Here is an 89,379-nt window from a genome sequence, read left to right on the forward strand (position 1 = left end):
AAAAAGGACTTCTGAAAAAGGGTGGCAAAGTTAACTTAGAGGAAACCGCCCGTTATCTTCTAAGGGAATGGCAGACTGGTAAATTTACTCTTTTTGGAAAAGAGGAAAAAAAGAATGAAGAGTTTATCTGGGATTTTGAAAGCATTTTAAATGACATTGAAAAAGAATCCCTCATCGACCCTAGAAGAATACTTTGGAAATACGGAGATAAACTAATCGTGGATAGAGAAAAGAGAGTAGGGTTCAAGGAGATAGAAGGAATGATCATCGGAATAGCAACTGGATTTAAGAAATGTGATTCCGCGTTAAACTTCCTTGAAAAACTCACCAACAAAAAGGTTATTGCAAGCGAGTGTTTTGGTGGAAAATGGAAGGGAGTAATAGCAATTTTGGAGTGAAAAAAATGAAGTTCGTATTAACAACTCCACAGGGAATTGAAGATCTTGCAAAAAGAGAAGTTGAGATGCTCATTAAGAGCGCAGGACTAAAAGGGAAAGTCGAAGAAAAACCCTCTGGAGTCGAAGGACGAATATTAGCAGAGATCGAGGAGAGTTACTATTTGGATGAGAAGGGCAAGAAGAGAGAATTTGAGATTGCTTCTTTCCTGAATGAAAATTCTAGACTTTTACATCGGGTCATTTTTCAACTTTCTTCCACCAAACTTTCTAATTTGGAAAAAGAAAAGGCCTTACAGGAAATCTATGATTTCGTTTCTAACTCCTTGATTGAGAATTACGTCAAGATAAGCGAAAGCTTTGCTGTGAGGGGCTTTAGGAAAGGAGAACATGAGTTTACAAGCATTGACGTTGCAAAAACCGTTGGGAGTGCTATTTATGATAAACTCTCAAAGTTTGGCACGCCAAAAGTAAATCTTGATCATCCTTCTGTAATCTTTAGAGCCGAAGTTATAAACGATGTCTTTTTCTTGGGAATTGATACAACGGGAGATTCTTCTCTTCATAAAAGGCCGTGGAGGGTTTACGATCATCCGGCCCATTTAAAAGCCTCAATAGCAAATGCTATGATAGAGCTTGCAGAGCTCGATGAAGGAAGTGTTCTTGATCCAATGTGCGGTAGCGGAACAATTTTAATCGAGCTAGCATTGAGAGGATACGAAGGAAAGATAATTGGCATTGAAAAATACAAAAAACATCTAAAAGGTGCCATGATGAATGCCCTCGCCGCAGGAGTTCTTGATAAAATTGATCTTATCCAGGGAGATGCCACAAGACTTTCTCACTATCTTGATAGCGTCGATTTTGTCATAAGCAATCTTCCATACGGGTTAAAGATAGGGAAGAAAAAGTTAATCCCCGAGCTTTACATGAAATTCTTTGCTGAACTTTCAAAAATTCTAGGGAAAAGAGGAGTCTTTTTGACCACGGAAAAGAAAGCAATAGAAAAAGCTTTCGAAGAAAATGGATTTAAAATTATTCATCATCGCCTAGTCGGACATGGTGGTTTGATGGTTCACTTATACATAATCAAATAATTAAAGATCAGCAGAGGATTGAGCGCTCAGCAAGTACTTCCTCCTTTAAAGTCCCGATTCCCTCTATCCAAGCCTCCACAACATCACCGTGCCTCAGAGGACCAACGCCTTCAGGGGTTCCAGTTGCAATTATGTCACCTTTCTCAAGGGTCATTATACTCGAAACGTACTCTATTATCTCATCTATCTTGAATATCATCTTGCTCGTTCTTGAAAGCTGTCTTATTTCACCGTTAACCTTGAGGCCAATTTCAAGATCATCCACGTTTATTTCTCTCTTATCAACAACCCTCGGCCCGATTGGAGCAAACGTGTCAAACCCTTTCACCACTGTCCAAGGGAGACCTTTTTTCTTTGCTTCCCATTGAAGATCCCTAGCTGTCAGGTCCATCAGAATAGTGTATCCCAAGACATAATCTAGGGCTTTGGCTTTTGGGATGTTTTTGCCTCTCTTCCCAATAATCACCGCAAGTTCTACCTCATGATCAACATGATTGCTTTTCCTCGGCAAAATTATCGTTTGATTGGGCCCTATTAAAGCTGAAGGGGGCTTTAGAAAAATAACAGGTTCTTTGGGAATCTCATGGCCAAGTTCTTTTGCATGCTCAGCATAATTCCTTCCAAGGCAAATTATCTTGGTTGGCTTAACTTCATAAAAAGTGTCTCTAAAAGGTAAGCGAATCATGACATCACCAAAAGATACCTACTCATTAGAATTTAAAAAGAAAGTGGAAGTCATTTCCTCAATGGCTCTGGAATTGCTTTATCCCACTGCTCTCTGGCCAGATCCCCTGTGTATTTGAACTTCTCGATTTCTTTTTTGGCCTTTTCCCTCTTCTCTTGATGCTCTTTTAAGAAGTTCTGAACCTTTTCTATCAGATAACGTTTGCACTGGCCACAAAGTATCTCCCCGTTCTTACAAGCAATATACCTTTCTAGGAGTTTCTTCTCATCCGGTTCAAAGAAGATCTCAAGCCACTTAAAGACGACACATTTGTCAGGTTCTCCTCCGAGCTCTCTTTGCTCTTTTGCAGTTGCCCTTCCACCGGTTAAAGCATATTTCCATATTTTCTTTCCCGCTTCTTCTGGATCGTCCGTTAGGTAAATAGCAGTTTCCGGCTTTGAAGCACTCATTTTACCCCCAAGACCCATTAAGCCAGGCACAAACTTTGAATGTAACGCTGCAGTTTTGTAGTATCCCAAACTTTCAGCAAAATCCCTTTGTATTCTCCAGTAGGGATCTTGGTCAATAGCTGCTGGGATTAAAGAGCGTTTTTCCTCAAAAAACGTTGGAGCAGCTTGGATTGCTGGGAAGAATATCATTCCAATTTTACTTTGCTCATTAAAACCGAAAACGGCCTTTGCCATTGAATAAGTCACTTTTTTGGCTATTGGTATGGCCATCTCATATATCTTGGTAAACTCACTATCCTGAAAGATGAATGTTTTGTCTGGATCAAACCCAACGGCAATTATATCGAGTATATTCTCATAAGCCCATCTTTTAGTCCCCTCAAAGGTAAGCTGAGGTTTGAATAAAAATTTTTCATCATCCGTGATTTGAACATAAAGGTTTACTCCAAAATTCTCCTGGAGCCACTTTGTTGCAAAGAACGGAATTATATGGCCTATATGCATTGGTCCGCTGGGACCTCTGCCTGTGTAAAGGAAAAATCCTTTTCCTGCTTCATAGTCTTTAAGTACTAAATCGTAATCCCTATGTGAAAAGAAGAACTTTCTTTTAAAGTACATTGGGAGTTCCTTTTTTGTGAGTTCTTCAGTTTTCTTCAACAAATCGTCTGTTAATGGTGTTGTTCCAAATTCTTCAATAAGTTTATTGTAATCTACTACTCCTGTAACTTCCCATGGAGTCACCTCAAATTCTGGCACAGAATTCACCTCCAAAGACTAAACTAACCAAAAAAAGATTAAAATTATTATCACCAAAGCCAAAAGCAATCACCGAGCATGGGTTAAGAATAGAAAAAGAGAATTTAAAGTTTTCCCTACACCCCAGGTTCTTTGAGATATTGACCATACTTGACGAGTGCATAAACTGCATCGACACCATCTTCCACAGTTTCAAAAACTGGCACTCCAGTTTTCTCTATCCTTCTAGCCATCTTTTCGGGATAGGCCCCTCCAGGAGCTATGAAAATGACTGGTTTGCCATATTCTTGCATCTTTCCAACTGCGTCAACAATACCATCATCTAAAGCTGGACTCTGGAAGAGTGCAATAACAGCCAATACGTCTACGTTTTCGTCTTCCAAAGCATAACGCATAGCCGTTTCATATCTGCTTGAAGGAGCATCCCCAATAATGTCAATCGGGTTCTTATAACTCATATGTTCTGGAAGCTTACCTTCTTCTATGGCTTTTGCAAACTTTTCATTTGTTCTTCCACTTAGCTCAGCGATTTTCAATCCCACCTCAAGCAAACCATCACTCATCATGACTCCAGCGCCACCACCATTTGTTACTATAGCAACTCTATCCCCATTTGCTGGTTTCTGCATTGTCAAGGCTTTTGCATAGTTGAAGAGCTGTCTCATGCTTCTAGCTTCAAGAACACCAGTTTGTTCAAAGGCCGCTTGGTAAATGGCATAACTTCCGGCAAGAGAACCTGTGTGAGAGGCCGCAGCTTTTGCTCCAGCTTCAGTTCTTCCGCTCTTAAGAATCACAACGGGTTTTTTCTTTGTAGCATCCCTGGCAGCTTTTAAAAACTTTTTACCATCCTTTACCCCCTCAAGATAAGCAGTGATGACTTTGGTAGCTTTATCGTCTTTCAAATACTCCATAAAATCACTTTCATCAAGATCGGCCATGTTGCCGAGACTTATGAATTTACTCATTCCTACTTCGTGTCTGGCGGCCCAATCAAGAATTGCTGCACCAAATGCACCACTTTGACTCATGAAAGCAATACCGCCAAATTCTGGCCTTGCTTGTCTCTCAGGAGGATTAAAAGTACAGTCAAAACCATTTTCGATATTAGTGACTCCCAAACAATTTGGCCCTACAATTCTTATGTTCCATTTTCTGGCCACTTCAAGAAGTTTATTCTCGAGTTCCACATTTCCAGCTTCCTTAAAGCCCGCACTTATTACAACCGCTCCTTTTACTCCTTTTTGACCACATTCCTCAAGTATCTGAGGTACAAATCTCCCAGGAATTGAAATAACGGCCACATCAACGCTGTCTGGAATTTCCAACACACTTTTGTAAGCTTTAATTCCCAAAACCTTTTCCTCTTTTACGTTAACAGGATATATTCTACCTTTAAATCCAAAATTTATGAGGTTTTTCATTATCGCATTGCCTATCTTCCCTTCTTTATTTGAGGCGCCAATGACAGCAACACTTTGTGGGTAGAACAGAAAATCCAAATTCATGATTTTTCACCCCTTTGCAGTAATGTGCATTCCTGCTGTGTGATGTGGGAATTTTACATTTATAAAATTTTCCAGAGAATGAAATTTATGCACAAATGGAAAAGGTTATATTCCCGAACGCTTAAAAACCAATTAGAACGTTAAAATAGGTGAAAGCTATGAAAAAGAAGGTTATGGTTATCACAGATCCAGAGGTCATAAAACTAATGCTAGAGGACACAAGAAGACAAATACTAAAATTATTGAGGAACAGAGAGATGACAATTTCCCAACTTTCAGACATACTTGGAAAGACACCACAAACAGTTTACCACCACATTGAAAAATTAAAAGAAGTTGGCCTAGTAGAGGTAAAAAGAACCGAAATGAAAGGCAATTTAGTTGAAAAATACTATGGAAGAACTGCTGATGTCTTCTACATAAATCTTTACTTAGGAGACAAAGAGTTGAGGTATTTAGCAAGATCACGGCTAAAAACAAAGCTTGATATTTTCAAAGCCCTTGGCTATAGATTTGACGAAGAGCAACTCTTGGATGTTATGGACAGAATCACTGAAAAAGAACACTCATACACAACAAAAATCTCAAAAGAATTAGAAGGAAAAGAAGAGAGTTTAAAAGAATTCTCAAACGAAGATATTATCCACGCTGTTGAATGGCTTAGCATGGCTGAATTAGGAAGAGATAAAGAAGCACTAGAACTCCTGAAAAAACTTGGAGAAATCCTTAAAAAGGAGTAATTCCAAGAGTCATTGGGATAAAAATGGCGAAGGGAATCAGACTTCTCGTACTGGACGTGCTTAAACCCCATCAACCCATGGTAACTGAGCTAGCTTTGGGGTTAAGTGAATTGAAAGGGGTTGATGGAGTAAACATTACCCTTGTTGAGATTGACAAAGAAACTGAGAATGTGAAGATAACAATTGTCGGGGACAACTTGGATTATGAGGAAATCGTAAGAACCATAGAAGAGTTTGGTGGAGTTGTGCACAGTATTGATATGGTGGCCGCCGGTAAGAAAATTATCGAAGAAAGTGAAACACCCCAAGATAGATTAGAGGAATTCTGATATTATGAAAGATGTTCTTATAGTTACAGACTCTAAAAAAATTAAGATCCTAGCTGAAAAGACCCGCCTATATATTCTTTCATTGCTTAGAGATCGCCCTATGACAATCTCCGAACTTAGCATGCTCCTTAACAAAGACCCCTCAACTATACATCGGCATATAACGTTACTTAAAGAAGCTGGTTTTGTTGAAGAAATTGGAAAAGAGGGAAATGAAAAACTATACGGCAGAAGTGCAAGAGTGTTTTTGATAACCCCCTACGAAAACGATGCTAATGCATGGGTAGCGATGGAAAAAATACACACAGAAGAGGCAATAAGACTCTATGAGCTACTTACGGAGGCAGGTTTTAAAATAAGAAATAAGAAAGAGTTTATTTCCATAATAAAGAGGTTTATATCTCAGTTTGAAACCTTATCCAGAGATATGATCAAAAAGCTTGAAGGCGTGGAGATGAACCGACTTGAGTTCATTCGGATAATGGCCTTAATGACACTTATAAACTCTCCAAAACTGCAGGAAGAAGCAAAAAAAATAAGGGAACTTTTAGGATTGGAGGACTAGAACTCCAAAATCCATTTGACCGCATAAGACACCTTCTCTGCAACATCTAAAGCCGTGAAGTTTTCTCCCATTTCTTCCTTTACCATGTCTCCAGCGAGGCCATTTAAGAAAGCCCCGACACTTGCCGCTCTTAAAGGCTTGTTTTCAAGGGCCAAAAGAGCCCCCACAAGACCAGATAAGACGTCTCCAGTACCCCCCGTTGTCATGCCATTATTTCCCGTTTTATTATATTTCCAAGCTATTCCATTACTTATTATATCGTGTCTTCCCTTAAGGAGTATTGTGCCATTGATATCTTGGGCTTTTTTCATCACAAGCTCGGCCTTTTCCTCCAAACTGCCCTCTGGCTTTTTACCAAAAAGAATCTTGAATTCACCAGGGTGAGGTGTTAAGACAAATTCCTTGCCTTTGAGGACATCTAAATCTTCTGCAATTGCCTTTAGTGCATCTGCATCTATCACCATGGGCTTTTCACACCAGCGGACAAACTCGATAACAAAGTCTTTTGTCTCTGCTTTTTCTCCAATTCCTGGTCCCAAGACAACTGCATCAACACCATCAGCAATTGACAGAACATCCTCAACGTCTTCCTTTGTGAAGTTTTTGCCCTCAAATGGACGCAAAATTATGTTGGGATCGTTTATTCTTCTGGCGGAGTATTCGGGCATCGCTAAATACACCAGGTCCACTATGTAGCTTGCCGCTTTCGCTGCCAAATATGGAGCTCCAAAATACTCTTCGCTCCCCCCAATTATGAGAAGCTTTCCATTCTGCCCTTTGTGCTCGCCTTTCTTTTGTAAGGCAAACTTCGCATCGCCCGGCCCTACAAGGCGATATAGTTCTTTGGGATACCCGATCTTTGATATAACCCTTTCAAAGCCCCCATACTCTTCTTTATCCCACTGGAAAGTCACTGCAAAGTCGCACTTAACGCGGACATCACTCGGATAGCCGCTCGGTAGATCGACGCTCACTATTTTTACTCTTCCAGCATATTTGTTTATTTTCTCGATGGCACTTCTTATGGGCTCCCTCGGCTCCCCCCTTGTCCCAGCCCCGAGGAGAGCGTCAACTATAACGTCAAAGCCCGAAAGGTCGAGGGGCTTGATGTAGGTGGAGTCCTTAAGAACAATGATTTTCACGAAGTCAAGCTTCCTCAGTATCTCCCAGTTATGCCTCGCTTCCTCGCTGCCTATCTTCGCCTCATCGCCTACGAGAAAGAGAGTAACGTTGTTTTCAAAGCTGAGGTGTCTTGCGGCAACAAAGCCATCTCCCCCGTTGTTGCCAGTCCCAGAGAAGACCGCTATCTTAAGCCCCTCTCCAACGCGCTCCTCAATGATCTTAGCGACCCCGGCGCCAGCATTCTCCATGAGCTGGTAAGGGGTTATACCGAGCCATTTCGCGTTGATATCCCAGATGTAAACGTCCTCGATTCTCATAAGCCACCACCCCATGGAAATTCGGAGTCCATAACTTTAACTTTTTCTCCAGAGAGTTCCTCACAGTAGAAAGGCAAGTGTGTTTCCCATCCGAAAATTTAGAAAAAAAGCCCATCTTCAGAGCCTATAAAACTCCTCAAGGTCCAAGAGCTTTCTCCCAATTATTGCCTCAATCGCAAAGAGGGCAGAACTTGCACACCCATCCACGCCGGAGCTAAGCTCTTGAGCTGAGTCGCCAGCAACGTAGAGGTTCTTTATTGGTGTCTCCGGGCCAAGTCTCCTCTCCCAGTACCAGTCAATAGTTCTCCCGATTCCGTCCACTATTGGGAACATGACCTCCGCCTTCCAGTCCCAGTCGTTCTCAAAGTCGAAGTTGGGAAAGAGGGCCTCTAAATCAGCCACCATCTTTTTCGCCAGCTCCTTCTTGTTAGTTTTTTCATCAGCCAGAACCGCTATGCTTAGAGGGTAATTCCCCTCGGGGGCCTGCTTGAGTTCAGGACTCACTTCGTAGATGAGATAGTAGGAGTCCACGTTCTTGACCTCCGAGCGGGGCGCCATTATCCACGTCCCTATCGGCTTCTCCGTGAGGGGCCTCTTTGCGCCCCCTATGATGAGGAAGAGATTTGTGGCCTCTTTTTCTCCTTCTATAAGCCTCTCTGCGAACTCTTCGGGAAGGTTTCCCTCCTTTATCAGGCGAAGGAGGTAGTAGACGGGTGCCGCGAAGAGAACCCTTTTCGCTTGGATGGTCTTTTCACCGACCTTCAGCCCCTTAGCTTCTCCATTTTCAACGATTATCTCGGTCACGTTTGTCCCGAGGTGCACCTCTCCGCCGTTTTCCTCTATCGTTTTCCTAAGGGCCTCCGCTATCGCCCCCACTCCTCCCTCCGCGGAAAAGAGGGGAGTCTTATAGCGTTTAATCCCCCTGAGGTAGGCCTTCATGCAGAGTATAAGATCCCCTGCGGAGTTCCTTTCGGTGTCTATTATCGTCTGGTAGCCCGCAACAAAGCCGTCCGTGAAGAGCTCCCTTGCGTTCTCATCGAATCCAAACTCATCGTAAAGCTCCTCCAGCGGCCTGTAGGCCCATTTTTCCATAACCTCCCCAAAGCTAACCTTCTCTACGTAGGAGAGGAACTTCCTGAGCCTGAGCTTTGACCTTAGAGGTATCCATGGATAGGCCCTCAGCTGTTCCAAAAACCCAACCGGCGGCTTGTGAAGCCTCCCGTTTTTGTAGAAGTAGGGCATGTTGAGGGGCACGAACTTGAAGTGCCTCTTCGCGCCCACCCTGTCGAGGATGAACTCGAGGTAGCTGTTGGTGGCGAAGACGTGGTGCCCAAAGTCAACGCGGTAGTCCTCTCTCTCCGCCCATCCCCACTCTTTTGGAGTTCTCGTGGCGGCCCTTCCACCAACGAAGCTGTTCCTTTCGAAAACCGCTACACGGTAGCCTTCCTTCGCAAGGAGAGAACCCGCAAGCAGGCCGGTAAAGCCCGCCCCAACTATAGCAACGTCGTACATTTCAAACACCCAAGGATTTAGGGTTTGCAGATATTTAACGCTTGTGATGAGTTAGCGGAGTTAAACTTTTTTCGTTCAGGGGAACGTTTGAGGGGCATTGGAAATAAGCTAAGGAAGTCCTACAAGTCGAAGATTGAGAAAACTACATAAATCCCAGAAAAACAGGGATTTTTCATATTGTTAGTTACCCCCCATTCTCATAAACACCACCACTAAAATTTGCAACGGATAATTACAAAAGACGATCTTTTTCTGGAGAAAGATGAGAAAGCAAAGAAAGAATGAAAAATCTCAAGAAACAAATAACAAAACCATCAGCCCAACTCGTAAATTATTGGGTTTTCTCTTGAAATTTTTCCTCCTTAGGTCGAGAAGAACTCAATAGCTCCATTATTATAATAAACAAAACTGAAACGAGGTAAATAGCCAGAAGATTTCTGAATTTTTCTGCTGGCGGCACTGCATGAGTTGCTACCGAGTGGGGAAGAAGCTGCAATATCCCATACCCAATTATGGCAAACCCAATAACAATAACCAACACAACACCGAAAATCAGTTCCCTTGTAACCCCCGAGGACATTCAGACCACCAAGAAATGTTGAGTACTAAAAAACAAAAAAATTACTCTAAAAAATTTCCCCAAGTTCTGTTATTGTTGCTACCCACAGTGCATAGATGACAATAAACAAGAGCAGATAGCCCAAGAAGAGCCTCAACCTTTGGTTTCTTATTTTCTTAAGCCCAAAAATCTCAAAGCCAGCATAGGAGTGAACAAGGAGCAAAACGGTGAAGCCGTATCTTATGAGCCGATACGAGTGAAGCGTTGGGGCATTCTGGTATGAGACCAAGCCAAAAGTAAAGGTCGAGATGGTTCTAGGGCTTACAATCCCATATCCAGTGATAACAAGGATCACAGAAAAAATAAAAAGCGGAACCGCCGTAAGTTCCACAATCTTGAATGCCCTCATGGCTTTTCACCGATGTATGCATCATCCGGATAGCCTTCACTCTCGTAAGTCCCTAAGAAGTTGTAATCCACAACTTCTATTTTCACAAGGTACTTTATCCACTTGTACCCCCACATTCCAGGGGCTATAAGCCGTGGCTCAATGGGTTTGTTGTTGAACTCATAGGCAATTATGAGCTCATCATTTGTAAGTGCTTCCTCAAGGGTAAGATCGGTGGTGAACCCATCTCTGGCGTAAAATGCCACTTTTATTGCTCCATCTTTTACTCCTGCTTGCTCTAGAATATAAGACAACTTAACTCCCTTCCACAACCCTTGTTTTCTAGCCTTTCCAGGATAGGCAACGCAATAAAGCTCAGAAAAAACCGCTGTTTGCGGCATCTCCTTAAGTTGTGAGAGAGTTATGTTCATAGGCTTTTCAACTAATCCAGTAACTTCGATCACCCATTCCTCAGAAGCATTCAAAACTTCGGGGCTGGATGAGCTTACCTCTGAAAAATTCTCGGTTTTGGGAGAGGCAGTTGAAGAAGGAGTAGTATTAATGCTGTTCCACCTTGCCACTGTAAATACTACCAAAAAAGCAAGAAAAATTGCACTTATGAAGAGTTTTTTCTTCAAAGGGCCCACCGTTTTTTGATAAGGGAAAGAAAGTTATAATCTTAACTGGACATTATTGGGAAGTTGGAATTTGACCAATGCAACAGTGAAAAGGATACCCTCTACGCTCTGCCAAGAGAGTTGTGGACATGTTTTAAAACCAGTATAAACCCAACCACTGCACTCAAATACCAGGGAAGAACGAAGAGTGTTAATCCCAGTGAAGTTCCGCTTAAAGCGGCATAAGGCAACTCAAAAACGAGTGCCATGATAAAATAAGCAAAGAGAAGTTTTACAGGAAAGAACCCCTTCCGCAGTATCATTATGAGATAAACTTCCAGGGCGCCCATGAGGAGAATGTAGCCGGGGATGGTGAACCTCGGCAGGGGTAGCTTCATGAGAAGGGGAGCGTTGTAAAAGAGCACTATTCCGAGAATATCCATAGCTGAGATGAATCGAAAGGCGAGCCTGAACATTAGTAAGAAGGAGAACCAGGTTTTATCCAGATCCATGAGGTACACCCCCGGAGCTCTTTCCCAAAAACCAGAGAATTATACTCCCTCCAATCCCTATCAAAGGCAGAGAGTAAAGAGCCTTGAAACCAATGGTGATATCCAACAGGAGAAGGAGAATAAAACATAGCAGAGATACTAGGATTCCCCTATTTTCATCCAAGAAAAATTCATAGAGGCCATAAAGGGAAGCACCGCAGAAACCAAGTATATAACTGTCTGCCAGAGGGGAAGACCCGTAAGGAGAGGAAAAATCACCCAGATAATCATGGCATGGCAAAGGAGGAGCAAAGATAAAAGAACCTTTAAAGGGGTTTTCAGCTCCATAATGTACACCACTCCTTCTTGCTCATACGAGGATTTGAATCCACAGTATCTATCATGTGATCCCCTACGTTGCCTAAATAATTTCTCCTCACACTCACAGCCTCCTAGAAAGTAGTTTTAGAGAAATCACCAAACCCGCAAGGGCGCTGAGATACCATGGAAGGACAAAGAGAAATATACCATCAAAATACCCGGTTAATAGCCCTTTAAACGGGGCATACGGAAATTCAAGCACTGTAGCTGTACCAAAATATACCAAGAGGGATTTTAACGGTAAATTCTCTTTTCTTAATGTCCAAAGTAGGCCAACTTCAATGAAGAACATTCCTAGAAGATACGGAAGCAAAAAACCATGCGGCATTTTTGATAACAGAGGGATATTTAAGAAGAAAACTGGAAATAACTCTAAATCCAGAAAAATCAAAAAACGAAAGGCAAGTCTCAAGGCTATTAGGAGGGGAAGCCAAACTTCAAGGTTCTCCCACTTCTGGGTACTCCCAAACAACGAAGATACTGAAGGCTTCAGTCCCATGAAATCCACACCCTCGCCCCCTTAAGTTACAAATTAATGATGCCCAACAAATAACTAGACAACTCTCAAAGCCCTCTCGTAGTCCCTCTCTGAGTACAGCACGAGATAGACCTTCTCAAGGTTCCCCGCTTCCTTCCCAAACTCTTCCAATACTTCCCTGAAAGTCTTCACAACCTCTTCGAAGGGACACCCATAGATACCCGCACTTATAGCTGGAAATGCTATACTTTTAACCCCAAGTTCCTCGGCCTTTTTCAAAGCCCCTAAAATAGCCTTCTTGAGCTTTTCCTTCTTATCCTCATCCCATTTACCTCCACAGTAAGGCCCAACCGTGTGGATGACGTACCTTATGCCGTACTGCTCCATTTTCATTGCAGGGGTTACAACGACTTCTCCGTGTTCAATCCAACCCCTTCCAATCTGCTCTCTCATAGCCTCCTTGCTTATTCTTATGTATTCTCTAACATCTCCAGAGGCCGCTTTTGCTATTGCGTAAGCAACTCCACCACCGTGTTCAAGATATTTGTTCGCGGCATTTACTATTGCCTCAGCTGGAAAACGTGTTATGTCTCCTTGGGCCACTTTAAATGTGAGAGACCCAAAAGTCAACTCACTCATGCTTTCCACCCCATAGAAATAGGTCTCAAAAAGATAAAAGGTTAGCGAAGTTTATCGACTATCTTCTGTACCTTATCCAAGATTTTTTCCTCATCAATCGTCAAAACTTCGCGATCTAGCATGACTACTTTTCCGTCCACTATTGTTGTTTCCACATCATTACCATTGGCCGAATATACTATATGGGAAATTATATTAGTTATCGGCCTTAGGTGAGGCTTGTTAAAATCAATAACAATAACATCTGCAAGAGCTCCTTCTTTTATGACTCCGGCGTTTAACCTAAGGGCCTTTGCCCCGTTTTGAGTTGCCATCTTGAAAACAGTTTTTGCATCGGCAAGGGTTGGGTTGAGGGTGTGCACCTTGTGAAGAAGGGCTGCAAGTTTCATCTCCTCTATCATGTCCAGATTGTTGTTGCTTGCTGCTCCGTCTGTCCCTAAGGCAACGTTAACACCCGCCTTAAGGAGCTTTTCCAAAGACATGACTCCACTACCAAGCTTCATGTTGCTTGCAGGGTTGTGCACTATTGTCACATCTCTTTTGGCAAGAATTTCAATTTCTTTGTCAGTCAACCAAACCCCATGAGCTGCTATGACGTCATTTTTTAGAAATCCCAACTCATCCAATAATTCCACTGGAGTTTTACCATATTTTTCCTTTATCTGCTTTACTTCATCCTTTGTTTCACTCAAATGTATTGTTATCATTTTTCCGGTTTCATCGGCCTTTTCTCTGACCCAAGTCAAGAGTTTGGGTGAACATGTATATGGAGCGTGAGGACCAAATAGAAATTCTACCCTTGGAGAACTTAGGCTTTCAATAAATTTTAAAAGCTTAAGAGTTTCTCTAATCTCAATGCTCCTCTTTTCTTCATCTCCCAGATCGACCATTCCATAGCTCAGATAGGCCCTCAAACCAATCTCCTCAACAGCCTTAGCAACTTCTTCCATGTGAAAGTACATATCCACAAATGTTGTAGTGCCTGTTTTTATCATTTCAAGAGTGCCAAGAAGAGCCCCCCAATAAATATGAACTCTCTTAAGCTTTTTCTCGACGGGCCATACATAGTTCTGAAGCCACTCCATTAATGAGATATCATCGGCAAGGCCCCTTAAAAGAACCATTGGAGAATGTGTATGGGCGTTTATAAATCCGGGAGAAATAACCCTTCCCTTAGCATCTATTACATGATCTGCTGACTTGGTCAGATCCTTTCCAATTTTAGATATTTTGTTGTTCTCAATGTAAATATCAGCCTTGATGATTTTCAGACTATCCCCATAAATCACATACCCATTTTTAATTAGAATACTCATGAGACCACCCTACAAATTTAGAAGCCAAAAATTAATAAAATTTTAGAAAAATTAAACGAATGCTGTCTTAAGGACATCAGCACAGCCACACTTTCTCTCTCCAGGTATTTTTGGAATTCCTGCCTTTAAGAGCTTCCTAACCTTCTCGTTGTTCTCTTGCATGACCTTTATAACCTCTTGAGCGTCTACCGGCTTCTCGGCCCAAACATCATAGTCTGTAACAGCAGCTATGTTTGTGTAACACATTCCAAGTTCTCTCGCGAGAACAACCTCTGGAACAAGGGTCATCCCAATTATGTGAGCAAATTGTCTGAACATCATTGACTCAGCCCTTGTTGAGAATCTTGGCCCTTCAATGCATACATAGGTCCCCTTCTCATGAACTGGGATGTTTAGTTCTTTGGCAGTTTCATAGAAAATTTTCCTCATTTCTGGGCAGAATGGGTCTGCCATGCTGAAATGGGCCACTCTAGGGCCATTGTAGAATGTGTAATCTCTCTTCTTCGTGAAGTCTATAAATTGATCCGTTATAACTATATCCCCCGGTTTGTATTCCTCTTTAAGGGATCCAACAGCAGTGATACCAATTATCCTCTCAACGCCTACCTCCTTAAGAGCCCATATGTTTGCCCTGTATGGGACTTCGTGTGGAGGGAACTCATGATTCTTTCCATGTCTGGGAATAAAAGCTACTTCCACACCCTCTATCTCTCCTATTTCCACTGGAGCCGAGGGTCTTCCATATGGCGTATGTACTTTTACTGTCTCTTTTGGCTCAAATACACCATAAACACCGGATCCACCAATAATTCCTATTCTTGGCATTTGACATCACCAAAATAGAAATCTTGGATGGAGCTATTTAAGGGTTGTCTCCCTTGGACACCAAAGTGCCAACCTGAAGAATGCTAAATAAAAATAAAAAACTCATTTTGGAGCAACTTCAGATGTTAATTTTATTGATACTGCAACAGACCCCATACCTAAGAGCAAAGAGATTATCCAGAACTCAACAGGAGCCCCACCGAGTAATAGGATCTCTCGAAGGCCAACGACGTGATATGTCAATGGGTTAATTTTTCCTAAAAATTCTATCCACATAGGAGCAGAGCCTTTGAGATAAAATACAGGAGCAGTGAAGATTGTTGGCAGATTAAGTAGAGCAAAAAGCATGTTTCTTGTTAATTCCCCTCTCATCTTTACCCCAATTATTATGCCCATGCTTATCCAAAACACCGTTGAGACTAACAAATAGAGTACAAATTGAAGCAACGTTGCAGAAGATAGATACAAATTAAGGAACAGAACTCCCACAAACACCAGGAATAAGGACACCAAGATAACTACAGTGCTCTCCACTAATACCTTCGCAAGAATATAACCACTCAAACTTCCCCCTCCGAGAAGGGATGTTCGTATTATCCCAAATCTAACATCATTAAATGTTGTCGAGCTAACAACAGGATAAGAATAAAATATTTGAATTGCAATAATACCTGGAAGAACATAAAGGAGATAGCTTATGGTCTTTCCATGATACTCAAAATTCACGGTTCTCGATAATGAGAATGCAAAAAACAGAAAGTACAGGATTGGGGTTAAAAATTGTGATATAAACCCTCCTATTGCCTCTTTCTTTAATGATATCTCCCTGTATACGAACCCATAGAGCCTCATTTTTCAATCCCCCCAATGAGCTTTATAAATCCATCAAGCAATGTCTCCTCCTTAACAACAATTTGAGTAATATCAAAACCGATATCTCGCAAGAACAGGAGAAGTTCATAAAATGCCAATTTATCTTCCAGCTCTACAGTATCTTTTCCAATAATTTTCCCTAAGTTGTTGCGTTTGAGATAATTAGACAGCATTCCCATAAGTTGAGGGAATAATTCCTTTTTGAACGTCACCATGACTTTACCGGCATAAACATGTTTGAATTCTCTAAGAGTTGTATGAAGGATTATCCTTCCTTTATGTATGAAAACTATCTCATCAGATAGACTCTCAACTTCCGCCATGTCGTTAGTTGTTAGGACGAAATAGTATCCCTCCTTACTCATTTCACGAATGAGATCCCAGGTAATCTTTTTCCCGATGGGATCTAGTCCTAAGGTTGGCTCGTCTATAAATATTAATTTACTTCTTGGATCTAAGAAAGCCCTAGCTAATTGTGTCCTTCGTCTTAATCCTCCAGACAGTTCAAGTACTCTTTTATGCTGATGCTCAGTTAAACCAAACATTTCAACAATATCATCTAAGCGTTTCTCAAGTTCGTTCTTTGGAATTCCCCGTATTATACCATAGAATTTTAAATTCGTCCTGACAGAAAGCAGAACATCAAGCTCTAAATCTTGAGCACATAATGATATCATTTCTCTAATTTTCTTTTTATCTTTAACTACATCAAGACCGAAGATTTTAGCCATGCCTTTTTGGGGTTTAAATGTAGTCGTTAGTATATTAACTAAAGTGGTCTTTCCAGCCCCATTAGGTCCCAGAATTGAAAGTATGCCACTGGAGATATCTGTGCTTAAGTTTATGTCACTCAACGCATAGTCTCTTCCATCATAGGAAAAACTTAGGTTGCTAATTTCTAACAATGGCATCACTACCACCTCTGGGCGTATCCCAAAGGAAAATATCATTTGGTGTTCTTTTTGTACCATCCTCAGAGTAGGGGTATCTAATTATACACCTCGGATCTGCAAGTTCTGGATTGTCGAAAACAATTTCAGAAATCATTGGACAACCTCTCAGACAGTTGTATAAGTAGGAACATTCACTACAAGGAGGTAAAAATTTACTTTTTCTAAATTTGTTTAGTGTTTTACTGTTTTCCCAGATTTCTTTTAAAGATTGGTACTTGAAATTACCAAAAACGTATTTTTTAGGATATTTTGTCATTAGTGTTCTTCCAGAGTCACATAAAGTAACATTTCCATTTGGATAAGCTGCTATAGAAAGTATACCAGCACTGCACGTTACTGGAATTCCACATCTGAAATAAGAAACCTCAGGTACAAATTTTTTGTCTTTGAATTTCTCCCTTATGGTGTTTTCTAACCATTTAATCTGTTCCTTAGAGGGAAGTAAGTGGCGATCTGCTCTTCCTTCTGGATAAACGACAAATCCAACAATGCTTTCAGCTCCTAAATCATGCATGAACTCCCAAAGTTCAGGAATTTGATCAATGTTATATTTTGTTATTGTACTCCTGACATGTATCTTAAAGCCAGCATCAATTAAGTTATAGATTCCACGAAGAGCTGATTCTAATGTCCCATTTAGTATTAATTTTTGATACGTTTCGGGATCAAGAGTATCGATACTAATCTGAATCCTCCTTGCTCCACTTCCATAGAGACGCTCTGCAAATTTCTTTGTTATCCCTACGGCTTTTGTTCCAAAGATAACATGCTGGTATCCTATGTCAAAAGCGTGGCGAATAACCTTAAATATGTCAGAATATGCCGTTATCTCCCCTCCTGATATTCCAAGGATTTTTGCTCCAAGGGCTCTTGCTTCGTCCAAAAGCCTCAGTGCATCACCGGTTGCCATAATTACTTCATCATCGGGTTTAAACTTTGCTTCCAATGCCATATTACAATAACTGCATTCTAAGGAACATCTCTCTGTAAGTATTAGCCAAAGTGCTGAAAGTTGTGAGAACTTAGTTGGGAATCTTGAGATATTTTTTCTTTCGCTGAGTATTTCTTCCTTGGATTTCATAAACTTTTTTGATTTTGTAATGTTCCCTAATTTTCTTTTAGATACAGTAAGTACATCATTCTTATGCATAAAACTTATGAAGTTCTGAACGTCATGTTTAACTCGTTCCTTTGAGACTTCGTATTTCTGAGATATGAGATTTACAATATCCTCCAAAGAATTTTCTCCAGTGCATAGACGCAGGACATCAAATTGAGTATAGGTGACAAACATGAATTTGTTTTCCCTTGCTTTATTTATTATAGCTCCAGCATTGGTTTCAATAAGATCAACATCTGGCCTAAGTATCGGGTATTCCATTGTATCACCTCCTAATATTGCTATCATGAAACAATAAAAAAGATAAAATCAGAATGGAAGTGGGATGTTTATTAAACATTGGGCACACCATTTGTCATATGGTTCAACTATACCTCCACCAACTTTAAGACTCATATCATATACTGGCTTTGTCTGCTCCATCCTCCCACCCCCATATAGTTTTGCATTATTATTCCAATTAAATACAAAATATAAATTTTTTCTATACAGAATTTTGTTACCATAATTAATAGTAGTAAAAACTTGAACAGAACAAACGTCTGCAAGAACCCAAATGCATAAAATATATAACATAATTTATGGAAACTAATTACTGATGAGTGGCATTTCAGTCAACAAAGAGGAGATTGAATTTCTAATAAATTTGCTGAACAAATATCCACTTGAAAGCATTAGGAGTATAGCCAAGAAAGAAAATATTAGCTACCCAAAGCTCAAAAAACTTTTTGATAAATATTATGGTCCCTCCAAGAGTGTGCATATGGTTGCATCAATTAGCATAGCCAAGCTTGGGCTTATGAGCTACGTGGCGTTTTTGTCAGTTCCAAGCGAGGATATAAAAGCCACAATTGCCAGAATGTATCGAAATCCGTTTATTCCTGTCGCACTACTTTTTTTGGGTTTATAAATGGCATTTCTGCTGTATTATACGTCCCAGTTGAACAAAAAAATAAGATAGACGAGCTGCTGTCGAGATACTCTTCAGAATATGAATGCTACGAAGTTTACTCGTACCCTCCGAAAAAGATAGAATTTGGGAAATGGGACTTAGGCTATAGTTATGCACTCCTGCTTGACATCCTAAAAAGAGATGCAAGAACTCTAATGAAAGAGATAGAAGAGAAACTTGGCAAGAAAAGACCCACTATAAAATACATGATTAACAGGCTAAGAAAACTGGGCATTCTAAGGGGATTCATGAGCGTGGTCAATGACAAAGCTTACAACCGTGGCTTCTGTGGGATAGCGGAAGGGCTAAATGAGGAGTTCATAAAACAGTTCAAAGAGCATGAAATAATGATCGGTATACTGAAACCAGAGGGGTACCTGATAGAGTGGTACTTTACAAGTGATGAGGACATCTATCAAAAAATATTTGAATTCAGCAAATATGTTAACAAATTCGGCATATACTATTTTGACATGTTTGAATCTGGTGTAAAAGGATTCTCTTTTGCAAATGCTGTGAGAAAAGATGAAGGTGGGTACAAATCTATTCTGGATTTTTAATACCACTTATGGGCAAAAAGCAATACTCTACTCCATAAAGCTCTCCTGAAACTTGATATTCAAGTGCCCTACAGTCATGACAAGTGTATTTAAATGAACATGTGGTGCAAGGAGGTATTTGACCCTTACTGAGGCTCCAGAATTGTTGTATAACATTTTTCCGTATTAAATACTTGAGTTTGTCCTTCTGATACTGTCAGGTGAGTTGTGGGGCGTTAGACTTAAGTTCCTGTCACTACCTCAGAAAAAGAAATGGAGAAAATGCAAGCTGAAACCATATTACACTGCTTACTTTCAGCCTTAAAACCCTTTCGCCGCAACAAAATCCCACCAGAAAAGAAAATCAGAGCAGTAGAGATATACCTGAAAGGCCTCAACTACCGGCAAGTTGGAAGAATACTGGAAATCAGCCACACAACAGTCAGGGAAACAGTCCAAGAACTCGCAGAAGCAATCTACCAGCCAAAACTCCTCGCAGTTAAAAAACAAAGAAATTTTATCACAGTTGACGAGACAGTGATAAAAATCAACGGGCAGAAAAATACCTCTGGGCTGCAATCGACGTTGAGACCAGAGAAGTTCTGGCAGTCTGGTTACAACAACCAGAAACTGGTGGACTGCCAGAGTGATGCCACAATTATCCTGAACAGTATGGAAATTTCTCTTCTAAAAACCTTTGATATTAACCTCCTATTAAGTAGCGAGAGTTTCAAAAGAAAAAGAAAAGACCAAAACACCACTAACTACCAGGAATTATTTTTGGATTGCCTTCATTCCAATCAACAAAAATCGGCTTTTCGGGGATATAATCAAGAGTCTTTAGTATTTCCACTCCAGCCTTTGTTCCCCATCTATCAGAACCAGCTACTAAGAGGTATATCTTACCATCTATAATTGTTGCCTCAATAACCCCTTTTCCTTTTCCAGGATACTCGTTTGTGACTTCTACTGGAAATCTACTCATATATTCATTGGTTATACTATTGGCAACTGGTCCTCCAATCAACGCTACTATCTCGGATTCTGTACAAGGGGTAAACGCTTTATCAGAGCACATTTTTCTCCATAAAGTCCAAGCATAATCTTTGTCCACTCTACCCTCACCATAAATCACGGGAGAACTGCGAATCATAGGTACTTTTAATTTGTCGCCTAGTTTGAGAGAGATTGGGGTGCTTGTGAGTAGAGAAATCGGCGTTACACTAAGTTCATTATTTTCCCCCATAACCACTAAGGAGAAAGTCTTATCATAGTTGCTAGAGTTAAATACTAGAGTTGGATATTTCATGTTGCTTACAGGTGAGAAATACACCAAATCCCCATTTGGATTAAATATTTCAATGGAATAGTTATTGTAGGCGTCATAAAACAGGCCCCTCTTTAGGACAATTGGATAAGTTCGCTTAACAATCGAGTCATCCCACTTAAAGCCAGATAAGAATTTAAGTGTCCTCGGAAATATTGTAACATTTCCATCAATAAGCACATTTTGTTTCGTTTCGGGAGCTTTATAGATGCTGACCCACCCTGTTATGGTTACATGATCAAATGATACGTGACCAGTAAAATCTTTTATTTCAAGCCAAGAAATTTCAGAATCTTTTATAAATACTGTGGAATTCTTATTTTGTGCTGTAAGAGTTACTTGAGACAGCTTAGAGTCATGAAGTGTGACCTTAGAATTGGCGAGTACAAGCACATCCCACTCCAAGACTCTTGAATTTTCAAAACTTAGGAACCACATCCCTTCTTGAGTTAGATTCATGACATGACTCACGTAGAATCCTGGCTTTAGACTTAAATCAATGTCAATGTCTTTTAACTGTGGAGTAAGGCTTTTAACAGTAGAATTTATAAGGTAAATCTTGGGAAAGTCCCTTATCTCGATACTTCCAATATATGAATTTTTAATAGTGACTTCAGCATCCTTTTGAGTCCACATCCATATTCCATCCAAGGTGGAGTCTTGAATTCTTACCACATATTTATCAGAGATCACAGATGCATTTCCAATATTAACCCCTTCATGGAGATTTGTTACGTTTATTTGTCCAACCAACCAAGAATAAAGGGAAAATTCAGAATTCTTAACCGTTGCTTGGCCCCCAGATAAATAAGGGGTTGTCTCTAAAGCATCAAAACTAGAGTTAGAAATTTGAAGAACTGGGCTTCCTGTAGACAACGAGATGATTGGTGCTCTTTTAGTTGAAGATAATCCAGTAAACACGCCTTTTGAGTTGGAGTGAAAATTAATATGGAACTGATAATCAGAGGTAATCACGGAATCTTCTACTACTAACTCAGAAGTGTCCTTCACAACAATTCCATAGTTATTATGGTAGTCCTGAAGAAGTTCTAGTGTAGCATTTCTAATTACCAGCTTCCCACTATTTTGTATTATTATGTTGCCTTCTTGAAGAAAGGTCATGTCCTCTATTTTGTATTCTGTGCCATCTATAAGCAGAGTTCCGGTGTGAAACATAGTACTTGCAGCGCTAACTGGAGAAACTGAGAAAATGCTAAAAATCGACAGCAACATGACCACAAAGACACCAAATTTTCTCATACACCTTCACCTAAATAAAATTGACATTTAGATACTATAAGAGTTTTGTTTGATATGTATTTGTAATGCTTTAGTAGAAACTTGTCAAATATTGGACTTTAGGTTCCCTCCATAATCATTTCATCTTTTACACGAGAACAAAAATTTAATAACCTATAATTACTAAATCATTAAGGGGTGATTAGATGCAAAAACCAGTGGAGCTTATTCTACCAGAGATCAAAAACCCTATTTTTATCGAGGGTTATCCTGGAATAGGCCTTGTTGGACATATTGCCGCCAACTTTTTAGCAAAAGAACTCAACATGGAAATGATAGGCTATGTTGAGAGCCCATTTTTACCACCAATGTCACTAATCCTTGAAGGTAAACCGAATCCACCTCTAAGATTTTACGGAAAAAGCAACCTCATTGTAGCTGTAGCCGATATTTATATCCCACCAACACTCGTAAACGAAATTGCAAAAGAATTAACATCATATTTAAAGCAAAACAATGCTGAAAAAGTGATCTCGCTTGGAGGAATGGGCATTGGATTTTTCAAAGAACATATGGAGGTTTGGGGTGTCGGAGGGAGTGAAGAAGAAAATAAGGACTTGAAAAACTTAGGAGTTAAAATACTAAAATATGGTTCTATAATGGGGATGAGCGGGAAACTTTTATGGGAAGCTAGTAAAGAAAATCTCAAAGTTTACACTTTGTTGGGAGAGACTTTTGGAGATAGACCAGATCCCGGGGCTGCGGCCAATGTGATTGAAGTACTAAAAAAGCTTGCTCCAATAGAAGTTTCAATAGAACCTCTTCTTAAAGAAGCTCAAATAATTGAAGAACAATTAAGAAAGATGCATGAACAAATGGAATTCGCAAGAAAAAGAGCGGAAAAAGAGTATGAAAGTGTTTATTTGTGAGGTGAGAGCATGGACCTTCTTGTTCTCGCAGGAATATCTCGAAAAACCCTTGATCAACTCCTGAGAAACCCATATCGAACAATAGAAATACGAAGCGCCAGAAATGTGATAGCTATACAAAGTTTAAAACTTGGTGAAAGAGTTTTCTTAACTTATGAAACCCTGCAGGATATAACTCAAGGTACTGAAGGAATAATAGCAGAAGTTTTGAAAATAGAAAGAATGGAGCAAAGAATCCCGTGGGAAGAAAGTGATGAGCGAGAACAGACCATTTGTAGACTCCAATTAAGACTTAAAGGCTTAGGAAAGGTTATTGAAATTTCTACAGAAGGTGAAGTTGTAAAAGCAAGAGTAAGAGAAATGTTTCCTCACGAAATGGCCATAGGTTAATCAAAGAGTGTTTTCTGCCTCCCTTTTCTAGACTTTTCTTTTTTTGGTGGAGTGAGCTTCTTAAATTCCAACCCTTCTTTCTCCAGTAATCTTTTGGCACCTGAAGTCAATGATGGGGCCACAAGAATTCCCCTCACATTTTTATATTCTTCCCGCATAGTTTCTACATACCTCTTGAGCTGACTAACAGCATGTAAATCTGCCCTTCTCCGCTTAAATTCCAAGACGACAATATTACCATCTTTATCCTTTCCAAGTATATCGATAATACCATGTCTAATGGATTTCTCTTTGAAAATCGGTTTAAACCCGGGTTCAATTAATTCAGGATTCTCAAAGACTAAATCTGCCATTTCGGCTTCACTTCCCATAAGGGCCAATGATTCATAATCCTCGGCTTGAAAATAAGATAATAGATAAACATCAATAAGCCCTACTTCCAAGATTTCCTTGGGTTTTCGCCTAACACTCCTCAGAATTAATTTATCTTCCCCAATCTTTAAACTGACAGAACTTCCAGGAGGTTGCCAGTTTACAGGCTCCCTTTTTTCTTTTTGATGGATTAAAAAAGAACCATCAGGTTTTATTATTATTACTCTATCTCCTAGTCCAAGCTCGCTTTTGGCCCTTCCATCATAAGAAACATTACACCTAGCAAATATTGTGACTATGGCTTCTGTTGAAAGGCCCCTACTAAAAAGATCAATGACTTCTTCTTTACTGGGATTGAGCTTTACTTCTACTTTCATGGACCCTCAAGTAGAATTAAAAAAAGAGACTTAAAAAGTTAAAGGATCAATCTTCGACACCTTTCTCCGTTATCGCAAAGGCTGCTTCGCCTTCGGGCAAGTGTGGAGAATCTATCAACCTAGCGACTCTCTTACCCGCTTTTCCTTTCCTCAAGTACACCCTAACTGTAGCCGAGTGAGCCAATATGTGCCCACCAATTGGTCTTGTTGGATCTCCAAAAAACGCATCGGGCCTTGCTTGTACTTGGTTAGTCACAAAAACAGCTATATCGTAGAGGTTGGCTAGGCGATGGAGGTCAGCCAAATGCTTGGCAAGCTTTTGTTGTCTTTCCGCAAGAGTTCCTCTTCCCACGTATTCTGATCTAAAGTGGCCTGTTAAAGAATCTACCACAAGCAGCTTTACTGGCTTTTCTGAAGGTAGTTTTTCTTTTATTATCTCCTCAGCTTTCTCTACAAGAAGCATTTGATGGTTAGAGTTAAACGCTCTAGCCACATAGATGTTCTTCAAAACTTCGTCCGGGTCCATACCTCTACTTTCAGCTATTTGTTTTATTCTTTCGGGCCTGAAAGTGTTTTCTGTATCAATCCAAACAACACTTCCATTCAAACCTCCTTCTTCAGGAGGTTTTTGAACAATAACGGCAAGTGTATGAGCTAGTTGGGTGTTATGAAGTATTAACCCGTTAGGAGCTATGAAATTATGCGTTTCTGGAACAACAAGATCATACACGTAGTCATTATAGTCAAATATTTCAACACTTTCTACTTGGTGGAAACGTAAATTAACCTCTGATTTTGGAGGCACTTCTCCAATTCCCACTACCCTATCCCCAATTTGTACTTCTGAAGCTTTAATCCATTTTAAACCATCTTTAAATACCAAGACTGGGTGAGATTGGGTTACTTTCAGTTCAATTCCTGTAGAAAGTTTTAACTTGACAAGCGTCGAAACTTTTTCTTTGTATATATACGAAACCTTAGTTTTCTCAACTTTTCTTGTTTTAATATTAAATGTATAAACGCTCACTACTTCCAATGGAACTGCAAAACCATTGTCGAATGGAATTTCCCCATTTTTAGTGGCATACTTATTATACATTTCCTCTATACTTTCCACATGCGCCACATCATCGTTTTCATAATATACAGTCGTATCTTTTGCAAAGCATTTACCACTCCCAAATTCTCCGAATACTTCGGAAACGGCCTGTGTTTCGATTCCTCCACCCAAAAGCTTATCTAATGACTTACTTCCTGTAGTAATCTTCCCAACAACCGCCCTTTTTTGAAAATATTCATCAGCACGCATAAAGGTCCCAATATTGGCCGCTTCTCTTGCGGCTTGAATTATTTTTAATGCTGCACCCTCACTTACCCCTGCAAGTTCTTTTAATTCGAGTGGAGAAGCGACGGCTATTGCTTCCAAACTATCATATCCAGCTTCTCTGAGTTTTTCAGCAGTAGCAGGCCCAACTCCTGGTAGATCTTCTATACTTTTTATCTCTTTCTTATTTGATCCCTTTGTTGGCTCCTCAACAGATAATTCATCAAGTGCGTCCAACTCTTCAAATTCATCAAGCTCTTTAACTTCATCCTCAATCTTTTTCTTTCTCGCCATTTGGATCACCCATTAGCATAATCCTAAATAGTGGTAAATCCAAACTCCTTATATATTTTTCTCACTCCTGAAAAACCCATCAAAAAATTGAAAAATATAAAATCAAGTTGAAGTAAAACAAAAATTCGAAGATAAAGGTTTTAGAGCTCGAATCTCCAGTGGAAATGAAACTCTACATTGTAGACTTGATAACAAGAAGTTTAGCGTTATTGGGGATTATAGTATCTAATGGAGGCATCAGGTGAATTTCATCTGTAGCATAGCCAATTAGAAATAGGCCTCTATTGTATAGAATATTAAATGCTTCACCAAATTTCATTCCTTCCACTTCTGGAATTCTCATCGAGGTTATATCGTATCTCCCAAGAGCCGTTGTGATGTCATCTAATACATCAACAACTTCTGGTTCAAATATTGAGCTGGCCAGCAACCTCCCTGCAAGAGTCCTACTAGTTATCACTCTATCTGCTCCGGCCTGTTTTAGAAGAGAAACACTTTCATGTTTAAGGGCCTCAACGAAAACTTTTGCATTTGAGAGCTGCTTTATCATCAATGTCACAAAGACAGATTCAGAATCATCACCGAGGGCCAATAAAACGTAACTAGCATCCTTAATATTTGCTCTCTCCAGAGTTTCCTTATTAGTAAATTCTCCAATGATGATTTCGATTTCCTCTGCAAGAGTGAGTTTTTTTCTTTCATTTTCATCCGGCAACACGACAATTATAGGTTTATTTTCGGCCTGTCCATTAGAAATGGCATCTCTCAGCTCTAGAAGCGCACTTTCAATACTCTCTCCCCTACCCATAATAACATAATGGCCTTTAAATTTCACTTTGTGCATGCCCATCATCCTCCTTATAGATCCAGACAAGAAATATTCAGCCAAGATTGAAACAAATGCTGTGAAAGTCGCTATCCCTGCAATAGATGCAAAGATTGCGATTATTCTACCCAACAAAGTACTTGGTGTTATGTCCCCATAACCAATCGTGGCCATTGTGATGACGGCCCAATAGAGAGCCGTGAAAAAGCCAACGTTCTCTGCATACATATATAATAACGCCAAAACAAGCGCAAGTAAGACCACAGCCAAGGCTAATGCAAATAACTTACTCCTCTTCAGTTTGAATTGCAGTTTTAAAAGCTTCCTCACTAGAGGTAATGGTATCATTGCAATTGGAAATATCTAGTGCAAAGTTAAAAAGATTAACTTTTCCACAGGAAATACTGCCCCAAATTGTTGAACTAAAAGTGCCACCATATACCATAATAATACAGTGATGTCCATATGTTCCAGTGGAAATAAAGGTCTTTTTCGATACCTATATTAACGTTAAATTTTGATCTTATAACCCCCTCAGAGTTGTATTTCCACTGGAAGCTAGTTAGTGAAATGGACGGGATTTGGGAATAATTTAAAAGTAAAAAAGGACTTAGAAGGCTTCTTTTCATTTGTCAATGGAGAATTGTTCAGTTATTTTCACCATTACTTTTAATTTGATATCTAAATTTTACGTTAATTTATCATATAATTTGAACAATGTTCATAGATAAATATATATACCCTAACGACAAAAAATATTGGGAGTGTTTATACCCGTTTTAATCATACATACGGGTGTTCCGCAGAGGTTCCAGTGGAAATGAAACTCTGGGGGGTTATAGTTCTGTTTACCAATCATCCAAAAATTAAATATTTTTAGTTAACAACATGAACAAAAATGTACTTAAATGATCGCTTTTTAATGAACATTTTTATACATTTTTCTTCCAAACGAAATCCTCAAGTGAGCTCATATTAATCTCCATATGTCAAAACTTTGAGAGTTTCTCGAAGTGTTCATCAACAAGTTTCCATTGGAACCATGGTTTTAAATACTTTCAGTGCCTAGTTTCATATGGTGATTCTAGTGGAAGTTATAAAATGGTTGGAAGAAGGGTCTGATGAAGCAAAGGATATTGTTGATCTCCCCTGGAGTGTACATAAAAGGGCAGAAGGCCTTTATATTGCTGAATATCCAAAAATCCCATTTGTGTTGAATGTGGTGATAACTGAAGAATTTGTTCATCTAATTGTTCCTCTTGGAGTGGAAACTGTTGCATTGGAACTTCCTGAGCGACTAAAAGTATATCATACTCTTTTGATTCTCAATGAACAATTGAATCTCATAAAGTTCACAATAAAAGGGATGAATGAGGAGATAATGCTAAGGGTGGACCTCGACAGGAAAACATTGGGTAAGGGTGAGTTTAACGATGCACTAACGGCTCTACTTATTGGTTTGAATCAAGTTATATCTGCTTTGGGGCTTCAAGAAGAATTTGCTCGTGCAGTATTTGAAAGGATAGCATTAATGGTTATGGATCGGATTGAAAAAGGTGTAAAAAAAGAAGAAATTCTTAAGTTTTTGGTTATGAAAGTCGGCATGGGCCAAAAAGATGCGGAAGAGTTCCTAAAACGAATAACTGAGCAAGTAAAACCAAAAGGGGAAGTTGGTTATTTATAATTATCTCTCAATTCCAATTTTTCCAGTTTTCTGCAGAGGTTCCAGTGGAAATGAAACTCTTGATATATGTCATTCATGAATCTTAACTTTAACTCATTCAGTTTTGTTTTTCCTCTGAATTCGCCAAATACTAGCACGTTGTTTATCTCAATTACTCCAAAGACTGCTGCCAAATTAAATAAAAGTGTTCTAAACTGGTAACCCGTTCCATAATGCTCCTTAAGTTCTTCATGAGGGTATTCAAATAGAAAGTATTCCACTCCTTCTATCCGTGCAATATCAGTCATTGCGATGTCTGCAGTTAGAAGAACTACTAAGGACGGGGTATTTTTATCAAACTCTTTTAGTGTCTTGATTATCAATTCATCGTTCGTGTTTGTTTTTTCATCAATACTCTTTACTTCAATTATTTTGTCTTTGAGTTTTTCATATTCTCTTAATGCTATGTAAGTGGCCTTACGCGATTTTTTCATCCTCCTATTGCTGAACTCTTGTAAAAGGTGGGAATTATGGAGGATTCTCCCAAGCTCTCTTAAATGGGCGGGACTGTATTTGAAATTCATAGCATTCTCCACTTCTTTCTTCACCAGATCCACTATTGCAATTTGGACTCCTTCTATACCTTTAATTTTGCTGAGGAAAGCATGATAAAGAAGATTTGTATCTGGAGAGAATATTATTCTCTTTGTCAGACTCTTATATGTGGCCAACTTTTCTTCAAATTCATCTATATTGGCATATGTTATAATACTGCTTGAGAGAAAGCATTCATAAAAATCCCTGTATGTTGGGAGGTCATAGAAGTATTTCTCATGGCCATTCAAAATTTTATGGAACTCCTTTTCATGTGCGAGCACCTTAACTTGATATCCACGTTTGTAAGGATGGGCCTCTAAAAGAGGAAGGTCATATAAGGGTGCATTTACTTTAATTCTGTCTTTAGTCTGGATTAAGTTAATTAAAATTTGTAGATCGGCCTTTTCTATAATTTCCTCCATCTGCGGCCCTCCATGAAGTCTTTTAACCTCTGAACATGCAAGGGGATCATCATATACGGCCGATTGGAGTGTTCAATGTCTTGAAGTGAGAGGTAGAAAAGATGTTCTATTTCCAGTGGAAGTGCATGAATGGCAGCTCCTACAACAAGGGCTTTCTTCCCTGAGGTTATATCCATGGCGATTTCGTATTTATTCTCTTTCAATGTCTTTAGAAGTGTTCCTATCTTTTCATCCGCTTCAAGAAAGTTGTCTTCTTCAATAATTTCCCAGTAGATTTTGGGTGAAAACCCATATGCTTCAGATATTATTTTTAAAGCTTCAACAGTCTGAGGAAGTTTTCCCTCATGAGTATTTTCTAGAAAAATGTAGATTTTATCGGGCCTGTATCCATTCATAACTACAGCATAGTAAGTGTTTACCAGGGCCCAAGTGGATCTTCCAAGCATTGTTATGTATGCTCTCATTACACTCACTCTAATCTATTAGTATGAGGCCATACAAAACACTTTCGGAAAAGTTCAAATTTACTATGCTCGAGAGCTCTATACCAACTCCATCAATTGAGAACCTGACTTTTGTAGGTATTTTGCATTTTTTTGTTTTCTTGAATTCACACTCTTTGCAGTAGTTGCAATCTCCTGGAAAGAAAGCCAATGCGTAAAAATTTCCGTTCTTAAATAACTCCTGTTCTCTATTGAGAAGGTACGTTAAAACCTCTCGCTTTTCATCATCAAATTTCTCAGGATCGACTTCGAATTTTATCAAAAGGGTCTTCTCGTAGTGTTTCATTAATTCTTTGGTTTCCTTCCATGAAGGAGTATATGGTGGGCAAGAAGGGTTTTTAGCATATGCGGGGCAGCTTCTACACTTCCATATGGGCCTTGGTGAAATTTTGATATCTTTGGCGAGGATTTCTTTTTCCCAAACAATTTTCATAGGAAAAATTTAGGAGATTTAAATAAAAACTTAATCCATCAAACGGCCCCCGTTGACGTCTATTATCTCCCCGGTTATCTGATCATTTTCAAGCAGAAATATCACTGCATGTGCTATATCTTCGGGGTTTGCTATTTTTCCCGTTAGGGTTAATTTTTTCAGGCTTTCTTTATCTGCATCTTCAATTAGTTCGGTTTCCACGCTTCCAGGAGCAACAGCATTTACTAGTATATGGGGTGCCAAATGCCTCGCTAGGTTAAAAGTAAGTGCAATTAGGCCGCCTTTTGAAGCGGAATAGTGTGCTCCAACGTGAGGGCTTATTTCTCCCTTACCTGCTATTGATGCTATGTTTATTATTTTGCCCCTTTTCATATATTTTAGAACTTCTTGGCTGACTATGAAAGCTCCTTTGAGGTTAACATTCAAAACCCTGTCCCAATCATCATCAGTTATCTCCATTGGGTTGGAAGCCTTTCCGAGTATTCCTGCATTATTTACTAGGATATCTATTCTACCAAATTTTGTGATGATCTTTTCCAACATGTTCCTAACTTCGCTTCTATTACTAACATCAGCCTTTACAACCAAGGTTTCAACACCATGGGCTTTGCAAAGTTCTTCAGTTTTCTTGGCTCCCTCAACATCTTTTGAGTAGTTGATCGCAACGTTGCATCCTTTTTGGGAAAGAGATACAGCTATGGCCCTGCCAATCCCTCTAGAAGCCCCCGTAACTAATGCAACTTTTCCTTTGAGTTCCATTTAGTTCACCAAACATTCTATTGTTTAGAAGGAAATAAAAATTTTATTAATGAAAGAAGCATTGCGAAATATTTTTACGTTTTTATAACAAATATTGGAACATGAAAGTTTTGGTTATTTTGTTGGGTCTTTTTGTGTTGGTTGCAGGGTGTCTTGAAGGAGGTGAAAAAATGAGTTTGAAGATTAGCTCGGTGTTTGGAGAGAATGAGTTCATACCTTCTAAATATGCCTGTGAAGGTGCAGATATCAGTCCGCCTCTAAAACTTGGTGGATTAAGTGATGAAGCTGTTACCATAGGAATAATAGTTGACGACCCCGATGCTCCTGTAGGAACCTTCACCCATTGGGTAGCTTGGAATATCCCACCTACCAGTGAAATTCCCGAGGGTGTTCCAAAGGAAAAGGTTGTTGAGACTCCGATAAAAATGGTTCAAGGAAGGAACGACTTTGGGAGAATAGGTTATAACGGCCCATGCCCGCCAAGGGGACATGGAGTTCACCATTATCACTTCAAAGTTTATGTTATCGACACAACCCTCAATCTAAAACCAGGTGCAACTAAAAAGGATTTAGAAAGGGCCATGAAGGGCCACATAATTCAGTTTGGGGAGCTTGTTGGCCTTTATGAAAGGAGATGAATCTATTTATCTTTTTCTTTTAAAATATCACCTTTTATAAGGCCGGATCACTTGTATTGGAGTTTCACATATAAGTTAATTCCACTCTGAAGGGCTGCAAGGGAGTTTAAGGCTAGAAACACAGGGTCCCGTATTAAGTATGAATAGATTGTCAGCAACAGGGAAGCAGTGACATAGATTATAATAAATTCTAAGTTCAGTGGGCACTTTTTATTTTTTATAGTTTCTAATGTTTGGGGTGCCCAAGAACTCACGAGAAGGAGCATACCTATCAATCCCACAACTTCTTTCACATTATCACCTCTTTTCGTCATCAGCGTCTCAAGACTTAGGAACACTATTAAAAAGTTTTATGCACTGTTTTGGGTAAATTCATGGAAAAGAAAAGAGAGATATAAGCAAATACATGTTAATCTTTCTTCAACTCTGAAGCGAGTTTTGAAGTGGCCCAAGTCTTCACATCATCGTCGAGAATATCATTAATTATCTTGAAAGCTTCTTGTATTTTTCCTTCTCTTGCAAGGGCCAACCCAACCTCGGCCTGAATTTTTGACCTATTCGAGATATCTTTTATAAAACCTGCAATTTTTAGTGCTTCATCATATCTTTTTAATTCTAAGAATTCAAAGGCCAAACTCATAAGAGCCTTTGTCACGTTTTCGTAATTTTCTATATCCAGTATTGCTTTTATCGTTTTTTCGAGGGCTTCTTTATAATTCATTCTTTTTCTGGCCATTTCCACAGTAACCATTGACATTGATTTGGCTCTTATGCCCTTGTCAGGGATAGATTGGGCTATTTCTAGTGCATTGGTAAGATCTCCACGATTTATGAGTTTTGAAACCGTTTCATAGAGAGCCCGTGATTGATACCATTCTTGCATGTGAACACCACATAAGTTTTGCATTTAGAGGATTTAACTTTTTTGTCGTTGCTAAGTTCCCTTCTGAGAGGGCAGGAATATAGCAGGGGAGGCAAGAAGAAAGTTTTCAGAAGTAAAGAAGAAGCTGTGGAAGAACGTCTTCTGATCTCGTCATATTTTCTTGCAACAGCTGGACAACTTATATCGAGTGTTTTGAAGAGATATGTAGAATCACAAGGTGAGAATAGTTTTAATTAGCTAAAAATTCCGCATATATACCTCAAAGACTATAGAAGCAAAAACCAAACGAACAGCTTGAGTTACGTCGCTGGTTGTATAATCATTTAGAAGAAGTAAACAAAGCTCGTAGAGAAGGTAGAAAGATAACTTGGGGGATATTCAAGCTCTCTCAGTGAAACAGGAAACTCCGTCCTTAAAGGCGGAGTAGTTCACGTTTTCCTACATTCCAATGATAATATATATTCCAAGTGCTATTAAAATGGCCCCGGCTGCCATTGAAAGCTCTCTTGAGCGTTGAACAATCTTTTGAGAGATTGATTTGCTCTCTGTTATGCTGCCCATGGTGAACAGTATTATCAGCAAGGGGAGGATAAAAATAATGTTATAGAGGGCCAGAAGTATCAACGTTAACGTTCTTCCAACTTTGGAGATTAAGATTGCATAGGCCAGGTATGTTCCGGCCGAACATGGTAGGAGGGTGAAGGAGATTAGCACCCCTAATGAAAAGGCCCCAAAAATTGTTGCTTCTTTTCTGAATATATTTCGTCTTACTTCCTTTTTTCCAACAATTCTGCTTTTTTCTAAGTAGCCTGTGATAAATGTGTAACCCCCGAAAGCTATTGCTACAGCTCCAGCAATCCAAATAGGGATTGTTTTAGTCAATATTACAAGACCTACCCCAAGAATGTAGTATGAGATGTAAATGGCCGCCACAAAGGCCAATCCGACAGCATAGATTTTTCTTTTGGATATATTTTCTTTTAGGGATAGGGCAATGAGAAGCATCGTATAGATAACGAATGTGCATGGGTTTATAGAATCTGCCCCGGCAAGCGCTAGAAGAGGATAAATCAACTCTTTTAAACCGAGAAAGGTTAATATCCCTGCGGTTAGACCCAGGGAGGATAAAATTATTAAAAGCAGGATCTTGATTTCAGACCTCACTCGGCTCACCATTTGTGAAAATAGATTCAAGCTTATTAATGATTTCGGTGTTGTTTCCCGGGATTAAATACACTTTATCTGTTATAAAAAGCACACCCTTTGCTTTCATGGCCTCTTCAACAAAATCATCCGCATAATCTGTTGGAAATTCTCCATTGACTATTGCATATAACTTTCCATCATAGAATATTCCTATTACTGGCACAGTGGTTACACCAAGGATCTCGTAGAGTTGGTTGAACATTTGATTGTTGTGGTCATTTCCCTGGAGTTCATAATACGTTAGGGCCTCTTTTCCAAATGCTTTGGGGAGCTCTTCCTTCATTTTTCTACAGTGCGGGCACGTGGCCAAGCCATATTCATAAAAATGGAACTTTGACTTATCTAACGTGAGGGGGTTCGTGGTTTCTGTGGGGTTGGTTGTTGGAGTGCTAGAAGTTGAAGTGTTGTTGGAGATACACATGCTTATGAATACCATCATCATAATAAGTAATGACACTACAATTCTCTTCATTGAGTCTCACCTTGGGGTTTAGTATACGTAGTGGGCTATATAGTTTTTTCGAAAGCAAATCTTTAATTCAAGGAGGGCCACAAGTGTTTATGGGTGCAAAATTTTGGGCACGCATCTTTTTAAGATGTTTCAAAAGAAGTTTGTGATGGTGAGAGTATGAATGATGTTGAAAGGGCCCTTCAGACTTTCTATTCTATGAAGTTAAGTGACATCATGCCACCAGTGATTTCAATGCCGATTGTAACTCTGGATTCACCCATAGTGGATGTGTTAAAACTGCTTAGGACAAGGCATCACGTTTGGGTGGTGAGTGATAAGGAGAGCATGAAGCTTGAGGGAGTCATAAGGTACCTTGATGTTATTTGCATCCTTTTACCTCCAGAAAACACCAAGGCGAGGTTTGGAAACATAAGTGCGATTTTTAAATCCATCCTAGGCGGTGCGGAAAAAGCCGCCGATGTCATGGAGCATAATATAATGACCATAGATGAAAATGCCACAGTTCTCGATGCTTTAATAAAAATGAGGCGTTATAAAGTGCAAATTTTAGCCATAATTGATGAAAAAGGAACTTTGAAGGGGGAGATAAGCCTGAGACTGCTCATCGATGAGTTCTTGAGGCTAATGAAGGTGGGTGGTGTACAATGGACGCAACATGGATCCTCTTCACGCTCGGAGTGGCACTAATCTTTGGAAAGCTTGGCGATCATATAATGGAACGTTTTGAACTCCCGGGTGTTCTGGGAGAAATACTCATGGGCATAGTTCTCGGAAATCTAATCTATTTTGGCATTATTAAGCCAGAATACTTAGTAATGCACTCAAATGAAGCGTTTGAGCTTCTTGCGAGACTTGGAATAATCTTCCTCCTCTTCTTGGGTGGCCTTGATACTGATGTTGAGATGCTCAAAAAAACCGGGGCCGTTGCAACCGTTTCTACCATCATGGGAGTATTCGTTCCATTATTACTCGGGTATTTTGGTCTTAAACTCCTGGACTATCCTTCAAGGGAAGCATTCGCCGCCGGCGTACTTTTAACAGCAACGAGCATAGGAATTACTGTTAGGGTTATGATGGATCTTGGTGTTTTGAGAAGTGATGTGGGGGCTGCTTCTCTGAGCGCAAGTGTAATGGATGATTTTCTGGGTATAGCTTTAATCATATTCGCCGTTGGTACTGGAAGTGTTTTGGGTTTAATAGGTAAAATGGCAATCTTTTTCATTATAACTGGTCTTGTAGCGTGGTATACTATAGAGAAATATATTCGCTTTTCAGAATGGCTTCACGTTGAGAAAGGTGTTCTTGGCATGGTGCTTGCTTTAATGTTTCTCTTCTCTGCTTTAGCTGAACACTGGTTTGACGCTGCCATAGAGGGGGCTTTTATGGCCGGTCTTGTTCTCTCAAAACTTCCTGAAGGTAAGAGGATAATGGATGATATTAGAGCTATTGCTTATGGATTTCTTGTTCCTGTATTTTTTGTCTACACTGGAGCAATGCTGGATTTAAGGGTTTTTACCAGCTTTGATGCCTTATCCTTGGCGGGGGTTTTAACTGTAATTGCGGTTATAGGTAAAGTCCTTGGCAGAGGAGTTGGAGCAATGACAATGGGATGGAATGGTAAAAAAGCCCTTCAGATGGGAATAAGTTCCATCCCAAGAACTGAAGTGGCCCTAGTTGACTTGATGGTCGCCATTCAGGGTGGTGCGATTCCTCAAAACGATGCTCCCAAGTTCATTGCCGCAACACTGATTTTTATAACAATCTCTGTAATCATAACCCCACCTCTGCTTAAGTGGGCGTTTAAAGAAGAGATTGAGAGTATGAAAAAAGGAAAAGCTGAGAAAAGGGTTGAAGCGGTTAAAGAAACAAAGAGGCGCATATTCTCACTAAAGAGAGCAAGGAAAAGGTCTTAGAAAAACTCTCGCATATTCCCATTTTTAATGCTTGTTAGGATTGAGGTTTTAGTACTTTTTATTCTGCTACTTTTTAAATCCATCTTGCTATTCTTGTCAAATCGTGCAAAAATTAATCGAAACTTCTATTAATTTCAAACACATATGTTGCTATGGTGATAAAATGAAAAAAGAAGAAATAATAGAACGCTACTCCAAAGTTTTTCCAAAGGCCTCTCGTGTTACTTATGCCCCTATAGTTGCCATTAAGGCCCAAAATGCAAGGGTTTGGGATGTAGAAGGGAGAGAGTATATTGACTTTTTAAGCGATGCGGCCGTTCAGAATGTAGGTCACAATAACGAGAGAGTCGTTAAGGCAATAAAGGAACAGACCGATAATTTACTTCATTTCACGTTCATATATGGATTTACAATTGAACCTCTTCTTTTGGCAGAAAAACTTGGAGAGATTTCCCCTGTTGATAACCCAAAGGTCGTCTTTGGTCTCAGTGGTAGTGATGCCAATGATGGTGCGATAAAATTTGTTAGGGCCTATACAAAACGGAGAACCATTCTTAGCTACCTTAAGAGTTATTATGGGGCAACTTATGGGGCTTCAAGTATAACAGGTCTTGACTTTCATGTTAGGGCTCTGGTTGGTGAGCTTAGTGATGTACACTACATCCCGTATCCAGATTGTTACAGGTGCCCATTTGGAAAAGAGAAAAACGCCTGCAAGATGGAGTGTATTGAATATATAAAAGCTAAGTTTGAGGGAGAAGTTTACGCCGACGGTGTTGCGGCCCTCTTTGCGGAGCCCATTCAGGGAGATGCAGGAATGATTGTGCCACCGGATGATTACTTCAAGAGGGTCAAGAAGATATTGGATGAGCATGGCATCCTTTTGGTGGTAGATGAGGTTCAAAGCGGCCTTGGAAGAACGGGAAAATGGTTTGCAGTAGAGCATTTTGGGATTAGGCCCGATATAATAACCATAGCCAAACCTCTGGGTGGTGGATTACCCATAAGTGCAGTAATAGGAAGGGCCGATATAATGGACTCTCTCCCACCTTTAGGCCATACTTTCACATTAAGCGGTAATCCAGTTACAAGTAGGGCCGCAATGGCAGTTATAGAGGAGATTGAAGAGAAAAACCTTTTGAAAAGGGCAGAAAAGCTTGGAAATTATGCTATGAAAAAACTTGAAAAGATGAAGAAAGAGCATGAGTTGATCGGGGATGTAAGAGGGAAAGGCCTGATGATTGGGGTAGACCTAGTTAAAGACAAGGAAACAAAAGAAAGGGCTTATAATGAGGCAAAAAAGGTTGTCTGGCGGGCCTATGAGCTCGGTTTGATCATTGCGTTCCTTCAGGGAAATGTCCTGAGAATCCAGCCGCCGCTTACAATTGAAGGGGAGCTTCTTGAAGAGGGTCTCAACAGGCTTGAGCAAGCAATAACAGATGTTGAAGAAGGCAAAGTTGGAAATGATGTTCTGAAGTTTGTCCAAGGCTGGTGAATTCTTTCTTCTTTCATGCTCTTCTTTGTACATCACACCCCTTTTTGTAACCTAAAAGTTTATAAATTGAGTTTTCTTTGGCGGGTGAGATTGCAAGGTGATTGAGATGAAGAAAAAGGTAAACACAAGTATGCAGGCGAGAAAAGTACCCTTGCTTAATCAAAAAGCGGAGGATCCAAAATGGTTTCACTCCTTCATTCCCTTTAAGATAGCCACGGGTGGATCTTCCCAAATAGTACCCCTCTATGCCATGCAGATGGGTGCCGGTGCTGGCGAGGTGGGGTTACTGACATCAATCTCAACCCTTACATCCACCATAGGTACGGTCTTCTGGGGCAAGCTTAGTGATAAACTTCTTAAAAGAAAGGTTTTCATTATAATGGGCTTTTTGAGTGTATCATTTTTTCTCGCTGTACTCTCTATGGTAAATAACTTCTGGGAGCTACTCATAGTTAACTCCCTATACTCATTCTTTTTGGGGTCAACAGTCTCTATACCAATTGTTTTGCTTTTTAGAAATGTTAGAAAGACTAGATGGGAAGAAGGCGTTGGAAAGTTCAACAAAATTGGGGGTTGGGCATGGGTAGTTGGTCTTTTACTTGGTTTTGTACTTGTCAGGTTTCTTACCTTTAGAGAGCTTCTCCTATTATTTGCTCTCCTAAACATTCCTGCGTTCATTATAGCTTGGAAAACTATTAGAGAAGCACCAGTTTATCTTCATAGGAGCAATATCAAACCTTTTGTGAATCAGGTGATTCAAAAGGGAAGATACTTACCAAACTTTTTAGTCCATCTCCCTACAAGATTGAAAATCTCACCGAAATTCAGAGGGCTGTATTTATCATCTTTCTTCTTTTGGGTATCTTCTGGTATGTATTCAACCCAGTTACCGGTGTTTTTAATAAAGAATGGTTTCACAAACCAGGAAGTCTTTGGAATGGCCCTACTAAACTCCTCAATCTCAGCACTTCTTTACCAGCGTGTAGGAAGAAAACTTGAATCAAGGTCTGCTGTTTTAGCACTAATGCAAGGTTACTTCTCCAGAACAGTCGGTATATCCCTCCTCCTATTACCTTTGGCCGTTCCCAATTCGTTGCTCTTTCTCAGCATTGCGAGTTATGTCTTATGGGGATATTCGTGGTCATATATAAGTGTCTCTTTAACCTCTCTCATTGGAAGAATGAGCACTCCACGGGAGCAAGGAAACGCTTTGGCAACCTCAAATCTGGTGAACTCAAGTGGTTTTATCTTGGGGAGCCTAATAGGTGGAGTTGTGGCATCTAAAATTGGATTTGATTTGAATTTTGCCTCGGCATCTGTCCTGAGTTTCTTGGCCATAATCCCTTTGCTTCCATTAATGCGCCCACTAATCAGTATCTCGACATTCAAAAGGTCCATTCCACATATTAGGAGAAGAAACTAGTTTATCCCCGTATCTCCAAGTTCTATATATCGTCCATACTTTTTAACGAAATGTATTAAGCGTTTGTACGTCTCATGGTTCACCAGGGTTTCGCTGTCTCCAATCACCACAAGCTTTCTCTTTGCCCTCGTTATGGAAACGTTAAGTCTCCTCAAATCCATTAAAAACCCAAGTTCTCCTTTCTTATTGGAGCGGACAAGGGAGAGTATTATGATTTCTTTCTCCCTTCCCTGATATCCATCAACTGTATGAATCTCTATCTCATCATCTTGGATAATAGAACGTATTGAATCAACCTGATCATCATAAGGAGTTATAATTCCAATCCATTCTTTTTTGATACCCATCCTCAATAGCCTTTCAACAATTTCCCTAACCAGAAGGGCCTCGAGGGGGTTCTCCCTGGAGGTTGAGCCTTTTCTCTGTCTTTCCCATTTATCTGTTCTATTACTGGTGTCTACAAAGATAAGGGGCTCTTCTCTTTTTAATATTGAATCCCAGGGCTCTCCAAAGAAGGGCTCTCTAACCTTTAAATCGGCCAGTGTTATATCTTTTACGCTCCCATCGGCTTTTATCTTTCCATTGTAGAACTCTCTGCTTGGGAATTCCATTAAAAGTTGGTTCATGCGGTACTGAATTTCAAGCATCTTTGCTTTGAAAGGATACAACTCTATCAATTTTTCAAAAAGGGTTTCGCTGAGGGCCCTGGCCTCCTCACTTAAAATCGTTGGGGGGAGTTGTTTATGATCCCCGGCAAGAACAAAGCGCCTGGCCTTTGCAATTGGGATTAAAACACTCGGAATTGTCGCCTGCGAGGCCTCATCTATGATGGCAACGTCAAATTCAGCATCTTTTATGAATTCAAGAGCTGCAGATGAGTTTGTACTGAGAACAACGTCCACATCTTCAATTATCTCCTGTATTATCTCACTTTCAATCTTTTCTGCAAATTTATAGAGCTTCTGAATTTGCTCGTTTAGTGTTATCCATTGGGCCATCTGTTTGATATCTTTAGCTGGAACACCTCTGGACCCTCTGCCCCTATATGCCAACTTGAGTATTTGGTTGTTTGTTAGTCCTCTTCTCATTTGTGGCGTGGGTTTTTTGTATTGATCCCTCATTACTGCAAGCCTTTCAGCTTTATTTCTCAGTTCTCTAACCTTTCTATATCGCTCATGGGATTCAACTTGAAACGCAAGTGTTGATTCCTTTAGATGGACTGAGACTCTTGAGGGGTGCCCCAGTCTGACGAGCTTAACCTTTCCCCAGAGCCTTTCTACAAGATTATCAACAGCTACGTTGCTTTCGGCCGTTGCAAGAATTTTGTTTCCTCTCTTAACTTCCTGTACAATGAGTTCTACCAAGGTTCTTGTTTTACCGGTACCAAAGGGCCCGTGGATTAGAAAGAAATCCTCGCTTCCTAAGGCGTAGCTTACGGCCTCCTTTTGGCTCTGGTTTAAGTTTCTGTCAAAAGGGGTGAACTCTTCAGGAGAACTTTTTAATGGGGTTTCTTTACCCAGAATAAGCTTTAATGCCCTAATGCCACTTTCACTCAGTTTTTTAAGGTTTTCAAGTTGCCTTCTGAAGGTTATATCGTTAGCGTAAAGGTCTATTCTAACGTTTCTAAAGGCCCAAGAAGGCACTGTTTCGAGGGCTACCACGATAAATCTACTTCCTTTCTCTACGACAGTACCAACAAGATCACTGGCTAGTGGGTTTCCCTTGCTTATTACAACCAGATCCCCAACTCCAATTTCAGTTTTAAATGCCTCTTTCCTTCCATACTTTACAAGCTTGAAGCCAAATTCCTCACCAATTATTTTCCCGTTGAGATTTAAAATAGCTCTACCGACTTTCTCTCTTTCATATCCCTTAAGTCTTCGCATTTCTTCTCGCATGGCCTCTATTTCGGCCTCTCTTTCAAGTTCAACAAGATCAACGAGTTTGGCAATGTAATTTTTAACGTGCATAGTTATCACTGGGTTTTTGTGTATAAAAAGTTCTCGAAACCTTTCCTTTAGAAGAGCTTTTGGTGGGCCCGCGGGGCTTCGAACCCCGGACCTCCCGCTTATCAGGCGGGCGCTCTGACCAGGCTGAGCCACGGGCCCATATTTTGGTGCCCCGGCCGGGATTTGAACCCGGGTCACGGGATCGAGAGTCCCGTATGATTGACCGGGCTACACCACCGGGGCGTCGATGTTGATAACCAAAAATTAATTTATAAATCTTTCGATGCTTTTCGTATTGGATTTTATGGAAAATTTAGGATGTTAAACTGTTCTAAAAAGCTGAGAACGGGGGCAATTTAATATGGAAGGAGAACACGTTAGAACAAGAGGGGGGGAAGTTAGGGATTTTGGTTCCAGAAATTTCCATGAAAATACCCTCTCAATAAAAAACATAAAATGTTGTGGAGTAGCAGAACAACTTACGCAGTTCGGTGGATATTTGTTAAATTGGAGATGTTCAAATTTGATTAAAGATTTTTGGCTATCATTCAATTCATATTCAAAACTCAATGAGTGGTAATCAACTTTTTCTTGAAAAACTTTTTATTGTGGTTTTTAAATTATAATCATTGGTGGTAATCCATGTGGAGGAAAGCACTTGCTTTGGGGTTAGTTTTGATGGCTTTTGGAGTTGTGGTTGGAGGAATATTTGAAAATAGTAACTTGACATACAGATTAACTAAGAAATACACAAATCCTGAAAAAGCTGCAATTGTAGGAGGAGCTGCAGGAACAGCATTAGGATGGGTGGGTGGTAAGGCTATTGATTACTTAAGTGGAAGAGCAGCAGCTTATATCGGGGCACGTGTTGGAGCAAGAGTTGGAGCAGCATTCGGCGGTCTTGTTGGAGTGGCTATTGGACTAGTTGTGGGTGCAGCAGTTGGATACTAACGTTTAGAAATCTAAGTGCTGAGCGTGGAGGGAGAACATGAAGCACAATCTTGTCAACATTATTGTTTCAATACTTGCCATGACATTAATAGGTAAGACTACTCAAAATATAGTATTTACAATTGTTTCAGGTCTTACTTTGGGAAGCTTTCTAGCATCAACCAAACATTCACATACAAGGATCATAGGTATCATAGGCCTAATTATTGGACTCATCATCGGCTACTCTTTAATTCCGAAAATACTGCCATAGCTCATTTTATCAGTAGTATCCAGTGAAAACCCCACTGTTTATATTTTTAATGGGGAAAAATACCTTTCAACACACGAAACAATCCATGGGGGGGAGCACATGAACAACAGACCGTTTTTGATTTCAGTATTCTTTTTTCTTTTAGGTTTAATTTTTGGAGTTTTTTCCGCATTATTTAATGATTATTCAGCGTATTTTGGCTTTGATCCTTTTGACAATTCCAACCCAGGAGTTTTATTCTTTTTTAAACACAATATTAAGGTGGCTTTTTTGTTATGGTGCGGTGCAGTAACGCTTGGTGTAATAACGCTAGTGAATCTGTTCTCTAATGGCTTTATTTTGGGTTCGGCTGTAAGAACAACTTCGACTCAAATTGGAGTTTTTAGAACCCTTCTATTAGTGCTTCCCCACGGTATTTTTGAAATCCCTGGCTTAATTATAGCTGGATCTGCAGGCTTTAAAATTCCTTATGAATTGTTGAGGTTTGCCTTGGGTAAAAAGGAAGAAATGATTACAGAAGAAGATGCTAAAGAGTTCTTTAAACTTGTGGGAGTATCAATAGCTTTAATACTCATTGCAGCCATAATAGAAAGCAAAATAACACTAAAACTGGCTGAGAAACTGTGATGATCACACATTATTTCCACTGGACTATTGATAGTACAAACATTTATAAAGTATTAGCACTATACATAGTACATGATATCAAAAGAAGTCTGGGCCAGGATAATAAGAGACTACCTTGAGTGGGATGTTAAACTTGTTGAGCGAAATATAAATTACAGCATACCTAAGGTCCAAAGAGCTTTGGTCATTATTGGGCCACGAAGAGCTGGAAAAACTTATTTCATGTTCCAGATAATTAAAGAACTTTTAAAACAAGGGGTTAGGAAAGAAGAGACGATCTACATTAATTTGGAAGATCCCAGGATAATAGATACTACTTTGGATGATTTATTGGGCCTCTTGGATGTCTATTATTCCCAATTTCCTGAAAATGTAAAGGGACATAACTACTTTTTCTTGGATGAAATTCAAACAGTTAAAAATTGGGAAAAGTTCGTGAGGTTCTTACTTGATAAAAATCAGCGGGTGATTGTTTCGGGTTCTTCCTCCAGGCTTTTATCAAAAGAAATAGCAACTGAACTGAGAGGGAGGAGTGTTCCTATAAGGGTTTATCCCTTTTCATTCAGGGAGATACTGGTTTCTCATGGGATAAAGGTTGATAGATTCTACTCCACTTATGAGGAGGCTAAGATCAAGAAGCTGCTTAGGCAATATCTCCTTTGGGGAGGCTATCCCGAGGTCGTATTGGACTTTTCTCTCAGAAGGGAGATTCTTCGAGAGATAATTGACTTGATGATCTACAAGGATATCGTTGAGCGGTGGGGGATCGTCAATATCAAGGCATTAAAGCTCCTTTTCAGGATGCTTGCGTTTTCCACTCACCTTTCCATTTCCAAGGCATACAAAAACTTGAAAGGGATCGGCATTAACGTAGGAAAGACAACGGTTGCAAACTACTTAGAATTTCTGGAAGACTCTCTTGTGTTCTATCCCCTCAGGGCTCTAATAAAGTCATACAAGCTTCAGGAGCTGTACGGGTTCAAGCCCTATTTGGTGGACAACGGACTCTTGACAAGTCTAGGCGTCCAAGATGAGGGGAGATTGTTAGAAAACTTGGTCTTTACCGAACTTTTAAAGTTTGACTTGGAGCCGAATAGAGACGTATTTTACTACAGAACAAGGGATGGAAAGGAAGTGGATTTTGTTATACTGGAGAAAGGAAGGATAAAGCAAGCAATTCAGGTTACTTATGAGCTCAATGAAAGCAACTATGAAAGGGAAATTTCTGCCTTGGTCGGGGCTTCAAAAGAGCTCAATTGCAGAGACCTGCTTCTCATAACATGGGATCAGGAGGAGACAATTAAGAAGAAAGGGAAGGAAATCAAAGTTATGCCCCTGTGGAAGTGGCTCCTCCCCAAATAGAAAATTATTCTTTGCCCAATAGCTCCCTAACCGTTTTTTCCACCGCTTGGTAGCTGTTCATCTTCGGCTTCCAGCCCTTGGCTTTGGCCTTCTCGATGTTAAGGAGCATCACTTTAACGTCTCCCTTCCATCCTCTTCCGCCGTCAACGCCACCCGTGAAATAGAACTCTGGATTCAAGCCCATCTCCCTGCTCACTATCTCTGCTATCTCCTTCACAGTTATCCAGTCTTCACTGCCGATATTATAAGCATCGTAGATTTTGTCCTCCTTTAAAAACTCTTTAAATAAATAAAGCATGGCCTCAACGGTATCGCTAACGTGGAGGTAGCTCTTCCTCTGTGTTCCATCACCTAAAATCTCCAATCTGTTTGGATTCTTCTTGAGTTTGTTTATGAAATCATAGATAACTCCATGGTTTGACCTCTTCCCTATTATATTTGCCAGCCTGAAGACCACGGCTTTTACGTCAAATGTGTGGGCATAGCCTGATATCAATGCTTCGGCAGCCAACTTTGCCCCGCCATAGACGCTTATCGGTTCCAGGGGCCCATAATCCTCGGGAGTTGGTATCGTCTTTGCCTCCCCATAAACTGTGGATGAGGAAGTGAAGGCCAGTGCTTTTACATCTTCTTTTCTCATGGCCTCGAGGAGGTTGTAGGTTATGAGAACGTTGGTCTCATATAAAAGTTCTGGACTTTGGGTGCCAATCCTCACTTCAGGATTTGCAGCAAGATGAAAAACGGCATCCACTCCTTTAACTGCTTTTTCACAAATGTCTCTCCTTCTCAGGTCTCCATGCATAAATTCAAAACGTTCGTGATCAATCCACCCTTTGAGGTTTTCCAAGCTCCCTGCACTTAAATCATCGAGAACTCTAACTTCATGACCATCCTCCATAAGTCTATCCACAAGGTGAGAGCCTATAAACCCGGCACCGCCAGTTACGAGTACCTTCATTCTATCACCAAACTAACTTTAATAGTAGTTCTCTTAAGCTTTAGGGAAAGTTTTTTAGTTTTCAGATGTGAATTTTAATACATGAGGATATACAACTTACCATCCGAGGATAGAGAGAAGATAAAGAAGAGGATTACCGATTTTTTAATTAATCGGAAAGAGGTTTTGTTTGCTTATATTCACGGATCTTTCATTGAAAACCGTCCATTTAGAGACATTGACGTTGCTATTTACGTTGATGGAGATCACGATTTAGCCTATGAGCTGGAGATGGAAGAGGAGCTAACATGGTTTGTAGGGTTTCCAGTTGATGTTAGGGTTATTAATGATGCTCCGGTGACGTTCAGATTTAAGGCTCTTGAGGGAGAGCTCCTTTTTAGTAGGGATGATAATGCCAGATGTGAGTTTGAGGAAGGGACTTTGCGTGAGTATCATGATTATTCTTATTATCTCAGGAGGTATGGGAGGGATCTCCTTGGAATATGACAAAGAAAAAATCATGAAGCGTGTTTCAGAAGCGGAGAATGCCTTACAGAACCTTCGAGAACTTTCAAGTTTCTCTGAAGAGGACTTTTTAAAGAACAAGCATTACATTTCAAGCGCCAAATATAATCTGTTAGTTGCTATCGAAGCATGTATTGATATTGCATATCACTTAATTTCTAAAAATCGTATGAGGCTTCCCCAAGATTACGCTGACACTTTCAGAGTTTTAGTAGAGAATGGTATTATAAGTGAACATTTGGGGAAACGTTTAATGCTAATGGTTAGGTTCAGGAACAGGCTTGTGCACATATATTGGGAGATCAACGACAAAAAGATTTACCATTATCTTAAGGACGATGTTCGTGATGTTGAGGAATTTCTGAATAAAATCCGGGAGACATTACGAGAATAAGGTGGTGTAATAAATGAAAGTCCTTATCATGGCCGGAGGATATGCCACTCGTTTGTGGCCGATCACAAAGGGTAAACCAAAACCCCTCTTACCTGTGGGAGATAAATACATCATCGATTACATCCTTGAGAAGACCAAGGATCTTGGTTTGGAAGTTCATGTGTCAACCAACAAGTTCTTTGAGAAGCATTTTAAGAATTGGGCCGAAAAAAACAACATTGGGCTTATTGTGGAGGAAACTATAAGCGAAGAGGAAAAACTGGGGACTATTGGAGCTATTAAATATGCAGTATCAGAACTTGGGGTTGATGATTACCTTATAGTTGCTGGTGACAATCTGTTCTCCTTTTCTCTGGGGGAGTTTTTGAAACACTACAGTGGAAGGCCATTAATAGCTGTTTACGACGTTGGTGACTTTGAGTTAGCGAAGAGGTATGGTGTGGTGCTGGTTGAGGGGGATAGAGTGATTGATTTTCAGGAAAAACCCCTGCAACCAAAGTCCACATTGATAAGCACTGGCGTTTATGCTTTTCCAAAGGATGTTATAGAGAAGGTTGGTGAATACCTCGAAGAGGGCAACAGAGATTCGCCGGGCTATTTCATAGAGTGGCTTCTTAAGAAGGACGTTGAAATTTATGCATACAAGTTCGATGACTACTGGTATGATATTGGTTCGGCCGACAGTTATCTGGAGGCTATGAAAACCCTTTTGAAGGAAAGTCAGATTGAAGAGATTCAGATAAGTTCTTATTCTAAGATAATCAATCCTGTGGTTATAAAGAAGGGTGCGAGAATTCTCGGAAGGTCGATAGTTGGGCCCTACGCCTACATTGGGGAGAACTGCGTGATTGAGAACTCCGATGTTAGCGATTCGATAATCTTTGGTAACACTGTTATCAGGGGTTCTACAATATGGCGCTCCATAATAGATGAGAAGTGCGAGATAAGGAATCTCGAGCTTAAGAAGAGCTTGGTTGGAGGGCATGCTAAGATACAGAGGGGAGATTAGGTTTTTATACTGTGCCTTTCATTAGGTTTTGAGGGCTATGACTGAGAGCTTAAAACTAAGGCTGATCAAAAACGCGGGCTGGTTATTTGGTGCTGAGGTTATTTCAAAACTCCTAGCCTATGGTGTGGTAGTACTTTTAAGCAGAACCCTAGGCCCGGAAGGACTCGGTCAGTATTCGTTCATCTTCTACTACGTGGGGCTTCTCGGGATATTCTCTGATTTGGGTGTTGGTTATTATCTTATGAGGGAAGTTGCCAGGGATAGGGAGAAGCTCAACGAGCTGCTTCCGGGTGCCTTGGGTCTTAAGATCATACTCGCGATTGTTAATTTCTTGGTTATTGTAGGAATAACACTTTTCCTTCCGAAGCCGGAGTGGATGAAGATTCTCATAATCTTGGCTGGAGCCGAAGCGATATTGACATGGATTTCATATCTCTTCGTTCGCATTATGTACGCCTACGAGATCACTAAGTATGAGGCTCTAGCGATAACCATTGAGAGGTTTTGGGCATTTTTTGTTGGTGGGGCCGTTCTCTACACTTTCAAATCGCTATCACTCTTCATAGTTATGCTCTTAGCAGGCTACACCCTAAGAGAGCTGTTGAGGATAAAGTGGGGTCTTCAGTTTGTTGATGAACTTAAAATCCGCTTTAGGCCCGAGATGTGGAAAGGCCTTTTGAAAAAATCTTATCCATTCTGGCTAATCGGATTATTTACTCTGATCTATTACCGTACGGACATGGTAATGTTGAATCTTCTTAAAGGGGATTACGAAACGGGAATTTATAGGGCAGCGTATACACTGATAGAGGTTTCTCTCTTTGTTCCAAGTATTGTTGTCTCAACGACGATGCCTTCCATGGCAAGACTATGGAGAGAAGACAAGACAACTCTCAATGTTTTGTTTAAGAAGAGCTCTCAGATGCTTGTCTTTCTAGGAGTTGTTGGTTTAGCTGGCTATTACATCTTTGCTAGGCTTGGGATTTTGATAGTCTTTGGAGAGGAGTTCCTCCCAAGTGTCCCCGTGTTGAAGATTTTGGCTTTCGCAGTTCCGTTCATGTTTCTGAATTCTCTATTAGGAAGCTATATGAACGCTACCGGGAAGGAATTGGCATTTACGAAGATAACGGGATTTACGGCTTTGCTGAATGTTGCTCTGAATTATTTTCTTATCATCAATTTTGGTGCAGAGGGAGCTGCCATAGCGACTGTAATAAGTCAAGGATTGGCAAGTGTCTTGAGTTCAAAAATATTAAACACTAAAAATAGTAGTGTTAAGTAGTTATAAAACCAATCTTCCTTAAGATTTTTTCTTCAACATCTTTTCTAACGTGAATTGGAAGTCCAGTAACTCCTGATACTAAGGCCAAGAGAGTGACATAAGCAACAGTCTCTGGCATAAGTAGTGTCTCATCTGGTTCTTTCCCAAAATTTTTGAGTCGCATTGGGGTTTTAGTTCTTTCAGGCACGATGATGGAAATTTTGATCTCTCTGTCACTAACTTCATCCGATACTGCCTGAACGAAATTCACTAGACCCGCTTTAGTTGCAGAATATATTGAATAATTCATTCTTCCACGAGTATATGAGCTAGAACCAAAAAGAATTATAGATCCTCCGTTCCTAATGTACTTTAGTCCAAGTTTTGTGACGAACACAGATCCTAAAAAGTTAATATTAACTTCCTCAACAATATCTGTTATTTCCCGAGACTCTAAAGAACCCATCTTAAGGGTTCCTGCAGTATTGACGATATAGTCAATTGTACCTTCCTTTTCGTATACTGACTTTAAAGCTTCATCAATGGAGTCTGGGTTACTAACATCGACACCCGTTTTGCGAGAAAATGCATAAGTTCTTGCACCGTAGTGTTTAGCAATTTCAACTATTTTCTCTCCAATACCACTGGTGCCTCCAAACACTACAATGACTTTATCCTTTAGGTTAGATAACTTGCTTTCAATTTCTACTTTGGTGGTATTTTCATTTATAAGGTACTCTCCTCTTAGCTGGAAAAGCCTATCTAGCACATAATAATCAACATTATATGTGAACTTAACATTAGTTACACTACCAGAAACTACGTGAACGTCACAGAGGTTATACCTAAGTACTAAAGAACAATCATCTGTAGCTTGGTTAAATCCTTCATCCTCTGCAAGTTTGTGAGCCTTTAGTATGACCTCGCGTCTGAATCCTTGGGGAGTCTGACCTTGATAGAGAAACTTTCTATTAGGAATTCTAAGGATTGTTCTCCCATCAGATACGACAATTGTATCGATAGCAGGTATTACAACATCAACAGCGCAATGAACATCTAGGGCTTTAATTACGTTTGTTATAATGTCCTTTGTGATTAAGGGTCTTACTGCATCATGAATTAATACTTTCTCAACACTATTATCATCAATTGCATAAACACCAATTTTCGAAGACTCTTGCCTTGTTGAACCTCCCTTTAATACTTTGGTAATTTTCTTGTATTTTGGCAATATTGTCTCTAAAAAGTAATCATAATAATATGGGTTAATGACCACATAGACTTCATCAACTAATGGATGAGTCTCAAAGACATCGAGAGTATGTTCAATAACTTTCTTACCAGCAATTTTGACAAACTGCTTAGGTGTTTCCCAGCCTAACCTTGAACCAACCCCACCAGCTAGGATTATTGCCACAGTCTTGTCCATCATATCTCACCTCTAGAGATATGGAAGAAATACCTTATTATTCTTTCCGAAGACTTGCCATCTTGATGTTTGTACATAATGTTTCTGAGCCATTTTCTCTTGTATTCAAATCCATCTTTCCCCTCTTCTAAAACGCCTGAAATAGTTTTTACAAGGGCATCTACAGAGTACGCAATCTTCCCGGGAACCCACTCCTCGAAGGGTTCTAATATTAAACCTCTGTGTGCCCTATAATCATCAATGTCTGGAACATAAAATATCATAGGTCTATCTAGGATTAAATAGTCCCAAAAAATAGAGGAATAGTCCGTAATAAGTAAATCACTAACAAGAAGGAGCTCGTTAGTTGTCAATCCCTTCTTAAGCATATTATTTGAAGTTATTATATGAAAGTTCTTTGGAAATTCATAAGATAAAATATTTGCCTCTTCTTGGGGATGAGGTTTGAATACAAGCATTGCATTGTTGATTTTGAGTACTTTTTGGAGTTCTTTATTTGTTGCGAGTTCTAAAAATAGTTTGAATTGAAAGGTAGGATTCCACTCTCTCCACGTAGGAGCATAGAGAACTACTTTTTTGTCTAGAGGTAAATTTAGTTTTTCTTTCAATTCAACTTTTAACTTTTCATTGTTTTTATTAAGAAAAAGAACGTCAGTGCGAGGGATGCCTAGCTCCAAAATGTCTTGAGGAGGAACACCAAAAAGAGATGAGTAAATAACCCCTACAAATCGAGAAGGGACTGTTAGGAAATCAGGTAGAATGTGCCAATAATTTTTAATCCAAACTCCGTCCCGCTTTATAGGAAGGCCATGCCACAACAAAATAGCTATTTGATTCCCTGACTTCCAGTAGGGAACGCCATGGGAAAGAATTAAGTATTTTGCCTTTATTATCCACTTTAAATATTCAAAGGTTCTGTACTGGACAAAGACCGTTGATTCATTATCAAGGTTTTGGAACTTGGTCTTATCATTTACCACCCACACAAATTTATAACCTTCAAGAAGCTCCTTTGCTTTTTCATAAAGATACCTGGGATTATCGCTAAAATCGGGGGTTGAGATAAACATGATCACTCTCCCATCCTTAGGTATGAGGCGATTTATCTTTGCGAAGATTCTGCTCAGAACGTAATGAATAAGTGGCTTAAGTTTCATGGTGATCCTCGCAAGAGACATTGGTAGACCTCCAGAATTTGATTAACTACATTCCCCCATGTGTACTGGTCTGCGTAGTTCATTATTTTCTCTCTGTTCCATTCTTTCTCAAGTGCTATTAAAATTTTCTCTGCAAGACACTTTGGATCCTTTGGTGGGCAGAGCAAGCCGTAATCCTCGGAGGTTATTATCTCGGGCACACCGCCGACAGCGGTCCCAACAAAGGGCAAACCAACGCCGAGAGCCTCGAACATCACCGTGGGATTCCCCTCACTCAAACTCGGCAAAACGAATAAATCAGCAGCGTTCATCCACAGGAGGATTTCGCTGTGGGGTTTAGCTCCAGCAAGCATAACATAATTTTCCAAGTTCAACTTTTTAATTTGAATCTCTAACTCCTTTTTGAGCGGCCCATCTCCAACGATGATAAGCATAACATCCTTCCTATGACTCACAACTTTCTCCATAGCTTCAATTAAATAGCTTTGACCCTTTACTGGCACCAAGTTAGCAACGTTCAGAATTATTTTTTTGTCCCGCGGAAGGTTAAGTTGTTCCCTGACAAGTAATTTGTCCATTGGCCTAAACTTATGGGAATTGAAGCCGTTAGGAATTACAGAGATTTTGTCCTCAGGAATATCGAGCTTGGTGGTAAGTATTGTAAAGTTGCTTTTACTTACTGTAACTATGTGATCTGCAGAGTCCAAGGCAAATTTAACTTTTTTAAACCATTCCCTGCCCCTGAACGGAAGCTCATAAATGTCGTAACCATGACCAGTAATCACCAGTGGAACGCTGAACTCTTTTGATAGCTTCGCTGCAGCATACCCACTCGGCCATGTGAAATGTGCGTGGATTAGATCAAATTCAAGCTTCTCACGTTTAATAATCCTCAATGCAGCTTTAAAGAAGCTGTCACCGAGACGTTTTCTAAAGAACTCTACGGGAGCGTGGAAGAACCGGGGATAGTAGACTCTAACGTTATCATACTCGTAATCGCGGAGGTTTCTGTTAGACCCCCATGGTTGAGGTGAGATAACGTAAACATTTTCGAAATAATTCTCTAGATATCTTACCTGTTCCTTAACGAATACTCCCCCATGAAAAGAATTATCTTTATTCGGGTATGAATTGGTGATTATCAAGAGATTTCGCATAAATTACCACCACCTTTTTCCCTTCGTTCTCCAGCTCCATTTCTTTCGTATCCTCCTAGGACTAAACTTAAGTACCTTTCGGGATAGGGACCTTTAATATCTCAAAAGGCAAGAGTTTATCAATAATGCTTGGTATTCTAATGCGGATCACTTCAACTCCATTAATTGTTTCGTAAGAAGGATACTCCTTTTTTCTGTCCCATGCGATAACCTTAACCTTATAACCATGTTTAACCAAGCTCTCAGCCTCAGCAGTAACCCTGGGGTCGTGAGTATAACCATTGTTGAGTATCATGAGCACGTTACTGTTCATCAATCCACCTCCTAAACCACAAATCGAGGATTATAACCTTCCAGAGTTCTTGGGGATAGTTTTTCCTTCCAAGATAGTGTTCTTCAAGCATTTTTTTCACAACATCAGCCTTCCAGTACTTCCGCTTCTTAAAAACTATTCGACTCTATTATAGATTTGGCGAATGTATACCCTACCTCCGTTCTCAATATATCTTCATCGGGAGTTGCAAATCCAATTTTACTTGTCCTAGTTCTGATATCCTCTGGCAAAATACCTCTTAGAGCCTCTCTCAAAATCTTTTTGGTGATACCCTTATCGATCTTGGCTTCGGCAGGTAGGGAGAGTACATATTCAACAAGTTCATGGTCACAGAAAGGAACCCTACTCTCTATGCTCCATCTCATTGAGTTTTTATCCTCAAATCTAAGGAGGTGGGGAAGAGAATAATATGTTTCCGCAAGAATTAGAGCTTCTTTTAAACTTTTAGCACCCCATTGGGGTTCTTTGGACCCCCTATCTTTATATCGTTCAACAAAATCATCTGCCAAATACGGAAAGCGCCTCTTCCAGAGCAAACGTTTCACGAACTTTGGAGAAAGATAGAAAATCATATTCGATATAGGGCTCCATGATTTGTAAGTTTTGTAATAGGCTATTATCTCACTTATCAGTTTTATCCATCTAAAACTTCTAAAAAGTTCAGCAAAGTAATATTCAAAAAAATGGTGATAACCTCCAAGTATCTCATCGCTTCCCTGTCCATCTAGCAAAACTTTCATCCCGTGTTCTTTAGCAAGTTTCATAACTCTGTATTGCCCATAGATGCTAAGTGTGAAAAACGGTTCCTCTTGGCTGTATACCAAGTCATCAATGTCTCGTAGTATATCACCAACAGTAAATGTTGTAGTATACCTTTTAACGTTACATTCACGAACAACACTTTCCTGATACTTGCTTTCATCAAGTTTAAACCCTGGGAAAACAAGAGAAAATGTCTTTATTTCAAGGTTTTTGTTAATTTCCCTCATCATACATACAATGCTCGAGCTGTCAAGACCACCACTCAAGCACGAACCCACTGGAACGTCAGCTATTAAACGTCTCTGAACGGCCTTTTTGAATATGTCTCTAAAAACAGCAGGATTTTCTGTAATAACTGTTTTTAATTTCACTTGTTCACGCAACTCATAGTACTTAAACGTTTTAAGTTTCCTAGTTGTTAAATCAAAAACAGCACTATGACCGGGCATTAACCTCTTTATTCCCTCAAAGAATGTGTCTTCTGTGTGATCAAGGAGATTGTAATAAAGAAAATCAAAGATTACAGAATCATTAGGTTTCCTTTCAATGTTGTGCTCTAGTATTGCTTTAATCTCTGAGCTGAAAATAATGTTTTGCCCATCATAATAGTAGTATAGAGGTTTTATTCCAAATCTGTCTCTGCTTAGAAAGAGCAGATTCTTACCCTTATCATAAATTGCAAAAGCCCACATACCATTAAACTTTTTAATACAATCAAAACCCCACTCCAAGTAAGCTGCCAAAATAACCTCCGTATCAGTGTTCGAATTAAAAGTATATCCCCTTTCTTCCAGCTCCTTGCGAAGTTCCATAAAATTGTAAACTTCACCATTATAGACAATCCAAATCTCTCTCCCATCTTTCTCATATCTCATCGGCTGATGACCCTTTGGAGAGAGATCAATAATCGCAAGCCTTACATGTCCAAGACTAACATTCTCATCAACATAAATATCCTCATCATCAGGCCCACGATGGCGAATAGCATCATTCATCTCCCGAACAAGCTTCACATCACTCCACGAAAACCCATTAATACCACACACTACACATCACCCTCTACAAAATTGTTAAGAGCCATTTTGCCATAATATTTCTGCTATCCTTTTGCTGGCCTTACCATCACCAAACTTGTAAGTATATGTTTCTCCACTAGGCTCGAACTCAGCTATGGCCCACAGTATCTTTTCTTTATCTGCTCCCACCAATATGTTCCATCCATCCTTGACGGTTTCAACCCACTCAGTCCTTTCACGTAAAGTTATGCAGGGAACTTTAAGGAAGTAAGCTTCCTTTTGAACACCACCGGAATCAGTCAGTATTTTCTTAGCGTTTTCTTCGAGAACCAGCATGTCAAAGTAACCAACAGGATCAACAAGCAGTAAGTTATTCGAATTTTTAATTTTCTCGATAAGGTTATATAGTTCAAGGTATCTTCTGGTTCTTGGATGAGCCGGAAAAACTATTAACTCACCACTCTCAATAAATGCATTGACTATGTTCTCAAGATTCTTCTTGTTGTCAGTATTTTCTGCCCTGTGGACCGTAGCCAATATATATTTCTTGGGTCTTAATCCCAACTCATCCAAAATCTTTGATTCTCTTTCGGCAACCTTGATGTTATAGAGTAGTGCATCGTACATTACATCTCCGGTTAAATAAACTCCTTCCTTAATTCCTTCATTATGGAGGTTTTTGACTGCAGTTTCTGTGGGAGCAAACAAGTAGTCACTAATGTGATCGGTCAAAACCCTATTCACTTCTTCGGGCATTCTTTTATCAAAGCTCCTCAAGCCGGCCTCAACGTGGGCAACTTTAATGTGAAGCTTCACGGCAGCCAAAGCTCCAGCGAGAGTTGAATTAGTGTCCCCATAAACGAGAACAAGATCTGGCTTTTCTTTCATCAAAACCCCCTCTATCCTCTTCAACATCTCACCAGTCTGGTAGCCATGACTTCCGGAGCCCACGCCGAGATTGTAATCAGGCTCACGTATGCCTAGTTGATCGAAGAAAATCTTGTTCATCTCGTAGTCGTAGTGCTGACCAGTATGGATAATAACTTCATCCAACCCTTTCTTCTCAAGCTCCCTCGAAACTGAAGCCATCTTAATAAACTGCGGACGAGCACCAACGATTGTTGCTATCTTCATTTGAGCACCTCCGAGTAAAGTTTGATAAGCCTCTTCTCCATTATATCCCATGTGTATTTCTTTAGGAAAATTTTCCTGCCAAAGTGAGCTTTCTTTTTTATGACTTTGGGGGTCTCAATGATTTCTTTAAGTGCCTTCTTAACGGCACTTTTTGAGTAATCAACTGGAATCACAAACTTCTCCGCAAGCTTTTCGGGAAGTGTTCCTTTAACGACCAGAACAGGAGTTCCTGTCCACATGGCCTCAAACAGCTTGTTAGGGGATGCGATCTTATTATTAAGAACGCTAGGATCGTATAGGATAAAAGTAACATGTGCCCTTGAAAGTTCCTCCAAGGCTCTTTCATGAGGTACATGTCCCAAATAAACTGCCGAGGACGATTTTATTTCGTCCTTAAGAGTTCCGCTACCTGCAATTCGAATACTAACATCGAGAGTAGAAGATATATCAACTATCTCCTTAACGAAACGACCCTCTGACAAAACTCCACCATAAAAAATCGTAAAGATCTTAGCCTTTTTTTGAGACACACCAAAAGGATTTATAGTGTTCATAATTATTACTGTCATATTAGGACGAGCCCTTTCAAGCAGTATTTTCATCATTTCTTGGTTAACAGTGATAACAATGTCAGCTTTTCCCATAATAATCGAATCTAATCGTTTTATCAGAGATGAAACTCTGTTATTCCGGACAAAACTCTCATAAAGATCATGTACATCATAAACCCACATAACTTTTTTCTTGAGTTTTTTGAAGAAAAACCCTAACACAGCAGTATCAAAATCATGAGTATGTATGGCATCTGGCTTCAACTTTAAAATAACTCTAAAAGCATTTAGGTAAAATAGTGGGAGCTTCAACGCCATCAACGGCCCGTATCCTGCTTTGGGACCAACTCGAATAACCCTAAAGCCTTCAATAACTTCTTCTTTAGGGTACTTCCCCTCCCTATCCCACGCAATGATGTAAACTTCGTGTCCATGCTTGGCTAGACTTTTTGCTTCTTTATAAACCCTTGGATCAGGTTTGAAGGGATTTGTAACAGTCATTACTATCCTCATTTCATCACCTATAGGCCCTCTTTCCAAGCAACAACCCAGCTATAAATCCAAAGCTTATTAAGTTATGGAAGAGCCACATTACCGGAGGAAGTGCAAGAGCATCGGCGTTTTTTGTTCTTCGCCATAGCCTAAAACCCTCACCGAAAAGCAAAAGCCAGTAAAGGATAAATGGCCACATTAAAATGCTCCAAAAAGGAATTAACATTTCAAACCCTAGAAACCCTATAGGAAAAATCCACAGGGGAGAGAAATAGCCTTTTCTTATTGCCATGCTTTTAACCGCACCATAGTTGAAGCTCTGCTTTAAGAATCCTTTCCACGTTGAGCGGGCGAAGTAGTAGCTTACAATCTCAGGATTAAAGAACAGTTTGTAGTCCCTCTTGTTTATTCTCAGGTTGAACTCGAAGTCGTTTCCGGTCAACATGTCCTCATCAAAACCCCCGATTTCCTCGGCGATTTTTTTGTCATAAAGCGCGAAGGCAACAGTTTTGGCAAAATGTGGCTTTTCTTCATACCAAAATGTGCTTGCACCAGAAAGAGGTGAGGAGTAGATTAAAGCTACAAACTTGGCCAGTCTACTTTCATAGAGTTTGATTATTTTACCTCCCACTCCAGCAAGCTTTGGTTCCTTTTCCTTAATTTCCAAAAAAGTTTCAACACTTTTTCTTAAAAAATCTCTTTCAGGATAAGCGTGAGCACCAAAAATTATGAAGAAATCCCCTCTTGCCTCTTGGATTCCTATGTTAAAGGCATAAACCTGTCTTCTCTTCGGATTTTTTCGGTATTTCACAAGCTCTGGATATCTACGTTCAAAATCTCTCACTATCTCTGCGGTTTTATCGGTACTCATTCCATCATACAAGAGAATTTCATACCTGTCTTTCGGATAATCTTGATTAACCCATTCCTCGAGGCATTTGCCGATGTATTTTTCCTCGTTGTAAGCGGGAATTATAACCGAGACAAATGGAAGCTCCATTATTTCACCCGATACTTTTTTATTATTGCGCACTTTTTATAAATTGGTGTGGTCAATGACTCAAAAGTATTTCGTTCATCCTTTGGCTGTTGTGGAAGAAAACGTTGAAATCGGAGAAGGAACCAGAATATGGCACTTCGCTCACATAAGAAAGGGGGCAAAAATAGGCAAAAACTGCAACATTGGAAAGGACGTTTACATCGACGTGGGAGTTGAGATAGGCAACAACGTGAAAATCCAGAACGGAGTGAGCGTTTATCGCGGCGTCAAGGTTGAGGAGGATGTCTTTCTCGGCCCGCATATGACTTTCACCAATGATCTTTATCCAAGGGCCTTTAATCAGGACTGGGAACTGGTGTCAACTTTAGTAAAGAAGGGCGCAAGCATTGGGGCCCATGCAACCATAGTCTGCGGGGTAACGATTGGTGAATACGCTATGGTAGGGGCTGGAGCTGTTGTTACCAAAGATGTGCCACCATTCGGGTTAGTTTTTGGAAACCCGGCCCGTTTGAAGGGTTTCGTCTGCTACTGCGGAAGAAAACTAAAGGAAAAGATTGGTGAAAATGAGGGTAATGTTATATTCAAATGCTCCCACTGTGGGAGAGAGGTTAAAATCAAAAGAGAAGATTATGAAAAATACCTGAAAGAAAAAGACTTGTGAGGTGCTTTAAATGATACCAATTGCTAAACCCTTGATTGGCGAAGAAGAAATAAACGCCGTAACTGAGGTTTTGAAGAGTGGAATGTTGGCGAGTGGAAAGGAAGTAAAAGAGTTTGAAAAAGAGTTCGCTCAATACTTAGGGGCAAAGCATGGAATAGCCGTTGTAAATGGTACTGCTGCCTTGGATGTAGCGTTAAGAGCCCTCAAAATAGGGCCCGGAGATGAGATCATTACAACACCTTTCACCTTCATAGCCTCCGCGAATGCAATTCTATTCCAAGGGGCGAGGCCCGTTTTTGCAGACATAGATGAGAAAACTTACAACCTTGACCCAAACGATGTTCTTGAGAAAATAACGGACAAAACGAAAGCCATAGTGGTGGTTCACCTCTACGGCCAGCCGGCTGATATGAAGGCCTTTAAAGAAATTGCCGAGGACTACAAGCTCTACCTCGTTGAGGACTGCGCCCAAGCCCACGGTGCAGAGTTTGAGGGCCAAAAGGTGGGAACCTTTGGCGACATTGCCGCGTTCAGCTTTTACCCCACAAAGAACATGACTACAGGGGAGGGCGGGATGGTCGTAACGAATGAGGATGAACTAGCCAAGAGAGCGGATTTGATTAGGAACCACGGGCAGGCTGAGAAGTACCTCCATGTCGAGCTCGGCTACAATCTGAGGATGACAAACATTAATGCCGCCATCGGAAGGGCTCAGCTCAGAAAGCTCGATGCTTGGAACGAGAAGAGAATTGAGAACGCCAAGCTCTTAAGCGAGGGAATAAGCAAAATCGATGGTTTAACTCCCCCATACGTTGATGAAAGAGTTAAGCACGTCTTCCACCAGTATGTAATAAGAGTCGAAGATGATTTCCCACTGAGCAGGGACGAGCTCATGGCAAAATTGAGGGAAAAAGGGATTGGAAGTGCAGTACATTATCCAATTCCGGTTCATCACCAGCCGTTCTATCAAAAGCTCGGCTATCCAAAAGATATTTGCCCAAACGCAATCGAAGCCTCAAAGAGAGTGCTAAGCCTTCCGGTGCATCCGGCCGTTAGCGAGGAGGACATAGCTTATATAGTAAGCACGCTCAAAATGCTTTATGAATCCTAGTCATGGTGAAAAATATGTTTAAAGAGGAAGAATATGAGAGGTGGATGAGAGAAGCCAAGAGGACTTTAAGTTCTGCATATTCCGATTTAGAGCATGCCTACTATGAGTGGGCAAGTTTTAAAGCCCAACAGGCTGCAGAACTTGCTGTCAAGGCCATTTTAAGAGGAATCGGCCTTGCACCAATTGGACATTCGATAACCAAGCTCTTACGGGAGTTAAACACCCTTGGAATAGATGTTCCAAAAGAAATCCTATACTACGCCATGGAGCTCGACAGGAATTATATTGCTCCAAGATACCCAGATGCATATTCCGAAGGTGCCCCTTTTGAGTATTATTCGGAAGAAATAGCCAAAGAACTTATATCCTATGTGGAAAAGATAATTAAATTCGTTGAGGGCCTGAAAAATGAGCTTGGAAAAACTCAAGGCATTCGTTGAAAGAATCGCAAGGCACCTAGAAGGCAAAGCCACCATAATCCTTTTTGGATCCTACGCTAGAGGAAACTATAATTTGGCCAGCGATTTTGATATCATTGTAATTTCCGATAAATTAAAGGGAAATCCACTTGAAAGAACGAGGGGGCTATATATGCTCAATGAGGAATTCTTGCCCGTGGACATTATTGCCTATACAAGAAAAGAATTTTTAAAGGCCTTGGAAAATCTTTCCCCTTCCGCTCTTGATGCCATGGAGTATGGAAAAGTCCTTTACGACGATGGCTTTTATAATGTTGCAAAGAAAAAATTTGAAGAGCTCAAAAAGAAGGGGCTGAAAAAAGAGCGCTACTGGATGATGGCTGGCTTATGAGGTGGTTGAAATGCTTCGCGTTGGTGTCGTTGGCGTTGGGAACATGGGCTACCATCATGCGAGGATTTACTCTGAGATGGCAAGAGAAGGGAAGGTTGAGCTCGTTGGTGTTGCTGACGCAAACTTAGAGCGGGCCAAAGAGGTTGCTTCCCAATTCAAAACAAAGGCTTTTGGTGATTACAAAGAGCTTGTAAAAGAGGGATTAGATGCAGTCAGCATTGCAGTTCCAACTTCCCTCCACAAGCAGGTCGCTCTAGAGTTTATTGAAAACGGGGTCAATGTTTTGGTGGAGAAGCCTATAGCCGAGAGCATTGAGAACGCTCAAGAAATAATGAGGGCGGCAAAGAAGAATAATGTCACCCTAATGGTCGGACACGTGGAAAGGTTTAATCCTGCAGTGCTAAAGTTGAAAGAAGCAATAAGTCAGGGCCTTCTTGGTGAGATAGTAACCATGAATGCAAAAAGAGTGGGCCCTATGGTTGTGAGAATAGCAGATGTGGGGGTTATAATTGATTTAGCCGTCCATGACATCGATGTTATGAGCTTTCTTGCGGATTCCAGAGTGAAGGAGGTTTATGCAAAGGCCAGAAATGTGAAGCATCCCGCAAAGGTGGATGATTATGCGCTGATCCTATTGGGGTTTGATAAGGGCATGGATGGAGTTATAGAGACCAACCGCCTAACTCCTCATAAGACGAGAACTCTGAACATTGTTGGCACGAAGGGAATAGCTTACCTTGACTATATAAACCAGAGTTTAGTTGTGTATGATGAGGAATGGGTTAAAGAGGCCAAAATCCAAAAGCAAGAGCCCCTGAGAAATGAACTTGAACACTTCATAAAGTGTGTAGAAGAAAAGAAAGTTCCTTTAGTCGGTGGAGAAGATGGACTGCATGCGCTTGAAGTTGCAGTTAAAGCTCTAGAGAGCGCTGGTAGGGATGAGGTAGTGAAGTTAAGGTGATTGATATGAAGCTTCTTGGTTTGAATAGGGAGGAAGTTAAGCGGGCCTTCAAAGAGGGGGAATTTACGGTAGCCGTTTATGGTCTCGGTAAGATGGGCCTTCCCTTGGCGGCTGCTTTTGCAGAGCATGGGGCTAATGTGATTGGTGTTGATATCAATGAAAAAGTTGTTGAGAGTATAAACAGCGGTACTAACCACATTAATGAAGAACCTGGCTTATCAGAGCTTGTCGAGAGAAACGTAAAGGCCGGAAAGTTAAAAGCCACAACCGATGGTGTCTGGGCCGCCAAGCAGGCTGATGTAATGATAATCATCGTCCCAACGCTAACTGATGATAGGGGTAACTTAAAGCTTGACCCCGTTTACGATGTTGCTCATAAAATTGCAAAGGGCTTGGAGAAAGGAGATATTGTAATTACGGAAGCAACAATGCCTCCCGGAACTACAGAAAGCTTAATTCCGATTTTAGAGGAGAGCGGCCTCAAGCTTGGTGAGTTCGGCCTTGCTCACGCTCCCGAGAGAACCATGAGTGGAACCGCAATTAGGGACATTACTGGCCAGTATCCTAAAATAGTCGGGGCAAGTGATGAAAAAACTTTGGAAGCAGTTATCGGCATATACGAGACGATCAACAAAAAAGGTGTCATTCCGATGAGCTCTATAAAAGCAGCTGAAGCAGTTAAAGTCTTTGAGGGGGTTTACAGGGATGTCAATATTGCTTTGGCAAATGAGCTGGCATTGTGGTGTGAGGAGCATGGCCTGGATGCTTTAGAAATTTTTAAGGCAGCCAATACACAACCCTACTGTCACCTCCACATGCCGGGAGCGGGGGTGGGAGGCCACTGCATTCCTATCTATCCTTGGTTTGTTATTAATTTGGTCAAAAAGACGAATCCAAGGTTAATTAAAACGGCCAGAGAGATAAACGATTTCATGCCTCACCATGTTGTTGAATTGAGTATTAAGGGTCTAAATGAGGTTGGGAAATCATTAAAGGGAAGTAATGTTTTAGTTTTGGGTTTAACCTTTAGAGGTGGTGTTAGAGAGTTCACCAAGAGTCCAGCAATTCTAATTATTAAGGAACTCAAAGAATGGGGAGCTAAAGTTTATGCTTACGATCCGGTGTGCACTCCAGAAGATGCTGAGCGTTTTGGAGTGGAGTGGAAGGAAGACTTCAAAGACATAGACGCAATAATTATAGTGACTGATCACAAAGAGTTCAGAGACTTGGATTTAGAAGGAATAGCAAAACAAGTAAGGAACAAAGTGATAATCGATGGAAGGAATGTTCTGGATGCTGAAAAAGTTATAAAATTAGGATTTATCTATTTCAGAGTAGGAAGGAGCCATTCTTAATTTTTTATTATTATACCATATAGGATAATCGTGGCATCACTTCCTGAAGTCATTCAGTTACCCCTTGAAAGTCTTGTCCTTTAGGGTGGAGATGTAATAAACTTTTCAAGAGAAAACCTTTAAGCTACAGAAATTTTTTAAACTTGTTAACGTAATATGGCCTTGGGAGAGTCACTTAAGAACAACCCCCTTAAATTGATTTCATCATGTCCCTCCAAGCTTGAGAGAAGATGCTGTAAAGCGTCTTTTCAAAAACTGCCTTCTGGTGGTTTAAAACTCCAAGGCTGGCCTTTGGAGCAATAACCCCGAATAACTCTGCGGTAGGGGTAATGGGCCGAAGACCGGGCCTGCGGGTTGAATTGAAACTGGCAACGGGAGTAGGTGATGGGCCCGCAAACCTTCCCGCCACTGGTGAGGGGTTAACTCGTTGGAACCCTCGCCGTTCACGGCGGGGAGGGGTCAGTCCTCAAGAAGCGTTTCATCCGCTTCTTCAAAGTCCCGAACCAGCGCTCATCACTCTTCTTCAATACAAAAGTCACGTGAACAAAATTCATCCAAGAGGTTTTTGGAGTGTTCCCAGACTGTCGTATAGTTGAGGCCTGTCAGGCATAATCCTACTTTCCTGCCTTTTTAACTGATATTTTGTTTCTATGAAAAGGTTTTAAGGCTGAAAGTAAGCAATAAATAATGGTTTCAGTTTGCATTCTTCTCCTTCTTTTTCTGAAGTGTTAACAGAGATTTAAATCTAACGCCCTACTGCTTATCCTGACAGTATGAGTTCTTCCTTCAAAAGATTTTTAAATATATAATGTCCGTTATTATAATGGTGATTATAATAATGATCATTATACAAAGACGTGAACTTGATAAAGTTTTGAATTCAAAGTGGTTGCTCATCTATGGGAGGAGAAAGACCGGAAAGACGTTTTATATTAGGGAGAAGGCCAGATACAACAAATACTTCATTGTAACAAAAAGTAAGACTGTCATAGAACTTCAAAGTGGGGAAGAATTAAACCAAGAGGAATTTCGGAGGTTGTTACCTCTCTTACTTGAAACTGAAGAGAGAATAATCATAGATGAATTTCATCGTTTGAATGAGCCCTTCTTTTCAATGTTACAGGGCATGAGTGGACGAGGGAAGATGACTTTGATAACATCCACTATGCATTACTTTAGAAGGATAGTTGGAAAGAACAGTCCTCTTCTGGGGTTGTTTGAATTAAAGAGTGTAGGTCTTGTGGACCCAAGGGATTCTATAATCTTTGCCCAATCACTTGGGTTAAGTGGGAAAAGTCTCTTAGAGGTAGCATGTATTGTTAGAGAGCCTTGGCTAGCTCCAAAGGCTGAGAGGCTCAGAGAGGATATTATTTACAATCTGGAAGATGAACTCAGAACTTATGTGCCTTATTTAATTGGTGAAATCTTCAGTGAGGAGGATCTTGAGTACACACCAAGATATGCTGGTATTCTGGAGGCGATTGCAGGGGGAAGAGGTTCTTCATCCGAAATTTCGAGTTTCTTGTTTTCAAGGGGGGTCATTGAAAAGGACAACCCAGGATTAATCTCTCAGTACCTTAAGAATCTAATTCAGATGGGGGTGGTAAAAGCAATTCCTCTGTTTGGGAAGAGGAGAAAGACTCTACATTACAGACACTTGTCGCCAATAACAGACTTCGCTTTTTATTTAAATGCCAAACATGCTTTTTTTGAAGCCGAGATGGATGAGTCAAAAATTAGAAGACTCTTAAAAGAGAGGATGCCCCTTTACATGGAATGGTTTTTTGAAGACTTTTTAGTAAGGCATTTTGGGCTTCAACCAGTAAAAGTTGCGAAGCCTCAATTGGAAGTAGATGTGGCATTAGTGGATCACAAAAAGGTTAAAGTAGTTGCAGAGGTTAAGTGGAAGGACAGTGTAAAGAAAGAGGAGATTAGAAAAATCGAGGAGAAGCTTCATGAGTTTGAAAATGCAGAGAAGATTCTTATAGTTCCGGAGAGGGAAGCACTAAAGATAGAACCAGAAGGTATTAAAGTTTGGGACTGGAGAACTTTTGCTAAGTTTTCAAAAATGTAACTTTGGAGTTTAATAGAACAAGTGAGGGACACCGCGTGATCAGAGGCCTCAGTGAAGTTTCGCTCTGAGGCAGGGCCCGTATCTTCACTCATAAACCCCACAACTCTGGGTAAGTTGTCAGATTTACGGTTGGATATGGACTCTGGATCAGGGTGAAGCTTTCGCTTCGGTCCCTTCCCACACAGTGCCCCTCGTTATATGATTGGTTTTTGAAGTATATAAACGTTATTGTTTGATAAATTTTATTTAAATCAAACTTTAATTTGAAATTCTACCCAAAATTATTTTGTAAAAGTAAACTAGTGGGCCAAGTATCAAAGTTTGGAGACTGCCCTCCTATCTAGCATTATTAGTTCACCTGATTAAGAAGAAAACTGATACTCGCCCTTGAGTGAGAAGGTCACTAGATTGGAAGAGATTGGATTGTTAAATTTAAAGGGCTCCAAGGGGGTGTGCCACATGTATGTCTCATTGTGTGATACCTGTCAATGGGTAGATATAATAAACACTTATTTATAATAGATTGTTTAATATACTAAACAACCTTTATAAACCCTAAGAGCGTACCTAAAATTATGAAGGAAGAATTAGCAAAAGTCATAGTTGAGTGGCAAGAGAACTGGACTCCTGAGCTCATCGAGAGAGACTTCGATCGCTCTCTAATCCCTTGGCACCTCAATAAGGTCGTAACTTTCGCGGGATGTAGACGGACTGGAAAAACATACCTAATGTTTCAGCTCATGAGAGAGCTTTCAAAACATGCAGATAAGGAATCAATCTTCTACATAAACTTTGAAGACGAGAGACTTGAAAAGAGTATTAAAACACTTACTGAGCTAATTCCAACAATAGAGGAACTATACGGCAAGAAAAAAATGCTTTATCTTTTCCTTGATGAAATACAAAACATTGCCAATTGGGATTCATGGGTGAGGAGGGTGAACGATTCTAGAAGAAATGTAAAGCTGTTTCTAAGTGGGTCTTCATCAAAGCTCTCAAGTAGAGAAATCCCAACTTCTCTTAGGGGCAGGGCAATAACTTTTGAGGTTTTCCCCTTGAGTTTTCACGAGTTCCTTCACTTCAAAGGTTTTTCCCTCCCAGACAACATTAAAAAACTTGCATTTAGTGAGAAAAAAACTGAGATCTTAAGGCTTTTGAGAGAGTACATCATTTATGGTGGCTTTCCGGAGGTTGTATTAACCGAAGATCCGAGGATAAAGAGAATGATCGTTATAGAGTACTTCAACACAATAATAGCCCTTGATATTGTAGAGAGATACAACGTCAGAAACCCGGGAGAACTGAGAACCTTCATACGACTTCTCTTAAATTCGGAGTACTTCAGTCTTAGCAAAATGGAGCGCACCATTAAGAGCATGGGATATTCCATAAGCAAAGCCACACTTTCAAATTACCTTGATTATCTTAGAGAATGCTACTTCATGTTTCCTGTGGAAATTTACTCCCCAAAGGTCAAGCTGAGGATCCAGTACCCCAAGAAGATTTACTTTGTGGATACAGCTTTCCTCACTTTTTTAAGCACAAAGTTTGATGAAAACATTGGAAAGCTCATGGAAAATGCAGTCTTTATAGAACTCCTGCGCAGGGGAAAAGAAATAAATTATGCTCTTGGGGAAGGATGGGAAGTGGATTTTGTGGTTCCGGAAGAAGAGCTAATTCAGGTTAGTTACGATGTCAACGATCCTGAGACTCTAGAAAGGGAGCTCAAAGGCCTGAAGAAAGCAGCAAACACATTTGGATATGAGAAAGTCACTCTCATCACATGGGACATTGAGGAGGAGAGAAACATTGGCAAAATCAAGGTAAGACTAATTCCTCTATGGAAGTGGATGCTGAGGATAGAGGATTGAGAGCCCAAGAGCACAAGCCGATTGAGTCATTTTATCATTCTGTTGCTTGCAAGATCCCTTCCGAAAGGGAGGGGATACGCAAGGGGAGGTGGGTGGGTAAGGTTTAAATACTCTGAAGTTGTATAGTATAATAACCTCGTAACAGCCGAATGGCTGGACAACTCGTAAGGGTTGGTGTGTGCAAAGTAGCCGGCGATTCCTCCATTAGGGGGATAGCCGGTAGTGGCCGTGTGAACCGGCCAGTGAGAGTTCATGGGGATTACTTTTTTCTTTTCAAACCTCGCCTTAGTGGGATCAGGTTTGATCTCAAACTATATGAGGAACTATGCAGTAAAATGCACAAAATTTTTAAACTTTGTGCACTATATTTCTTTAGGTGCACAGGATGAGGGAGCACATAATAACTCAAAAGTATGAACTTGAGAGACTGAAAAAAGAGCCCTACGTTAAACGAGAGGCCGAGGAAAAACTCAAGCAGGGCCTGCAGACCGATCTAATAAAAGTCATAAGCGGTCCCCGAAGGGCAGGAAAAAGCTTTTTGGCAGCAAGGACTCTTAAAGGGTACTTCGGTTATGTTAACTTCGATGACGAGGTGCTGGCAAAAACGGAAGACTTTAACGAAATTTTGAAGCTTACCCATGAGGTCTACGGGGATTTTAAAACACTCTTTCTCGATGAAGTCCAAAATGTTGAAGGCTGGGAGCTTTTTGTGGACAGAATGAGGAGGCTTGGATATAACGTTGTTCTCACGGGCTCCAATTCGAAGCTGCTAAGCAGTGAGCTGGCCACACATTTGACTGGAAGGTACTGGGAGGTTAAGGTCCTTCCGTTCTCTTTTAGAGAATTTTTAAGCGCTGAAAAAGTGGAACCAAAAGTGGAGATAAGCCCTCAGGAAGGAAAAATGCTATCAAGACTTTCAGAGTACTTGGAGAAGGGGGGCTTCCCTGAGATAGTCGTCAAGGGTTACGATTACCGGAACTACGGCAAGATGCTTTTTGACAGCATCATAATGAAGGACGTTGTCAGGAGGAGAAATGTAAAGTATTCATCGACTCTTTACGAACTCGCCCTTTACCTCGTCTCCAACTTTGCCAGAGAATTCAGCTATACGAGGCTGAAGAACACTCTGGATATAGGGAGCGTGCACACGGTAAAGAACTATGTTGACTATCTTGAAGAATCTTTCATAATCCTCAAGGCAGAGCGCTTTTCTTATAAACTGCGAGAAAGCCTGAAGTCACCGAAAAAAGTGTATGTAGTTGACCCTGCTCTCTTGAGTGCGGGCTTTATTTCATCACCAAATCTGGGGAGAAAAATGGAGAATGCAGTTGCTGTTGAGTTGCTTAGGAGAGGATATGAGCTTTGGTACTGGCGTGATGTTAGGAGAGAGGTTGACTTTGTTCTGAAAAAGGGGTTGAAAATTGTGGAACTTATACAGGTTACGAAGGAAATAACCCGGGATAATTATGGGAGGGAAGTCAGGAACCTGGTGGCAGTGGGGAAGGAGCTAAAGGCCAAAAAGCTGAGTGTGATAACGTGGGATGAGGAGGATGTTATTGAGGTAGATGGAAGAGAAGTCAGAGTGATTCCCCTTTGGAAGTGGCTGATTGAGGGATAAAGGGTCTCTATGTCAAGGCTTTGCGTGGTGAAATAAAGGGGGTAACTGGTTACGATGGGGTTTACGAGGAGCCGGAGAACCCGGAGGTTAAAGTTGACAGTTCAAAGATGACTCCCGAAGAAGAAGTTGAAGCAGTCTTAAAGAAGGCCAGGGAATTGGGCTACCTAAAGTCATGAGCTTAAAATCATGAGGGAGTGAAAAGTGGATATTGTTTATATCTTTCTTGACTCTCTTTTTGGCCCTTGGAGCAGTTCCGGGTGTCTATTTGGGGAGTCATGCTAACACAAAAGCCGATAAAGAGAGGTTAAAGAAGATTATCAACGTGGTGATTCTGATCATTGGGGTTTTAATGCTTGTTCAGTGAGTTCTTCAAGGTTTTTAATGGCATTTCTCCAATTTGGGAGAAGTTAGGGGATGATGGGCAATGCTCAAAAGATTTAAAAAGGTTGAAACCATACAAACCATTGGAGACAGTAATCGGTGTTAGAAAAACAGATCATTTCACCTGCTCCTTGGTGAAGCCCATCCGATGAGAAGAGGGCGGATGAGTGGGTGTGTCTTTGCTTTCTTTTTAATGTTTTGGCCTCTCTGTTGCTTGCAAGAGCCCTTCCGAGAGGGGGGGAAGGTTTAAATACTCCCTGATTCCGGGAGGGTAGGGGGTAGTGATCGCGTGAATCAGCTTGTGAGAGTGAGGCTACTGGCAACAGGATGCCGAATGAACTCTCACAAAACCCCGCCCGTAAGGCCAGGGTAGTTCACTCCCATAAACTCTTTTTTGATTTTTTGGGCAAATCCTCATATTATTATTGCCGCGGCGTTCTTGCTTTCATCGATGGCTATTACCACATCCATATATTATCCCAAGTCTTATCATTGAGTTGGATTTATAACAATTTTTATGATAGTTTTAGCGGGGGTTGATCTTGCTAATTTTTACTGTCAAAAATTTTTATTGTATGAATGGTAGTAAAGATTTAGTAGGTATGCCGAAAAATTTATTAAGTTGGTGACCATAATAGTCACCATATGGCGAAAAATTACTATCTCACAAAAACTGAGCAGGGGGTAATCAGTGTCATTAAAGGCGCTGATATAGTGACAGTTCAAGAGATAAAGGGATTATTCCCGGAATTAAGTGATGACATGATTAAGAAAGTGCTTTCGAGCCTCGCGAGAAAGGGTTACCTCTACAGACTTAAAAGGGGCATATACCTGGTAAACGAAGAGCCGGGGAGGCCACTGATAAAAAACCCATACCGGATAGCGCTCGCCCTTTTCCCGGGCTACGTTGCATTCTCTTCAGCACTGAGGCTCTATGGCCTTATCGAGTATGAGCCCTTCACGATCTTTGTGGCAACACCAGAAAAGTCCGGTAAGAGAGAAATAGGCGAATACACCATAAAGGCCATTGCCCTGGGAGAAAAAGCGATTGGAATGGCCCTTAAGGATGGGGTCTACACGTCCACCCTGGCCAAAACTTTCTTCGACTGCTTTTACAAGCCGGCCTACTGCGGGGGTTATTCCGAAATAACGAAAGCCCTCTATGAAGCCGAAAAAATAGACTGGGAGGAGTTCTTGAGCTATTTTAAACGCTTTGCAAGTGATTCGCTTTGCCAGAGGACAGGCTACATTTTGGAGCTCGTGAAAAGCCTTGGTGTCAATGTTCCAGAGGAGGTTATTGAATACTTTAGGGGCAGGGTTAGGGCCTGGAGTAAGTTAGTTCCGACCCTTCCTTCTAGGGGGGAGGGAGTCAGGGAATGGAAGCTGATCGACAACCTCGGAAAGGAAAGGATTCTGGGGTGGGCGTATGGATGAAAGGATGCTAAAACTCATAGCCGCGAAGACCGGGTGGGGTTTGAACTACGTGGACAAGGAGGAGAAGATATCATTGCTCTTAAGCCAGCTGTGGGAAATTTTCGGTGAGAAGGCAATCCTAAAAGGTGGCACTGGACTCAACAGGGTTTATTTAGCCAGAATTGGGACGGTGAGGTTCTCTGAGGATATGGATATAGACTACTTCAACGGTGATGTTGAGACCTCTGCTCAGGAAATAGTTGAGGGGATGAAAGGGATAGAGGGCTTCAACGTGAAAGGGTCAAGGATTCTCCATAGGACGTTTCGCTTTGACTGTTATTACACCAACACGCTCGGAAACAGGGATAGGGTGAAGGTGGAGTTCTACCTCAGCAGACCCGTTCTGGTTATCCGCTACTTTTAAAACATGTGAAACTATCGTAGCGGATAACCTTCCCTCCTCCCGTCTTCATCGGAGGGCTTTCGAGGGGAACGGTTACTCCCCACATCTTCAGGGCCCTCAAGCGGATGTTCCAAGAGCCGACAACATCCCTGTCGGCTTCAAAACCACAATTTGAGCACTTCAAAACCCTGTGCCCATTCGGGCTTAGTTTTCCCCCACATATCGGACACAGGGAGGAAGTGTAAGCCGGATCAACAAAAACAACCTTTACGCCCTTCAACTTCGCCTTGTACTCGATAATTGACTGGAGCTTGTGAAAACTCCACCTGTGGAGACGGCCATTCATCTCAGCCGAATATCTGATTGACTCTCGGATTCCAGTCAAATCCTCCAAAGCAATCCCGCCGTACTTCTCGGCCAGTTCAACAATTTTGTTAGCGAGTTTGTAGTAGAGGTCGTCCAGCCTGTTCCTTTCTCTTTCACCGTACTTTTCGAGGAGTCTCTGCCTCTTCTTGCCGACTTTGACTTTCTTCTGGATTTTTCTCCGCTTTACAAAATAGCCAGTCCTAATCTCTCTCTCGTGGGTGATTATCTGGACGAATTCGCCGTCTGAAAGGCTGAGCGTTATATTGTTCTCGTTCAAGTCCACACCAACAAAATCTTCGGGTTCTTTAACCTCGACTTCCTTCGAGAAGACGACATTGATGAAGACGCCCTTAGGCGTTCTCACGAGCCACGCTTGGCCAACCTTCCAGCCCCTGAACTTCCCGTGGTGCTTTGCCGGGTAAAATTCCAGGGTTATTCTCCCCTTCGGAGTGGAGAGTTTGATTATTCCCTTCTCAAGGTCAAGTTTAAACAAGTGATCATCGAGCATTATGGAATCTTTTTTGAACACTGGCCTTCCATTGGCTTTTCCCCTTCTCTTTCTCTTCCGATAGTTCTTGTAAATTGATGAGGCCATTTGACAGGCCGTGTAGTGGTAGTGACTTGGAAGCTCTGGATAATCTTTTCTCAATTCTTCATACTTTTCCTTTTTGAGCCGTTTAAAACTCGTGATGTTGTTCTCAAAGGCATAGGTGATTAGGGAGTTCACAATATCACGGTAGGTTGAGAAGAGTTCATCTAACCCGTCGGGAGTTTCCTTCAGCTTGAATTTGGCCGTGAGTTTAATCGTCTCTGAGGGCATTCTTTACCGCCTCGACGAGGCGTTTTTTCTTGTGGGAACGCATCCCATAAAGCTTTCCAGCGAAAGAGGTTACAATTGCTAGTAAGTCCTCGACAAGCTCTTTTTCTGGAGTCTTCTCTTCATCGTCAAAGATTACTTCGATTTCAACGCCGTGGGAGTTGAAGTATTGTTTGAGGTATTTGAAGCCAAAGCGGGTGAGCCTGTCCTTGTATGTTATCACGACTTTGGTTATTTCTCCATTCTCAACGAGTTTGAAGAGTTGTTTTAGGCCCTTCCTATTTTCATTCAATCCTGATGAAATGTCGGTAAGAATTTTCACAACTTGATAACCCTTGGAGGAGCAGTAGTTTTTGAGGTATTCGGCTTGCCTCTCCAAGTCTTCTTTTTGGTCTTGGCTTGAGACCCTAGCGTAAATAACGACTTTATCAAGAGTTTTGCCTTCAAGGAGTCTCTTAATCTCGCTTTCTGGAACTCTGTATTCTTTGCCGATTCTGTGAGCTTTAAGTTTGCCCGATTGTATCCAGCGGAGGATTGTCATCTTGGAAACTCCGAGTTTCTTTGCTGCTTCGCCAGTTCGGTAAAGTCTCATCGCTCTCACCCAAGATAAATAAGTGTCAAAAGTATTTAAAAGTTTCGCTTGTTATTATATACGAAACAGCCCCTGCCTCGAAGCGAGAGTTGAGCTGGTGAAGTCTCCTTTCCTGGATTCTTACCCCACGATGTTCAGGGTTTATTCTCTGGAGGATCTGCTTGCAAAGAAGGTCGTTGCCCTTTACAGCCGCATGGAGGGCAAGGACATCTACGATGTCTTTCATGCTCTTAACTTGGACTTGGAGGTCGACAAGTTCCTAAAAGCTCTGGAACTCAACCTGAGGTTCTACCGCATAGAAGGTGATTTCTGGAGTGAGTTGATTGATAAGTTGGCTCAGGCAAAGGAAAATGCCCGCCAGATCGGCAATTCGACCAACCACTTCATTCCCAAGACACTGCGGCCTAACTGGGAGGAGCTCATTGAGAGCCTGCGCTTCAGGATGAGGAAATTTTCTTCGGAATAGTCCTCGATGACTATGAAAACATCATAATTCGCTCCTTTCACTGGGGTATAACAAGTTAAACTTCTCCCAAAGCTTTCAGAATTGCGTCAAAAATTCCCTCAGCATTTTCATCCCATGCTAATTTTTCACTGCCAAAAATTTTTAATTATATAAATGGTAGTGAAGATTTGGTGTGACCAAATGAAAGCTCTAATTTTATCTGGTGGTCATGGTACTAGATTAAGGCCCTTAACTTATTCCCAGCAGAAGCAGCTTATACCGGTTGCAAATAAGCCCGTTCTATTTTATGCTATTGAGGACGTCATAGAGGCGGGAATTCACGATATCGGAATAATAGTTGGGCCAAGCAAGGAGCAGGTTATTGAAACTGTGAAAAGCGTTGACTGGGACGCTGAGATAGAGTTCATCTATCAAGGAGAGCCCAAGGGGTTGGCCCATGCGATAAAGGTTGCGAGTGATTATCTCGGTGATGACGATTTTGTGATGTATCTTGGCGATAACATACTCAGGGAGGGCATAGTTAGGCACTTGGAGCACTTTAAAGAGGAGAATTTTGATGCAAGCATACTTCTTCAGGAGGTTCCGAATCCTCAGCAGTTCGGTGTTGCCGAGCTTAGTGAGGACGGAAGGACGATTAAGCGTTTAATTGAAAAGCCAAAAGTTCCCCCGAGCAATCTGGCCTTGGTGGGGGTTTACTTCTTCAAGCCCATAGTTCACGAGGCTGTGAGGAACATAAAGCCCTCATGGCGCGATGAACTGGAAATTACTGACGCCATTCAGTGGCTCATTGACCACGGGTATAGAGTTGGCTGGACGAAGGTCACGGGCTGGTGGAAAGATACTGGAAAGCCCGAGGATATTCTTGAGGCCAACAGACTTATCTTGGACGACATAAAAACGAGCATTAAAGTAAAAACTAAGGCCAGAATCCACGGGAGGGTGGTAATTGAAGAAGGGGCTCAAATTGATGAGAGCACAGTGATTAAGGGCCCGGTAGTGATCGGCAGGAACGTCGTGATAAAGAACTCCTACATCGGCCCGTACACGAGCATTGGAAATAACTGCGTTATAGAGAACACCGAGGTTGAGGACTCTATAATCCTGCCCGACAGCGAGATAAGGGACGCTGGCAGAATCGTGGAGAGCCTTATCGGGAGGGGCGTTAAGATAGTAAGGGGCAACAGCCACCCCCTCGGAAGGAAGTTCGTCATCGGCGACAACTCTAGAATAATCCTGTGAGGTGAAAGCATGAGGCTTTTGGTAACCGGTGGGATGGGCTTCATAGGGAGCAACTTCATCCGCTATGTTTTAGATAAGCACGATGACTGGGAGGTTATAAACCTTGACAAGCTCGGCTACGGCTCGAACCCGGCGAACCTGAAGGACTTTGAAGGCGATGAAAGGTATACGTTCGTTAAAGGGGACATAAACGACTTCGAGCTTGTTTCTAAGCTAATAAAGGAAGTTGATGCCGTTGTGAACTTCGCTGCCGAATCGCACGTGGACAGGAGCATTTCAACCCCCTACGCATTCATTGAGAGCAACGTCCTCGGCGTTTACACTATTCTTGAAGCTATAAGGAAAGTTAACCCCGAGGTTCGCCTAGTTCACATTAGTAGCGACGAAGTCCATGGAGACATCATGAAGGGCTCTTTCACCGAAGAGGACAGGCTTATGCCTTCTTCGCCTTATTCCGCAAGCAAAGCAGCGGGAGACACTTTAGTCCTCGGGTGGGCCAGGACTTACAATCTAAACGCCTCAATAACTAGATGTACGAACAACTACGGCCCGTACCAGTTCCCCGAAAAGCTAATCCCTAAGACGATAATAAGAGCTAGCATGGGGCTCAAGATACCAATCTATGGAACTGGCCAGAACGTGAGGGACTGGATTTACGTTGAGGATCATGTGAGGGCCGTTGAAGCGGTTTTACTCAAGGGCGAGCCAAGGGAGATCTACAATATCTCCGCTGGAGAGGAGAGGACAAACCTCGAGGTCGTTAAGACGATACTGAAGCTCATGGGGAAGGACGAAGACTTGATAGAGTTTGTCGAGGACAGGCCCGGGCACGACCTAAGGTACTCGCTCGACTCCTGGAAAATAATGAGGGACTTGAAGTGGAGGCCCAAGGTGAGCTTCGAGGAGGGAATAAAAAAGACTGTAGAGTGGTATCTCAACAACGAGTGGTGGTGGAGGCCTTTGGTTGATGAGAAAGTCCTCCATCCAACGCCGTGGAAGCTGAGGTGGTAGCGGGCCAGAGGAAAACATAGGGAAAGTTTATTTAGCCCCTAGACGTGATTGATTATCTGAGGAGTGGAATATGAATGCCAATCATCGTTGAGGCTGTTTATGAGAATGGAGTCCTCAAGCCCTTAAAGAAACTAAATCTGAAAGACGGTCAAAAAGTCAGGATTAAAGTTGAGTTAGATGTGTCCGAGTACTACGGAGTATTTGGGAAAGCTTCCTCGAAAGAATTAAAAGAACTGGAAGAGGAGGTCAAAATTTTCTTAAAAGGTGATAAAGATGCCCTTCGACTTCAAAAGGCTTGAGATTCCTGATGTTATTTTAATCAAGCCCAAGGTCTTTGAGGACGAGAGGGGCTTCTTCATGGAGACGTACAAAAAGCCTGATTTTGAAAAGGCTGGCATAAAGGGAGACTTTATTCAGGACAATCACTCGAAGTCCAAGTATGGAGTCCTCAGAGGATTGCACTTTCAGCGAGAGCCCTATGCTCAAGCAAAGATTGTGAGATGTATTAGGGGAGTAATCTACGACGTTGCCGTTGACTTGAGGAAAGACTCGCCGACCTTTGGTAAGTGGGTTGGTGTTATTCTTTCGGAGCACAACAAATGGCAACTTTACATCCCTAAGGGCTTTGCCCATGGCTTCCTTGTGCTTAGCGACGTTGCTGAAGTAGTTTACAAAGTTGATAACGTCTATGCTCCTAATTACGAAGGTGGCATAATATGGAACGACCCCGACATAGGCATAGACTGGCCGGTTGACAAGCCGACAGTCTCAGAAAAAGATATGAAGTGGCCGACGCTGAGGGAAGCCATCGAGAGGGGCTGGGTCTTCTGAGGTGATTCCATGAGGGTAGCCATCATCGGAGCCAACGGACAGCTGGGGAGTGATTTGGTTGAAGTATTTGGGAGTGATTCTTCCTTTGAAGTGGTTCCCTTAACTCACTCCGACCTTGACGTTACTATTCTAGATACCTTGGAAGTCTTGAAGAAGCTCAAGCCCGATGTGATTATTAATACGGCAGCATATGTCAGGGTTGACGATGCCGAGCTCTACCCTGAGAAGGCCTTTCAAGTTAATGCTATTGGAGCTCTGAACGTTGCGAGGGTCGCTGAGGAAATAGATGCAGTTAATGTTTACATCAGCACTGATTATGTGTTTGACGGAAGCAAGGGCGAACCTTACACCGAGGAGGATATCCCAAACCCGATAAACGTTTATGGTTTAAGCAAGTACGCTGGAGAGATATTCACCAAGAACTACTCCAGAAAACACTACATCATTAGAGTTGCGAGTCTGTACGGAAAGGCTGGGGCGAGCGGGAAGGGCGGCAACTTCGTCGAGTTCATGGTTCAAAAAGCCAAGAGAGGAGAAGAGATTAGAGTGGTGGATGACCAATTCATGAGCCCGACCTACACGAAGGACGTTGCAAGGACTCTAAAGAAGCTTTTGGAATTAAAGCCGGAGTTCGGCGTTTATCATATGGTCAATGATGGCTTCTGTTCTTGGTACGAGTTCACGAAGGCGATATTCGAGATTTTAGGCTGGGAGGTTGATGTTAGGCCGATAAAGTCGGACGAGCTCAAGAGGCTTGCAAAGAGACCAAGGTTTTCCGCTTTGAGGAATAAGAGGCTTGAGGGGCTCGGCCTGAAGATGAGACCTTGGAGAAGTGCTTTGAAGGAGTATTTGAGGGAGAAGGGATATATTTAAGAGTCAAACATGAGTTAAATGGGTCGAGGGATTCAATGAGCGAGGTAATCTTTTCTTGGACGTCGAGTAACAATGGCAACTCTTAAAAAGCAACGTTTTTATTAGATTTCTGAGCGAGGTGCAATTATGAACACCGTACAGAGGATTGCAAAGAACATGGCGGTGCTTTTTGTGGCCAGGGTTGTGAGCATGTTACTTGGCTTTTTCTACGTAATGTACACTGCAAGGTACCTTGGCCCGGCAAACTATGGTATCCTTTCATTTGCTTTGGCTCTTACGGGCATTTTTGGGGTCATAGCAAACTTTGGGCTTGACCCTTTGACTGTTAGAGAAGTTGCGAGGGACAAAAGCCTTGCCAGGAAATATTTGGCGAATGGGATTGTTCTGAAGCTGCTTTTTGGAACTTTGACATTTCTGATCGTCTCGTTGGTTGTAAATCTTTTGGGTTATCCCGAGATCACGATAAAGGTTGTTTACATAATAACTATCTCCATCATTATTGGAGGGATTAATAACCTCTTCAGCTCCATATACCAGGCCTTTGAGAGGATGGAGTTCATGTCCATCGGGCAGATCCTCCAGAGCGCGCTTTTCCTGGCTTTTGCAATAACTGCAATAAAGCTCGGCTTGAACGTAGTTCATTTTGCGATGATTTACCTAATCGTGAACTTGATTGTCCTTGGTTATCACGTTGTTATAACAGCCTTGAAGTTTTTGAGGCTCAAAATAGAGGTGGATTTGGGATTTTGGAAGAGTGTTGTAAGGGAGGCGTGGCCTTTTTTAGGGATGAACGTTGCAATTATGATATATTTTAGAACAGATACGATTATGTTATCCAAATTAGTAGGTGACACTGCAGTAGGTATATATAATGCGGCTTACAAAATAGCAGATTTATCGCTTCTAGTTCCTAGTATAGGGGTATCCGTGGTTTTTCCAGTATTTTCGAGATCTTTTAAAAATAATTTAACATATTTTAAATTTCTATCAAATTTGTTAATTAAGAGTGCATGTTACATTGCCCTTCCCATGGCAATCATTGTGACACTGTTTTCCAATAAAATTATCTTGGTTATCTTTGGACAAGATTATCTAAACTCAATATCAGTTCTAGAGATATTAATTTGGACATCTGCAGTTAAATATGTATCTATGTTTCAAGGGAATATAATGGTAGTAATTAATAAACAGAAATTTACATTTAAGGTTACTGTAATAATGGCGATATTAAATATAATTTTGAATTTAGTACTAATTTCAAGGTATAGCTATGTTGGTGCGGCATTTGCAACACTAATAACTGAGATCACGGGCCTTACTATTGGTTTCGTTTTCATGAGTAGGTGGGGTTATAACTTCGATCTCCCAAGACTTCTCATAGTTGCTATTGCAACCTTAATTATGACTGCTATCCTTGTGAAAATAACTTCAAACGTTTTTAAGGCAGTGCTGCTAATCTTTATAATTTATTTAGTGGTTGTCTATCTTGCTGGATTTACAAAGGAGGATATAAAAATTTTACAAGAACATCTTAGGTTATTAGCATAAAGTTGCGAGGAGTTCAAATGAAGAAGGATATTATTTTATCTTAGATTTTAGATATTATATAATAGCAAATAATAAACTTTCCTTAGGATTTTTCTTCCTAGACTGTTTTCACTCGTAGCAACAAGACCTAACAAGATTAAGGGGTACAAACTAATTGGATCAATCTTAACTAAAACCGGTAAGTAACTTAGCACAATTTTGCGTTCACCTAATTGAGCGTATGCAGAGGCTATTCTGTGATATAGCATTGCCCTTAGTTTTTTCGATATTCTATCTCCATATCGTTCCAAAAAATACGTGCTGACTAGTATTTGATCTCTTAACCATTCACGTCTGTCTGATAGGATGCTGTTTTTTCCATGTATTCTGTACATTGCTAATGGTTCGGGAATATAGTAGAACTCATAATTGTATGCCAAATCAACCATAAACTTATAATCATTTAGATATTTTAGGCGTTCATCATATGTTATATCTTTGATATTTTTCTTTTTTAAAATAACGCTCTGACCAAAAATATAATTGCCCTTTAGAAGTTCTTCAAAGAGGTTACCACTTTTTTTCTTTTTTGAAGCCCCATACATTTGAGTAAAGGTCCCCCCTGTTGGGTTACCTTGTGCATCGATCACTAAACCCTCTGACCAAACTACCAAATCATCATTTTTCTCAAAGAATTTAAGTTGTTTTTCAAGTTTGTCCTTGACCCACACATCATCTGAAGAAAAAAGAGCAATGAACTTGCCCTTTGCTTTTCTCAATCCTTCATTCATCGTTCTAGCAATGCCCTTATTATTTTTATGAAAGATTGCGCGAATTCGTTTGTCTTTTTTTTCATACGCTTTAATTATTTCCTTGGATCTGTCTTTTGATCCATCATCAATAATTATTAACTCAAAATCAGGAAAAGTCTGATTTAACACACTCTCAATTGCTTGGGCAATGTATTTCTCATGATTATAGGATGGCATTATAACACTAACCGTTGGACGCATCTTTGACCACCCTCGCTATCTTCTCCACTTCAGTATCACTCAAATGTGGAAACATTGGAAGAGACAATATCTCTTGGCTAATCTGTTCTGTGACAGGTAGTCTTACCTTAACCCCAAGGTCAAGGTAAGCTTTTTGGAGATGAACTGGAACTGGATAGTGAATCTGAGTCTTTATTCCATTCCTCAGTAGATATTGCTGAAGTTCATCTCTTTCTTTATGTCTTATCACATATAGATGATAAACATGCTTGGCCCACTCTTTCTCAACGGGTGTAATTACTCCAGTATCCTTTAAAAACTCATTATATAATTTAGCAATTTCTCTTCTTCTCTCGTTCCATCTGTTCAAATATTTGAGCTTAACCCTTAGAATAGCCGCTTGGATCTCATCAAGCCTACTGTTGACCCCTATGAAATCATGATAATACTTCTTAGGTGAACCGTAGTTCCTCATCATCCTTAACCTTTCAGCAAGCTCATTATCATTTGTAACTATTGCACCGGCATCTCCATAGGCTCCAAGGTTTTTTGTCGGGTAGAAACTAAAACAGGCCACGTGGCCGATGCTGCCGACTTTTTTCCCTTTATACTCGGCCCCATGGGCTTGAGAAGCATCCTCTATTACATACAACCCATGTTTTTCAGCAATCTCCATTATTGGATCCATATCCGCAGGGTGTCCATACAAGTGAACGGGTATGATTGCCTTCGTCTTTTTTGTAATTTTCTCCTCAATTTGATTTACATCAATTGTGTAAGTTTCTGGATCAATATCCACAAACACTGGCCTTGCTCCGTTTCTTACGATGGCATCAACCGTGGAGATGAATGTGTGCGAGACAGTAATAACTTCATCCCCTCTTCCGATTCCAAGAGCCTTAACGGACAAGTAGAGGGCATCTGAACCTGAATTCACGCCAATAGCGTAATTAGCTCCCAGATATTTTGCAAATTCTTCTTCGAATTTTTTTAACTCTTCCCCAAGGATAAACCAACCACTTTCAAGAACCCGCTGAACTGCATTGTCAATTTCCTCTTTAATTTCATGATATTCCCTCTTTACGTCGACGAATGGGATCATATTTCATCACCTATTTTCAGTTCATATCTGTCATAAACGGTTGCCCTTGCACCAAACTGTTCCTTATATGTTATGAGATCAAAATTAAGGTATTTACCCTCGTTCTCTGTAGATATACCAAAGTCAAAATATTTTCGTGGGTTAATCCTAGAGTAATATTCGTTTATTAAATAATCAAAAAGATAATCCAGAGCATACAACTCTTTTCCTATTTCATTCGAGGCTATGTATTGAGCATGAGCAACTTTTTTATTACTCTCATACATTATTACCCCAGCGACCATTTCCCCCTTGTAATAAACTGCAAAAAGTTTGATATGTTCCGGGAATCTACTTGCCAATAGCTTTATCTCGTCTGCAGTATGGGTTGGCTTCACCCCATATTTTTTTCTTAGGTTCTCCTCTACTATACTCATATATGTATCGAAATCATCAGTTTGTTTAATAACTAAGCCATGCGATTTAGCATTTTTTATACTCCTTCTACGTCCACTACTAAATCGTATCTTTTCTGTGAGATCTATGGTTGAAGATACGTCTCTCCTTATTAACCTAGCACCAAACCTAAAAAGTGCATATAAATCTTCTTCTGCAGGGATTATGTGATATATGTGTGGAACAGGTTTATAAACGAGCTTAGTTATTCCCATATCTTCGAGATAGCTTGTGAGGGCTTTAAAAAGACCCATCATTACAGGAGTTCTCATCTTGTTTCCAGATACTACGCCTCCATATGTTAGACCCGCATGAGAATAAATCTTGTCTTTTTCAATATTTGCTGGCATAACGCCAACAAGGGTATTTTTGTAAAAAAACATTAATGAATGATCCTCAAATCTATCAGAATGGTACTCCATATAGTTCCTGTAAAAAAGGAATGTGCCATTTTTGGATTCTGATATAAACTTGTCCCATTCTTTTCTAAATTTGGAAGAATACTCTCTTATACTAATTTCGTTAGCAAATTTTTGGATGTTTGGGTGATCAAATTTTCCCATAACTATCACCAAGATTCTAATATTGCATAACCAAAACCACTCTTACCCATACCATTTCCATTGTAGAACATATATATCTTATCTTCATACTGAATGAGAGATGGGTAACACAACATTTCGGAGTCCCAGCCTCTCGGCGAGGGAGTAATACCAATCTCATGATCTTTTCGAACCCAATGAATCCCATCAAAAGATTCGGCGAATCCGGGAAGATAGTCAAAATGATTTCCTCGTTTAACGCCTTTCGTATAGAACATATAGTACTTTTCATTAAACTTGTATACTCTTGGACGGCCAATTCTATATTCAGTGTTGTTGTTAGGAATAACTATAGTTCCAGGTTTCCTTTCAAATGTAATACCATCTTTTGATTCAATGTATCTAATGTCATAACTTGGATAAGGTTTCCCCCCTATGTATTCCCATTTATTCCCGGCCGCATACCAAATCCTCCACTTTCCGTTTTCAAAAAGGACTGAATGAATAGCTCTTATATACAATTCTCTATCTATACGATCCAAAATAGGAGCGTTGCTAATCCTTCTAAATGTATACCCTTCATCTTTACTTATTGCAAGACCACTAAATGCTAAGAACTTTGCTTTCTTAACAAGCTGAAATCCAACATAGTACATTCTAATTTTATTTTTGTACTTAACAACATCCCCCAGAATCATACCATTATCATCAAAAGCACCTGGAATCCCTATATCAAGAACTGGCTCCATGGAAATGTCCAATACCCTCGAAGGGTTGTCAGCCTTAACGTCTACATATCCGATTCTACTAACACCTTCATTATCTCTAAATCCCACGTATACTCTGATGGTCTCGTCGTCAAGTAAAATTGGAGTGGGCGTCATTGCAGAATGTTGCATCCATGGTTTTTCACCTTTTGGAGCATATATGCGTCCCATCTTTCTCCACTTCATATCTCGTCACCCCTAACACCAAATACTTCATAACTACTTTTTGGAAGTCTGCGGGCAGGATTTCCCACATAAACTCCTCCCGGTTCTGTTATATCTTTTACTACTATCGCCCCATTTCCTATTATAGTGTCTTTGGCGATTTTTATCCTATCATTTAACGAACAATTAACCCCTAAAAAACTGTATTCCCCAATCTCGCAAAAACCGGAAATTATTACACCAGATGCTAAATAGCAATGATCCTTTATCACACTTCTATGCCCTATGTGATTCTTAGCCCAAATCACAACGTTGTTTCCAATTTTGACTTTTCTCTGGATATTATTATATTCAAATATGAAACAATTGTCACCAATTTCAACGTCCCTGCCTATGAACACAGTTGGATGAATAAATGTTACCAGAGTATACCCTTTTCTCTTGGCTTCATGATATAATCTCGCCCTAACTCGGTTAAGTTTTGTGTAACTTACTGCAACAAACGCCTTATATTTTTCAGGAGGGTATATTTCTTCTACATTTTCGAAAGGAACTACTGGAAGACCAAATAACTTCGTTTTATCTAAGTACTCCCTCTCAACGGCAAATGCAACAACTTCATATGGGGAATAATCAGTAAAATATTCATAAGCAATTTCTGCAGTTTCTCCCGTCCCGATTATAACAAGTTTTTCAGTCTTTTCATTTTGCTTCCCGAGTAAGTTTATTGAGTTTTTCTCTAACTTCTCTATCCGATTCATCCCAAAAACCTCCCCTTGACATTTTCTTAAAAGTTTCGTAGTCCCTTATATAATCTTTCTCATCGTATGGCATCGATGCCAACACCAAAGCTACTGAATTTGAAGAAAAGTTAACCAACTCCCTCCAGATTCCAGGTGGAATATACAGGCCATAGTGGGGCCTGTTGAGGAACACACTTTTTCTTTTGTATCCATCATCAATTATTACCTCAAAGCTACCGCTCAACGCTATAATCACTTGTTCGAGATTTATGTGTGCATGTCCACCTCTCGTTGCTCCAGTAGGGACGTCATACAAGTAGTATACCCTCCTGATTTCAAAGGGCACATGCTTGTTTTCTTCAATGAATGTTAGGTTCCCCCGGTAATCTGTGACTACTGGGAAGTTAATAATTTTGCATAAGCTTATTCTGTCAGTCGGCATAAGCATTTCCTCCATTATTTCTTATCAGATTTAAATAATTTAATCATTTCGTTTGGGCTTATCTGCTTTGTAATGTGCAAGCAGCAATACCTCCAGCACATCTCCGGGCTTTATATTCATGACCTCCCTAAGGGCTTTGGGGATGACTAAGGCCCCTTGCTCACCAACACGGGCTGTAAAAGTTCCTTCTCTCGCTTTTTCATTGTTTTCGTACTTTATTATCTTAACCTCAACAAAATCACCCTCATTTATTCCATAGAACTTTCTCGTGCCTGCCGGGATTATTATCCTGCCGATCTTGTGAACGACGACGTGAAACTTTGCTAGAACTTCCATACCCACTCCCCTAATGGTTTTGAATTATTTTCGTTAATATGCTTTTGGGTACCCAAACAAGGTTTATTCGGGTTTCGTATTTTCGAGTATAAGGCCCTCTAGAGCCACTGTGAGCGACAAAAACATGCTCGAACCTTCTATAATCCTTAATTAGTCTAGAAAAGCCTTTGACGTTCACAAGAAACGCGTGTTGAAAAACAACGGAAAAAGAAATGCTTAGCAGTTCTCTCACATCACGAGCAGAGAAAGGTGAGAAAATGGTGCAAATGATGAGAAAGACGCACAAAAGCCTACAAAAAATGAGAACCGAAAAGCGAAAACTTTATTTTCCAAAGAATACTCTAGCAATTCCAGAAATTAAGGGCGAACTTTCTCGAATCCCCCAAATTGAGTTACATCCATTGAGGAGAGAGAAAATCCTTAAAATTTTTTAAGATTTGTGGATTTTGCCAGGCTGTTTTGGTCAGTTTAAATAAGGTCTAATGCGAGCATTGTCTTCCGCTTGGCATTTGCAGCAATTTGCATTCATTAATCCGCTTTCAAACCATGGGGCACCACCAACTGGGCTTCTATTATGGTTTGCAGTCAGTTTTCAGCGTTTGCACAATTTTTTCATCCATTTTCCAAGTTTTGTTTGTTTTTGCAGTTTTGCAAGGTTTTTTTCATATATCATACTATGGAATATGCCTAATATCCCTAGAAAACCCCCATATACAGGCGGTAAGAGCCGTGAATTTTTTGCGACTCAAGTTACCCAAACACGAGAAAAAGAAAAACATATCCCCATCCTCATTATCCCGAAAACCTTAAATATCATTTTACAATATTTTATATCAGAAAATGATATGGTGATCAAAAATGCTAGACCTCAACGAGGTCGATAGCATCTTGGAAAGGACAAAGCTCAGGCTCCTCATCCAAGAGAAAAGCAAACTGGCAGGAGCCGATACGCTTGATTCAGTAGTTCTTCTTAGGAACGGGCGCATATTAATTCTTTTATTGCTCGAAAAAGAACCTAAAAAGAAAGATTTAATAAATACCAAATGTTCTGATTTAGAGTTCTGGTTTATGTGGAAGGATAAGGACAAAGTGTACGTTCAGAAGGCAGGGGATAAAGACGTCATTCCTCTCGAACTTGGAGAAGTCGATGCCTTCATAGACCTTGTACTCCAGTGAGGTTGTGAGTGTCGAACTTCACTATACAAAGGTAGTCCCGTAAAAAATTCACGGCACTTAACAGGGGTCAACTTGAGGGTAAAGCTTTTAATAGAGTTCGTCATAATATTATATGATGAACTCGGAAATCCTTGACTTCCGAACGTTGCTCACCATAATATACGAACACTTCGGGACGGGCGAGTTCACGGCGAGGGAACTTAGCGACCGCCTTAGGGAGGCAATTTCCAATCCAGCGTTAATAGCAAATCCCGCTTTCTTGAAGGTTTACCGCAGGGTTAGCAAGAAGATGATCTCTAACGACTTGAGAAGGCTCTACGCCATGGGCTTTCTGAAGAGGAGGAGGGTGAAGAGGAAAGTTATGACCAAGAGCGGGAAGGTCTGCCACAGGGGCTATGAGTACAGGTACTCGCTTTCGAGCCAGGGACTGAAGTACCTTGCTTATATGGCGAGCGGTGGGCATGAGAGGGAGGAGCAGGAGGGGTTTGAGGATTTTCTCGTGAAGATTTTTATAGAAAAGAAAGCCCCTGAAGAAATTAGGGACATTTTGTGGGAGTTTTATGAAACCCAGATGAAGGATAGGAAGGGCTTCAGGAGGTTCTCGACTTCCCAGATGGCCTTCTGGGATAAGGTTTTGGAGCGTATAACTGAAATTTTTAGGGACAAAAGGATTAAATCGCTCGAAGAAAGAGTTAAGGCTCTTGAAGAGGAGAATAAAGAACTCAGGGAGAAAATAAGGAAACTTGAAATGGAAAAAACAGCGTATAAAACCCTTAATGAGAAGCTTTTACTGATGTTAACTGAGATAATGGAGCTTACGGACAGGGCGCTTGAGAAAGCGGAGCACTTCAAAGAAGAGAACGAGAGATATAGGGAGATTGTTAAAAGGGTCAATAAAGTGTTTGCTGAACTCGGGCCCATAACGGGGAAATGAAAGTTTGGGTCCTTTTGTTATTAACACAACTGCTGCTAAAATGTTAAAAAACAAAGCTTTTAAACTTTTTAACTTTTCTATATTCTTGAGGTGTAATTGGTGTTTCCCCGTGTCTCTATAATTATTTTGAACTGGAACGGCTGGAGGGATACGATAGAGTGCTTGGAATCGGTTTACAGGATCACTTATCCTAATTACGATGTTGTTGTTGTTGATAATGGTTCCCAGGATGATTCTGTTCAAAAGATTAAGGAGTATGCTGAGGGGAAAGTCAGGGTTAATTCAAAGTTTTTTGAATATAATACAGAAAATAAGCCGATTAAGGTTTTCGAGGTTAGTGAGGACGATGCGAGGGAAGGAAGGTTCAACAGGCCACTTTATGAGAAGTATGACGTTGATAGGAGAATGATCTTGATCAAAAACAAGGACAATTACGGCTTTGCAGGCGGGAATAACATAGGAATAAAATTTGCACTAAGCGTTTTGAATCCCGAATACATACTGCTTTTGAACAACGACACGGTAGTTGATCCAAAGTTCTTGGATGAGCTTGTCAAAGTTGCTGAAAGCGACGAAAAAATAGGGATTGTTGGGCCAAAAATTTACTATTATGATTATAAAGGGAGAAGTGATGTAATTTGGTTTGATGGTGGACGTATCCATTGGTGGTGGCTTTGGGCATATTCTTCTAGTAAAGATTCTGAAAGAGACACCCATCCTAGAAATGTTGAATGGATCACAGGGGCCGCCTTAATGATGAATACCAAATATTTTAAGACATTGAATTCCAAATACTTCTTTGGGAACGAAGATGTTGAGCTAGGTATAAAAGCCAATCGCAAAGGGTTGAGGGTCATCTGTGTTCCCAGTTCTAAAGTCTGGCACAAAGTTGGTGTTTCACGAAAAAAGGCCAAAGTTAATATAAGAGCATTAGAGGGATATTTCAATTTTGTTCGTGTAAACTTTTCTTCTCTAACGTATGCTTACCAAGTTGTAATCAACACTTTGCTCATTCCAGTCCGTTTTATTTTAAACAGAGATTTAAACATGCTTTATTACCTTCTCCAGAAGTTTAAACAACGGCAATGACACTCCCAGTATTGTAAATGGCATTCTTGAACACAAAGATCCTTGAAAGGACTTCCTTAGTTTCGGCACCAAGAGACAGGTATGCCCGCTGAGAATACCCTTTACCCAAAACAAAGTACCTATCCTGGATAAGTTTTACCCGTATTAGAGCTAAACAGTCCCTGTTCTGGATAATAGCATCAAAAGTCTGGAGGTTGCAAGTTGGAAAAGATCTATGGTCCTCATTAAGCATTCCCACGATAACTGAGGAAAAGTGCTGGAAGTCAATATCAGTAGCTACTGGAAGTGAAGAGTGTGTTGTCACGAATTTTGCTGTTGATATCTCAGAATCATACCACCCAGTTCTGATGGAGTATTGGGGCACCAGGGGGTTATCATCGTTTGCCACATTTGCCCTTAACATTAACACACCCAAGAGGGCAATAAAAATTATTGAAAGTATTTTTCTCCAATTACTATCTTTTCCAAAATAATCGAGTAGCGATCCTACAAAAGCAGATGACAATACCTCACCATAATACCAGAACCTGTGTGAAATTTGGCTTAAAGTGGGATTGAGGAAAGTCGCAACTCCAGCAACTATCCCCCCAGTTGACACCACGTTGCTCAGCATCAGCTTATCTCTAAACTTGTTTTTAAAGAGCAGAATAAACATCCGGAGAAGTGATATCCCTGCAATGGCAAAGTAAAGGAGCATTCCCAGCCGTGCCATTAAGACATCTAAGAAAGATACTGGAAGTCTGGCTTCATACCTTTCAACATCAAATCCGTGAATAAACAATTGTTTAAAAATAGCAGTTAGACCTTTCAAATAGAATCCTGAATATAACGCCCACTCGAAGAAGGCTAGGACAATTAAAAAGCCTAAAAACGTTAAATACTCCTTAGCCTCCTTCTCCTTAAAAACTAAAGCTAAGATCGATACAACGACCACTTGCCAGATCAAGAGGCTAAAACTCACCGTGTGCATAAGGACAAGAGATATTGAGAGTAGTACTGCCAAAAACTTAATTTTGCTATCATTCAGGCTTCTAAAGTATACAAGGTAGAATATCAAAAATGCCAGCGCCACACCCACGCTGTTTGGAATGATACTTTTGCCTGCTATGTCCAAAACGTTATCAGATATTGCCACTAAAAGAATTGAGGCCAGTGCGACTTTACCTCCGAAAAGTTTCTTTGAGTATAAGTATGCCACCAGCATCAGCAAAATTAAGGTTGGCATTCCAGCAAACAGGAGGTCAGCCCACTTATACTTTAAGTCTGTTAAAACAATCCCACTCACGATTAGCAGATGGAAATTCGGCATTTTAACATAAGGTATTGGAACTTCATTATATAGGGGAATGTACCCTCTTCTGGCAATTTCCTCTACGAAAATCCAGTGAGCCCAAGGATCTCTACCTAAAACAGTTTTGTAGAGGGTTTGCTGTGTTAGAACAAATGACAGAGGTATAAAGAGAACTTCCGCAAAGAGCGTGAGTTTAACCCACCTACTAGAGTTTCTAAGGAGCAAAGCCTGCGCGAACACAATTGCTACAGCTAAAGACAGCAGATAAAAATAACTCTCTGGGCGTACATAAGCTTGTTCTCGATAGTAAAAGGTAAGGGAGGACAAAATGAGCAGGGAGAAGAATGTTACTGACAGTAAAGTAAAGGTTCTAAGATTATTCTTCATTTCAGAACCACCCCGTAAACCTTCAGAGTTTCCTTTGCAATATTCTCCCACGTGAACTGCTCCGCGTACTTCCTTATCTTCTCCCTGTCCCACTCTTTCTCAAGGGCCTTTAAAATTTTCTCCGCTAGGCATTCTGGATCAGCGGGCGGACAGAGTAAGCCGTAGTCCTCGGAAACTATGATCTCGGGCACACCGCCGACAGCGGTCCCAACAAAGGGCAAACCAACGCCGAGAGCCTCGAACATCACCGTGGGATTCCCCTCACTCAAACTCGGCAAAACGAATAAATCAGCAGCGTTCATCCACAGGAGGATTTCGCTGTGGGGTTTAGCTCCAGCAAGCATAACATAATTTTCCAAGTTCAACTTTTTAATTTGAATCTCTAACTCCTTTTTGAGCGGCCCATCTCCAACGATGATAAGCATAACATCCTTCCTATGACTCACAACTTTCTCCATAGCTTCAATTAAATAGCTTTGACCCTTTACTGGCACCAAGTTAGCAACGTTCAGAATTATTTTTTTGTCCCGCGGAAGGTTAAGTTGTTCCCTGACAAGTAATTTGTCCATTGGCCTAAACTTATGGGAATTGAAGCCGTTAGGAATTACAGAGATTTTGTCCTCAGGAATATCGAGCTTGGTGGTAAGTATTGTAAAGTTGCTTTTACTTACTGTAACTATGTGATCTGCAGAGTCCAAGGCAAATTTAACTTTTTTAAACCATTCCCTGCCCCTGAACGGAAGCTCATAAATGTCGTAACCATGACCAGTAATCACCAGTGGAACGCTGAACTCTTTTGATAGCTTCGCTGCAGCATACCCACTCGGCCAAGTAAAATGAGCATGGATTAAATCAAACTCTATCTTGTTCTGCTGTATGAATATACTATACCTTCTAAACAATTTGTCTCCCAAACCTGTGTTTTGTCCATCAGGGAGAAAATAGAGCATCGAAACTACATTAACTTTCACATTTTTCGGTTTTTCAGCTAAATCGACTAATTTTTCTTTTGAGAACTTCTCTACATGCCTAAAGTATGAAAATGGCAAATACGAAGCAAGTTCTGATAGATAGTTATGGTGGACTAACACGTTTATTTCATCTACAAAGGGACTAAGCCCTTCAGTAGATCCCTTCACAAAAGTGTTGTAGTGAGGAGCAATAATAAGTATCTTGAATGATCCCATAGTTATCACCATCTTCATAATTA

General features: G+C 40.6%; 95 protein-coding genes, 2 tRNA genes and 2 pseudogenes (1 of these 99 cut by a window edge). 48 read left to right on the forward strand and 51 right to left on the reverse strand.

Annotated elements, in window-relative coordinates:
• Positions 1 to 398, forward strand: partial view of a GTPase gene (locus TSIB_RS09525; protein ID WP_015850226.1) — the 3' portion only. 676 nt of this gene lie to the left of the window's left edge; the window shows 398 of its 1,074 coding nt (coding positions 677–1,074); its start codon lies beyond the left edge, outside the window; the stop codon is at positions 396 to 398.
• Positions 399 to 403: 5 nt separating this feature from the next.
• Positions 404 to 1,492 (forward strand): tRNA (guanine(6)-N2)-methyltransferase, encoded by a 1,089-nt coding sequence (gene trm14, locus TSIB_RS09530; protein WP_048160952.1) that lies wholly within the window; start codon positions 404 to 406, stop codon positions 1,490 to 1,492.
• A 7-nt stretch (positions 1,493 to 1,499) separates the two neighbouring features.
• Here the strand turns inward: trm14 and TSIB_RS09535 are convergent, their stop codons facing one another.
• The 3 genes from TSIB_RS09535 to TSIB_RS09545 form a co-directional block, all read right to left on the reverse strand.
• Complete coding sequence (locus tag TSIB_RS09535; protein WP_015850228.1) at positions 1,500 to 2,177, reverse strand: fumarylacetoacetate hydrolase family protein; 678 nt, start codon at positions 2,175 to 2,177, stop codon at positions 1,500 to 1,502.
• Positions 2,178 to 2,227: 50 nt separating this feature from the next.
• Entirely contained in the window at positions 2,228 to 3,382 is a 1,155-nt protein-coding gene (locus TSIB_RS09540; protein ID WP_015850229.1) for a tryptophan--tRNA ligase, read from the reverse strand.
• 116 nt (positions 3,383 to 3,498) lie between these two features.
• Positions 3,499 to 4,887, reverse strand: a complete 1,389-nt coding sequence (locus TSIB_RS09545) for an acetate--CoA ligase family protein (RefSeq protein ID WP_015850230.1) — start codon at positions 4,885 to 4,887, stop codon at positions 3,499 to 3,501.
• Between the two features lie 158 nt (positions 4,888 to 5,045).
• Here TSIB_RS09545 and TSIB_RS09550 point away from each other — a divergent pair, with 158 nt between their 5' ends.
• From TSIB_RS09550 to TSIB_RS09560, 3 genes are read left to right on the forward strand one after another with little or no spacing between them, the layout of a single operon-like run.
• Entirely contained in the window at positions 5,046 to 5,627 is a 582-nt protein-coding gene (locus TSIB_RS09550; protein WP_048160673.1) for an ArsR/SmtB family transcription factor, read from the forward strand.
• Positions 5,628 to 5,650: 23 nt separating this feature from the next.
• The gene (locus tag TSIB_RS09555) at positions 5,651 to 5,956 is read left to right on the forward strand and encodes a DUF211 domain-containing protein (RefSeq protein WP_048160675.1); all 306 of its coding nucleotides are present in this window, start codon (positions 5,651 to 5,653) and stop codon (positions 5,954 to 5,956) included.
• Positions 5,957 to 5,960: 4 nt separating this feature from the next.
• Complete coding sequence (locus TSIB_RS09560) at positions 5,961 to 6,521, forward strand: winged helix-turn-helix domain-containing protein (protein ID WP_015850233.1); 561 nt, start codon at positions 5,961 to 5,963, stop codon at positions 6,519 to 6,521.
• Here TSIB_RS09560 and TSIB_RS09565 read toward each other — a convergent pair.
• The 13 genes from TSIB_RS09565 to TSIB_RS09630 form a co-directional block, all read right to left on the reverse strand.
• Complete coding sequence (locus TSIB_RS09565) at positions 6,518 to 7,960, reverse strand: bifunctional ADP-dependent NAD(P)H-hydrate dehydratase/NAD(P)H-hydrate epimerase (protein WP_048160676.1); 1,443 nt, start codon at positions 7,958 to 7,960, stop codon at positions 6,518 to 6,520. The two genes, TSIB_RS09560 and TSIB_RS09565, sit on opposite strands and share 4 nt — an antisense overlap.
• Before the next feature lie 117 nt (positions 7,961 to 8,077).
• A complete protein-coding gene (locus TSIB_RS09570; RefSeq protein ID WP_015850235.1) occupies positions 8,078 to 9,472 on the reverse strand; it encodes a phytoene desaturase family protein in 1,395 nt (464 codons plus the stop codon).
• Between the two features lie 331 nt (positions 9,473 to 9,803).
• Positions 9,804 to 10,052: a hypothetical protein gene (locus tag TSIB_RS09575; RefSeq protein ID WP_015850236.1), complete on the reverse strand. Its 249-nt coding sequence runs from the start codon at positions 10,050 to 10,052 to the stop codon at positions 9,804 to 9,806.
• A 46-nt stretch (positions 10,053 to 10,098) separates the two neighbouring features.
• Positions 10,099 to 10,440 carry a hypothetical protein gene (locus tag TSIB_RS09580; RefSeq protein ID WP_015850237.1) on the reverse strand — a complete coding sequence of 114 codons (342 nt, stop codon included), beginning with the start codon at positions 10,438 to 10,440 and terminating at the stop codon, positions 10,099 to 10,101.
• Positions 10,437 to 11,057, reverse strand: coding sequence for a molybdopterin-dependent oxidoreductase (locus tag TSIB_RS09585; RefSeq protein WP_015850238.1), 621 nt, complete (start codon positions 11,055 to 11,057; stop codon positions 10,437 to 10,439). The genes TSIB_RS09580 and TSIB_RS09585 overlap by 4 nt, the downstream gene beginning before the upstream one ends.
• A 101-nt stretch (positions 11,058 to 11,158) precedes the next feature.
• Positions 11,159 to 11,548 carry a hypothetical protein gene (locus TSIB_RS09590; protein WP_048160678.1) on the reverse strand — a complete coding sequence of 130 codons (390 nt, stop codon included), beginning with the start codon at positions 11,546 to 11,548 and terminating at the stop codon, positions 11,159 to 11,161.
• Positions 11,549 to 11,969: 421 nt separating this feature from the next.
• Entirely contained in the window at positions 11,970 to 12,416 is a 447-nt protein-coding gene (locus TSIB_RS09600) for a hypothetical protein (protein ID WP_148206189.1), read from the reverse strand.
• A 45-nt stretch (positions 12,417 to 12,461) separates the two neighbouring features.
• Entirely contained in the window at positions 12,462 to 13,025 is a 564-nt protein-coding gene (locus TSIB_RS09605) for a [protein ADP-ribosylglutamate] hydrolase (RefSeq protein WP_048160684.1), read from the reverse strand.
• Between the two features lie 41 nt (positions 13,026 to 13,066).
• Entirely contained in the window at positions 13,067 to 14,341 is a 1,275-nt protein-coding gene (locus TSIB_RS09610; RefSeq protein WP_015850245.1) for an amidohydrolase family protein, read from the reverse strand.
• Positions 14,342 to 14,392: 51 nt separating this feature from the next.
• Entirely contained in the window at positions 14,393 to 15,166 is a 774-nt protein-coding gene (locus TSIB_RS09615; RefSeq protein ID WP_015850246.1) for an S-methyl-5'-thioadenosine phosphorylase, read from the reverse strand.
• A gap of 102 nt (positions 15,167 to 15,268) precedes the next feature.
• Entirely contained in the window at positions 15,269 to 16,018 is a 750-nt protein-coding gene (locus tag TSIB_RS09620; RefSeq protein WP_015850247.1) for an ABC transporter permease, read from the reverse strand.
• Positions 16,015 to 16,950: an ABC transporter ATP-binding protein gene (locus TSIB_RS09625; RefSeq protein ID WP_015850248.1), complete on the reverse strand. Its 936-nt coding sequence runs from the start codon at positions 16,948 to 16,950 to the stop codon at positions 16,015 to 16,017. Before TSIB_RS09625 ends, TSIB_RS09620 begins: the two co-directional genes overlap by 4 nt.
• Positions 16,931 to 18,373, reverse strand: coding sequence for a radical SAM protein (locus TSIB_RS09630; protein WP_048160685.1), 1,443 nt, complete (start codon positions 18,371 to 18,373; stop codon positions 16,931 to 16,933). Before TSIB_RS09630 ends, TSIB_RS09625 begins: the two co-directional genes overlap by 20 nt.
• A gap of 337 nt (positions 18,374 to 18,710) precedes the next feature.
• Here TSIB_RS09630 and TSIB_RS10725 point away from each other — a divergent pair, with 337 nt between their 5' ends.
• The 3 genes and pseudogenes from TSIB_RS10725 to TSIB_RS10250 form a co-directional block, all read left to right on the forward strand.
• Positions 18,711 to 19,022 carry a hypothetical protein gene (locus TSIB_RS10725; protein ID WP_323145370.1) on the forward strand — a complete coding sequence of 104 codons (312 nt, stop codon included), beginning with the start codon at positions 18,711 to 18,713 and terminating at the stop codon, positions 19,020 to 19,022.
• Between the two features lie 197 nt (positions 19,023 to 19,219).
• Complete coding sequence (locus TSIB_RS10730) at positions 19,220 to 19,624, forward strand: Lrp/AsnC family transcriptional regulator (protein ID WP_323145371.1); 405 nt, start codon at positions 19,220 to 19,222, stop codon at positions 19,622 to 19,624.
• Positions 19,625 to 19,885: 261 nt separating this feature from the next.
• Positions 19,886 to 20,249 (forward strand): annotated as a pseudogene (locus tag TSIB_RS10250) (DDE-type integrase/transposase/recombinase); the annotation flags it as partial.
• A gap of 114 nt (positions 20,250 to 20,363) precedes the next feature.
• Here the strand turns inward: TSIB_RS10250 and TSIB_RS09640 are convergent.
• Positions 20,364 to 22,190: a hypothetical protein gene (locus tag TSIB_RS09640; RefSeq protein WP_015850251.1), complete on the reverse strand. Its 1,827-nt coding sequence runs from the start codon at positions 22,188 to 22,190 to the stop codon at positions 20,364 to 20,366.
• Between the two features lie 185 nt (positions 22,191 to 22,375).
• Between TSIB_RS09640 and TSIB_RS09645 the strand changes: the two genes are divergently transcribed.
• Together TSIB_RS09645 and TSIB_RS09650 are read left to right on the forward strand one after the other, a co-directional pair.
• A complete protein-coding gene (locus tag TSIB_RS09645) occupies positions 22,376 to 23,098 on the forward strand; it encodes a proteasome assembly chaperone family protein (RefSeq protein ID WP_015850252.1) in 723 nt (240 codons plus the stop codon).
• Between the two features lie 9 nt (positions 23,099 to 23,107).
• Positions 23,108 to 23,488 (forward strand): DUF473 domain-containing protein, encoded by a 381-nt coding sequence (locus TSIB_RS09650; protein WP_015850253.1) that lies wholly within the window; start codon positions 23,108 to 23,110, stop codon positions 23,486 to 23,488.
• Here the strand turns inward: TSIB_RS09650 and nucS are convergent.
• From nucS to TSIB_RS09665, 3 genes are all read right to left on the reverse strand, one after another.
• A complete protein-coding gene (gene nucS / locus TSIB_RS09655) occupies positions 23,485 to 24,237 on the reverse strand; it encodes an endonuclease NucS (RefSeq protein ID WP_015850254.1) in 753 nt (250 codons plus the stop codon). The genes TSIB_RS09650 and nucS overlap by 4 nt on opposite strands.
• A 46-nt stretch (positions 24,238 to 24,283) precedes the next feature.
• Entirely contained in the window at positions 24,284 to 25,855 is a 1,572-nt protein-coding gene (gene radA, locus TSIB_RS09660; protein ID WP_048160687.1) for a DNA repair and recombination protein RadA, read from the reverse strand.
• Positions 25,856 to 26,027: 172 nt separating this feature from the next.
• Positions 26,028 to 27,029, reverse strand: coding sequence for a potassium channel family protein (locus tag TSIB_RS09665; protein WP_015850256.1), 1,002 nt, complete (start codon positions 27,027 to 27,029; stop codon positions 26,028 to 26,030).
• 727 nt (positions 27,030 to 27,756) lie between these two features.
• Here TSIB_RS09665 and TSIB_RS09670 point away from each other — a divergent pair.
• Positions 27,757 to 28,365: a hypothetical protein gene (locus TSIB_RS09670; RefSeq protein WP_015850257.1), complete on the forward strand. Its 609-nt coding sequence runs from the start codon at positions 27,757 to 27,759 to the stop codon at positions 28,363 to 28,365.
• Here TSIB_RS09670 and TSIB_RS09675 read toward each other — a convergent pair.
• Genes TSIB_RS09675 through TSIB_RS09690 form a run of 4 tightly spaced genes read right to left on the reverse strand, consistent with a single transcriptional unit; the run spans position 28,356 to position 31,058 of the window.
• The gene (locus tag TSIB_RS09675; protein ID WP_015850258.1) at positions 28,356 to 29,363 is read right to left on the reverse strand and encodes a PIN domain-containing protein; all 1,008 of its coding nucleotides are present in this window, start codon (positions 29,361 to 29,363) and stop codon (positions 28,356 to 28,358) included. The two genes, TSIB_RS09670 and TSIB_RS09675, sit on opposite strands and share 10 nt — an antisense overlap.
• Positions 29,348 to 29,827: a hypothetical protein gene (locus tag TSIB_RS09680; RefSeq protein WP_015850259.1), complete on the reverse strand. Its 480-nt coding sequence runs from the start codon at positions 29,825 to 29,827 to the stop codon at positions 29,348 to 29,350. The genes TSIB_RS09675 and TSIB_RS09680 overlap by 16 nt, the downstream gene beginning before the upstream one ends.
• 10 nt (positions 29,828 to 29,837) lie before the next feature.
• Positions 29,838 to 30,299 (reverse strand): DUF2284 domain-containing protein, encoded by a 462-nt coding sequence (locus TSIB_RS09685; RefSeq protein ID WP_015850260.1) that lies wholly within the window; start codon positions 30,297 to 30,299, stop codon positions 29,838 to 29,840.
• Positions 30,300 to 30,329: 30 nt separating this feature from the next.
• Positions 30,330 to 31,058 (reverse strand): SDR family NAD(P)-dependent oxidoreductase, encoded by a 729-nt coding sequence (locus TSIB_RS09690; protein ID WP_015850261.1) that lies wholly within the window; start codon positions 31,056 to 31,058, stop codon positions 30,330 to 30,332.
• Positions 31,059 to 31,159: 101 nt separating this feature from the next.
• On the opposite strand from TSIB_RS09690, the gene TSIB_RS09695 reads away from it, so the two are divergent.
• Positions 31,160 to 31,696, forward strand: coding sequence for a YbhB/YbcL family Raf kinase inhibitor-like protein (locus TSIB_RS09695; protein ID WP_015850262.1), 537 nt, complete (start codon positions 31,160 to 31,162; stop codon positions 31,694 to 31,696).
• A 47-nt stretch (positions 31,697 to 31,743) separates the two neighbouring features.
• On the opposite strand, the gene TSIB_RS09700 is transcribed toward TSIB_RS09695, so the two are convergent.
• The 4 genes from TSIB_RS09700 to TSIB_RS09715 form a co-directional block, all read right to left on the reverse strand.
• Positions 31,744 to 32,010: a lipid-A-disaccharide synthase N-terminal domain-containing protein gene (locus tag TSIB_RS09700; protein WP_048160689.1), complete on the reverse strand. Its 267-nt coding sequence runs from the start codon at positions 32,008 to 32,010 to the stop codon at positions 31,744 to 31,746.
• A gap of 95 nt (positions 32,011 to 32,105) precedes the next feature.
• Positions 32,106 to 32,579 carry a hypothetical protein gene (locus TSIB_RS09705; RefSeq protein ID WP_015850263.1) on the reverse strand — a complete coding sequence of 158 codons (474 nt, stop codon included), beginning with the start codon at positions 32,577 to 32,579 and terminating at the stop codon, positions 32,106 to 32,108.
• A gap of 438 nt (positions 32,580 to 33,017) precedes the next feature.
• The gene (locus TSIB_RS09710; RefSeq protein WP_048160690.1) at positions 33,018 to 33,743 is read right to left on the reverse strand and encodes an electron transporter; all 726 of its coding nucleotides are present in this window, start codon (positions 33,741 to 33,743) and stop codon (positions 33,018 to 33,020) included.
• A complete protein-coding gene (locus tag TSIB_RS09715; RefSeq protein WP_048160692.1) occupies positions 33,733 to 34,257 on the reverse strand; it encodes a glutaredoxin family protein in 525 nt (174 codons plus the stop codon). Before TSIB_RS09715 ends, TSIB_RS09710 begins: the two co-directional genes overlap by 11 nt.
• 156 nt (positions 34,258 to 34,413) lie before the next feature.
• Here TSIB_RS09715 and TSIB_RS09720 point away from each other — a divergent pair, with 156 nt between their 5' ends.
• The 4 genes from TSIB_RS09720 (at position 34,414) to TSIB_RS09735 (ending at position 39,088) form a co-directional block, all read left to right on the forward strand.
• Positions 34,414 to 34,944: a CBS domain-containing protein gene (locus tag TSIB_RS09720; protein WP_015850268.1), complete on the forward strand. Its 531-nt coding sequence runs from the start codon at positions 34,414 to 34,416 to the stop codon at positions 34,942 to 34,944.
• Positions 34,902 to 36,170 carry a cation:proton antiporter gene (locus tag TSIB_RS09725; RefSeq protein WP_015850269.1) on the forward strand — a complete coding sequence of 423 codons (1,269 nt, stop codon included), beginning with the start codon at positions 34,902 to 34,904 and terminating at the stop codon, positions 36,168 to 36,170. The genes TSIB_RS09720 and TSIB_RS09725 overlap by 43 nt, the downstream gene beginning before the upstream one ends.
• Before the next feature lie 163 nt (positions 36,171 to 36,333).
• Entirely contained in the window at positions 36,334 to 37,665 is a 1,332-nt protein-coding gene (locus TSIB_RS09730; protein WP_015850270.1) for a leucine/methionine racemase, read from the forward strand.
• Between the two features lie 106 nt (positions 37,666 to 37,771).
• A complete protein-coding gene (locus tag TSIB_RS09735; protein WP_048160695.1) occupies positions 37,772 to 39,088 on the forward strand; it encodes an MFS transporter in 1,317 nt (438 codons plus the stop codon).
• On the opposite strand, the gene TSIB_RS09740 is transcribed toward TSIB_RS09735, so the two are convergent.
• The 3 genes from TSIB_RS09740 to TSIB_RS09750 all read right to left on the reverse strand — a co-directional run bounded on the left by TSIB_RS09740 (position 39,085) and on the right by TSIB_RS09750 (position 41,280).
• Complete coding sequence (locus TSIB_RS09740; RefSeq protein ID WP_048160959.1) at positions 39,085 to 41,058, reverse strand: IGHMBP2 family helicase; 1,974 nt, start codon at positions 41,056 to 41,058, stop codon at positions 39,085 to 39,087. The two genes, TSIB_RS09735 and TSIB_RS09740, sit on opposite strands and share 4 nt — an antisense overlap.
• Positions 41,059 to 41,118: 60 nt before the next feature.
• Positions 41,119 to 41,196, reverse strand: a tRNA-Ile gene (locus TSIB_RS09745).
• 6 nt (positions 41,197 to 41,202) lie between these two features.
• Positions 41,203 to 41,280 (reverse strand) — tRNA-Glu (locus TSIB_RS09750).
• Positions 41,281 to 41,398: 118 nt separating this feature from the next.
• Between TSIB_RS09750 and TSIB_RS09755 the strand changes: the two genes are divergently transcribed.
• From TSIB_RS09755 to TSIB_RS09775, 4 genes are all read left to right on the forward strand, one after another.
• On the forward strand, positions 41,399 to 41,617 hold the full coding sequence (locus TSIB_RS09755; RefSeq protein ID WP_015850273.1) for a hypothetical protein: 219 nt from the start codon (positions 41,399 to 41,401) through the stop codon (positions 41,615 to 41,617).
• A gap of 62 nt (positions 41,618 to 41,679) precedes the next feature.
• The gene (locus TSIB_RS09760; RefSeq protein WP_015850274.1) at positions 41,680 to 41,988 is read left to right on the forward strand and encodes a hypothetical protein; all 309 of its coding nucleotides are present in this window, start codon (positions 41,680 to 41,682) and stop codon (positions 41,986 to 41,988) included.
• A gap of 352 nt (positions 41,989 to 42,340) precedes the next feature.
• On the forward strand, positions 42,341 to 42,868 hold the full coding sequence (locus TSIB_RS09770; protein ID WP_048160699.1) for a stage II sporulation protein M: 528 nt from the start codon (positions 42,341 to 42,343) through the stop codon (positions 42,866 to 42,868).
• Positions 42,869 to 42,940: 72 nt separating this feature from the next.
• The gene (locus TSIB_RS09775) at positions 42,941 to 44,230 is read left to right on the forward strand and encodes an ATP-binding protein (protein WP_015850276.1); all 1,290 of its coding nucleotides are present in this window, start codon (positions 42,941 to 42,943) and stop codon (positions 44,228 to 44,230) included.
• A 4-nt stretch (positions 44,231 to 44,234) separates the two neighbouring features.
• Here the strand turns inward: TSIB_RS09775 and TSIB_RS09780 are convergent, their stop codons facing one another.
• Positions 44,235 to 45,188, reverse strand: a complete 954-nt coding sequence (locus TSIB_RS09780) for an NAD-dependent epimerase/dehydratase family protein (RefSeq protein WP_015850277.1) — start codon at positions 45,186 to 45,188, stop codon at positions 44,235 to 44,237.
• Between the two features lie 81 nt (positions 45,189 to 45,269).
• On the opposite strand from TSIB_RS09780, the gene mntA reads away from it, so the two are divergent.
• The 4 genes from mntA to TSIB_RS09800 are packed head-to-tail and all read left to right on the forward strand — an operon-like array spanning position 45,270 to position 48,377.
• Entirely contained in the window at positions 45,270 to 45,674 is a 405-nt protein-coding gene (mntA, locus tag TSIB_RS09785; RefSeq protein WP_015850278.1) for a type VII toxin-antitoxin system MntA family adenylyltransferase antitoxin, read from the forward strand.
• On the forward strand, positions 45,664 to 46,086 hold the full coding sequence (hepT, locus tag TSIB_RS09790; RefSeq protein WP_148206190.1) for a type VII toxin-antitoxin system HepT family RNase toxin: 423 nt from the start codon (positions 45,664 to 45,666) through the stop codon (positions 46,084 to 46,086). The genes mntA and hepT overlap by 11 nt, the downstream gene beginning before the upstream one ends.
• A gap of 13 nt (positions 46,087 to 46,099) precedes the next feature.
• Positions 46,100 to 47,095, forward strand: a complete 996-nt coding sequence (locus tag TSIB_RS09795) for a sugar phosphate nucleotidyltransferase (protein WP_015850280.1) — start codon at positions 46,100 to 46,102, stop codon at positions 47,093 to 47,095.
• A 37-nt stretch (positions 47,096 to 47,132) separates the two neighbouring features.
• On the forward strand, positions 47,133 to 48,377 hold the full coding sequence (locus TSIB_RS09800; RefSeq protein WP_015850281.1) for a flippase: 1,245 nt from the start codon (positions 47,133 to 47,135) through the stop codon (positions 48,375 to 48,377).
• Here the strand turns inward: TSIB_RS09800 and TSIB_RS09805 are convergent.
• The 8 genes from TSIB_RS09805 to TSIB_RS09840 all read right to left on the reverse strand — a co-directional run bounded on the left by TSIB_RS09805 (position 48,370) and on the right by TSIB_RS09840 (position 57,388).
• Positions 48,370 to 49,785: a bifunctional cytidylyltransferase/SDR family oxidoreductase gene (locus tag TSIB_RS09805; RefSeq protein ID WP_048160701.1), complete on the reverse strand. Its 1,416-nt coding sequence runs from the start codon at positions 49,783 to 49,785 to the stop codon at positions 48,370 to 48,372. The two genes, TSIB_RS09800 and TSIB_RS09805, sit on opposite strands and share 8 nt — an antisense overlap.
• Complete coding sequence (locus TSIB_RS09810; RefSeq protein ID WP_015850283.1) at positions 49,785 to 50,942, reverse strand: CDP-glycerol glycerophosphotransferase family protein; 1,158 nt, start codon at positions 50,940 to 50,942, stop codon at positions 49,785 to 49,787. The genes TSIB_RS09805 and TSIB_RS09810 overlap by 1 nt, the downstream gene beginning before the upstream one ends.
• The gene (locus TSIB_RS09815) at positions 50,939 to 52,099 is read right to left on the reverse strand and encodes a glycosyltransferase family 4 protein (protein ID WP_015850284.1); all 1,161 of its coding nucleotides are present in this window, start codon (positions 52,097 to 52,099) and stop codon (positions 50,939 to 50,941) included. Before TSIB_RS09815 ends, TSIB_RS09810 begins: the two co-directional genes overlap by 4 nt.
• Before the next feature lie 67 nt (positions 52,100 to 52,166).
• Entirely contained in the window at positions 52,167 to 52,412 is a 246-nt protein-coding gene (locus tag TSIB_RS09820) for a hypothetical protein (RefSeq protein WP_048160705.1), read from the reverse strand.
• A gap of 128 nt (positions 52,413 to 52,540) precedes the next feature.
• On the reverse strand, positions 52,541 to 54,208 hold the full coding sequence (asnB, locus tag TSIB_RS09825; RefSeq protein WP_266105271.1) for an asparagine synthase (glutamine-hydrolyzing): 1,668 nt from the start codon (positions 54,206 to 54,208) through the stop codon (positions 52,541 to 52,543).
• Between the two features lie 57 nt (positions 54,209 to 54,265).
• Positions 54,266 to 55,345, reverse strand: coding sequence for a non-hydrolyzing UDP-N-acetylglucosamine 2-epimerase (wecB, locus tag TSIB_RS09830; protein ID WP_048160706.1), 1,080 nt, complete (start codon positions 55,343 to 55,345; stop codon positions 54,266 to 54,268).
• A complete protein-coding gene (locus tag TSIB_RS09835) occupies positions 55,342 to 56,409 on the reverse strand; it encodes a glycosyltransferase (RefSeq protein WP_015850288.1) in 1,068 nt (355 codons plus the stop codon). The genes wecB and TSIB_RS09835 overlap by 4 nt, the downstream gene beginning before the upstream one ends.
• Positions 56,410 to 56,413: 4 nt before the next feature.
• Positions 56,414 to 57,388, reverse strand: a complete 975-nt coding sequence (locus TSIB_RS09840; protein ID WP_015850289.1) for a glycosyltransferase family 2 protein — start codon at positions 57,386 to 57,388, stop codon at positions 56,414 to 56,416.
• 55 nt (positions 57,389 to 57,443) lie between these two features.
• Between TSIB_RS09840 and TSIB_RS09845 the strand changes: the two genes are divergently transcribed.
• From TSIB_RS09845 to TSIB_RS09910, 13 genes and pseudogenes are all read left to right on the forward strand, one after another.
• Positions 57,444 to 58,049 carry an acyltransferase gene (locus tag TSIB_RS09845; RefSeq protein ID WP_015850290.1) on the forward strand — a complete coding sequence of 202 codons (606 nt, stop codon included), beginning with the start codon at positions 57,444 to 57,446 and terminating at the stop codon, positions 58,047 to 58,049.
• Positions 58,050 to 58,059: 10 nt separating this feature from the next.
• Positions 58,060 to 59,160 carry a DegT/DnrJ/EryC1/StrS family aminotransferase gene (locus TSIB_RS09850; protein WP_015850291.1) on the forward strand — a complete coding sequence of 367 codons (1,101 nt, stop codon included), beginning with the start codon at positions 58,060 to 58,062 and terminating at the stop codon, positions 59,158 to 59,160.
• Positions 59,161 to 59,174: 14 nt separating this feature from the next.
• On the forward strand, positions 59,175 to 59,600 hold the full coding sequence (locus TSIB_RS09855) for a HEPN domain-containing protein (RefSeq protein WP_048160708.1): 426 nt from the start codon (positions 59,175 to 59,177) through the stop codon (positions 59,598 to 59,600).
• On the forward strand, positions 59,569 to 59,970 hold the full coding sequence (locus TSIB_RS09860) for a nucleotidyltransferase domain-containing protein (protein ID WP_015850293.1): 402 nt from the start codon (positions 59,569 to 59,571) through the stop codon (positions 59,968 to 59,970). Before TSIB_RS09855 ends, TSIB_RS09860 begins: the two co-directional genes overlap by 32 nt.
• A gap of 10 nt (positions 59,971 to 59,980) precedes the next feature.
• Entirely contained in the window at positions 59,981 to 60,931 is a 951-nt protein-coding gene (locus TSIB_RS09865; protein WP_048160711.1) for a UDP-N-acetylglucosamine 3-dehydrogenase, read from the forward strand.
• Positions 60,932 to 60,936: 5 nt separating this feature from the next.
• Entirely contained in the window at positions 60,937 to 62,286 is a 1,350-nt protein-coding gene (locus tag TSIB_RS09870) for a nucleotide sugar dehydrogenase (protein ID WP_015850295.1), read from the forward strand.
• Positions 62,287 to 63,109: 823 nt separating this feature from the next.
• Entirely contained in the window at positions 63,110 to 64,360 is a 1,251-nt protein-coding gene (locus TSIB_RS09880) for an ATP-binding protein (RefSeq protein ID WP_228359809.1), read from the forward strand.
• A 575-nt stretch (positions 64,361 to 64,935) separates the two neighbouring features.
• Complete coding sequence (locus TSIB_RS09885; RefSeq protein WP_015850298.1) at positions 64,936 to 66,231, forward strand: ATP-binding protein; 1,296 nt, start codon at positions 64,936 to 64,938, stop codon at positions 66,229 to 66,231.
• A gap of 385 nt (positions 66,232 to 66,616) precedes the next feature.
• Positions 66,617 to 67,849 (forward strand): ATP-binding protein, encoded by a 1,233-nt coding sequence (locus TSIB_RS10340; RefSeq protein ID WP_048160720.1) that lies wholly within the window; start codon positions 66,617 to 66,619, stop codon positions 67,847 to 67,849.
• Positions 67,849 to 68,025 (forward strand): annotated as a pseudogene (locus tag TSIB_RS10345) (adenylyl-sulfate kinase); the annotation flags it as partial. The gene TSIB_RS10340 and the pseudogene TSIB_RS10345, both read left to right, overlap by 1 nt.
• Before the next feature lie 32 nt (positions 68,026 to 68,057).
• Positions 68,058 to 68,213 (forward strand): hypothetical protein, encoded by a 156-nt coding sequence (locus tag TSIB_RS10490; protein WP_228359810.1) that lies wholly within the window; start codon positions 68,058 to 68,060, stop codon positions 68,211 to 68,213.
• A gap of 662 nt (positions 68,214 to 68,875) precedes the next feature.
• Positions 68,876 to 69,664 carry a type IV toxin-antitoxin system AbiEi family antitoxin domain-containing protein gene (locus TSIB_RS09905; protein WP_015850302.1) on the forward strand — a complete coding sequence of 263 codons (789 nt, stop codon included), beginning with the start codon at positions 68,876 to 68,878 and terminating at the stop codon, positions 69,662 to 69,664.
• Positions 69,657 to 70,067, forward strand: a complete 411-nt coding sequence (locus TSIB_RS09910) for a nucleotidyl transferase AbiEii/AbiGii toxin family protein (RefSeq protein ID WP_015850303.1) — start codon at positions 69,657 to 69,659, stop codon at positions 70,065 to 70,067. The genes TSIB_RS09905 and TSIB_RS09910 overlap by 8 nt, the downstream gene beginning before the upstream one ends.
• On the opposite strand, the gene TSIB_RS09915 is transcribed toward TSIB_RS09910, so the two are convergent.
• Complete coding sequence (locus TSIB_RS09915) at positions 70,051 to 71,232, reverse strand: RNA-guided endonuclease InsQ/TnpB family protein (RefSeq protein WP_015850304.1); 1,182 nt, start codon at positions 71,230 to 71,232, stop codon at positions 70,051 to 70,053. The genes TSIB_RS09910 and TSIB_RS09915 overlap by 17 nt on opposite strands.
• On the reverse strand, positions 71,213 to 71,821 hold the full coding sequence (locus TSIB_RS09920; RefSeq protein WP_015850305.1) for an IS607 family transposase: 609 nt from the start codon (positions 71,819 to 71,821) through the stop codon (positions 71,213 to 71,215). Before TSIB_RS09920 ends, TSIB_RS09915 begins: the two co-directional genes overlap by 20 nt.
• A gap of 97 nt (positions 71,822 to 71,918) precedes the next feature.
• Here TSIB_RS09920 and TSIB_RS09925 point away from each other — a divergent pair, with 97 nt between their 5' ends.
• The 7 genes from TSIB_RS09925 to TSIB_RS09955 all read left to right on the forward strand — a co-directional run bounded on the left by TSIB_RS09925 (position 71,919) and on the right by TSIB_RS09955 (position 77,789).
• Entirely contained in the window at positions 71,919 to 72,287 is a 369-nt protein-coding gene (locus TSIB_RS09925) for a nucleotidyl transferase AbiEii/AbiGii toxin family protein (RefSeq protein WP_228359811.1), read from the forward strand.
• 180 nt (positions 72,288 to 72,467) lie between these two features.
• Positions 72,468 to 73,526: a glucose-1-phosphate thymidylyltransferase gene (locus TSIB_RS09930; protein WP_015850307.1), complete on the forward strand. Its 1,059-nt coding sequence runs from the start codon at positions 72,468 to 72,470 to the stop codon at positions 73,524 to 73,526.
• 9 nt (positions 73,527 to 73,535) lie between these two features.
• Entirely contained in the window at positions 73,536 to 74,537 is a 1,002-nt protein-coding gene (rfbB, locus tag TSIB_RS09935) for a dTDP-glucose 4,6-dehydratase (protein ID WP_015850308.1), read from the forward strand.
• 74 nt (positions 74,538 to 74,611) lie between these two features.
• Positions 74,612 to 74,836, forward strand: coding sequence for an antitoxin family protein (locus TSIB_RS09940; protein WP_015850309.1), 225 nt, complete (start codon positions 74,612 to 74,614; stop codon positions 74,834 to 74,836).
• Positions 74,811 to 75,368, forward strand: a complete 558-nt coding sequence (gene rfbC / locus TSIB_RS09945) for a dTDP-4-dehydrorhamnose 3,5-epimerase (RefSeq protein WP_015850310.1) — start codon at positions 74,811 to 74,813, stop codon at positions 75,366 to 75,368. Before TSIB_RS09940 ends, rfbC begins: the two co-directional genes overlap by 26 nt.
• Positions 75,369 to 75,377: 9 nt before the next feature.
• Positions 75,378 to 76,241 carry a dTDP-4-dehydrorhamnose reductase gene (gene rfbD / locus TSIB_RS09950; protein ID WP_015850311.1) on the forward strand — a complete coding sequence of 288 codons (864 nt, stop codon included), beginning with the start codon at positions 75,378 to 75,380 and terminating at the stop codon, positions 76,239 to 76,241.
• 126 nt (positions 76,242 to 76,367) lie between these two features.
• Positions 76,368 to 77,789: a flippase gene (locus tag TSIB_RS09955; RefSeq protein ID WP_015850312.1), complete on the forward strand. Its 1,422-nt coding sequence runs from the start codon at positions 76,368 to 76,370 to the stop codon at positions 77,787 to 77,789.
• Positions 77,790 to 77,836: 47 nt separating this feature from the next.
• Here TSIB_RS09955 and TSIB_RS09960 read toward each other — a convergent pair whose 3' ends face one another.
• From TSIB_RS09960 to TSIB_RS09990, 7 genes are read right to left on the reverse strand one after another with little or no spacing between them, the layout of a single operon-like run.
• Positions 77,837 to 78,781 carry a glycosyltransferase family 2 protein gene (locus TSIB_RS09960; RefSeq protein WP_052293238.1) on the reverse strand — a complete coding sequence of 315 codons (945 nt, stop codon included), beginning with the start codon at positions 78,779 to 78,781 and terminating at the stop codon, positions 77,837 to 77,839.
• On the reverse strand, positions 78,765 to 79,862 hold the full coding sequence (locus TSIB_RS09965) for a DegT/DnrJ/EryC1/StrS family aminotransferase (RefSeq protein WP_015850314.1): 1,098 nt from the start codon (positions 79,860 to 79,862) through the stop codon (positions 78,765 to 78,767). Before TSIB_RS09965 ends, TSIB_RS09960 begins: the two co-directional genes overlap by 17 nt.
• On the reverse strand, positions 79,859 to 80,860 hold the full coding sequence (locus TSIB_RS09970) for a GNAT family N-acetyltransferase (RefSeq protein ID WP_015850315.1): 1,002 nt from the start codon (positions 80,858 to 80,860) through the stop codon (positions 79,859 to 79,861). The genes TSIB_RS09965 and TSIB_RS09970 overlap by 4 nt, the downstream gene beginning before the upstream one ends.
• Positions 80,861 to 80,865: 5 nt before the next feature.
• Positions 80,866 to 81,792 carry a glycoside hydrolase family 130 protein gene (locus TSIB_RS09975; RefSeq protein WP_015850316.1) on the reverse strand — a complete coding sequence of 309 codons (927 nt, stop codon included), beginning with the start codon at positions 81,790 to 81,792 and terminating at the stop codon, positions 80,866 to 80,868.
• Positions 81,789 to 82,532, reverse strand: coding sequence for an acetyltransferase (locus TSIB_RS09980; protein WP_015850317.1), 744 nt, complete (start codon positions 82,530 to 82,532; stop codon positions 81,789 to 81,791). The genes TSIB_RS09975 and TSIB_RS09980 overlap by 4 nt, the downstream gene beginning before the upstream one ends.
• Complete coding sequence (locus tag TSIB_RS09985) at positions 82,474 to 82,971, reverse strand: sugar 3,4-ketoisomerase (protein WP_228359812.1); 498 nt, start codon at positions 82,969 to 82,971, stop codon at positions 82,474 to 82,476. Before TSIB_RS09985 ends, TSIB_RS09980 begins: the two co-directional genes overlap by 59 nt.
• Before the next feature lie 24 nt (positions 82,972 to 82,995).
• Positions 82,996 to 83,292: an AbrB/MazE/SpoVT family DNA-binding domain-containing protein gene (locus TSIB_RS09990; protein WP_015850318.1), complete on the reverse strand. Its 297-nt coding sequence runs from the start codon at positions 83,290 to 83,292 to the stop codon at positions 82,996 to 82,998.
• A 257-nt stretch (positions 83,293 to 83,549) separates the two neighbouring features.
• Between TSIB_RS09990 and TSIB_RS10495 the strand changes: the two genes are divergently transcribed.
• From TSIB_RS10495 to TSIB_RS10005, 4 genes are all read left to right on the forward strand, one after another.
• Positions 83,550 to 83,726 (forward strand): hypothetical protein, encoded by a 177-nt coding sequence (locus TSIB_RS10495; protein WP_187146408.1) that lies wholly within the window; start codon positions 83,550 to 83,552, stop codon positions 83,724 to 83,726.
• 424 nt (positions 83,727 to 84,150) lie between these two features.
• The gene (locus TSIB_RS09995) at positions 84,151 to 84,468 is read left to right on the forward strand and encodes a hypothetical protein (protein WP_015850320.1); all 318 of its coding nucleotides are present in this window, start codon (positions 84,151 to 84,153) and stop codon (positions 84,466 to 84,468) included.
• A 115-nt stretch (positions 84,469 to 84,583) separates the two neighbouring features.
• Positions 84,584 to 85,402, forward strand: a complete 819-nt coding sequence (locus TSIB_RS10000; RefSeq protein ID WP_148206191.1) for a V-type ATP synthase subunit I domain-containing protein — start codon at positions 84,584 to 84,586, stop codon at positions 85,400 to 85,402.
• 99 nt (positions 85,403 to 85,501) lie between these two features.
• Positions 85,502 to 86,491: a glycosyltransferase family 2 protein gene (locus TSIB_RS10005; RefSeq protein WP_048160727.1), complete on the forward strand. Its 990-nt coding sequence runs from the start codon at positions 85,502 to 85,504 to the stop codon at positions 86,489 to 86,491.
• Here the strand turns inward: TSIB_RS10005 and TSIB_RS10010 are convergent.
• Together TSIB_RS10010 and TSIB_RS10015 are read right to left on the reverse strand one after the other, a co-directional pair.
• Positions 86,475 to 88,169 (reverse strand): hypothetical protein, encoded by a 1,695-nt coding sequence (locus tag TSIB_RS10010; RefSeq protein ID WP_015850323.1) that lies wholly within the window; start codon positions 88,167 to 88,169, stop codon positions 86,475 to 86,477. The genes TSIB_RS10005 and TSIB_RS10010 overlap by 17 nt on opposite strands.
• Positions 88,166 to 89,374, reverse strand: coding sequence for a glycosyltransferase family 4 protein (locus tag TSIB_RS10015; RefSeq protein ID WP_015850324.1), 1,209 nt, complete (start codon positions 89,372 to 89,374; stop codon positions 88,166 to 88,168). Before TSIB_RS10015 ends, TSIB_RS10010 begins: the two co-directional genes overlap by 4 nt.
• Positions 89,375 to 89,379 lie beyond the last annotated feature (5 nt).

This window comes from Thermococcus sibiricus MM 739, from assembly GCF_000022545.1.
Lineage (GTDB): Archaea > Methanobacteriota_B > Thermococci > Thermococcales > Thermococcaceae > Thermococcus_A > Thermococcus_A sibiricus.

Excerpts from the sequence above, each read along its gene's own strand:
- rfbB (WP_015850308.1), top strand. The coding sequence starts at position 73,536 with ATGAGGCTTTTGGTAACCGGTGGGATGGGCTTCATAGGGAGCAACTTC.
- TSIB_RS09975 (WP_015850316.1), bottom strand. The coding sequence starts at position 81,792 with ATGAAGTGGAGAAAGATGGGACGCATATATGCTCCAAAAGGTGAAAAA.
- TSIB_RS09545 (WP_015850230.1), bottom strand. The coding sequence starts at position 4,887 with ATGAATTTGGATTTTCTGTTCTACCCACAAAGTGTTGCTGTCATTGGC.
- TSIB_RS09725 (WP_015850269.1), top strand. The coding sequence starts at position 34,902 with ATGGACGCAACATGGATCCTCTTCACGCTCGGAGTGGCACTAATCTTT.
- TSIB_RS09590 (WP_048160678.1), bottom strand. The coding sequence starts at position 11,548 with ATGGATCTGGATAAAACCTGGTTCTCCTTCTTACTAATGTTCAGGCTC.
- TSIB_RS09810 (WP_015850283.1), bottom strand. The coding sequence starts at position 50,942 with ATGAAACTTAAGCCACTTATTCATTACGTTCTGAGCAGAATCTTCGCA.
- TSIB_RS09980 (WP_015850317.1), bottom strand. The coding sequence starts at position 82,532 with ATGAATCGGATAGAGAAGTTAGAGAAAAACTCAATAAACTTACTCGGG.
- radA (WP_048160687.1), bottom strand. The coding sequence starts at position 25,855 with ATGGCGAGAAAGAAAAAGATTGAGGATGAAGTTAAAGAGCTTGATGAA.
- TSIB_RS09965 (WP_015850314.1), bottom strand. The coding sequence starts at position 79,862 with ATGATCCCATTCGTCGACGTAAAGAGGGAATATCATGAAATTAAAGAG.
- TSIB_RS09930 (WP_015850307.1), top strand. The coding sequence starts at position 72,468 with ATGAAAGCTCTAATTTTATCTGGTGGTCATGGTACTAGATTAAGGCCC.
- TSIB_RS09715 (WP_048160692.1), bottom strand. The coding sequence starts at position 34,257 with ATGAAGAGAATTGTAGTGTCATTACTTATTATGATGATGGTATTCATA.
- nucS (WP_015850254.1), bottom strand. The coding sequence starts at position 24,237 with ATGAAAGTAGAAGTAAAGCTCAATCCCAGTAAAGAAGAAGTCATTGAT.
- TSIB_RS09705 (WP_015850263.1), bottom strand. The coding sequence starts at position 32,579 with ATGCAAGAATGGTATCAATCACGGGCTCTCTATGAAACGGTTTCAAAA.
- TSIB_RS09880 (WP_228359809.1), top strand. The coding sequence starts at position 63,110 with ATGGTGATTATAATAATGATCATTATACAAAGACGTGAACTTGATAAA.
- TSIB_RS09820 (WP_048160705.1), bottom strand. The coding sequence starts at position 52,412 with ATGAACAGTAACGTGCTCATGATACTCAACAATGGTTATACTCACGAC.
- TSIB_RS09685 (WP_015850260.1), bottom strand. The coding sequence starts at position 30,299 with ATGAAAATTGTTTGGGAAAAAGAAATCCTCGCCAAAGATATCAAAATT.
- TSIB_RS09700 (WP_048160689.1), bottom strand. The coding sequence starts at position 32,010 with ATGACGAAAAGAGGTGATAATGTGAAAGAAGTTGTGGGATTGATAGGT.
- TSIB_RS09815 (WP_015850284.1), bottom strand. The coding sequence starts at position 52,099 with ATGCGAAATCTCTTGATAATCACCAATTCATACCCGAATAAAGATAAT.
- TSIB_RS09940 (WP_015850309.1), top strand. The coding sequence starts at position 74,612 with ATGCCAATCATCGTTGAGGCTGTTTATGAGAATGGAGTCCTCAAGCCC.
- TSIB_RS09650 (WP_015850253.1), top strand. The coding sequence starts at position 23,108 with ATGGACCTTCTTGTTCTCGCAGGAATATCTCGAAAAACCCTTGATCAA.
- TSIB_RS09835 (WP_015850288.1), bottom strand. The coding sequence starts at position 56,409 with ATGAGGATAGTAATGACTGTTACAAATCCCTTCAAACCTGATCCAAGG.
- TSIB_RS09735 (WP_048160695.1), top strand. The coding sequence starts at position 37,772 with ATGAAGAAAAAGGTAAACACAAGTATGCAGGCGAGAAAAGTACCCTTG.
- TSIB_RS09695 (WP_015850262.1), top strand. The coding sequence starts at position 31,160 with ATGAAAGTTTTGGTTATTTTGTTGGGTCTTTTTGTGTTGGTTGCAGGG.
- TSIB_RS09800 (WP_015850281.1), top strand. The coding sequence starts at position 47,133 with ATGACTGAGAGCTTAAAACTAAGGCTGATCAAAAACGCGGGCTGGTTA.
- wecB (WP_048160706.1), bottom strand. The coding sequence starts at position 55,345 with ATGAAGATAGCAACAATCGTTGGTGCTCGTCCGCAGTTTATTAAGATG.
- TSIB_RS09920 (WP_015850305.1), bottom strand. The coding sequence starts at position 71,821 with ATGAGACTTTACCGAACTGGCGAAGCAGCAAAGAAACTCGGAGTTTCC.
- TSIB_RS09865 (WP_048160711.1), top strand. The coding sequence starts at position 59,981 with ATGCTTCGCGTTGGTGTCGTTGGCGTTGGGAACATGGGCTACCATCAT.
- TSIB_RS09605 (WP_048160684.1), bottom strand. The coding sequence starts at position 13,025 with ATGAGTGAGTTGACTTTTGGGTCTCTCACATTTAAAGTGGCCCAAGGA.
- TSIB_RS09990 (WP_015850318.1), bottom strand. The coding sequence starts at position 83,292 with ATGGAAGTTCTAGCAAAGTTTCACGTCGTCGTTCACAAGATCGGCAGG.
- mntA (WP_015850278.1), top strand. The coding sequence starts at position 45,270 with ATGAGGATATACAACTTACCATCCGAGGATAGAGAGAAGATAAAGAAG.
- TSIB_RS09680 (WP_015850259.1), bottom strand. The coding sequence starts at position 29,827 with ATGAGAGCATACATAACAATGCTTGGAAGATCCACTTGGGCCCTGGTA.
- TSIB_RS09755 (WP_015850273.1), top strand. The coding sequence starts at position 41,399 with ATGGAAGGAGAACACGTTAGAACAAGAGGGGGGGAAGTTAGGGATTTT.
- TSIB_RS09640 (WP_015850251.1), bottom strand. The coding sequence starts at position 22,190 with ATGAGAAAATTTGGTGTCTTTGTGGTCATGTTGCTGTCGATTTTTAGC.
- TSIB_RS09760 (WP_015850274.1), top strand. The coding sequence starts at position 41,680 with ATGTGGAGGAAAGCACTTGCTTTGGGGTTAGTTTTGATGGCTTTTGGA.
- TSIB_RS09575 (WP_015850236.1), bottom strand. The coding sequence starts at position 10,052 with ATGTCCTCGGGGGTTACAAGGGAACTGATTTTCGGTGTTGTGTTGGTT.
- TSIB_RS09740 (WP_048160959.1), bottom strand. The coding sequence starts at position 41,058 with ATGCACGTTAAAAATTACATTGCCAAACTCGTTGATCTTGTTGAACTT.
- TSIB_RS09665 (WP_015850256.1), bottom strand. The coding sequence starts at position 27,029 with ATGATACCATTACCTCTAGTGAGGAAGCTTTTAAAACTGCAATTCAAA.
- TSIB_RS09615 (WP_015850246.1), bottom strand. The coding sequence starts at position 15,166 with ATGCCAAGAATAGGAATTATTGGTGGATCCGGTGTTTATGGTGTATTT.
- TSIB_RS09690 (WP_015850261.1), bottom strand. The coding sequence starts at position 31,058 with ATGGAACTCAAAGGAAAAGTTGCATTAGTTACGGGGGCTTCTAGAGGG.
- TSIB_RS09885 (WP_015850298.1), top strand. The coding sequence starts at position 64,936 with ATGAAGGAAGAATTAGCAAAAGTCATAGTTGAGTGGCAAGAGAACTGG.
- TSIB_RS09905 (WP_015850302.1), top strand. The coding sequence starts at position 68,876 with ATGGCGAAAAATTACTATCTCACAAAAACTGAGCAGGGGGTAATCAGT.
- TSIB_RS09795 (WP_015850280.1), top strand. The coding sequence starts at position 46,100 with ATGAAAGTCCTTATCATGGCCGGAGGATATGCCACTCGTTTGTGGCCG.
- TSIB_RS10340 (WP_048160720.1), top strand. The coding sequence starts at position 66,617 with ATGAGGGAGCACATAATAACTCAAAAGTATGAACTTGAGAGACTGAAA.
- TSIB_RS09995 (WP_015850320.1), top strand. The coding sequence starts at position 84,151 with ATGCTAGACCTCAACGAGGTCGATAGCATCTTGGAAAGGACAAAGCTC.
- TSIB_RS09535 (WP_015850228.1), bottom strand. The coding sequence starts at position 2,177 with ATGATTCGCTTACCTTTTAGAGACACTTTTTATGAAGTTAAGCCAACC.
- TSIB_RS10015 (WP_015850324.1), bottom strand. The coding sequence starts at position 89,374 with ATGAAGATGGTGATAACTATGGGATCATTCAAGATACTTATTATTGCT.
- TSIB_RS09770 (WP_048160699.1), top strand. The coding sequence starts at position 42,341 with ATGAACAACAGACCGTTTTTGATTTCAGTATTCTTTTTTCTTTTAGGT.
- TSIB_RS09630 (WP_048160685.1), bottom strand. The coding sequence starts at position 18,373 with ATGGAATACCCGATACTTAGGCCAGATGTTGATCTTATTGAAACCAAT.
- TSIB_RS09775 (WP_015850276.1), top strand. The coding sequence starts at position 42,941 with ATGATATCAAAAGAAGTCTGGGCCAGGATAATAAGAGACTACCTTGAG.
- TSIB_RS09850 (WP_015850291.1), top strand. The coding sequence starts at position 58,060 with ATGATACCAATTGCTAAACCCTTGATTGGCGAAGAAGAAATAAACGCC.
- TSIB_RS09780 (WP_015850277.1), bottom strand. The coding sequence starts at position 45,188 with ATGAAGGTACTCGTAACTGGCGGTGCCGGGTTTATAGGCTCTCACCTT.
- TSIB_RS09610 (WP_015850245.1), bottom strand. The coding sequence starts at position 14,341 with ATGAGTATTCTAATTAAAAATGGGTATGTGATTTATGGGGATAGTCTG.
- TSIB_RS09565 (WP_048160676.1), bottom strand. The coding sequence starts at position 7,960 with ATGAGAATCGAGGACGTTTACATCTGGGATATCAACGCGAAATGGCTC.
- TSIB_RS09955 (WP_015850312.1), top strand. The coding sequence starts at position 76,368 with ATGAACACCGTACAGAGGATTGCAAAGAACATGGCGGTGCTTTTTGTG.
- TSIB_RS09860 (WP_015850293.1), top strand. The coding sequence starts at position 59,569 with ATGAGCTTGGAAAAACTCAAGGCATTCGTTGAAAGAATCGCAAGGCAC.
- TSIB_RS09985 (WP_228359812.1), bottom strand. The coding sequence starts at position 82,971 with ATGGAGGAAATGCTTATGCCGACTGACAGAATAAGCTTATGCAAAATT.
- TSIB_RS10000 (WP_148206191.1), top strand. The coding sequence starts at position 84,584 with ATGAACTCGGAAATCCTTGACTTCCGAACGTTGCTCACCATAATATAC.
- trm14 (WP_048160952.1), top strand. The coding sequence starts at position 404 with ATGAAGTTCGTATTAACAACTCCACAGGGAATTGAAGATCTTGCAAAA.
- TSIB_RS09805 (WP_048160701.1), bottom strand. The coding sequence starts at position 49,785 with ATGGACAAGACTGTGGCAATAATCCTAGCTGGTGGGGTTGGTTCAAGG.
- TSIB_RS09970 (WP_015850315.1), bottom strand. The coding sequence starts at position 80,860 with ATGGGAAAATTTGATCACCCAAACATCCAAAAATTTGCTAACGAAATT.
- TSIB_RS09910 (WP_015850303.1), top strand. The coding sequence starts at position 69,657 with ATGGATGAAAGGATGCTAAAACTCATAGCCGCGAAGACCGGGTGGGGT.
- TSIB_RS09730 (WP_015850270.1), top strand. The coding sequence starts at position 36,334 with ATGAAAAAAGAAGAAATAATAGAACGCTACTCCAAAGTTTTTCCAAAG.
- rfbD (WP_015850311.1), top strand. The coding sequence starts at position 75,378 with ATGAGGGTAGCCATCATCGGAGCCAACGGACAGCTGGGGAGTGATTTG.
- TSIB_RS09870 (WP_015850295.1), top strand. The coding sequence starts at position 60,937 with ATGAAGCTTCTTGGTTTGAATAGGGAGGAAGTTAAGCGGGCCTTCAAA.
- TSIB_RS10730 (WP_323145371.1), top strand. The coding sequence starts at position 19,220 with ATGAAAGAGATAGAAGAGAAACTTGGCAAGAAAAGACCCACTATAAAA.
- TSIB_RS09720 (WP_015850268.1), top strand. The coding sequence starts at position 34,414 with ATGAATGATGTTGAAAGGGCCCTTCAGACTTTCTATTCTATGAAGTTA.
- TSIB_RS10725 (WP_323145370.1), top strand. The coding sequence starts at position 18,711 with ATGAGTGGCATTTCAGTCAACAAAGAGGAGATTGAATTTCTAATAAAT.
- TSIB_RS09675 (WP_015850258.1), bottom strand. The coding sequence starts at position 29,363 with ATGGAGGAAATTATAGAAAAGGCCGATCTACAAATTTTAATTAACTTA.
- TSIB_RS09845 (WP_015850290.1), top strand. The coding sequence starts at position 57,444 with ATGACTCAAAAGTATTTCGTTCATCCTTTGGCTGTTGTGGAAGAAAAC.
- TSIB_RS09855 (WP_048160708.1), top strand. The coding sequence starts at position 59,175 with ATGTTTAAAGAGGAAGAATATGAGAGGTGGATGAGAGAAGCCAAGAGG.
- TSIB_RS09840 (WP_015850289.1), bottom strand. The coding sequence starts at position 57,388 with ATGGAGCTTCCATTTGTCTCGGTTATAATTCCCGCTTACAACGAGGAA.
- TSIB_RS09570 (WP_015850235.1), bottom strand. The coding sequence starts at position 9,472 with ATGTACGACGTTGCTATAGTTGGGGCGGGCTTTACCGGCCTGCTTGCG.
- TSIB_RS09960 (WP_052293238.1), bottom strand. The coding sequence starts at position 78,781 with ATGCGTCCAACGGTTAGTGTTATAATGCCATCCTATAATCATGAGAAA.
- TSIB_RS09620 (WP_015850247.1), bottom strand. The coding sequence starts at position 16,018 with ATGAGGCTCTATGGGTTCGTATACAGGGAGATATCATTAAAGAAAGAG.
- TSIB_RS09580 (WP_015850237.1), bottom strand. The coding sequence starts at position 10,440 with ATGAGGGCATTCAAGATTGTGGAACTTACGGCGGTTCCGCTTTTTATT.
- TSIB_RS09555 (WP_048160675.1), top strand. The coding sequence starts at position 5,651 with ATGGCGAAGGGAATCAGACTTCTCGTACTGGACGTGCTTAAACCCCAT.
- TSIB_RS09550 (WP_048160673.1), top strand. The coding sequence starts at position 5,046 with ATGAAAAAGAAGGTTATGGTTATCACAGATCCAGAGGTCATAAAACTA.
- TSIB_RS09560 (WP_015850233.1), top strand. The coding sequence starts at position 5,961 with ATGAAAGATGTTCTTATAGTTACAGACTCTAAAAAAATTAAGATCCTA.
- rfbC (WP_015850310.1), top strand. The coding sequence starts at position 74,811 with ATGCCCTTCGACTTCAAAAGGCTTGAGATTCCTGATGTTATTTTAATC.
- TSIB_RS10495 (WP_187146408.1), top strand. The coding sequence starts at position 83,550 with ATGGTGCAAATGATGAGAAAGACGCACAAAAGCCTACAAAAAATGAGA.
- TSIB_RS09670 (WP_015850257.1), top strand. The coding sequence starts at position 27,757 with ATGGTGATTCTAGTGGAAGTTATAAAATGGTTGGAAGAAGGGTCTGAT.
- TSIB_RS09645 (WP_015850252.1), top strand. The coding sequence starts at position 22,376 with ATGCAAAAACCAGTGGAGCTTATTCTACCAGAGATCAAAAACCCTATT.
- TSIB_RS09625 (WP_015850248.1), bottom strand. The coding sequence starts at position 16,950 with ATGCCATTGTTAGAAATTAGCAACCTAAGTTTTTCCTATGATGGAAGA.
- TSIB_RS09915 (WP_015850304.1), bottom strand. The coding sequence starts at position 71,232 with ATGCCCTCAGAGACGATTAAACTCACGGCCAAATTCAAGCTGAAGGAA.
- TSIB_RS10010 (WP_015850323.1), bottom strand. The coding sequence starts at position 88,169 with ATGAAGAATAATCTTAGAACCTTTACTTTACTGTCAGTAACATTCTTC.